Source organism: Methylobacterium sp. J-078, assembly GCF_022829285.1.
Taxonomy (GTDB): Bacteria; Pseudomonadota; Alphaproteobacteria; order Rhizobiales; family Beijerinckiaceae; genus Methylobacterium.
This window is the reverse complement of sequence record NZ_JAKSYI010000132.1, coordinates 1-112,160: the sequence shown is the minus strand read 5'-3', so window position 1 is coordinate 112,160 and position 112,160 is coordinate 1. Positions and strand designations below refer to the sequence as shown.

Genomic DNA, 112,160 nt, shown 5'->3' with positions numbered 1-112,160 from the left:
GATGCCCTACGAGCGCTACGGCTTCACCCTGCTGCCGGGCTGGAACGGCCTCGCCCGAGCGAGCCTCCAGGCCGGGCCGCCGGTCCCGCCCCTGGGCACCCTCGCGCAAGCCGAGAGCGGCATCCTCGCGCAGACCGGCTCGCCCCGGTCGGCGCAGCCCCGGGACGGCGACCGCTTCGGTCCGTTCGACACCGCCAGCACCGACCGGAGCGGCCCCAGGAATCCAGGACTGGATCGATGAACGGACCGATGCCCCCCGCCGGCTGGCCCCGCGCCTCCACCCGAAACACGCTGTTCCGGATGGCCGGCCTCGCCCTGGGCCTGACCCTGCTGGGGGCCTGCCAGACCGCGAAGACGAGCCGGACCGCCCCGCGCTTCGAGACGGCGTTCACCTCCACGGGGGCCGCCGGCAACCAGCCCCTGGTCTTCGTGCCGAACAGCGGCGCCATCGAGTCCGTCCAGGAGACGCGCTCGAGCGCGAGCCTGCGGCAGCGCATCGTGTACGGCCAGTCCCGCGGCCGGGTGGACCTCACCATCGCGTCGGGCCGGGTGTGGGACGATCCGGCCCTGGCCAAGCCGAGCCGCGCCGGTATCGCGGCCGAACTCGCGAGCCTGGAGGATGGATATGCCTACCGCATCGTCCGTCAGCCGGTGAGCAACGCCTACGGACCCATCGGGGTCGCCGTGAGCCAGCGCTGCGCCTATGCGTGGCAGTGGATCGAGGGCCTGCAGCGGGTCGAACTCGGCCGCGCCGCCCTGCGCGGGCCGGTCTCGGTCTCGCTGCGCGTGCAGCATTGCGGTCGCAGGCCGATGGCCGCCGAGACGCTCCTGGCCGACCTCGCCCGCATCCGCCTCGGCGTGTCCGGCGATGCGGTGGCCCGCGCGCCGCGCCCCCGGATCGCGCGGCCGAGACCGGCCGCCGAGCCGGTGGCCGCCCTGGCCCCGGTCGCCCCACCCGCCGCTGCGCCGAACCCGGCTCCGAGCCCGCCCTCCGTCGCGGTCAACGGAAGCCGCACCCTTGTGATGCTGCCGCCCGCCCCGGCGGGCCAGTCCTACCTCGCGCAGCCCGCTCCGGCTCCGGCCACCCAGACCGTCCCCGTCGTTCCCAGGCCGGCGGCCGCGGGCGGATCGGATCGCGCGCGCTTCCTGACCGACGCCCTGCCGGCCTCCGGCCGCGCGCCGCCGCCGGCCGGCTGGTAGGATTCTGCGCGTGGCGGCACCGGAACTCGCGACCTTGCTTCCGGCCCGGATCGATGTGGCGAGACGGAGTTTCGAACAGCTCTAGATAAAGGCCGAACAATACATCACACCCGATGATACGTTGGGCGTCAAGCTTGTCGCCCGATCAAATTCATGCAGACTGATCTTGCACCTGCATCGATGAACGGACATCCAGCCGCCCCGCCGCATGAGCCTGACGCCCGCACAGATCCTCGATCTCGCCCCCGATGCGTCGAGCCGCAAGGCCGGACAGGATCAGGGAAAGCCCCAGAAATGGGCCGGCCTCGGCCGGGCGGGCACGGTGATCTGGGGCGAGATCAAGGGCAGCGGGGCGAGCCCCTACCGCACGGTGGCGGACCTCGCCGGGCCGGCCTCGAAATGCAACTGCCCGAGCCGCAAGTTCCCCTGCAAGCACGCCCTCGGCCTGATGCTGGTCGATGCGGCCGCGCCCCTCACGGAGGCCGAGCCGCCGGACTGGGCCGCCGCCTGGATGATGGCGCGCGATAGCCGGGCGGCGGCCGCCGAGACCCGGGCCCAGGCGCCGGAGAAGCCCGTCGACGCGATGGCGCAGGCCAGGCGCCGGCAGGCCCGCGAGGACCGGATCGCGGCGGCGCTGGACGAACTCGACCTCTGGCTGCGCGACCTGATGCGGCGCGGGCTGGCCGCCGCGCGCGCCGAACCCTACGCCTTCTGGGACCGCATGGCCGGCCGCCTCGTGGACGGGCAGGCCCCGGGCCTCGCCCGCCGCGTGCGCGCCCTGCCGGGGCTGATCGCGGCAGCACCCCAGGCGGGCGCGCCCCGGCCGGACGCCGCCCTCGCCCTCGCCCTCGGGCGCCTCGCCCTACTGCTGCGCGCGGCCCGCCGCCTCGAGGCGCTGGCGCCGGAACAGGTGGCGGGGGTGCGCGCCGCCCTGGGCCACCCTGTCACCGCCGAGGAGATGGCGACCCGGCCGGACCACACCGACGTCTGGGCGGTGCTCGCCCACGCGGTCGAGGAGGAGGACCGCCTCACCGCCCGCTCGGTCTGGCTCGTGGGCCGCGCGAGCGGCGCCATGGCCCAGGTGCTCGATTACGGCACCGCGGGCTCGCCCCTGCCGCCGGCTCCCGCCGCCGGCCAGGATTTCTCCGGGGCACTCGCCTTCCAGCCCGGCGACCCGCCCCTGCGCGCCGTCTTTCGCGGGGGCCGCGCCGGCCCGGCCGCGCGAGCGGATCTGCCCGGCGGGACCAGCGTCGCGGCGGCGCGGGACGCCTTCGCCGACGTGCTGGCGCGGGCACCCTGGACGGAGCGCTGGCCCGTGCGGCTGAGCGGCGTGCGGCTCGGGCGCCTCTCCGGCGGCGCGGCGACCTTCGCGGCGGGGGACGGGACCGGCAGCCTCGCCCTGCGGGCCGATCCGCGCCTGCCGAGCCTGCTCGCGGTGGCGGCGGGCCGTCCGGTCGACCTGTTCGGCCTCCTCGACGGCTACGGCCTCCAGCCCCTCGCCCTTGTCGCGGAGGGTCGACACTACGCGGCACCGGCGCAGGATGCGCAGCCCGTCCTGCTGCAAGTGGCCTGATGGAAAGGGGCCTGATGGAGGCGACCGATCCCGCGACGGATGGCTGGGAGCCGACCCTCGCCGCCGCGCTCCTCGGCGCCGAGCGCGCACCGCCCGCCGCGCCCGGTCCGCTGACCGCCCTCGTGACGGAGGCCGATCCCGGCGCCGCCCTGCTGGCGCGCCTCGCCGCGGAGGGCGTCCATCACCGCGCCGGCCTGGACCTCGGGCCGGATGCGCTGGTCCCGCTGGCACCCCGCGACACCCTCGGGCCGGAATGTCCGCCCGCCGCAGCGATGCGGCTCCAGGGCCTCCTGGCGGAGGGTTACCCCACCCGCGACCGCATCGCGGAGTGGTTCGATCTCGCCGCCGCCTCGGGGCTGCGCCCGCCGGCCCGGCTGCTCCAGACCCTGCTGGTCCAGCGTGGTTCCCTGCCGGCCGCCGCCGAGGGCGTGGTGGGTGCCGAACTCGACTGGCTCGCCCGCGCCTGCGGCGAGGCCCTGACCCAAGACGGGGACGCGGCAGAGCCTTCGGACTGGACGGAAGGCACGGTCGCCGAGCGGCGCACCGCCTTCACGGCCTTCCGCGCCCGCGATCCCGAAGGCGCGCGCGCCGCCCTGGAGCCGGTCTTTCGCAAGGAGAAGGCCGATGCGCGCGAGGCCCTGGTCCACGCGCTGGCGACCGGCCTGTCGCCGGCCGACGAACCCTTCCTCGAAGCCTGCCTCGACGACCGTGCCGGCGGCGTGCGGCTGGCCGCGCAGCACCTGCTGCCGGGCCTTCCCGGCTCGCGCTACGCCGAGCGCATGGCGACCCGCGCCCGCGCCGCGCTCAGCGTCGAAAGCAAGCGGAAGCTGCTGGGCGGCACCACGCACAACCTCGTCGTCACCCTGCCGGAGGAGAGTCCGGAGCTGACCCGCGACGGCGTCGAGGCGAACGCGTGGGAGCGGCGCGGGGGCGGCGCCCGGGCCGGCCTCCTGCGGGCGATCCTGGCCCGCAGCCCGCTCCACGCCTTCGCCGAGCATCCGCCGCGGCTCTGGATCACACTCGCTCTGCGCAGCGAATGGGCGGACCCGGTCTTCCACGGGTTGTTCTCGGCGGCCAAGCGCACCCGCGACCCGGCCTGGTCGGAAGCGATGGCCGACGTCACGGCGGAAGCCTACGAGGGCAAGGTCTCCGGCGTCCGCCGCACCAACGAGGTTCTGGGGATGTGGGCGGAGGCGCTGGATCTCCTCCCCGACGCCGAATGGGAGGCCCGGGTCGCAGCGCTCATCCGTGCCCGCAAGATCGAAGTGGTGCTGGCCGTGCTCGGCCAAGGCCCGGAGCGTTTTTCGGACGCCTTCAGCACCACGCTGCTCGACTGGCTCGCCCTCGTCACCCGCGGCTCGGACAGCCTGCGGCGCGATCTGGCCAAGCCCTGGGTGATCGCCCGCCTCGGGGACCGGCTCTGGCCGAGCGACGCCTCGGCGGCCTCCGCCGCCGCCATCCTGGCGCGCCTGCCGGAGGTGGAGGGCGACCGCCTGCGCACGCAGCTCACGGGATTGACCAGCGTGCTGGACTTGCGCGCCGCGATCCGGCGCGACTTTCGACCGGACACCACCACCGGAGGAACGACTCAAGGATGACATCGACCAACGCCGTCAAGGCCGCGCAGCTGCGCCAGGCCGCCGAGGATGCCTTCGCCGAGGAGATCGCGGCGCTCCGCCAATCCGACGACCGGCCACGCCCGCCGAACTGGGGGATGTCGCCGCAGGCGGTCGTCACCTACCTGCTCGGCGGCAGGCTGGCTTCCGGCTTCGAGGTCACACCGAAGTATATCGGCGACCGGCGCCTGATGGAGGTCGCGGTGGCGACGCTGGCCACCGACCGGGCGCTGCTGCTGCTCGGCGTGCCGGGCACCGCCAAGAGTTGGGTCAGCGAGCACCTAGCGGCGGCGATCTGCGGCACCTCGCGCCTCATCGTGCAGGGCACCGCGGGCACCAGCGAAGAGGCGATCCGCTACGGCTGGAACTATGCGCTGCTGCTCGCCAAGGGTCCGAGCCGCGAGGCGGTGGTGGCCTCGCCGATCATGCGGGCGATGAACGAGGGCCGCATCGCCCGCGTCGAGGAGCTGACCCGCATCCCCTCCGAGACGCAGGACAGCTTCATCACCGTCCTTTCGGAAAAAACCCTGCCGATCCCCGAACTGAACGAGGAGGTCGCGGCCCAGAAGGGCTTCAACCTCATCGCCACGGCCAACAACCGGGACCGTGGCGTCAACGAATTGTCGAGCGCGCTCAAGCGCCGTTTCAACACCGTGGTGCTGCCGCCACCCGCCACGATCGAGGCCGAGATCGCCATCGTCGAGACCCGCGTCGCCGCGCTCGGCCGCGCCTTCGAGATTCCCGCCGAGCCGCCGGGCGCCGAGCAGATCCGCCGCGTCGTCACGATCTTTCGCGAACTGCGCGAGGGCATCACGGCTGACGGCAAGAGCAAGGTCAAGCAGCCCTCCGGCACGCTCTCGACGGCGGAGGCCATCAGCGTCGTCGGCAGCGGGCTGGCGCTCGCAGCCCATTTCGGCGACGGCCGCCTCTCGGCCCACGACCTCGTCTCGGGGATCAGCGGCGCCGTGGTGAAGGACCCGGTGCAGGACGCCATCGTCTGGCGCGAATACCTGGAAACCGTGGTCAAGGAGCGCGACGGCTGGAAGGACCTTTACCAGGCCGCCCGCGCGAGCGCGTGATGCCCGAGATCCGCCTCTTCGGCATCCGTCACCACGGTCCCGGCTCGGCCCGATCGCTCAAGGCGGCACTCGACGCGTTCAACCCCGATTGCCTGCTGATCGAGGGGCCGCCGGACGCCGACGCGCTGATCCCGCTCAGCGTCCAGGAGGGCATGGCGCCCCCGGTGGCGCTCCTCGTCTACCGGCCGGACCGGCCGCGCGACTGCGCCTTCTTCCCCTTCGCAGCCTTCTCGCCCGAATGGGTGGCGATGCATCACGGGATCGCCGCAGGTGCCGGCGTGCGCTTCATCGACCTGCCGCACGCAATCCAGCTCGCCGACGGTTTCGGCGCGCCGGAAGCCCCGCCCGAGGTCGCGCCGATCGATGCGGAGCCGGTGTCCGAGGCGGCCGGAAACGCGTCCGAGCACCAGCCGGCACCGGCCGCGATCCGGCGCGATCCGCTCGGCGAACTCGCGGCACTCGCCGGCTATCCCGACGGCGAGCGCTGGTGGGACGCGCTGGTCGAGAGCCGCGCGGGCGCCGACGGCGACGTGTTCGCCGCGATCGGCGAGGCGATGGCGGCCCTGCGTGAGGGGGCCGAGACCGACGCCGACGAGGCGTTTCGCGAGGCGGCACGCGAGGCGCATATGCGCTCGGCGATTCGTAAGGCGGCCAAGGAGGGGTTCGGGCGCATCGCCGTGGTCTGCGGCGCGTGGCACGTGCCGGCGCTCGCCCGCCACGACGCCAAGGGGCAGGCCACGGCCGATGCAGCGACGCTGAAGAACCTGCCCAAGACCAAAGTGGCCGCCGCCTGGGCGCCCTGGTCCTACGAGCGACTGGCAATGGCCTCCGGCTACCGCGCCGGGGTGCTCTCGCCGGAATGGTACGACACCCTGTGGCATCACGAGGGCCGCGTCGCGGCCCGCTGGCTCGCCCGCGCCGCCGCGCTGCTGCGCGAGAACGATCTCGACGCCTCACCGGCCTCGGTGATCGAGGCGGCCCGGCTCGCCGAGGCGCTCGCCGGCTTTCGCGGCCGGTCCCGGCCCTCCCTCGACGACCTCGACGAGGCGGCCCAGGCCACCCTCTGCTTCGCCGACCCGGCGCCGATGGGGCTGATCCGGCGCAAGCTCGTGATCGGCGAGCGCCTCGGTGCCACCCCGCCGGACAGCCCCGGCACGCCGGTCGAGGCGGATTTCGCGGCCCAGTGCAAACGCCTGCGCCTGAAGCCGGGCGCTTCCGCCGGCGAGATCACCCTCGATCTGCGCAAGGAAACGGATCTCGCCCGCAGCCATTTCCTGAACCGGCTGGCGCTGATCGGCATCCCCTGGGGCACGCGGCGCGAGGCGCGCGGGCGCGGCACCTTCAAGGAGGGCTGGTTCCTGTCCTGGGAACCCGAGTGGGTGGTGGAGCTGGTGGCGGCCTCGGCGGAAGGCGGCACGATCGCCGAGGCCGCCGCCGGCCGGGTGCGGACTCGTGCCCACGGGGCGACCCGCGTCGCCGACCTCTCCGGCCTGATCGGCACTCTGCTCGACGCCGACCTCGCCGAGGCCACCGCGGAGGTGATCCGCGCGCTCAACGACCGTGCCGCGGTCTCGGCCGACGTGTTCGACCTGATGGACGCGCTGCCAGCCCTCGCCGAACTCGCCCGCTACGGCTCCGTGCGCGCCGCCGACACCGCGCCGGTCCTCGCGGTGGTGCGGGGACTCGTGCCGCGCGCCGCCGCCGGGCTGGTCGCCGCCTGTCAGAGCCTCGACGACGACGCGGCCAGCGCCGCCAAGACCCGCATCGTGGCCGTCTCCGGCGCGATCGCACTGATCGAGGAGCCGGAGTTGAGGGCCGTCTGGGGAGAGGCCCTGCGGGCACTCGCCGATCAGGAGCACGTCCACGGCCGCGTCGTCGGCCGCGCCGCGCGCCTGCTCTTCGACGACCGTGCCATCGACGCCGGAGAGGCCGGCGCGCGCCTGCGCCTCGCCCTGTCGCGGGCCTCCGGCGCAGGGCCCGCGGCCGCCTGGATCGAGGGGTTTTTGGAGGACAGCGGCACCGTGCTGATCCACGGGCGCGAACTGCTCGCGGTGGTGGACGCGTGGCTCTGCGGCCTCGACGCGGACCTGTTCACCGAACTGCTGCCGCTGGTGCGCCGTACCTTCGCGACGCTCGCGCCGGCCGAGCGCCGGGCGGTGGGCGAGGCGTTGGCCCGGCCGGGCGGGGCCGCTCCCGGCGAGGCGGAGGGCGCGGAACACTTCGACGCCGCGCGGGCGGCCAGGGTGCTGCCGATCCTGCACCTTCTGCTCGGCCCCGAGCCTGCCCGGACAGCCGGCGAAACCACGGGAGACGCCGCATGAGCGAGGCCGTGAGCGATACCGAGCGCCTGCGCCGCTGGCGCCTCGTGCTCGGCGGCGGGGCGGCCGAGGGCACCGGCTGCCCCCTGTCCGAGCGCGACCAGCGCATCGACCGGGCGATGGGCGCCCTCTACGATTCCGATCGCAAGGGGTCTTTGAGCGCCTCCGCCCCCTCCGTGCCGCGCTGGCTCGGCGACATCCGCGACTACTTCCCGGCCTCCGTGGTGCAGGTGATGCAGCGCGACGCCTTCGAGCGCCTCGACCTCAAGCGGATGTTGACCGAGCCGGAGATGCTGGAGGCGGTCCAGCCCGACGTCTCCCTCGTCTCGACCCTGATCTCGATGCGCGGCCTGCTCGGCGGGCGCACCCGGGAGACGGCGCGCCTCGTGGTGCGCAAGGTGGTGGACGCGCTGATGAAGCGGCTGGAAGAGCCCCTGCGGCAGGCGGTGAGCGGGGCGATCGACCGCGCCAGCATCAACCGCCGCCCGCGCCACGCCGAGATCGACTGGAACCGCACCATCCGGGCGAACCTGCGCCACTATCAGGCGGAGTACCGCACCATCATCCCCGAGACCCGCCTCGGACACGGGCGCCGGAGCCGCGGTTCGCTCAAGGACGTGATCTTGTGCATCGACCAGTCGGGCTCGATGGCCAATTCCGTGGTCTATTCGAGCATCTTCGGGGCCGTGATGGCCTCGCTGCCCGCGGTCTCGACCCGGCTCGTGGTGTTCGACACCGAGGTGGTCGACCTCACCGACGCGATGGACGATCCCGTCGAGGTGCTGTTCTCGGTGCAGCTCGGCGGCGGCACCGACATCAACCGGGCGGTGGGTTACTGCGCCGCGCGCATCACACGCCCCGAGGACACGGTGTTTGTGCTGATCTCCGACCTCTTCGAGGGCGGGGTCGAGGCCGGGCTGCTGGCGCAGGCGCAGCGCCTCGTTGCTGCCGGCGTGCAGGTGGTGGCCCTCCTTGCCCTCTCCGACGAGGGCGCGCCGGCCTACGACCGGGGATTGGCCGCGCGACTCGCCGCACTCCGCGTGTCCGCCTTCGCCTGCACGCCGGACCTGTTCCCCGACATGATGGCGGCAGCGATCCGCAAGCAGGATCTCGACGCTTGGGCCGCGGGCGCCGGCATCGCGGCGGTTCCAGCCGCCCCGCCGCCCTAGATTCAGGCGGGAATCCGGGCCCCGTCCCAGGCGAAGACGTGCCCGGTATCCTCCGGTCCGAGACCGTCGAGAACCCTCAGCAGGTGGGCGGCGCTCACCGCCGGGCTGAACAGGCCGGGCGCGTCCCTGTCCGGCCGGAAGGGCCGGGACAGGGCCGTCGTCACGGTGCCGGGGTGGAGGCCCACCACGATCGCGCCCGGATGGGTGCGCCTGGCCTCCACCGCGAGGGTGCGCAGGATCTGGTTCAGGGCGGCCTTCGAGGCCCGGTAGGCGTACCAGCCGCCCAGGCGATTGTCCTCGATCGAGCCGACCCGCGCCGAGAGGGCGGCAAAGCGGCTCCGGTCCGCGCGCGGCATCAGCGGCAGGAAATGCTTGGCGACCAAGGCGGGGCCGATCGTGTTCACCGCGAACACGGTCGCCATGGCCACCGGATCGAGGCTGCGGATCGCCTTCTCGGGCGCGACGCCGTCCCCGTGCAGGATCCCGCTCGCGACGATGACCAGCCCCACCGGGCCGGCGTCCGCCACGCGCCCGGCGGCGGCGGCGACCGAGGCCTCGTCGGTGACATCGATGATGCCGGCGCGGGCGGATGCGGGGGAGGGCGCACCGGATCGCGACAGGGCGAAGACCGGGTCGTACGCCCCCCCCGCCGCGAGGGCATCGACGAGGGCGCGGCCGATGCCGCCGGAGGCGCCGATCACCACAGCGCTGGTCGTCATGCGTCTCAACCTCGGCTCGGGCAACGATTCCGAACGGCGCGCGGGCGAGCCGGCTGCCATGCCCTGCGCCAACGCGCGGCGACGGGTTTCGGGCACGTGGCCGCGCTACCGCATCCCCCCGTTAAGCTTCTGCTGCGACAATCCCCGCGGGTCGACCGGGCGCCGCCAGGGGCGCATCGGGGGAAAGGGAAGCCGGTGAGCACGGCGAACAGCATCGCGGCGTCATCCGCCCCGTCCGATCGCTCGGCCTTCGACAACCCGGCGATTCTCTGGCTCCTCGTGGGGCTCGGCCTCTGGATGCTCTACCCCGTCGCGGGATTCCGGGACGTGGTGGGCGGCCTCGTGCTGCCCGACACCGACGACACCATGCGCCTCGTCCAGGTCCGCGACCTCCTCGCGGGGCAGGGCTGGTTCGACATGGTCCAGCACCGGCTGATGCCGCCGGACGGCGCCAGCATGCACTGGTCCCGCCTCGTCGACGCGCCGCTCGCGGGCCTGATCGGGCTCGCCACGCCCTGGCTCGGCCGCCCCCTGGCGGAGGGGCTCGTGGTGGCCCTCTGGCCGCCGGCCCTGTTCGGCCTCGGCCTCGCCCTCGTGTACCGCGCCGTCCGTCCCCGGTACGGCTTCCGCGCCGCCCTGCTGGCGCTCTTCACCGCGACCCAGACCGCGAATTTCGGCGGCCTCTTCGCCTTCGGGCGGATCGACCATCACAACGTTCAGGCGCTGCTCGTCCTCGCCCTGGCCCTCTGCCTCGCCGATCCCGTGCCCACGCTCCGCCGGGCGGCCCTCGGCGGCATCGCCGCCGCGACTTCCCTGGCCGTCGGCCTCGAAGCGCTGCCCTTCATCGCGATCGCGGGCGTGTTCCTCATGGGCGACTGGGTCCTGCGGGGCCGTACGGCTCTGCCGGCCCTGTGCGGGTTCGCCCTCGCGCTCGCCGGCACCAGCCTCGCGCTGTTCGCGGTCCAGACCGACCCGGCCCTCTGGCGCGTGACGCGCTGCGACGCGCTCTCGCCGCCCTGGCTCTGGCTCGCCGTCGCGGCCGCCGCCACCGCGCCGGTCGCGAGCTGGCTCGGCGGATTCCTCGCCACGCCGGCCCGCCGCGCCGGTTTTGCCGCTGCCTGCGGAGCCGTCACGGTAGCGGGGTTCATGCTCCTCGCGCCGCGCTGCCTGTCGGGACCGTTCCAGGACCTTCCGGCCGTGGTCCGCTTCGAGTGGCTGGAGCGCGTCCTGGAGATGCAGCCCTTCCACCGCCTCGTCCTGACGATGCCGGGGGCGGCCCTCGCCTCCAGCGCGCCGCCGCTGCTGGCCGGTCTGGTCGCCGTCCACGCGGCCCAGCGCGGGCAACCTCCGTTTCGCCGGGCCGCGGCCCTGGCCGCCGCGTTCCTCCTCGCCGGATTCGTGCTGGCGCAGTTCCAGCTGCGTGGCGTCTACATGGCCGGCATCTTCGTCGCCCTGGTGGCCGGCCCGCTGCTGGACCACGCGATCACCCTGCTGGGACGGCCCGTCCGGGCGAGCCGCAAGGTCGCGCTCCTCGCCCTGGCCCTCGCGCTGATGCCCCGATCCTGGGCGGCCCTGCTCTTGCCCCTTGATCCCGGCGGCGCGTTCCCGGTAGGCGCGAGCGGCGCGACGCAGACCGGGCCTGCGGCCGCGCAGACCTGCGATGCCGGCGGGGTCCTGTCCGTCCTCGACACCCTGCCGCCCGGCACCATCCTGGCGCCTGTCGACCTTGGCCCCGCGATCCTGCTCCGGACCCGCCACGGCGTCGTGGCCGCGCCCTATCACCGCGCCATCGCGGGTCTGACCGCGTCGGAAGAGGGCCTGCACGGCGACGAGGCCACCCTGAAGCGGGCCCTGGCGGCATCCGGGGCCGACTACCTCGCCCTCTGCGCGGGCACAGACCCCGAGTCGCCCGAGGGGCGGCCGTTCGCTCGGCAACTCGGGACGGGCGCGGCCCTGCCCGAATGGCTCGAGCGGCTGTCCGACCCGGGCGCCCCCCTGGTCGTCTGGGGATTCCGCCGGGACGGCTGACCCTCCGCGTCGGCGGCCGCCACGTACGGAAAGCATAAGATAATCCTCCATCCGATCAGGTCTTGCGGCGGAACGCCGTTTTACAAGTCGAGACCAATACGGAAGGGCGTTTCATTGACTTGATGGCCTGGTCCACCGAACAATCGCTCCCGGCGCGCCGCTTTCGCGACGCCCGGCGGCGACCCTTCGATGGGGCGCGGCCGGGCCGGTGTCGAGGCGCGCCGAACCGCCTGCATCCCCCGGGGTGATCTGTCCGTGCACGCTTGGCCGCGCCCGGGATCGCGCCCGCACGACCGGAGTGTCCCCGTGCCGAAAACATCGATCCGCCTGCTCGCCCTGGCTCTCGCCGTGCTCACGCCCGCCGCCGCTCGCGCGCAGGAGCCCGTCGCGGCGCGCCAGGCGGCGGCCGGCCCCCTCGTCAGCACCGAGTGGCTGGAGAAGAACCTCGATGCCAAGGGGTTACGCATCGTCGAGGTCAGCGTCGAGCCGGGCCAGTTCGAGCGCGGGCACATCCCCGGAGCGCAGAACGTCGCCTGGCACACCGACCTCGTGGAGACCGTGAGCCGCGACATCGCCGGGCCGGACAAGTTCGCGGCCCTGGTGCGGCGCCTCGGCATCGACCGCGACACCACCGTGGTGCTCTACGGCGACAACAACAACTGGTTCGCGGCCTGGGGCGCCTGGGTGTTCGCGCAGTACGGCCTCGTGGACAACGTCAAGCTGCTGGATGGCGGGCGCAGGAAGTGGGAGGCCGAGAAGCGTCCCCTCGACACGCGCAGCGCGGAGGTGGCGGCCTCGCGCTTCGAGGCGTCCTCCGCCTCGCCGGCCCTGCGTGCCCGCCTCTCGGACGTGCTGGCCGTCGCCCGCAAGGAGCGGGACGAGCAAATCCTCGACATCCGCTCGCCCGACGAGTTCAGCGGCAAGGTGATCGCGCCGGCCGGCGTACCCGAACTGGCGATCCGCGCCGGCCACATCCCCGGATCGGTCAACGTGCCGTGGGGCAAGGCGGTGAACCCGGACGGGACGATCAAGTCGCCCGCCGAGTTGAAGGCCCTCTACGCGGCCGCCGGCATCGACGGGTCGAAGCCCGTCATCACCTCCTGCCGCATCGGCGAGCGCTCCAGCCATTCCTGGTTCGTGCTCAGCCGCATCCTCGGCTATCCGGTGCGCAACTACGACGGCTCCTGGACGGAGTACGGCAACACGGTCGGCGTGCCGGTGGTGAACCTCGCAGGCACCGTCTGGGGCGGCAAGTGAGCCGGATGCGAGTGGGCTCGCAGATGTGCAGGACGCCGGTGAACCCGGCACCCGCGGCCAGCCGTCCGGCTGTACAGCGGTGAGCACGGCGGCCACGCGCATGCCGGTACCTGCGCGAATGCGGGAACGCTGGGGCCTTCCGGCGCGGGTGGGCGCGGCGCTCGCCGTCGCGGCGGGACTGGCCTGGGCGGCGCATCGCCTCGCCGAGGAGCCGAACGGCGCCCGCCTGTCCCTGTCGCTGATCTTCGGGGCGCTGTTCGGCTTCGTGCTCCAGCGCAGCCGGTTCTGCTTCTACTGCCAGTGGCGGGACTTCCTGGTCGGGAGCGATTCACGCGGGATGCTCGGCATCCTCGCCGCCCTGGCGGCGGGGGTGGCGGGTTACGCCGTGATCCTCGGGGCCTGGATGCCCGACCCATCCGGGGCGCGGCTGCCGCCGGATGCCCATATCGGACCGGTCGGGCCGGTGCTGGCCCTCGCGGGCGCCGTGTTCGGGGCCGGCATGGCTGTGTCCGGCTCGTGCATCAGCGCGCATCTCTACCGCCTCGGCGAGGGCTCGCCGACCGCGCCCTTCGCTCTCCTCGGCACGGGGGTCGGCTTCGCACTCGGGTTCGCCACCTGGAACCCGCTCTACCTCGCGAGCGTCTCGGAGGCGCCGGTTCTCTGGCTCCCGCGTCATCTCGGCTATGGCGGAAGCCTCTTCGTCGCCCTCGCGCTCCTCGGCGTCCTCGCCCTGGCGCTCCTGCGCCGCCTGCCTGCCCGTGCCCCGGCGCCGGTCTCTGTCACGCCCTGGCAGGCCGTCTTCGTCGTTCGCTGGCCGGTCTGGCTCGGAGGCCTCGCCGTCGGCGCCCTCGCGACGCTGGCCTATCTGCGGATCGGGCCACTCGGGGTCACAACGGAGATCGGCGGGCGGACCCGGCAGGCGGCGGCAGGCCTCGGCCTGCTGCCGGACCGGCTCGAAGGTCTCGACGGCTTCCGGGGCTGCGCCACGGCCGTGCGCGACGCCCTGCTGACGCCCAACGGCCTGTTCATCGCCGGCCTCGTGCTGGCCGCCTTCGCCGCCGCCCTCGCGGCCGGTCAGTTCCGGCCTTCCCGCCCGACGCGGGGCCAGGCCCTGCGCGGCGTCGTGGGCGGCATCCTGCTGGGCTGGGGGGCCATGACCGGGCTCGGATGCAGCGTCGGCACGCTGCTCTCCGGCATCATGGCCGGCGCGGTCTCCGGCTGGGTGTTCGGCCTCGCGATGTTCGCGGGCGCCGCCGCGACACTCCGGCTCGGACGCCGCGCCCGCCTGCTGGCGTGAGCCCCCGCGAAGCCCTGGCGCGACGGGGCGGGGATTTAGCGGTGGCCACTCCGCGGGGCGCGCGATAGAGGAGCGCTCGCACGCAGCGTTCCCGTGGCCCGGCACCCCGACATGCACGCCCCCCCGCATCGCCTGCCCGCGCCGCTGCCGCCCATCGTGACGTACTGGGAGGGGCCGGTCAGCTGGCTCGAACGGCTCAGCGCGGCCTCCATCGTCGCCGCCGGCCACGAGTTGCGGATCTATACCCACACGATCGCCGACCTGCGCGCGCAGGGTCTGCCCGCCAGCGTGCACGACGTCCGCGAAATCCTCGGCCCCAACCCGATGGCGGACCTCTACCGCGCCCGCCGGTCCTACGCGTTCTATACCGACTACGTGCGGCTCGCCCTGCTGCGGAACGGTCGCGGCATCTGGTCGGACCTCGACTTCGTCTTCCGCCAGCCCCTGCGGACCGGAACGGAGGGGGACGACTACGTCTTCGGTTGGCTGAATCCGAACCGGATCAACAACGCCATCCTGCACGCGCCCGCGCAGTCGGAACTGATCGCGCGCTACTGGGAGGCGATCACCCGCGTGCCGATCCGGACGCCCTGGGCCACGGGGCATATCCGCGTGAAGCGGAGCCTCGAGATCCTGGCCGGCCGGCGCTTCCCGATCCATCCCGAGCGGCTGGCGATCGGCCCCCGGGCGCTGACCTACTTCATCCGCCGGCTCGGCCTGACACAGCACGCGCGGGCCAAACCGGCCTTCTATCCCCTCGACGACGACGAGGCCCACCTGCTGACGCAACCGGACGACGCCCCGGCCCGCGCCCGGATCACCGCCGAGACGGTGGCGGTCCATGCCTGGCGCGGCAAGCTCTGGTCGATCGGCCAGAGCGCGCCGCCCGCGCCCGCGTCCTGGCTCGGGCAGCGCCGCCGGGAGTTCGGCGTCTGAGCCGGGACCTCATGGATTCGGGCGGAACGCCAGGGAGGAGCCGGATGCGCCGGGCCACGTTCATCTGCGCGACCCGCGTGGAATTCGGCATCGACACGCCGGCCACGGTCGGGCTCGGCGGAATCGAGAGCACCAACATCGCCCTGGCCCGCGCCCTCGCGCGGCGGGGCTGGGCCGTCACCCTCGCCACCCGCCGCACAGGCAGCATGGAGCGGGACGGGGTCCTGAACGTCCCCCTGGCCGAGGCGGGGCGGCACCCCGCCGGCGCGGTGGTGACCAGCAACGACCCGCGGCCGCTGCGCGACTTCCCCGGCGCGCGCCGGATCGTCTGGGTGCACAACCCGATCAACCTGGAGAAGGCCCTCCGGAAGCGCTACCTGCTGCCGATCCTAGCCCTGCGCCCGGACGCGGTCTTCGTCGGCAGCATCGCGGCCGCCTCCATGTCCCCGGTCTTCGCCTATCGCCGCCGCCGGGTGATTCCGCACGGGATCGCGCCGGCCTTCCGCGAGCCCGAACCGACGCGCGGGACCGGCCGCGACTTCGTCTACGCCTCCCAACCCCAACGCGGGCTGGAGCGCGTCCTGACACTCTGGCGCACGGTACCGGCGATCGCCGCGACCGGGGCGCGGCTGCACGTCTTCGGCTCGGATTACCCGGCCTCGACCGACACCGGGGGGCCAGTGGTCTTCCATCCCCGCGTCGGCGCCGCCGCGCTGGCGGCTTTCTACGCCCGGGCGCGCGCGATGGTCTGCCCGGGCTCGGTGGACGAGACCTTCTGCCTCGCGGCGGCCGAGGCGCAGGCGATGGGCCTGCCGGTCATCACCGCCGGCATCGGCGCCCTGTCCGAGCGCGTGCAGCACGGGGTCAACGGCCTGATCGCCCCGACCGACCGCGATCTGGCCGAGGCGATCGTCATGGTGGCGGGCAATGACGCGGTCTGGTCCGCGCTCAGCGCCGGGGCGCTCCTGCAACGCACGGCGCTGACCTGGGAGCGGGCCGCCATCCTGTGGGAGGCGGTGCTCGACGACGCGCGGGCCTGAACGTCCTCAGACCGTTGCCTGCACCGGCGCATGCGCCTCGACGGCGCTGTCCTGGTCCACCAGCGGCTCCGGACGACGCCGGGACAGGGTGACGATCAGGACCGGCAGGATGAGGAGGATGAGCAGCGGCGCCAGGCTCATCCCGCCGACGACCACCAGCGCCAGCGGCTTCTGCACCTGCGAGCCGACGCCGTTGGAGAAGGCCGCCGGCAACAGGCCGACGCCGGCCACCACGCAGGTCATCACCACCGGGCGCATCTGGGTCAGACAGGTGCGCATCATCGCGCGCATGCGTTCCTCGCCCTCGGCGATGAGGCCATTGTAGTGCGAGAGCACGATGATCCCGTCCATCACCGCGATGCCGAGGAGCGCGATGAAGCCGATGGCGGCGGAGACGCTGAAGGGCGTCTCGGTGAGGACGAGGGCGAGCACGCCGCCCGCCACCGCCATGGGGATGACGCTCAGCGCGAGCAGCATGTCGGTGATGGAGCCGAAATTCACGAACAGCAGGATCGCGATCAGGCCGATCGCGATCGGCACCGTCACGGAGAGGCGCGCCAGTGCCCCCTGCATGTTGTTGAACTCGCCCACGAGTTCGAGGCGGTAGCCGCGCGGCAGGCTGACCTCGTTGGCCACGCGCTCGCGCGCCTCCAGGATCGCGCTGCCGAGGTCGCGGTCGCGCACGCTGAACTTCACCGGCAGGTAGCGCTCCTGCCCCTCCCGGTAGATGTAGGCCGGCCCGGAGACCAGGGCGACCTGGGCGACCTCGCTGAGGGGCACCTGCATCAGGACACCGCCCGGGCCTTGCCCCGAGATGCGCAGGCCACGGATCGAGGCCATGCTCTGCCGGAACTGCTCGGCGAGGCGGATGACGATGGGGTAATGGCGGTCCGAGCCGCTGTCGTAGAGGTCTCCGGCGCTGTCGCCGCCGATGGCGGTGCGGACCGTGGCGTTGATGTCGCCGGGGGTGAGGCCGTAGCGGGCCGCGCGGACGCGGTCGACGTCGATCTGCACCGTCGGCTGTCCGAGCGAGGTGAAGACGCCGAGATCGGTGACGCCGGGCACCTTGCGCAGGCTCGCCTCCACGCGGTTGGCGACCTCCGTAAGGGTTTCGAGGTCGGGCCCGAACACCTTGAAGGAGTTCTCGCCCTTGATGCCCGAGACCGCCTCCGCGACGTTGTCCTGGAGGTACTGCGAGACGTTGAACTCGACGCCGGGGAACTCCACGCGCAGCTTGTCGAGGAGGTCGCCGAGCATGTGCTCCTTGGTCATCCCGGCGCGCCACTTCTCGGTGGGCCTGAGGGGGGCGAAGAACTCGCCGTTGAAGAAGCCGGCCGCGTCCGTGCCGTCGTCCGGGCGACCGTGCTGCGAGACCACGCTCTCCACCTCCGGCACCGCCGCGATGATGCGGCGGATGCGGTTGACGTAGAGGTTGCCCTCTTCCAGCGAGATCGTCGCCGGCATGGTGGCGCGCAGCCAGAGGTTGCCCCTCTCGAGCTTGGGCAGGAATTCGAGGCCGAGCTGGCGCCCGGCGAGGCCGACGCCGGCGGTCAGGATCGCCGCGAGGCCGAGGGTGAGGAGCCGGTTGCCGAGGGCCGCCCGGATCGCCGGCCGGTAGAGCCGCTCCAGGGTCCGCACCAGGATGGTCTCGACCTCCTCGACGTGGTCCGGCAGCAGGTAGGCCGAGAGGACGGGCGTCACCGTGAAGGTGGCGATGAGTCCGCCGAGCAGCGCGTAGGCGTAGGTCTGCGCCATCGGCCCGAAGATGTGGCCCTCGACGCCCGTGAGCGTGAAGAGCGGCAGGAAGCCCGTCACGATGATGATGGCGGCGAACACGATGGAGCGGCTGACGTCGCTCGACGCCCCCACGATGCGGGCGAGCTTGCCCTTCAGGCCGGGGGGCGACCGATAGCCGGGCGGATCGCCGTGGCCGGACAGGCGCCGGAAGATCGCCTCCACCATGATGACGGTGCCGTCGACGATCAGTCCGAAATCGAGGGCGCCCACGGAGAGGAGATTGGCCGATTCGCCCCTGACCACCAGGATGATGACGGCGAAGAACAGCGCGAAGGGAATCGTCGCCACCACGATGAGGGCGCTGCGCAGGTTGCCGAGGAAGAGCCACTGCACGATGAGGATCAGCACGATGCCGACCAGCATGTTGTGCAGGACCGTGTGGGTGGTCACCGCGATGAGATCGGCCCGGTCGTAGATCCGCTCGATCTTCACGCCGGGCGGCAGCAGGCCCATGGCCTCGATGCGCGACACCTCGGCCTGCACCGCCTCGATGGTCGGCGTGCTCTCCTCGCCGCGCCGCATCAGCACGATGCCCTGCACGATGTCATCGTCGTCGTTCATGCCCGCGATGCCGAGGCGGGGCTGGTGTCCGATGGTGACGGTGGCGACGTCCTTGACCAGCACCGGTGCGCCGCCCGACTGCGTCAGCACGGTATCGCCGATGTCGTCGGTGGAGCGGATCAGGCCGACGCCGCGCACCACGGCGGACTGGGTGCCGAGGTTGATCCGGTTGCCGCCGACGTTGAGGTTGCTGTCGTTGAGGGTCTTGACGATGCCCGAGAGGGTCAGCCCGTAGGCGCTGAGGCGGTCGAGATCGACGGAGATGTCGAAGGTCTTGGTCTTGCCGCCCCAGCCGATCACGTCGATCACGCCCGGCACGGCGCGGAAGCGCCGGCGCAGTACCCAGTCCTGGAGGGATTTCAGGTCGAGGACGCTGTAGCCCTCCGGGGCGGTGAGCTTGTAGCGGAAGATCTCGCCGATCGGGCTCACGGGCGAGATGGTGGGCTTGGCCCCGTTGGGCAGGGCGTCGAGCTGGGCGAGGCGATTGAGCACCTGCTGCTCGGCCTCCCGGTAGCTGAACTCGAACCCGAACTGCAGCTTCACGTCCGAGAGGCCGTAGAGGGAGACGGAGCGCACCTGCTTCAGGTTGGGCAGGCCGGAGGTGATGACCTCGATGGGCACCGTGACGTAGCGCTCGATCTCCTCGCCCGAGAGTCCGTTGGCCTGGGTGATCACGTCGATCATCGGCGGGGTCGGGTCGGGATAGGCCTCGATGTTGAGGGTGCGGAACGCCACCAGCCCGCAGACGAGCAGGAGCACGAAGGCGAGCACCACCAGCGCACGCTGGCGCAGCGCGAGAGCGACGAGACCGTTCATGAAGGGTGTTTCCCCGCGGGTGGTGCGCTGACGGATCAGCTTCGCGTCAGCATGCGGTCGATGAACAGCGAGCCGCGCGAGATCACCCGCTCGCCCACCGCGAGCCCCTGCAGGATCTCGATGTTCCCGCCGTCGATGATGCCGGGCCTGACCCGGCGGCTCTGCACCGTGTTGCCGGCGCCCAGGACCCAGACGCTCGCCTTGGGGCCCTCCAGCACCACCGCGCTGCGGGGCACCGAGGGCGACACGGTCTCGCGCTCGTTGATGATGCGCACGCTGGCGTACATCTCCGGCTTCAGGAGGTTCTCGGTGTTGTCGATGTCGGCCCGCACGGTGATGCGGCGGGTCGCCGGATCGACGGAGGCGCCGATGAAGTTGATCTGGCCGTCGAAGACCCGCTCGGGGAAGGCGAGCACGCGGAACTTGATGCGGTCGCCGAGATCCACCCGCGCCGCGTCCGGCTCGCGCAGCTGCGCGATGAGCCAGACCTTGGAAAGGTCGCCGATGATGTAGGAGGGGTCGCCGCCGCCGCTGCCGACATACTGGCCGGGGCCGATCTTGCGCTGGATGATGGTGCCGTCGAGGGGCGCGTTGATCGCCGTCTCGGGGTTGATCGAGCCCTTCTGCAGGTTGGCGACCTCGTCGTCGCGCAGGCCGAGGATGCGCAGGCGGCTGCGTACCGCCTCCAGGCCCACCTCCGCCGTGCGGGCGTCGTTCGTGGTCGAGGTCAGGTCGTTCTGGGCGTTCTGGAGTTCGCGCAGGGTGGTGACGCGGGATTCGTAGAGGTCGCGCAGGCGCTTCTCGGCCGCCTGCGACAGGGCGAGTTGGGAGCGCGCCTTGTTCAGGACGTTCAGGGCGGCGAGGTAGTCGTTCTGGGCCTGGACCATCTCGTTGGCCTGGAGGGAGAACAGGCGCTGGCCCTTCTTCACCCGCTCGCCGGTGCGCGCGAAGATGGAGACCACGCGGCCGGGATAGGGCGAGAAGACCGGCGTGGCCTGGTACTCGTCGACGCCGATCTTGCCCTCGGTGGTGATCTCCTCGAAGAACAGGTGCTGCTCCACCGGCACCACGGTGACGGCGGCAAGCTGGTCCGCCGTGAGGACGAAATCGGCACCGGGCGCGGGCGCAGGCGCCGAATTGGCCGCGTTGGTCGGCGCAGCCCCGGCCTGGGTGCCGGCGGGGGTTCCGGCGAAGGTTCCGGGAAGCCAGAGGACGCCGGCGATGACCAGGACCGCGCCCGTCAGGATCGCGACCTGCGTGCGCTTCCGGAAACCGGTGACCGGGGCCAGCGGGGAGGCGTGTTCACTCATGCGACGGATCTCATGCCCAGCCGCAGCCGCGGACGGCACCGGCGGGATCGCGGCGCACGGCCGCACTCCAGTTCGATGCCGTGCGGCCGAAGGGCTCCAGGAGGAGTTTGACGCCCGGGCGTAGCGTCGATCTCTGACGCATTGATGAAGGTTGGCGTCGAAAACAAGGCGTGGCGCTGAGAATTCGCGCGGGTTGTTTCACGTGCGCGTGCGACACGCGAACCGGGCTGGAATTGCTCTGTGTGAAGGAACCTTCGTGTCCTCCGTGCGATGGCTCCGGGCCGACCGTCGCGAGGGCCTCGTCACGGGACGCGGATCGGATCACCCTCCAGAACGTCGGCCCGCCAGGGTCCTTGTCCATGTCATCTCCCGCCGACATCACATCTCGAGAGATCACCTTCGAGGAGATCCGCGAGCGCGCCTACGACCTGTGGGAGCGCCATCATCGCCCGGAGGGGTTCAGCATCGAACTCTGGCTGATGGCCGAGCGGGAGTTGCGGGCCGAACGGGAAGGGCGCCGCCGGCCCGGCAGGCCGGAGCCCGAATCCGCCCCGGCCCCGGCGGAGCCCGGCACGGCGGCGAAGGCTAAGGTCCCGCTGGAGCGGATCGCCTCCTGAGCGCGTCGGGCCTTCAGAACTCCATGCCGAACTTGACGCGCAGGTTCTGGCGCTCGAACTGGTCTAGGCCGAGCCTGCGCCCGGTGAGGTCGGGGGCGGTGTCCCGGCCCCAGACCTGCCCCGCATAGGCCACGGTCAGCCAGATCTTCTCGGTGAAGCGGTGGTGCAGGGCAGGCCCCAGAAAGAGGGCCTCGCTCTCCAGCTTGTTCAGGAACGTGCCCGCGTAGCCGCGCAGGTAGCGCAGTTCGGGTCCCAGATAGGTGCTCTCGCCGATCCGCGCGACGAGGGCGTTCGACCAGAGCAGGGTGGAGGAACGGTAGCCCGGGCCGTTGCCGCGCTGGCGCCCCGCCGCCGGCTCGAAGCTGAGATTGCCGCCGTACCAGAGCTTGTCCGGCACGAGTTGCACATCGAGCTGGAGCACGCTCTCCATGTCGAAGATGTCGGCGCCGTTGCCTTCGATGGGCAGGACCCGGCTGAAGCGCGGACGCAGCTCCACCGCAAGCCCCAGGGGCTGCTCGGCCGAGCCCTTCAGGAACTGGTACTTCACCTCCACCGAGATGCCGTCGAACGTGCCGTAGGTCTTGTCGTCGAGCCCGACGATGTTGCGGGACGTGCGCAGGTTGCCGAAGGCGCCGAGTTCGATGCTCAGCTTGTCGATGGGGTTGAACTGGTAGCCGAGCTTGGTGTCGAGGACGCGGTAGCGCGATCCGCCGGGGCCGGCGGCGCGCTTGCCGAAGCGGGACAGGGTGTCGACCACGACCTCCTGCTCGCCCTTCTCGCCGGCATCCGCCCCCTCGGTGAAGCCGAAGAGGTGCTCGGTGTCCACGTCCTTGGCGGAGCTCTGCCCCTTGTCGCCCGAGCTTGGCTTCTCCTTCCCATCGTCCTGTCCGGCCCGGGCCGGGTCCCCGCCCTGGAACGCCAGTATCGCGAGGGACATCACGGCCACACGGACAAGGTGAGCGGCAACCGGCTCAATGCAATTCGAAGACATGAAACGCCACCCCGCCCCGGTCGACCGGTCCCGGAAGAACCGACCGCCCGCGATGTCTTAGACACATGCGCGCGGAGCTTGCCTGCGCCTGAAAAAGCACAGCGCCGGGAAATGCCGAAGACCAGGGATTAATCCCCGATCCATCCGCCTATCCCCAGTGGTGCGGCGGAGCCGGGCCTTCCCACTCCGACTGCCCCGGTCTCGGCGACGTCGTGAATGGTTCGGGCATGGAACGGGGCGGGCGGGACGCTGTTTTCCTCCCGGCATCGGCTGGGAGAACATCATGCGGATCATGGCAACGGCATCGGCGCTCGCGCTCCTCACCTTCGGCAGCGTGGGGGCTGCGGAGGCCAAGGGCTGCATCAAGGGCGCCATCATCGGCGGCATCGCCGGCCATTACCTGGCCGAGCGCGGGGTCGTCGGTGCAGTGGCGGGCTGCCTCGGCGGCCGCTACCTCGCGAACCGCCAGGCCCGGCGCCAGCGCGAGATCGATTACGGCTCACGGGTCCAGCCCCGCGACACCGGCTACGGCCCAGGCCAGGGCTCCGGCCGCCGCAGCTACAGCTACTGACGACCGGGCGCCGCCGACGGGACCTTTCCCGGAGGGCGGCGTCAGGCCCCGATCGCGGCCTCGGGACGGACCGCGAACCAGAGCACGTGACGGGGGCCGAGAGGGCCCCCGTTCGCATGGATGCGTGCCTCGTCGACGGTGAAGCCGTGCAGGCGCAGCCGCGCCTTGAAGCGCCGGTCGGGCTTGCCCGACCAGACACCCAGGATGCCGCCGCGCGTCAGCGCGTAATGGGCGCGCCGCAGGCCCCAGCGGTCGTAGAGCCGGTCGTTCTCCCGCCGGGTCATGCCCGAGGGGCCGTTGTCGACGTCGAGCAGGATCGCGTCGAAGCGCTCGGGCCCCGACTGGATCACGCGGTTCACGTCGTCCTGGACGATCTCGACGCGTGGATCGTCGAGGCTGTCTCCGAACAGGTGCGCGAGGGGGCCGCGCGCCCAGGCCACCACGGCCGGGACGAGTTCGGCGACCACCACGCGGGCGTCCGGCCCCAGGGCATCGAGGGCGGCGCGCAGGGTGAAGCCCATGCCGAGACCGCCGATGAGGATGCGGGCGCGCGGACGATCCGACAAGCGGGCGCAGGCCATCGTCGCGAGCGCCTGCTCAGAGCGCCGGTCCAGGTTCGTCATCAGCTCCGCCTTGCCCACCTGGATCGAGAAGGCCTCGTCCTGCCGCAGGAGGTGGAGAGTGGTGCCCGTCCCGGGGATGGGCGCGCTGTCGAGGTGAACCCAGGGACTCGCGGACATCAAGGTGAGGCTCCGGACGCGGCGTGGCCGCGAGGCCTCGGCCAAAACCGGAGGCCGCGTCAAGCTCAAGCCTCCCTGGAGTCTCACGCGTGCGGCTACGCCCCGCGGATCAGACCAGGGCGCCGGATTGCGCCGGCGCGGCCGCACGGGTGGCGTCAGGCCCTACGTTGGGGGTCTCGGCGGCGTCGCGCTCCGCCGCCGGAGGCACGGCGCGGCGCTCCAGGGTGGCGATGGTGCGGAAGGCCAGGACGATGCCGGCCAGACCGAACAGGACCGAGCCGAGGCCGACGCCCGCGATGACGCCCTTCGGCCCGTAGAGATGCGCGCCGAGGAGGGCGGGCGGCACCGTCCCCAGGGTGGCGCGGCCCCAGTTCAGGGCGGTGGAGTAGAACGGGAAGCCGAGGTTGTTGAAGGAGGCGTTGGCCAGGAACAGCAGACCGGTGAAGAACCAGACGCCGCCGCTGACGAGGCAGAAGAACGTGAAGAGTTCGGCCGCCAGGCCCTGAAGGGCGAACAGGCGCGTCAGCGGCCCGGCCCCGAGGGCCAGGGCGACCCAGACCACGAGGACGTAGGCGGCCGTGACCAGGGTGCCGTCGCGCAGCACGCCGCGCATCCGGTCGAAGCGCCCCGCGCCCCAGTTCTGCCCGAGGATCGGGCCGATGGAGCCCGACATGGCGAACAGGCCCCCGAAGGCCACGGGGGTGAGGCGGTCGACCACTACGTTGCCCGCCACCGCCACGGCGCCGAACTTGGCGAGCGCGTGCGCGATGAAGGCGCTGGCCACGGAGGGCGCGAGGTTGGTGAGCACGGCGGGCAGGGCGATGCGCATCATCACGGGGGCGTCCGCGACCACGTGGGCCAGGCTGGGCCGGGCGAGGAGGCGGTGCTGGCGCACGCCCCAGAGGCCCACCAGCGCGAAGGTGGCGCGGGCCACGCAGGTGGTGATGGCGGCCCCGTCCACGCCGAGCCCCGCCCCGAAGATCAGCAGCGGGTCGAGGCCGGCAGTGACGATGGCTCCACCGAGGGTGACGTACATGGCCCGGCGCGCGGCCCCGACGGCGCGCAGCAGGCCGGAGAACATCATGCCCGGCCCCATCAGGAGGTTGGAGGGCAGGGTGATCCAGAGGAAGCGGATCGCCACCGGCATGGTCTCGGCATCGGCGCCGATCCAGCCCAGGAAACTCGGCAGGAAAGGCAGCATCAGGAGGATCAGGGCGCCCGAGACCACGAGGCCGTGAATGGTTCCGGAGGTGGCGAGGCGCCGCGCACCCGCCTCGTCCCCGGCGCCGATCGCCCGCGAAACCAGGGCACCGGCCGCGATCATCAGGCCGATGTTGATGGCGATGGCGAAGAACTGGACGATGGTGGCGAAGCCCACCGCCGCGGTCAGGCTGGGATCGCCGAGCTTCGAGACGTAGAGCAGCGACAGGAAGTCGACGACGAAGATCGCCATCAGCCCCACCGAGCCGGTGGCGCTCATCGTCACCACGTGACGCAGGATCGAGCCGTGGACGAAGCGCGCGGAGTCTCGGGTCGCCTCAGGCATCCGAATGGGCGTCCTGAGCGGCGTGCGCCGGGGTTTGGGCGGCCGGCGCTTCGAGGGTGCGCGTGGCCGCCTCGCGCGTCTTCGACCCGATGATGCCGCGGGTCTCGGCATTGAGGGCCCGGGAGGGCCGCTGCGGCTCCGTCAACGGCTCCGGCTTGATCTCGGAGACACCGCGCGTCCAGAACGTGGCGTCCGGCGCGGCGCCGGCCTGCTGCAGCACGAGGCGGGCGACGTCGCGCTTGCGCACGTCCTCGGCGGTGGCCGCCGCCGCCTCGGCGCTGAGGCCGAGGCCCTCCAGGGTGGCGCGCCCGAAGGCGAGGGCGGACTCCACCGTTTCGCGCAGCTGGAAATCCACGTCGCGGTTCATGAGTTCGACCGCGTGCATGCGGTCGTAGGCCCGCACGTAGGTGCGCACGCTGGCGAACTCCTCGTGCACGATGTCGACGATCTTGAGGGCCGCCTCGCCATCGTCGACGCAGACGCACAGGAGTTCGGCCCGGCCGATGCCGGCGGCACGCAGCACGTCGAGGCGGGTGCCGTCGCCGTAATAGATGCGGAAGCCGAAGCGGGAGGCGCTCCGGATCTGCTCCACGTCCTTGTCGATCACCGTGACGCTGATGCCCTCCGCGAGCAGCACCTGGGTCAGGATCTGCCCGAAGCGCCCGAAGCCGACCACGAGGACGCGGGCCTCGGTGCTCTCGATCGCCTCCGGCGTGGCCTCCGGCCCCTCGGGACGCCGGGCCAGCACGGTGTCGAGGGCCTTGGCGGCCACCGGGCCGACCAGCATGGTCAGGGCCGCCAGCGCCACGGCGAAGCGCGTGCTCGCCGAATCGATCAGGCCGAGCTCGCCGCCGGCCGGCAGCAGCACGAAGGCGAACTCGCCCGCCGGAGCCAGGATGGCGCCGCCCCGCACCGCGTCGAGCCAGGGCGAGCCGAACAGGCGGAACAGGCCGGCGACCAGCGCGACCTTGAGCAGGATCGCGCCCGCCGTTGCGCCGAGCAGGGTCGGCCACTCGGCCTTGAGCAGGCCGCCGTCGATCGACATGCCGACGCTCATGAAGAACAGGCCGAGCAGCATGCCGCGGAAGGGCTCGATATCGGCCTCGAGCTGGTGGCGGAAGTTCGATTCGGCCAGCAGTACGCCGGCCAGGAAGGCGCCCATCGCCATCGACAGGCCGACATGCTCCATCAGCATCGCGGTGCCGAGCACCACCAGGAGGGCCGCCGCCGTCATGACCTCGCGGGCGCCGCTGGCGGCGAGCAGGCCGAAGAACGGGTTGAGGCCGTAGCGCCCGACCAGCACCACGGCGAGGATCGCCGCGCCCACCGTGCCGGTGGATTGCAGGGCGGTGAGCAGCCAGCCGTCGCCGCCGCTCGGGCCGGACGCGGCGAAGAGCGGCATCAGCGCCAGGATCGCCACGACGGAGATGTCCTGGAACAGCAGCACCGCGAAGGCGCGCCCGCCATAGGGCGTGCCCATGTCGCCGCGCTCTTCCAGGAGCTGCAGGGCGACCGCCGTGGCCGAGAGCGCCAGCGCGATGCCGATGACGAGGCTCGCCGAAGGCTTGGCGCCCATCAGGATGCCGACGCCGGCGAGTGCCACCGAGCAGACGAGGAGCTGGGCGGTGCCGAGTCCGAAGATGTCGCGCCGCATCGAGACGAGGCGCGAGATCTGGAGTTCGAGCCCGACGATGAAGAGCAGCAGCACGACGCCGAGTTCGGCGACGCTCGCCGCCGTCTCGGGCTCGGCGATCAGCGAGAAGCCGAAAGGCCCGATCACCACGCCCGCCACGAGGTAGCCGAGCACGGCGCTCTGCCCGATGAGGCGGAAGATCGGCACGCCGATCACCGCCGCCGACAGGAACGTCAGCACGGGCGGCAGGAAGCTGACGTGGGTCGCGGCGCTCGCCATGGGACTCCGAGGCTGGAGGGGTCTTGCGCTGGAAGAGGTCTTGAATGGAATGTTTTGCTCTGCAGGATGTATCCCGGCCCGAAGACGCCGAACGCGATGGGATCCGATACGAGCCTGCCGAGCGGTCCGTCTTAACCATCGGGGAACCCCACGTCACGTCGGCGGCACACGACGGCGCTCCCCAGGGCGTCCCGCCGTGCGAATCAGCACTTGGGATGGATCACGGTGGCCAAAACCCGATGGAACCATGCGTCGGCAACGGTCTATCGAATGTCCTGATCCGTGGACGCATCTCGCGTCAGCGGTCGGGGTCGTGGTCAGGGACGACGGTCACGAGCGACCCGGAGCCATCGTGACCGACCATCCAGACGCTTTTAACCCATGGCGTCTCACCTGAAGGGGTCGCGAGACGGCCGATGCAAGTCACGATCCGGGCGCCGAACTCCGTCGGGACGACCTCCCACCTGCGTGAAGCCAATGCCTGAGCGAAGACGGCGGATGCGAAGTCTTCCGCAGTGTCGGGCTAGTAACCGAAGCTGCGGAAGAACCGCGCTTTCGCACCGCCCTTCGGATGCTCGGAATTGAGCAGATACCGGGAAATCTTGTCACTCGGGATCGTCAGTTTGCCGGGAAGAGGAGGCCCGTCGCTCAACGAGCGCTGGCCCTCGCGAGCGACAACATGTCGGCCGTGACCATCGCCATGGCGCCCATGGGCTGGGGAAACTCGACGAGATAGGCAAGGCCGCCTGAAAGAACACCGACCACGGTGCCTTCCGTACCCGCCGCGATGGCCTCGCCCGTCATGGCGACGGCAGGCCCGAGCAGCAGCACATCATCCAGGTCCCGAAGTCCGGGCTGGTCCTTGCGGAGCAGAAAATGCGTCTCGATCGACATGCGTGTCAGGATACGCGTCGGCCCCGCTCTGGCAAGGCGCCCGGGAACGAACGCGCGGCACAGAAGCCGAGGTCCCTGCGGGCCATCGGCTCCACCCTCCATCGGGTCCGCGCTCGTCAAAGACTGCGACGGCGCGCGCCCCACCGCTCGTTTCGGCGGCCGACGAGGAAGCTCGACGCGTCGCCCTCCAGAAGCAGCATCTCGGAATCGAGGACGTCCTGCCGCACGAGGCCGATGTCCCGGAGTTCGCGGTCGGACATCCGCGAGAGCTGACCGACCACGCGGCGGTTGATGGCGGCGCGCGATACGCCGGCGGCGAGGCGGCCCATCAGCCCGCCGAGCCAGGCCCTGGCGAACCAAGTCCCGGCGAAGAGGCGCGCCTTGGTGCTGGTGGGTGCAGCCGAGTGCCGGCACGTGGAGGTGATTCTCGGAGTGGTGACGACGCCCATGATGCATGTCCCTGCCCGACGCCCGGTCTCAGGGGGCGTCGATCCCGGGACCATGCGTGGCGGGGACTGGTAGCGACAGGGACAATCCAGTACGGTTCGGCTGAATTGTCCGGTCCAAGGAGCAGGACAGATGAAGGCCTCACCCCTGTCGGCCCCTACCCTGGTCGAGACCGTGGCGGCCTCGATCGCCGAGCGGATCGCGGGGCGCCAGCTCATGCCGGGCGCGCGCCTGCCGTCCGTGCGCGCCTTCGCGGAGGCCATGGGCGTATCGAAATCCACCGTGGTCGAGGCCTATGACCGCCTCGGGGCCGAGGGGGCCATCGTGGCTCGCCGGGGCTCCGGCTTCTACGTGGCCGGCAAGACCCGCCCGCTCTGCCTGAAGACCGTGGGGCCGCAGCTCGACCGGGCGGTGGACCCGCTCTGGATCACCCGCCAGTCCATGCAGGCGGGGCCGGACCTCGTGATGCCGGGCTCCGGCTGGCTCCCGGCGGCCTGGATGCCGGACGCGGCGATCCGGCGGGGCCTGCGGCAGCTGGCACGCGGCGGGGAAGCCAACCTCGTCGCGCACGACCAGCCCCTCGGCTTCCCGCCCCTGCGGGCGCAGATCGCCCGGCGCCTGGCCGAGAAGGGCGTCGAGGTGGGCGCGGATCAGGTCGTGCTGGTGGATTCGGCGACGCAGGCGGTGGACCTGCTCTGCCGCTTCCTGCTCGAACCGGGCGACGCCGTTCTGGTGGATGACCCCTGCTACTTCAACTACCACGCCCTGCTGCGCGCCCACCGCGCGCGGATCGTGGGCGTGCCGCTGACGCGATCCGGCCCGGATCTCGCCGCCCTCGACGCCCTGATGGCCGAGCACCGGCCCCGCTTCTACCTCATCAATTCCGCGCTCCAGAATCCCACGGGCTCGACCCTGGCGCCGGCGACCGCGCATCGCGTGCTCAAGCTCGCGGAGGCCCACGACACCCTGATCATCGAGGACGACATCTTCGGGGATTTCGAGGTCGAGCCCTCGCCGCGCCTGGCCGGCTTCGACGGCCTGGAGCGGGTGATCCAGGTCGGCAGCTTCTCGAAGACGCTCTCGGCGGCCGTGCGCTGCGGGTTCGTCGCCCTGCGCGAGGACTGGGTGGAGCCGCTCATCGACCTCAAGCTCGCCATGAGCCTCGGCAACAGCCACCTGTCGGCGAGCCTGATGCACGGCCTTCTCACGGACGGCACCTATCGCCGCCACCTCGGGGAGGTCCGCGAAAAGCTCGCGCGGGCCATGGCGCCGGCCTTACGCCGGCTGGAAGCCTGCGGGCTGACGGCCTGGCTGGAGCCGGCCGGCGGCTTCTTCCTCTGGATGCGCCTGCCCGCGGGCGTGGATTCGGCGGACGTCGCCCGGCGCGCCCTGGCCCGCGGGCTCGTGCTCGCCCCGGGGGGTGCCTTCAGCCCCTCGTCGCTGGGCGACAGCTTCCTGCGCTTCAACGTGGCCCAATGCGCCGATCCGCGCATGATCCCGATGCTGGAGGCCGCCCTGGCCGAATGCGCGGCTTGAGGTCCGGTCGGAACGGCCCGGGGCCGGTTTTCGGGACGGAATCCGGGTCCTGTGTGCCACGCGGACCCGGTTTCGCGGGCCCATGGGTGCCCGCGCCGGAGTTTTCCGCTATGACAGGTTGACAGGGGCGTCCCCGCCTCGCCACATCCCGGCTATCATGAGCGACGCGAATCCGACGACCTCCCCCGTCCCCAGCGATGCGGCGAAGCCCCCCCTGGAGATCCTGCTCTGCGCGCCGCGCGGCTTCTGCGCCGGCGTCGTGCGGGCCATCGACGTGGTGGAACGTGCGCTGGCCATCTACGGACCCCCGGTCTACGTCCGTCACGAGATCGTGCACAACAAGTACGTGGTCGAGAGCCTGAAGCGGAAGGGCGCCGTGTTCGTGCGCGAGCTCGACGAGGTTCCGGACGGCTCCGCCCCGGTGATCTTCTCCGCCCACGGCGTCGCCAAGACGGTACCGCACAACGCCGATTCGCGTGGCCTCACCACCATCGACGCCACCTGCCCCCTGGTGACCAAGGTCCACCGCGAGGCCGAGATCCACCACAAGCGCGGCCGCCACGTGCTGCTCGTCGGCCATTCCGGCCACCCCGAGGTCGTCGGCACCATGGGCCAGCTGCCCAAGGGCTCGATCACCCTGGTGGAAGACCTTGAGCAGATCGCCGCCTTGGAGCCGGAGAACCGCGACAACCTCGCCTGGGTGACGCAGACCACCCTGTCGGTGGACGACACCCGGCACATCGTTGCGGCGCTGAAGGAGAAGTTCCCGACCATCACCGGACCGCACAAGGACGACATCTGCTACGCCACCACCAACCGCCAGGAAGCGGTGAAGCAGGTGGCCCCGCTGGTCGACGCGGTCATCGTGGTCGGCTCCTCGAACTCCTCGAACTCGCAGCGCCTGCGCGAGGTCGCCGAGCGCGTCGGCTGTCCGATCACCCGCCTCGTGCTGCGCGCCGAGGAGATCGACTGGCCAGCCTTCGAGGGCGTGCGCCGGCTCGGCCTCACCGCCGGCGCCTCGGCACCCGAGGTGCTGGTCGAGGAGATCATCGACGCCTTCGCGGCCCGCTACACCGTGACGGTGGACACGGTCTCGACGGTGGTGGAGGACATGTCCTTCCCGTTGCCGCGCGAGCTGCGCAGCGAAGCCGCCGAATAACGGCCGTTCCCACAGCCGAAACCATCCGCAGGGGCGCCGTTCGGCGCCCTTGTCCTTTTTCCGCCCCCGAGATGTTAAGCGAAGCGCCGTGGCCGTCTACACCGAGGTCTCCGACGAGGCGCTGACCGCCTTCCTCTCCGCCTACGAGATCGGCACGTTGCTCTCGTACAAGGGCATCGCCGAGGGCGTCGAGAACACCAACTTCTTCCTGCACACCACCGCCGGCTCCTACATCCTCACGCTCTACGAGAAGCGGGTGCGGGTCGAGGACCTGCCGTTCTTCCTCAACCTGATGGAGCATCTCGCCGCGCGCGGGCTCGCCTGTCCGCAGCCGATCCGCAACCGGGCCGGCGTGTCCTTGAGCGAACTCTGCGGCCGCCCGGCCGTCATCGTCAGCTTCCTGGAGGGCGTCTCGGTCAAGCGCCCCGGGATCGACCATTGCCGGGCGCTGGGAGGCGCGCTCGCGGGCCTGCACGCGGCGGGCGCCGATTTCGGCATGCGCCGGGACAACAATCTCTCTGTGGAATCCTGGGGGCCGCTGTTCCACGGCGCCGAGGCCCAGGCCGACACGGTCTCGCCCGGCCTCGCCGCGCGGGTGCGCGGGGATCTCGCCGTGCTCCAGGCCGGCTGGCCGTCAGGCCTACCCACGGGCGTGATTCACGCTGACCTCTTCACCGACAACGTGTTCTTCATCGGCGACGCCCTGTCGGGGCTGATCGACTTCTACTTCGCCTGCACCGACGCCTTCGCGTACGATCTGGCGATCTGCCTGAACGCCTGGTGCTTTGAGTCCGACGGCAGCTTCGACCGGGACAAGGGCGCGGCCCTCATCGCCGGCTACGAAGCGGTGCGCCCCCTGACCGCGGCCGAGGTGGAGGCCCTGCCGATCCTGTGCCGGGGCGCGGCCCTGCGCTTCCTGCTGACCCGCCTCGTGGACTGGCTCGACGTGCCGCCCGGCGCCCTGGTGCAGCCCAAGGACCCGCTGGAATACGACCGCCGGCTGACGTTCCACCGCACGGCGACGCAAGCGGCCGATTACGGCTGGGGCGGGTAGGGAGGCTCGGCCTCACCGGGTCCGGTCCATGGGGCACGAACCAGTGAGCGCATTTCCCTCGTCCCCGCGTGCGGGGCGAGGGGACGCGCACCGAGCGATGCGCGAACGTAGGTGCGATCCTCGCTCAGATCACTTTCAGCAAGGCTTCCGCCCCGGAAACCTCGGTCTTGGCCGGGGAATCCTCGACGTTGAGCACCCGCACCACGCCGTCCTCGACCAGCATGGCGTAGCGCTTCGAGCGCGGGCCGAGGCCGAAGCCGGCGCCGTCCATGTCGAGGCCGATGGCCTTGGCGAACTCGGCGTTGCCGTCGGCCAGGAATTCGATGCCCTCGGCGCCACTGGCCTTCTGCCAGGCGTCGAGCACGAAGACGTCGTTGACGGAGGTCACCGCCACGGCGTCGACGCCGCGCGCCTTGATCTCGGCCTGCTTCTCCACGAAGCCGGGGAGGTGGTTGCGGTGGCAGCTCGGCGTGAAGGCGCCGGGTACGCCGACGAGGACGACGCGGCGCCCCTTGAAGAGGTCGTCGGTGGTCTTGGCCTCGGGGCCGTCCGCGCCGCTCACGCGGAAGGTCACCTGGGGAAGGTGGTCGCCAACCTGGATCGTCATCCGTCGTCTCCTGAACGCTCGCGGGCGCGCCCGGCACCCGCTCTGCGGGGCGGCCTCGTGCGGTTGCGTCTAGCTCGCGGGGCCGGACCTGTCGAGTTCGCGTGAATGGAGCGCGGGGGCTCTCGCATCGCGGCGCCCTGGACAACGCCGCCCGCCCGCGTAGCATGCGGGGATGCAGACCTCCCGGCCCCGAGCTTCCCGGCCTCATATGGGTGACACCGCCTATCTCGACGGTCAGTTCCTGGTGGCGATGCCGGGGCTCACGGATTCCCGTTTCGCCCGCTCGGTGATCTACCTCTGCGCCCACTCGGCGGACGGGGCGATGGGCATCATCCTGAACAAGCCGGTATCGGACCTCAACATGCCGGACCTGCTGATCCAGCTCGACATCGCCAGCGAGACGGATGCGATCCGCCTGCGCGAGCGGGTCGGCCACATGCCGGTGCTGATGGGCGGGCCGGTGGACGCAAAGCGCGGCTTCGTGCTCCACACGGACGACTTTCACATCGACCAGTCCACGCTGATCATCGACGACGGCATCTGCCTGACCGCGACGGTGGACATCCTGCGCGCCATCGCCTCCGGCGATGGGCCCGCCAGCGCGGTGCTGGCGCTGGGCTATGCCGGCTGGCAGGCGGGCCAGCTCGAGAACGAGATCCTGGCCAATGGCTGGCTGATCTGCCCGGCCGACCCGGAGATGATCTTCCACACGGCCCTGGACGCCAAGTACGAGCGCACGCTGCGCAACAACGGCATCGATCTGGCCATGCTGTCGGTGAGCGCCGGGCACGGCTGAGGGCCGTGCGCCCGGAACCGCCTATTGCTCCACGAAGGGCGAGCCGCCGGCATCCGGGTTCATGCCCTCCACCGGCGGCTTGCGGCGTGGACGCGGGGTCGTCGCCGTGGCGGTGGGCGCCGCCGTGCTGGTGTTGACGCCGAGGCGGGTGGCGAGCGCCAGGGCCCGCGCCTCGGTGAAGCGCAGGTTGCAGAACCCATGGGCACCCTCGCGGGCATAGGTTCGGCAGAGCTGCTCGCGGTCGGAGGAGAACGCCGCCTGCTCGGTCACCACGGGGCGCAGGTCCTGTCCCTTCAGGCGCTGGCTCATCAGCTTGTAGTTCTCGCGCACCGCCCGGTCGGCGCCGCCCCGCGCGCCCTCGAACTCGCCGGCACGGGCGATCAGGCTCGCGGCGGGCGGTCCCCACAGGCCGGTCGGCGTCGTGGCGCAATCGGCTGCCGCGAAGGTGCAGACGGAGCCCGAGAGCGCCCGCACCAGCACGGCCCCGTCGAGCACGTCCAGGCGCAAGGGACACTCGCCGCCCGCCACCTCGAAGCGGCCGACGCCCTCGGGCCGACCTTCCGCGGAAACGGCCACCGGTGCGCCGCCGTTGAGGGGAACCTTGCAGGCCTCCACGGGCTGCGAGATCTTGTTGCCCGGCAGCGTGATCCGGGCGGTGGTGCCGGCGCCGGACTTCTCGAGCTTCAGGCTCCCCGTGAGCCCGTTGAGCTGCAGGTCCTGGCCCATCACGTTGTCCTCCGAGGGCGCCTTCAGCACCACGGGCTGGCGGGGCACCGGCGGCGCCTTCGGGACCTCCGCCGCCGGGGGCGGGGCCTCGCCCGGAGGGGGTGCCACGGGGGCGCTCGGCACGCCGCGCGGCGGCACCGGGGGCTTGGCGGCCCGCCCGATCCCGAACAATTCCTCGAAGAACGACTGCGCGGCGGCCGGCTGGGAGATGGACGCCAGGCACGGCGGAAGCAGGAGTGGCAGAAGAAGTACGCGGGACAGACGCATCGAGACTTTCGGGCCTATGGCGGGGGAGGCGGACGGATGCGCAGCCAAGCACTTTCACCACACACTTACCATGTGTGCACAGCCGCGCCATGGCACGAATGGGCGAACGCCACGCTCGAACGCTTCGTCCACGACTCTCTGGCGCGGCTCCGCCGAGAGCACGTGCGGCGCCCCGGCGCGACCCAGCGAGCGCATCAGAGCGTCAACGCCGGTCCGAACGATCGGATGCGCAGCGCCGCGCGCCGTCGCCTTGCGGCCTCGCGACACCCTTCTTATATCGGCCGAGACGCGGGATTAAGACCCGGCTCCGTACCGATCCGGGGTGCGAACCGGTGCCCAACCCCGTTCTCACACATTCAGTTTTGCACAGCCATGGGCCGAGCTGCTTCGGGGCTCGGCGGTCTGCTTGACCAAACGACAACAGAGGGATCCCACCATGGGTAAAGTTATCGGTATCGACCTCGGCACCACCAATTCCTGCGTGGCCGTCATGGAAGGCACGCAGCCCAAGGTCGTCGAGAATTCGGAAGGCGCGCGCACCACGCCGTCCATCGTCGCCTTCACGGACGAGGGCGAGCGTCTCGTCGGTCAGCCGGCCAAGCGCCAGGCGGTCACGAACCCCGAGCGCACCTTCTTCGCCATCAAGCGTCTCGTCGGTCGCACCTACGACGACCCGATGACGCAGAAGGACAAGGGCCTCGTGCCCTATTCGATCGTACGCGGCGACAACGGCGACGCCTGGGTCGAGGCGGACGGCAAGAAGTATTCGCCTTCGCAGATCTCCGCCTTCACCCTGCAGAAGATGAAGGAGACCGCTGAGGCGCATCTCGGCCAGCCCGTGACCCAGGCCGTCATCACGGTGCCCGCCTACTTCAACGACGCCCAGCGCCAGGCCACCAAGGACGCGGGCAAGATCGCCGGCCTCGAGGTGCTGCGCATCATCAACGAGCCGACGGCCGCGGCCCTCGCCTACGGCCTCGACAAGAAGAAGGCCGGCACCATCGCGGTCTACGACCTCGGCGGCGGCACCTTCGATGTCTCGATCCTCGAGATCGGTGACGGCGTGTTCGAGGTGAAGTCGACGAACGGCGACACCTTCCTGGGCGGCGAGGACTTCGACAACCGCGTGGTCGAGTACCTGACCTCCGAGTTCAAGCGCGAGCAGGGCATCGACCTGACGAAGGACAAGCTCGCCCTGCAGCGCCTCAAGGAAGCCGCCGAGAAGGCCAAGATCGAGCTGTCCTCGGCGACCCAGACCGAGATCAACCTGCCCTACATCACGGCCGACGCCACCGGCCCGAAGCACCTCGCGCTCAAGCTCAGCCGCGCCAAGTTCGAGTCCCTCGTGGACGATCTCGTGCAGCGCACGATCGAGCCCTGCCGCAAGGCCCTCAAGGATGCCGGCGTCTCGGCCTCCGAGATCGACGAGGTCGTGCTCGTCGGCGGCATGATCCGCATGCCGAAAATCCAGGAAGTGGTGAAGTCCTTCTTCGGCAAGGAGCCCCATAAGGGCGTCAACCCGGATGAGGTCGTGGCCATCGGCGCGGCGGTCCAGGCCGGCGTGCTCCAGGGCGACGTCAAGGACGTGCTGCTCCTCGACGTGACCCCGCTGTCGCTCGGCATCGAGACCCTCGGCGGCGTGTTCACCCGCCTGATCGACCGCAACACCACGATCCCGACGAAGAAGAGCCAGACCTTCTCGACGGCCGAGGACAACCAGAACGCGGTCACCATCCGGGTCTTCCAGGGTGAGCGCGAGATGGCGGCCGACAACAAGATGCTCGGCCAGTTCGACCTGATGGGCATTCCGCCGGCCCCGCGCGGCATGCCGCAGATCGAGGTGACCTTCGACATCGACGCCAACGGCATCGTCAACGTGACGGCCAAGGACAAGGCGACGAACAAGGAGCACCAGATCCGCATCCAGGCCTCGGGCGGTCTGTCCGACGCCGACATCGAGAAGATGGTCAAGGATGCCGAGGCCAATGCCGAGGCGGACAAGAAGCGCCGCGAGCTCGTCGAGGTGAAGAACCAGGGCGAGAGCCTCGTCCACGCCACCGAGAAGTCGGTCAAGGAGTACGGCGACAAGGTCTCGGCCGACGACAAGGGCGCCATCGAGACCGCGATCACGGCGCTCCGCACGGCCCTGGACGGCGACGACGTGGAGGTCATCAAGGCGCGCACCACAGACGTGATGCAGGCCTCGATGAAGCTCGGTGAGGCCATGTACGCCGCCAACCAGGCCGGTGAGACGGACGCCGCGGCGGGCACCGGCGAGGCCAAGAAGGACGACGTCATCGACGCCGACTTCCAGGAAGTCGATGACAAGGACCAGAAGAAGCGCGCATAACGCCTTCATCTGAGCGCGGGGCCGGAGCGATCCGGCCCCGCGTCATGTCTCGCTCCTGCCGACAGCGGGCGGGAGCGGTCCATGGCGAATGAGTTCCATGGCGAATGAGTCAGGACCGCTGGGTTTGATCGGGGACGGCGCCACCGCGACGAATCGGGACGCCGTGGGACTTTGAGGACGGGAATGTCGAAGCGGGACTATTACGAGATCCTGGGCGTCTCCAAGACCGCGACCGACGGCGAGATGAAGGTCGCCTTCCGCAAGCTCGCCATGAGCTACCACCCGGACCGCAATCCGGGGAACGCGGAGGCCGAGCTCAAGTTCAAGGAAATCAACGAGGCCTACCAGTGCCTCTCCGACGGCCAGAAGCGCGCCGCCTACGACCGCTTCGGCCATGCCGCCTTCCAGCAGGGCGGGGGGGGCGGACCGGGCTTCGGCAACGAGTTCGGCGACTTCATGTCGGACATCTTCGACAACTTCTTCGGCGACGGCCGGGCCGCTCCGGGTGGCGGACGGGGTGGTGCGCGCGGTGGCCCGAGCCGCGAGCGTGGCGCGGATCTGCGCTACAATCTCGAGATCTCCCTGGAAGAGGCCTTCGCCGGCAAGGCCGAGACCATCAAGATGGCGACCTCGGTCACCTGCGAGGTCTGTTCGGGCTCGGGCGCCAAGGCCGGTTCGAAGCCGCGCCCCTGCCAGACCTGCGGCGGCTATGGCCGGGTGCGGGCGGCACAAGGCTTCTTCGCCATCGAGCGCACCTGCCCGAACTGCCACGGGCGCGGCGAGATGATCGACGACCCCTGCGGCGCCTGCAGCGGCGCCGGCCGGGTCACCCGCGAGCGCACCCTCTCCATCAACGTGCCGGCGGGCGTCGATGACGGTCTGCGCATCCGGCTGGCCGGCGAGGGCGAGACCGGCCTGCGCGGTGGGCCGGCGGGCGACCTCTACGTCTTCCTCTCGATCAAGCCGCACGAGTTCTTCCAGCGCGACGGCGCCGACCTGTTCTGCCGCGTGCCGATCTCCATGGTGACGGCGGCGCTCTCGGGCGAGATCACCGTGCCGGTGATCGACGGCTCGCAGACGCAGGTGCGCGTCCCGGCCGGCACTCAGACGGCCAAGCAATTCCGCATCAAGGGCAAGGGCATGCCAGTCCTGCGCTCGCGCGATGTCGGCGACCTGTACATCCAGGTCTTCGTCGAGACGCCGCAGAATCTCTCGAAGCGGCAGCGCGAACTTCTGCAGGAATTCGACCAGTCGGCATCGGATGAGAACCACCCGGAGAGCGCCGGCTTCTTCTCGAAGGTCAAGGATTTCTTCGAGGCCTTCGGCGGCACCGCGCGCACGTGATGGTGTTCCCGGCCGGGCATCGATTGGCCCAGGGATCAAAAGACGGCCGAGCCGGTTCTATGATGTGGCGGTCCGGCACCGCCCGCCCGATCTCGCCGACCGGTCGACTGCGTCCCGTGGATGCCAGCTTGACTGCCGAAGAGGTTCGTCGTCTAGCCTTTCCTTCCCAACCCGTGATCTGAGGACAGTGGGTCTTGCCGCCGCTACGCCGCTCCAGCGCCAAAGACGACCTCGCCTCCGGTGCCAACAACCGTACGCGACGGGACCCGCTGGAGGACGAGGCGCGCTTCCTGCGTTCCTGGTTCGAGCGTCCCCTCGTCACCGGGGCGGTCACGCCGTCCGGGCGTATGCTCGCCCGCACCATGGCTTCCTACGTCGATCCGCGCGTGAGCGGCCCGGTGATCGAGCTCGGCCCCGGCACGGGCCCGGTGACGGAGGCCCTGGTCCGGCGCGGCGTCGAGCAGGAGCGGCTGATTCTGGTCGAGTACAACCCGGATTTCTGCAAGCTCCTGCAGAAGCGCTTTCCGCGCGCCACCATCGTGCGCGGCGACGCCTACAACATCCGCGAGACCCTCGGGACGATGCTGGCCGAGAAGGCCGCCGCCATGGTGTCGAGCCTGCCGCTCTTCACAAAGCCCCTGGAGCAGCGCCTCGACCTGCTGAACACCGCCCACGCGATGATGCATCCGAGCGCGCCCTTCGTGCAGTTCACCTACGCGGTGGTGCCGCCGATCCCAGCCCGGTGCGATGCGGGCACCTACACGGCCAGTCGCTCGAACCGGGTCTGGCTGAACCTGCCGCCCGCCCGGGTCTGGGTCTATCGCCGGCCCTGAGGCCGAATCCGAACCCGAGATGAAGGGCGATCTCAGATCGCATTCAGTGGACCTGCCTTAGCTCCAGGAACAAGGGCGCCATGGCGCCCGCGCGCATGGACAGGGAGGTTCTCATGACCACATCACGGATCGGATCGGTGCGGGGCTTCCGCGCCCTGGTCGCTGCCCTGGCGATCACCGGCAGCGTCGGCGCCGCCACGATCGCAGAAGCTGCCCCCGCCTTCGCGCAGCCCACGTTCTCCGAACGGGCCGGCGCCACCCCCGTGCAGTACTGGGGCGATCACGGCGGCTGGGGCCATCACCGCCATCACCACCACGACCGGGGCTACGGTCACCGCCACCACGGCCACGGACGCGACCACGGCTGGGGTCACCGCCACCACGGCGGCTGGGGTCATCGCGACCATGGCTGGGGCCACCGTCATCACGGTCACCACCACCATCATCGCGGCCACGGCCACTACGATTACTGACGCGCCGGACGCTTACCCCGCGATCCGCTCCAGGATCGCGGGCCTGTCGGCCGGCGCGACCGCATCGATCCGGTAGACCGCCCGCACGGCCGCCTCGGCCCGGTCGGCAGCATCCCCGTCGCGGGCGTGAATCGTGGCGAGCGGCTGGCCCCGTTCGATCCGGGCGCCGGCGCGGGGCAGGCCGGTGAGGCCGACGCTCGGATCGATGGCATCCTGCGGCCGGGTGCGGCCGCCGCCAAGACCGATCACCGCAAGCCCGAGGTCCCGCGTCGCCACCGACACGACGAAGCCGTCCGCTTCCGCGAGCACGGGACGGATGACGGGCGCCGCCGGCAGGTGATGGCCGGACCGCTCCAGGATGTCGGTCGGCCCGCCGAGCGCCGCGACCATCCGGGCGAACACCTCCGTGGCCCCGCCGGAGTCCAGCGCGGCTTCGAGGCGCGCGCCCGCCTCGGCGGCATCGGCGCAGAGCCCCCCCACCACCAGCATCTCGGCGGCGAGCGCCAGGGTCACGGCGTGGAAGGCGGGCTCGCGGATGCGTCCGGTGAGGTAGTCGAGGGTGTAGGCGACCTCCAGGGCGTTGCCGGCCGCCGAGGCGAGGGGGGAATCCATGTCGGTGATCAGCGCCACCGTGCGCAGGCCCGCGCCTTGCGCCACGCCGACGATGCTGGTGGCGAGGTCCCGCGCTTGCGCGCGCCGCGCCATGAAGGCGCCGGAGCCCGTCTTGACGTCCATGACGAGGCCGTCGAGGCCGGCGGCGAGCTTCTTGGAGAGGATCGAGGCCGTGATGAGGTCGAGGCTCTCCACCGTGCCGGTGACGTCGCGAATCGCATAGAGGCGCCGGTCCGCCGGGGCGAGGTCGGCGGTCTGGCCGATGATGGCGCAGCCGACTTGCGCCGTGACGCGCCGGAACCGATCGAGATCCGGCGTCGCGTCGTAGCCCGGAATGCTGCCGAGCTTGTCCAGGGTGCCGCCGGTATGGCCGAGGCCGCGCCCCGAGATCATCGGCACGTAGCCGCCGCAGGCCGCCACCATGGGGGCGAGCGCGAGGCTGACGGCGTCGCCGACCCCGCCGGAGGAATGCTTGTCGAGGACAGGGCCGGGCAGGTCCCAGGCCAGCACGGTGCCGGAACTGGTCATGGCGCGGGTCAGCGCCACGCGTTCGCCGAGCGAGAGGCCCCGGAAGAACACCGCCATGGCGAAGGCCGCCGCCTGCCCCTCGGTGACGCTGCCCTCGGTCAGGCCGGCGACGAAGGCCGCGATGTCGTCGGGCGCGAGTTCGCCGCCGTCGCGCTTGGCCCGGATGAGTTCCTGCGGCAGCCTCACCGGACCGTCCTCCGGCCGGCGGCCGTCCTCGGGCCGGCGGCCGCCACCAGGGCGGCGTGCAGGCTGCTGGCCCCGAGGCGGAACGTGCGGGGCGAGACCCAGTCCGGCCCCATGATCCGGTCGGCGAGGCCGAGGTAGCGGGCCGCATCCGCCACATCGCGCAGGCCGCCCGAGACCTTGAGGCCCACGCTGCGCCCGCCCGCGTGCTCGCGGATGGCGAGCAGCATCGCCTCGGCCGCCTCCGGCGTCGCGGAGACCGGGCTCTTGCCGGTGGAGGTCTTGATGAAGTCCGCCCCCGCCTCAATGGCGAGGCGGCTCGCACCGGTGATCGCGTCCGGGCTCGCGAGGGTTCCGGTCTCGAGAATCACCTTGAGAAGGCGGTCCCCGTCGCAGACCTCGCGCAAAGCCGCCACCATCGCGCGGGCCGTGGCGCTGTCACCGGCCAGGAACGCGCGGTAGGGCAGCACGAGGTCGATCTCGTGGGCGCCATCCGCAATCGCCTCCGTGGTGTCCTCCACCGCCCGCTCGATGTCCGTGCCCCCGTCGGGGAAGTTGATCACCGTGGCGATCCGCACGGGCGTGCCCCCGAGGAGGCGGGCCGAGCGGCCGACATAGCGGGGCCAGACGCAGACCGCCGCCACGGCGCTGGCGCGGGCCGCGCGGCAGAGCGTGTCGATGGCGGCCTCGGAGCAGGCCTCGCCGAGATCGGTGAGGTCGAGGAGGGGCAGGGCGCGCCGGGCGGTCGCCGCGTCCGCATCGGCGCCCTCCGGGCTCCCGTCGGGCAGGGTCATGTCGTCGGTCTTCATGTGGTGGGCGTCCCCGTCATCGAATTCCTGGACTCGAGATTTCTGAGCTCAACCTCAACGCGCGGGCAGGCGGGCGACGAAGGCGGTCACGAGGCGGGCGAGGTCGTCGCCCGCGCGAGCGGCCGCAGCCTTCGTTTCCGCGTGATGGGGATCGCCGTCGCCGATGCCGGCCCCCAAATTGGTCACCACCGAGATCGCCGCGACCCGCAAGCCGTAGAAGCGGGCCAGGATCACCTCCGGCACCGTCGACATGCCCACGAGGTCCGCCCCGAGGCGCCCGGCCATGCGGACCTCGGCGGGCGTCTCGAAACTCGGGCCGGAGAACCAGGCATAGACCCCCGCGTGCAGCGGGATGCCCGCCTCGGCGGCTGCGGCGCCAAGATGCGCCCGCAGGGCGGTGTCGTAGGCCCCGACCATCGGCACGAAGCGGGCGTCGCTGGCCTCGCCGACGAGGGGGTTGAGGCCGGAGAGGTTGATGTGGTCGCTCAAAGCCACCAGGCTGCCCGGCCCGGCGGCCGGCATCAGCGAGCCGGAGGCGTTGGTGAGGAGAAGAGCCTCCGCCCCGAGGGCACGCACAACGCCGACCGGCACGCGCATCGCGGCGGCGTCGCCGGCTTCGTAGGCATGGGCCCGGCCCTCGAGGACCAGCACGCGCCGCCCGGCGAGCAGCCCCGCATGCAGGGCGCCGCCATGGCCGCTGACGCCGGGGCGCGGAAATCCGGGGATCTCCGCGTAGGATACCGAGACCGCTTCCGCGAGCCCCCGCGCGAGGCCGCCGAGGCCGGTACCGGTGACGATGGCGCAGGCGAAGGGGCCGCCGAGGCCCCGCGCGCGCAGGAGTCCGGCCGCGGCCTCGACGGCGGGCTCGGGTGCGCGTGAATTCGAAGCGGGCGGGTCGGCCTCGGGCAAATCCGGTTCAGACATGGCGGCCGAGGTTCTCCGGACCGAAGGATTCCGGCAGCAGGGTCGCGAGGGTGAAGGCGCCGCGCACGCCCGCGCCGTCGGCGACGTGGATGATGACATCGGGCCCGGCAAATTCGCGGATGCGCTGGCGGCACGCGCCGCAGGGCGTCACCAGCCCGGGGCCCGGACCGAGCACCAGCATCTCGGCGATCGCCCGCCCGCCCCCCGCCGCCATGGCGGCGATGGCACCGGCCTCGGCGCAGGTTCCGACCGGATAGGCCGCGTTCTCGACGTTGCAGCCGGCATACACGGCCCCGCCCGCGTCGCGAAGGGCCGCCCCCACCGGGAAGCCTGAATAGGGCGCGTAGGCCCGCGCCTGCGCGGCGCGCGCGGCCTCGAACAGCCGGGCGAGTTCCGGGCTCATGCGGATGGGGTCATGCGGGTCAGGGTCATGCGGCGTGTCGGCTCTGCGGTATCCCGCAGCTTAAGGCACCAAGCGCTGGACCTGTCGAGGGTGTCGGGCGAAGGTCCCGCGCGGGGGCCCTGATCGACAGCGGGCCACAGCCCTCTTAAGTGAGGGGGGACGGAGCGGGAGGCGACGGGGATCATGTTGGGACGGTTCGAGCGGGGAGCCTCTGGCGAGGCGGTGGTCGAGTACGGCGACGGCACCATGCGGGTGGTCAAGCCCGGCAGCTTCGTGCGCTGTGCGGTGACGGGCGAGCCGATCGCCCTCGACGCCCTGCGCTACTGGAGCGCGGCCCGGCAGGAAGCCTATGTCAGCCCCGAGGCGGTGATGAAGCGCCTCGCCGAGTTCGGGCGCCCGGCCTAGCCGGAGCGTCACAGGACCGCGCCGAGCTGCGCGCGCAGTGCGGCCGGATCGGCGAAGTCCAGGCGCACGGGCAGCACAGCTACGCCTGCCGCGAAGGGGCGGGCGAGGCGGACATGGTCCTTGGCCGTGGTGACGAGATCGGCCCCCAGGCTCCGCGCCTCGGCGGCGAGCCGGTCGGTGTCGCGGGCCGTGTAGGGATGGTGATCCGGAAAGGCGCGGGTGGCGGCGACCTCCGCCCCGGCCTCGCGCAGGCTCGCGAAGAATTTTTCCGGGCGGCCGATGCCCGCGAAGGCAAGGACGCGGCGCCCGGTGAAAACGCCGCCGGGCACAAGACGCGCGCGGTGGACGGGCAGGCCCCGCGCCCGGGCCGCCTCCGCGACGGGCTCGGCCTTCGGCCCGTCGCCGACGAGCACGAGACCGTGGACGTGGCGCCATTGCCGGGCGAGGGGCGCCCGCAGGGGCCCAGCGGGGAAGGTCCGCCCGTTGCCGATCCCGGCGCCGGCATCCAGCACCGCGAAGGCGAGGTCCTTGGCGAGGCTCGGGTTCTGCAGGCCGTCATCCATCACCACGATGTCGGCCCCCCGCTCCGCGCAGAGCCGGGCGCCGGCCGGACGGTCGCGAGCCAGGACGGTCGGGCCCGCGCGGGCCAGCAGCAGCGCCTCGTCGCCGACATCCATCGCGCCATGCCGCTCCGGATCGACCGCGACGGGGCCGGACAGGCGCCCGCCATAGCCCCGGGTGAGGAAGCCGGGGCGCGCGCCGAGTTCGCCCAGCAGGGCCGCGATGGCGAGGGCGGTCGGGGTCTTTCCGGCGCCGCCGAGGGTGAAGTTGCCCACGCACAGCACGGGGCAGGGCGCCCGCGCCCCCGCCCGGTCCATGCGCGCGGCGGTGTGGCGCCCGTAGAGGGCGCCGAGGGGCCCGAGGAGGCGCGCGGCCGGGTGGCCGGGCGGCCCATCCCAGAAGGTGGGGGCGCGCATCAGCCCCGCCTCACGAGGCCGCCATCGCCCGGAGATTCATCTGCGCGATGAAGGGGTCGAGCACCGTGAAGGTGCGGGCGACCGCACCCTCCAGGGGACGGAGGGCGGTCGCGCCCGCCCGGTTCATCGCCTCGATGCGAGGGCGATCCCCGAGCAGGTCGTTCAGAGTCGCGGCGAGGTCGTCCGCATCGACCACCGAGAGGGCACCGCCGGCCGCGTCGAGGGCGCGGTAGACCTGGGTGAAGTTGTGGATGTGGGGGCCATGCAGCACGGCCGCGCGCAGTCGCGTCGGCTCGATCGGGTTCTGACCGCCATGGGGCACCAGGGAACCGCCGAGATAGACGATGCGGCCGAGCCGGTAGAACAGGCCGAGTTCGCCCAGGGTGTCGGCAACGTAGAGGTCGACGCCGCCGTGGGGACGCCCGCCCTGGGAGCGCCGGGCGCTCGACAGGCGCTCGCGCGCCGCGCAGGCCGCGACCTCGCCGCCGCGATGGGGATGGCGCGGCACGACGATGGTGAGCAGGCGCGGCCAGCGCGCGCGCAGGATGGCATGGGCGCGAGCGGCCACGGCGTCCTCGCCCGGGTGCGTGCTCGCCGCGACCCAGACGGGCCGGTCGCCGACGAGGTCGCGCAGGTGGGCAAGTTGCTGCCCGTCCGCCGGCGGCACCTCGGAATCGTATTTCAGGTTGCCGGCGATGCTGACGCGCGGCGCCCCGAGACGCCGGAAGCGGTCGGCATCGTCGTCGGTCTGGGCGAGGCAGATCGTGATCCGTGCGAGCAGCGCCTCGGCGGTGCGGGGCGCACGGGCCCAGCCCCGGGCGGAGCGCTCGGACATTCGCGCATTGACGAGGAGGAGGGGGATGCCGCGCGCGTGCAGGGAGACCACGGTGTTGGGCCAGATCTCGGATTCGGCCACCAGGGCGAGATCCGGGCGCCAATGGTCGAGGAAGCGCCCGATCCAGCGGGGCGCGTCAAGGGGCATGTACTGGTGCACGGCCCCGGCCGGAAGGCGCCGGCCGATGAGCTCCGCGGCGCTGCGCGTACCCGTGGTGACCAGGACCGAGAAGCCGCGCGCGATCATGCCGTCCACGAGGCCCACGAGGGAGAGCGCCTCGCCGACGCTGGCCCCATGCATCCAGACCAAGCGCCCGAGGGGACGGGCCCGGGCGGGTAGGCCGCGGCGCTCGGCAAGGCGGCCTGAATCCTCCTTGCCCCGCCGCGAGCGCCAGGCGAGGAGGCCCACCAACGCCGGCTCGCCGAAATAGAGTCCGTAGCGATACGTCTTCAGGATCGTCGTGAGGGGCGGGGCCTTGCGCATGGTCCTCACGCCGGGCTGCCCACGCGGTCGGCGACCGGGTCGGGACGGCCGACGCGGTCGGGACGTCCGACCAGGGTGTAGGCACGGTCGTGGACCCGATTCATCTCGGCTTCGAGCTGCTGGCGCAGGGCCTCGAAAGCCTCGGGCGCGACCTCACGGGGCACGCGGACCGGCGTTCCGAACACCATCGCGCCCCGGCCGAAGGGCAGGCCGAGGCAGGCCCGATCCCAGGAGTTGAAGCGCCAGTGCCGGCTCGTCACCACGGCGACGGGCACGATGGGCCGGCCGGAGAAGCGGGCGAGGGTGAGGATGCCCGCATCCGCCCGGCGCGAGATCTTCGGCACGTCCGCGCTGAAGGCCACGGTCTCGCCATCCTTGAGGGCGCGCAGCATGGCGCGCAGGCCCTCGGCCCCGCCCTTGGCCCGGGCGTCCCGGACCACGCGTCCGCGCGCCCCCGAAGCCCGGATCACGCGCACGCCCATGCGGGTCAGAGCAATGGTGTTCACGTTGCCGTCGGCGGAGCGGGAGATGATCGTGGCGATCCGGTCGTGCGGCCGCTTCATGAACGAGATCATCGTGTGCTGGCCGTGCCACATGCCGGCGATGAACGGGCCGAGGCCGTCGAGCCAGGGATCGGGGTCGGCCGGCTCCACCGTGAAGCGGTTCGTCCGGCGCACGAGGCGCAGGTAGCCGCCGGCCAGGATGCCGAGGGCCTGCTGGACCGCGGCTGAGCGGCCGATCCGTTTGATGAGGCTCATGCCATCGCTTTCGCGTCGCGGCCCATCGTGGGCACCGGCCCCGTCGCGGCCGAACTCCGGCGATGGCCGCGGGGCCTTCTGGCGCCCGGCCCCCGGTGGGCCGCCGCCGATTTCGGTCCGGCGCTGTCTAGCTCCGATCCGGGACCCGGCGCAACGCCGCCCAGCGCTCGGCGCGGACACACAGGGCTGCATGTCGCCATCGGACCCTTGTTTGGAGCAATTCCAGACTGTAGATTGGAATAAATCCAAAGAGAGCACCTACGATGATCGGACATGCCGCCCACGCCTCTGCTGGCTCCCCGGATATGCCGGCCCACCCGAATGTCCCGGGTCCATCGCCCCATCCCGACGCGGAGGCGCGGCGCGCTTTCGTGCTGCGCTACGTCCAGCCGGGCCTCGCCGGGCTGATCGACGGCTCGGTCTCGACGCTGGCACCGATCTTCGCCGCCGCCTTCGCCACCCACAGCAACGGCGCGACCTTCCTGGTCGGCCTGGCGGCATCGATCGGCGCGGGCATCAGCATGGGCTTCACCGAGGCCCTGTCCGACGACGGGGCGATCACGGGCCGGGGTACGCCGTGGATGCGCGGGCTCGTCTGCGGCACCATGACCACGCTCGGCGGCCTCGGGCACACGCTTCCCTACGCGATCCCCGATCATTGGCCGAACGCGTTCTGGCTCGCGACGGCGCTCGCCATCGTCGTGGTGGCCCTGGAACTCCTGGCGATCTCGGCGATCCGGACCCGCTACATGGCGACACCGTTCTGGCGCGCGACCCTGCAGGTAGTGCTCGGCGGCGCCCTCGTGCTGGCGGCCGGCATCGCCATCGGAAGCGCGTGAGGATCGGGTCGGCGGGTTGACCCCCGGACCCGGATGGGGCGATGGCGGGCGCCACGCGCCCGATCACCCGCCGACCTCGACCGGAGGACGATGTTCCGCCTCGCCCATCTGACCGACCCGCATGTGGGGCCGCTGACCCGGCCGCGCCTGCGCCAACTCCTCAGCAAGCGCGCCACCGGCTACGTGAACTGGCAGCGCGGCCGCAAGGACGCGCACGACATGGAAGTGCTGGCCGCCATCGTGGCGGACCTGCGCGCTCGAGAGCACGACCACGTGGCCTGCACGGGCGACCTCTGCAACATCGGCCTGCCCAGCGAGTGGTCCACCGCGAAGGTCTTCCTGGAGGCTTTAGGGGCGCCCGAGGCCGTCAGCTTCGTGCCCGGCAACCACGATGCCTACGTGCGTGGCTCCCTGGAGGGGCTGCTCCATGCCTGCGGCGCCTGGACCTCCGGCGATGACGGCCTCCAGGGCCATTTCCCCTATCTGCGCCGGCGCGGACCCGTGGCCCTGGTCGGCCTGTCCTCGGCGATTCCCACCAAGCCCTTCGCGGCCACCGGCCGGCTCGGACCGGCACAGATCGCGGCGGCCGAGGCCCTGCTCGTCGTCCTGGCCGCGGAGCCTGAGCCGCCCTGCCGCGTGGTGATGATCCACCACCCCTCGCATCCCGGCGGGACGACGCCCGCGCGCGCACTCACCGACGCGGGGGCCTTCACGGCGATGATCGGACGGGTCGGGGCGGAGTTGATTCTGCACGGCCACAACCACGTGCGCAGCGTGGCCTTCGTGCCGGGGCCGGACGGGGCGGCGATCCCGGTGGTCGGAGCCGCTTCCGCCTCGGCGCGGGGGGACGCACGGCACCACCGTGCGAGCTACCACCTCTATACGATCACCCGCGAAGGGACGGGATACGCCGTCGCGGGTGTCGAGCGCGGTCTCACGGAGACCGGCATCATCGCGGATCTGGGTCCGCTCGGGCTCACTCGGCCATGAGGCCGGCCGGGCGAGCCCGTAAAAGGTCAGGCGTGCGCGAGGATGCCGGGGCGCAAGCTGAGGCTCGCCTCGTAACGCTCGGCCTGGAGTCTCGTCAGACCACTGACGAGAACGGCTTCGCCGCGATAGACCGTGTAGGTGCCGTCATGGGTCGGCTTCACGCGAATCACGTTGGACATGGCTGTCACCTTGTCGAGAAGGTTAAAACGCGAAATCTTTCGGCGGAGACCAACCCTTAACGTGGTATTCAGACTACGCAAGTGCCTTACTCGACTACTCAGATCAAATTGATCCCGCAGTGCAGCGCTATATTCAGTATTTCACGGGGTCCGACGAGAATCGTGCGCGGATTCAACGAGGCGAGCCGGTTGCACCGCAATACGACGCTCTGGGGATGCCGGGCGATTTGATCCGGCCGATTGGATCAGCGCGATACAGTATGCCGCCGCGCGATCGCCGAACGCGACGAGCCGAAACATGGGAACGCGCGCGACGCGAACGCTTCACGCAAGGACGATTCGCTGATGGGGGAGGATAAGCCTGGCAGGGGGAGGCTTGGCGCGCCCACGGGGAATCGAACCCCGGTCTGATCCGTGAGAGGGACCTGTCCTAACCGCTAGACGATGGGCGCGGACCGGAGGGAGGCATTGGCTGATCGCTGCGGCGATCCGTGCTTCCCGGCCGATGGGCGATCGTATAGCGAGGGTCGCGCGGCGCCACAAGACCCGAAATGCCTGGATCGCCGCCCGACCGACGTTTTTGAATCGAAGGACCCATCCCTTGCCGGGACTGCACGATGACCTGACGGACGCGGACGGCCCCGGGGCCCTGCACACGACCCTCGACGACGATGCGGCCACGGAGCGCCTGGACCGGGCCCTGGCCCGGGCCTTCCCTGATGTCTCGCGCTCGCGGCTGCAGGACCTGATCCGGGCCGGGCACGTGCGCCGGAACGGCACCATCAGCCTGGACCCGTCCGTGAAGGTGGGTCCCGGCGCCGAACTCGCGGTGGTAATGCCGGAGGCAGTGGCGCCGGAGCCGGCGGCCGAGCGCCTGGACCTTGTGATCGTCCATGAGGACGACGATCTCATCGTCATCGACAAGCCGGCAGGGCTCGTGGTCCACCCGGCCCCGGGCCACGATTCCGGGACCCTAGTGAACGGGCTGATCGCTCATTGCGGCGCCAGCCTCTCGGGCATTGGCGGGGTGCGCCGGCCCGGCATCGTCCACCGCCTCGACAAGGACACGAGCGGCCTCCTGGTGGTAGCCAAGAACGATCTCGCCCATGCGGGACTGACGGCGCAGTTCGCCGATCACGGCCGCACCGGTCCCCTGGAGCGGGCCTACTTGGCCCTGGTCTGGGGCGTGCCGGAGCCGCGCATCGGCACGATCGAGGCGAAACTCGCGCGCAGCGTCCGCAACCGCGAGAAGATCGCCGTGGTGCGCGGTGAGACCGGCCGGCACGCGATCACGCATTACCGGACGGAGGCGGCGCTCGGACAGGAGGGAACGGTCGCGCTGGTCCGCTGCATCCTGGAGACGGGCCGCACGCACCAGATCCGCGTGCACATGAGCCATCGCGGCCATCCGCTCCTCGGCGACGCGGTCTATGGCGGCGCCTTCAAGACCAAGGCGAGCCGGCTGTCGGAGGCGGCACGCGGTGCCCTCGACACCCTGGGCCGGCAGGCCCTGCACGCAAGCGTGCTCGGCTTCGCGCATCCGCGCACCGGGGAGACGCTGCATTTCGAGAGTCCGTTGCCGCCGGACATGCGCGACCTGATCGCGAAGCTGAGGGCCGGCCCGTAGCGGGGCTGCCACAGTCAAGCCCGCGCGGGCGTGCGCCAGGACACGCCGGCATGCGGCTTTTCGTGTCATGAATGACCCAAGCGAGATCCCGCGCGTTGACGCTGACTTGGTGCTGCGCGTCGCCTTTCCGAGACCACCGCTTTCCCGCTAAGATGGGGAATCGGGCGGCCGGCTCAAGGGAGCGGCGGTCCGCTTGCGACCGCCCGTTCGGGGGTCCTTTCAAGGAGGTAAGATCATGGCCGGCGCATTGCCAGTGCTCGCCACCGAAGGTGGCCTCTCCCGCTACCTCGACGAGATCCGCAAGTTTCCGATGCTGGAGCCGAACGAGGAGTTCACGCTCGCGAAGGACTGGCGCGAGAAGGGTGACCGCAACGCCGCCCACCGCCTCGTCACGTCCCACCTGCGCCTCGTGGCCAAGATCGCCATGGGCTACCGCGGCTACGGCCTGCCGATCGGCGAGGTCGTATCCGAGGGCAATGTCGGCCTGATGCAGGCGGTCAAGCGCTTCGAGCCGGACAAGGGCTTCCGGTTGGCCACCTACGCCATGTGGTGGATCAAGGCCGCGATCCAGGAATACATCCTGCGCTCGTGGTCCCTCGTGAAGATGGGCACCACCGCCAACCAGAAGAAGCTGTTCTTCAACCTGCGCAAGGCCAAGGGTCGGATCTCGGCGCTCGACGAGGGCGACCTCAAGCCGGATCAGGTGGCGCAGATCGCCGTCAAGCTCGGCGTCCCCGAGCAGGAGGTGATCGACATGAACCGTCGCCTCTCGGGCGACACCTCCCTTAACGCGCCCCTGCGCGAGGAGGGCGAGGGCGAGTGGCAGGACTGGCTCGTGGACAACAGTCCGAGCCAGGAGACCGTGCTCGCCCGCGAGGAGGAGGGGCAGAATCGCCTCTCCGCCCTGCGGGACGCCCTCTCAGTGCTCAACCCGCGCGAGCGCCGGATCTTCGAGGCCCGCCGCCTCGCCGACGACCCGATCACCCTGGAGGACCTCTCCGGCGAGTTCGGTGTCTCGCGCGAGCGTGTCCGCCAGATCGAGGTCCGCGCCTTCGAGAAGATCCAGGAGGCGGTCAAGCGCAACCTCGCCACCCGCGAGGCCCCCCGCGCCGAGGCACACGCCTGAGGCGCCAGGAAACACACGCGACATGAAACGAGAACGGCCCCCAGGAAGGAATCCCGGGGGCCGTTCTCGTTCGGAGATAGCGGAACGTGGGTTCAGGTACTCAGCGCCACTGGTCGAAGGCCTTCTGCAGCACCTGCGTCCCGGCGCTGCCCTTCTCGAAGGCGACGATGCCGCGCTGGCCGGCGCTGAACTTCAGGGTCACGTCGAACCAGTTCTTGCGCAGCAGGATGTCGGTATTGCGCTCGACGTCGCTGGGCAGGGAGGAGAGCCCGATCAGGAACAGGTTCTCGCGGACCCGCACCGGCAAGCCGGAGACCGGCGAGCCGCGCGCGCCCTCCTCGTCCTTGCCCTGAAGCAGCCCGATGTCCTGGACGCCGTGCCGGGCGGCGTTCGGCCCGCTCGGCGTAAAGACGAGCTCGATGGTGTGCGAGGCCGGCAGGGTGGCATCGAGGTTCCGGCGCAGGGTCATGACCAGAGACAGCCCGGCATCGGGGAAGTCGGCGGTGGCGCGCACCACCGTCTCGAGCTGCTGGCCCTGCTCGCCCGGCACCGTGTCGAGGCGCCAGAGCACGCGGCCCTGCGTGGCGTTCGGCGCCGCGTTGGCGCCGGCGGCGGTGTTCTCCTCGTAGAGGACGCCGCGCTGCGCGACGGTCAGGTCCGGCTCGCTCGCGGCGGGGGCCGCCGGCGTAGGTGCCGAGCGCCGCGCCTGGGCCGGCCGCTCGGCCGGGGCCGCCTCGCCGCCGACCCGGTCGGCGAACTTCGAATCCGTCCCGTCCTGGCCGCCATCCTGCATCTCGGTCGCGACGGGCTGGAGATCGGCCGGCTTGTCACGGAGCAGGAAGGCCGCGACGGCGATCAGCCCAATCACCACGACGAGGATGCTGCCGACGAAGAGGTTGCGCAGCAGCCGGGTGCGACCCTCGCGGGGCGCCACCACGTCGATGCGCGGGCGCTGGCGCTGGCCGTTCCCGTCCTGAGCCGACGGCTCGGGGTTCTCCGCCGCCGGCTCGGCCTGCGGTGTGCCGGCCTCTTCGTCGTTCACCGCCACGAAAGGGGGCGCCTTGCTCTTGCGCGCCTGTATCCGCACGGCGGGCTCCGCCGCGGAATCGAAGGGCGGGCGGGCGGAAGGCTCCGGGACGACGGGGGATACGGGCGCGACCGGAGGCAGGCCTGCGCCGGGCAGATCCGATTTCGGAAACTCCGCCTTGGGCAGGTTAAGCGACTCCGAGCTCAGCTCCGGTGGCCCCGGCTCCGGCAGGTCCGCCGCCGAGGATCTCGGCTCGGGGGGCGACGTCTCGGGGGCGGGGGCCTCCGGGCCGACAGCCTGGGAGACGCCCGGCTGCGGTGTGGATTGGTCCGCGATGTCGTTGGCCGGGCTCGGGACGAAGGGTGCAGGCTCCGCGGCCGGCGGGGGCGGCGCGGCGTGATCCTGCTCGAGGCGCAGGATGGCCGCCTCGAGGGCGTTACGCTCCAGGTCGATGTCGTCTTCCGACAGGGGCGGGTCGAGGGAGCGCAACTGCCCGAGGAGCGCGCCGCGCGCGCGTTCGTAGACCGCATGGCGCAGGGCCGGCGAGCGGTCCGGCATCGCGTCGAGTGCCCGTGCCAGAAGTGGGTAATAGTCGGCCATCGTGCCTCAGGTCCGCCTCGTCCCGGCGGCCGGTCGGCCGCGCCCCGTCCCGCCCATCCACGGGACGGGGCGCCGCGCGGCCATCGTGAACGCGGCGGCATTGTCCGCGTACGGCCGCGCCGCCATCAAGGAGAAAACGCGTCAGTCCTCGAAGGGGTTGTGCATGAGGATGGTGTCGTTGCGTTCCGGCGAGGTCGAGAGCAGCGCCACGGGGGCACCGATCAGTTCCTCGATCCGGCGCACGTACTTGATCGCCTGGGCCGGCAGGTCGGCCCAGGAGCGGGCGCCGGCGGTCGTGCCCGGCCAGCCCTCGATGATCTCGTAGATCGGCTCGACCTTGGCCTGCGCCGCCTGGTTGGCGGGGAGGTGGTCCACCACCTCCCCGTCGAGGCGGTAGCCGGTACAGACCTTGATGGTCTCGAAGCCGTCGAGGATGTCGAGCTTGGTGAGCGCGATGCCGTCGATGCCCGAGGTCCGCACGGTCTGGCGCACCAGCACCGCGTCGAACCAGCCGCAGCGGCGCTTGCGCCCGGTGTTCACGCCGAACTCGCGCCCCTTGGCGCCGATGGTCTCGCCGATCTCGTCGAAGAGTTCGGTGGGGAAGGGGCCCTCGCCCACGCGGGTGGTGTAGGCCTTGGCGATGCCGAGCACGTAGCCGATGGCGGAAGGGCCCATCCCTGAGCCCGTCGCCGCCTGCGCGGCGACGATGTTGGACGAGGTCACGAACGGATAGGTGCCGTGATCGACGTCGAGGAGCGCGCCCTGCGCGCCCTCGAACAGGATGCGCTTGCCGGCGCGGCGCTCGTCGTCGAGGAGCTTCCAGACCGTGTCGGCGTAGGGCAGGATCGTGGGTGCGATCGCCTTGAGTTCGGCGAGGAGCGCGCCGGCATCGACCTCGGCGATGCCGAGGCCCCGGCGGAGCGCGTTGTGGTGGGTGAGCACCCGCTCGATCTTGGCCTCGAGGGTCGATTCGTCGGCCAGATCCACGACCCGGATGGCACGCCGGCCGACCTTGTCCTCGTAGGCCGGGCCGATGCCGCGCTTCGTCGTGCCGATCTTCAGACCCGCATTCGAGGTCTCGCGGAAATGGTCGAGTTCGCGGTGCAGCGGCAGGATCAGGGTAGCGTTGTCGGCGATGCGCAGGGTGCGGGGCGAGATCTCGACGCCCTGCGCCTGGAGCCGGGCGATCTCGTCGACGAGGTGCCAGGGATCGACGACGACGCCGTTGCCGATCACCGAGAGCTTGCCGCCGCGCACCACGCCGGAGGGCAGCAGCGCCAGCTTGTAGGTGACGCCATCGATCACCAGCGTGTGGCCGGCATTGTGCCCGCCCTGGAAGCGGACCACCACGTCGGCCTGCTCGGAGAGCCAGTCGACGATCTTGCCCTTGCCTTCGTCACCCCACTGGGCGCCTACGACGACGACGTTTGCCATTCACTGAAAACCTGTGCCGTAACCCGCGCGAAAACGGCCCGACCCGTCGGGCGGACCGCTCTCGCAGTCTTCGGGTCTTTCCGCGATCCGTGCGCGGAAATCAAGCAAGGCACCGATCCGGACCCGGATGGGCGGGTATGCCGCCTCAGCGGGCCTCCGTGCCGGGCTGGCGGCCGGGAAGATCGCCGGGCTTGATCACCGGCATGCCGCCCGGGTTCGGGTCGGGCGGCGTCACCACCATGCCGGGCGCGGTGTTGCCCGGCGGCTTGATCACGCCGTCGCTCTTCTCGAGGCGGTCGCTCAAGGTGCCCTTGTCCGAGGACGTGCCCTGGTCGGCGGCTCCGTCGGAGGGGCGGATCTTGTCGGGAATCGTCTGGTTCGGGGGCGGCAGGGCCGGGTCGGTGTCCCGGCCCTTCAGGGGCGCGTCGGGGGACTGGGCGAAGGCCGCGCCGGCGATCAGGCCGAAACCGACCGCGAGGGTGAGGATCGAGCGCATAGGGTCTCCCTGTCTCGGATGCGAGGTTTGGGGGAGAACAGCCCCGGGGCCGAAGCGTTCCTGTCCCATCGGTCCTGCGATGGGACGATGGTCCTGAAAGGGAACTGGGAAGGGGCTCGTGCCGCAGGTTTCTCCCTCCCCCTCTGTGGGGGAGGGTGGTCGCGCAGCGACGGCGAGAGGGGCACGCCGCATCCGAAGAGGTCGCCCCCTCTCCCGACCCGCTTCGCGGGCCACCCTCCCCCGCAGAGGGGAGAGGGAGAGGCCCTTCAGACGCCGGCGCGCGCCATGTCGAGATAGAGTTCCCGCAGGCGCCGGGTATGCGGGCCCGGGCGCCCCTCGCCGACCGTCCGGCCGTCGATCGCGACCACCGGCATCACGAAGGCCGAGGCACTGGTGTAGAAGGCCTCGGCCGCTTCCAAGGCCTCGGAGACGCTAAACAGCCGCTCCTCCAGGGCGAGGCCGGCCTCCTCGGCAAGGTGCAGGACCGCCTTGCGGGTGATGCCCGGCAAGAGCGCCGTGGACAGGGGACGGGTGACGAGGGCGCCGCCCTTCGTGACGATGAAGGCCGTCGAGGACGAGCCCTCGGTGACCGCGTCGTCCTCCACCATCCAGGCCTCGGCGACCCCCGCCGCGGCGGCCTGCTGCTTGGCGAGCACCTGGGCCAGCAGGGCCACCGACTTGATGTCCCGACGCTTCCAGCGGAGATCCGGCACCGTGATGATTCGGGCGCCGGTCTCGGCGAGCGGATTGGCCGCGACCGTCTTGGCCTGCGTGAACATCATCACGGTGGGTGCGGTGCCAGCCGGCGGATAGGCGAAATCGCGCTCGTACACGCCGCGCGTCACCTGCATGTAGACCAGCCCCTCGGTCAGCCTGTTGCGGGCGACGAGCTCGGTCTGCAGGCCGATCCACTCCGGTATCGTGTGCGGGTTGGCGATGTCGATCTCGCCCAGCGACCGGTCGAGGCGGGCGAGGTGGGCCTCGTTGTCGACGAGGCGGCCGTCGAGGACCGCCGAGACCTCGTAGATCCCGTCCGCGAAGAGGAAGCCCCGGTCCATGATCGGCACGCGCGCCTCGGCGAAGGGCAGGAAGTCGCCGTTCAGGTAGACGATGCGGGCCTGGGACACGGGGTTACCTCCTTGGGCCGGATAGGTCGGGGACGGGCAGGCAGGATTCGTGCGCGGGCTCAGGCCTTAGCCGAACACCCGCGCGAAGATCGTGTCCACGTGCTTGAAGTGGTAGCCGAGATCGAAGCAGGCCTCGATCTGCTCCGGGGTGAGCGCGGCGGTGACGTCGGCATCGGCCTTGAGGAGGCTCAGGAAGTCGCCCTCGCCGCGCCAGACCGGCATGGCGTTGCGCTGGACGAGGCGGTAGGAATCCTCGCGGGAGACGCCGGCCTGGGTCAGGGCCAGCAGCACCCGCTGCGAGTGGACGAGGCCGCCGAGCTTGTCGAGGTTGCGCTGCATGTTGTCCGGATAGATCAGCAGCTTGTCGATGACGCCGGTGAGGCGGGCGAGGGCGAAGTCGAGGGTCACGGTGGCGTCGGGCCCGATCATGCGCTCCACCGAGGAGTGCGAGATGTCGCGCTCGTGCCAGAGGGCCACGTTCTCCATGGCGGGCAGGGCGTAGCTGCGCACCATGCGGGCGAGGCCCGTCAGGTTCTCGGTGAGCACGGGGTTGCGCTTGTGCGGCATCGCCGAGGAGCCCTTCTGCCCCTCGGAGAAGAATTCTTCCGCCTCCAGAACTTCCGTGCGCTGGAGGTGGCGGACCTCGATGGAGAGCCGCTCCACGGATGAGGCGACGACGCCCAGGATCGCGAAGAACATCGCGTGGCGGTCGCGCGGGATGACCTGGGTCGAGACCGGTTCGGGGGTCAGGCCCATGGCCTTGGCGACGTATTCCTCCACCCGGGGGTCGATGTTGGCGAAGGTGCCGACGGCGCCCGAGATGGCGCAGGTGGCGATCTCCTCCCGCGCCGCCACGAGGCGGGCGCGGGCGCGCTCGAACTCGGCATAGGCCCCGGCAAGCTTGAGGCCGAAGGTCACCGGCTCGGCATGGATGCCGTGCGAGCGGCCGATGGTCGGGGTCATCCTGTGCTCGCAGGCCCGGCGCTTGAGGGCGGCGAGCAGGGCGTCGACGTCCTTGATCAGGAGGTCGGCGGCGCGCACGAGTTGCACGTTGAGGCAAGTGTCGAGCACGTCCGACGAGGTCATGCCCTGATGGACGAAGCGCGCCTCGGGGCCGACGATCTCGGCCAGATGCGTCAGGAACGCGATGACGTCGTGCTTGGTCACCGCCTCGATGGCGTCGATGCGCGCGACATCGAAGACCGCGTCGCGGCCCTTCTCCCAGATCGTGTCGGCGGCCGCCTTGGGCACGACGCCGAGTTCGGCGAGCGCCGTCGTGGCGTGGGCCTCGATCTCGAACCAGATCCGGAAGCGCGATTCGGGGGACCAGATCGCGGTCATCTCGGGGCGGCTGTAACGGGGAATCATGCGGCGCCTCGGATCAACGCGACGGGAAGGGCATCGGGATCAGGGGCGCCTAGCATGGGCGACGACAGCGCTCAACGCACGCGCACTCCGACCAGCCTCCCACACCGTTGCATCGCTGCAACACACCTTGCGAGATCATCCCAATCTGGAACGCTTCCAGGATTAAAATCCGAAACTTTTTTGCTGAACGTTACGAGGGCCTTGAAGGCCTGTTTCGATCGCTTCTTAGAAGCACTGTAAAACAAAGATCAGGAAAGCCCGTCTCGCTCGCTTGATCCTATCATAAGCGCACCTCAAGGGAGACGCCACGCCCCTCACCTGAATTCGGGGCAAAAAATCAACAAGACACCAACTCTCGAGCGGGCGGCACGACAATGAACACTGGATCAGCATCGCGGATCCTCGCAACCCTCCTGTGCGGAACGACGCTGGCCACAACCGCGACGGCTCAGCCGGTCCTGCTGCCGGAGGGGACAGCCGTCACGCTGGACCAGCTCAGCGTCGAGGGCGCGCGGGGCAACACGGTGGGCTACCTGACCCGGGCCACCCGCAGCGCGACGAAGACCGACACCCCGCTCCTCGACACCCCGCAATCGATCACCGTCGTCAGTCAGGAGCAGATCCGGGACCAGAACTTCCAGAACCTCACGGACCAGCTGCGCTACGTGCCGGGCGTGATCCCGGCCCAGGGCGAGAGCAACCGCGACGAGGTCGTCATCCGGGGCCAGAAGACCAACGCGGACTTCTTCGTCAACGGCGTGCGCGACGACGTCCAGTATTTTCGCGATCTCTACAACATCGAGCGGATCGAGGTGCTGAAGGGTCCCGACTCACTAATCTTCGGGCGCGGCGGCGGCGGCGGTGTCATCAACCGCGTCCTGAAGGAGGCGGACGGCCTGCGCGTGCGCCAGATCGTGGCCGGTGTCGGCCAGTTCAACCAGAAGCGCGTGGCGGTCGATGTCGGCGACCGGATCAGCGACAGCGTGTTCTTCCGCCTCAACGGCGTCTTCGAGGACAGCCAGACCTACCGCCAGTTCGGGGATCTGCAGCGCTACGGCATCAACCCGACGATGACGTTCCTGCTCGGACCGGCGACGACCCTGAAGCTCTCCTACGAGTACTTCCACGACGACCGCTTCCCCGATCGCGGCATCCCCTCGCAGAACGGCCGGCCCTACAACTACCGCAACAATATCCGCACCTTCTTCGGCAATCCGGACGTGAACACCACCCGGGTCGATGCCAACATCGCCACGGCGACCCTCGACCACGTCTTCGAGTCCGGCGTGCAGATGCGCAACCAGCTGCGCTTTGCCGACTACAACCGCTTCTACGCCAACACCCTGCCGGGCGCGCCGGTCAACGCCGCCGGCACGCAGGTGCCGATCTCGGGCTACCGCAACGAGACCGACCGGACCAACTATTTCAGCCAGAACGACTTCACCTACAAGTTCCTCACCGGCGACGTGAAGCACACCCTGCTCGCCGGGTTCGAACTCGGCTACCAGGAGGGCCTCGCCTTCCGGCAGACGGCGTTCTTCCAAAGCGGCAACAGCCTCGTCACCAGCGTGGTGGTGAACCCGATGTCGCCGATCACCCGGGCGCCGGTGACCTTCCGCAACAACGGCACCACGGACGCCAACTTCCGCTACGATCTCGGTCTCGCCGCGGCCTATGCGCAGGACCAGATCGACCTGAACGAGTACGTCCAGATCGTCGGCGGCCTGCGCTACGACTACTTCGACTTCTCCTCGCGGGGGCGGGTCACGGGCCTGACCAACGAGCGCGTCGACAATCTCGTCTCGCCCCGCGCCGGCCTGGTGATCAAGCCGCTGGCCAACCTCGCCTTCTACGGCAGCTACAGCGTGTCCTACCTGCCCTCCTCGGGCGACCAGATCGGCAGCTTCTCGCCGGGCCTCGCCATCGCCAAGCCGGAGGGGTTCCAGAACCTGGAAGTGGGCGTGAAGTACGACGTCACCCCGACCTTCCAGGTCACCGGCGCCCTGTACAACCTCGACCGCACCAACCAGCGCCTCCCCGATCCCAACCGCGCGGGCTTCTTCCTCCTGTCCGGGCGGACCAACACGCAGGGCGCAGAGATCGGCGCCAACGGCTACCTCACCGACTGGTGGCAGATCGCCGGCGGCTACGCCTTCACCGACGCGCGGATCGACAGCGCTGTCTCGGCCACCATCGTGAAGGGCAACACCGTCGGGCTGGTGCCGTTCAACAGCGTCTCGCTCTGGAACAAGTTCGACATCACGCCGGAACTCGGCATCGGCATCGGGGTGATCCATCAGACCCACACCTTCGCCACCTCCGACGACACCGTGCGGCTGCCGGGCTACACCCGCTTCGACCTGGGACTGTTCTATCAGGTCAGCGAGTCGGTCCGGGCGCAGGTCAACATCGAGAACCTGTTCGACCGGCGCTACATCTACACGGCCGACAACAACCAGAACATCACGCCGGGTGCGCCGCGCACGATCCGGGCGCAGATCATCGCCAAGTTCTGAGGCAAATCACGCGGGACGCGGCGGGTTGGACCTATTCCACCGGGCGGGTGGACTATTCCACCCGCTGCCAGCCCGGCCCCATCAGGCGTTCCTGGGGGGTGAAGCGGGCCTTGTAGTCCATCTTGCGCGAGCCCTCGACCCAGTAACCGAGGTAGAGGTAGGGCAGGCCGAGATCGGCGGCGCGGCGGATATGGTCGAGGATCATGTAGGTGCCGAGCGAGCGGTGCGCCTCGGCCGGATCGTAGAACGAGTAGACCATCGACAGGCCGTCGGCGAGGACGTCGGTCAGGCACAGGGCGACGATCGGCCCGGTGCCGCGCCCGTTGATCGCGGTGTCGGGGCCGCGCCGGCGATAGGTCACCAGATGGGTGTCCACGTGGCTGTCCTCGATCATCATGGCGTAGTCGAGCACGGTCATGTCGATCATGCCGCCGTCGCCGTGACGGGCATCGAGGTAGCGTCGGAACAGGGCGTATTGCTCGGAGGCCGGGCGGTTGGGCTCCGGGTTGCCGACGAGGTCGGCGTTGCGCTGGAGGATGCGGCGCTGGCTGCCGGAGGGCAGGAAATCGGCCACCACCACCCGCACCGAGATGCAGGCGCGGCAGGATTCGCAGGCCGGCCGGTAGGCGATGGTCTGGGAGCGGCGGAAGCCCCCCTGCGTCAGGATCTCGTTCAGATCCCGCGCCCGGCGGCCGACGAGATGGGTGAAGACCTTCCGCTCCTCCTGGCCCGGCAGATAGGGGCACGGGGAGGGCGCCGTCAGGTAGAATTGCGGGGTGTCCCGGGAATGGCTCGTCACGCTCGTCTGTCGCCCGCCGCGCGGAGCGCGCGCTCCGCGCGCCCCAAGACTTGAGTGTAGCCGCAACGCGGGCGGGCTCAACACCCCGCGCGGGTTCCGCGACGATTTCGTACGATGCCCCAGGCGAGGCGGGGCGTCGTCAGCCGGCGCGCACCACGGCGAGGCCGAGGAGGAGGTCGTGGCCGAGGCGGCGGTCGGCGCGCACGAGGCCGATGCCGACATCGAGCATCCAGAGCAGGAAGGCCGAGGCGACCGCCACGTAGAACAGCAGCGCGTGGATCGCGGCGGTGAGATAGTCGACCCGGGCGCCGGTCTCCGGCGCGACGACGCGCAGGCCCATCATCCGCATGCCCCAGGTGCTCTGGCCGGAGCCGCCCACCGTGATGGCGCTGTAGAGGATGCCGCTCGCCGGCAGGATCGCGAACAGGGTCCAGCCGAGGCCGAAGGTGAGGACGCCGATCACCGTGATCGCCAGCATGAGGAAGGCCGTGAAGCCGAAGATGAACAGGATGTCGAGGAGGTAGGCGACGAAGCGTGCGCCGAGGCTGCCCCGCACGTAGGGCACGGGGAACTGGGGGGCGTAGCCGGTCTGGAAGCGATCGGCGTAGGGGCTTTGCGTCTCGCGCATGGGGCGCTCCTGGGTGTCGCTCGCGGGAGGGAGCGGCAGGCATCTCGACGATGAGATGGGCGCGGCCGAGGAAACTCTCAAGATCGGCGCCGCGCGAGAGCGCTTCGGCTCAAGGTGCCGCGTGGTCGGCCGGGGCCTTCTGCGCCCCCGGGTCGCCGGCGGCGGCCTCCGGGGTGTCGAGGTAGTACTGGCGCAGGAGGAACAGGCGGGCGCCGTTGACAGGGCCGCCCTCCGTGGCGAGGCCGAGGAGTTCGGCGCCTGGACCGAAGCGGCAGGAGACCCAGCGCTGGCGCGCGGCCTGCCCGGGCCGGCCCGCCGCCACCGCGTAGTCGACTCGGATCTCGTCCGGCGTCGCGCCCGCGCCGATGCGCAGGAGCCTGATCTCGGTGTCGGGGGGCGCCAGGGCGGGGACCGCGCGCCGGCAGATCATGGCGCGCTGGCGGTCGACGGAACTCTCGCAGGCGCCGAGGCCGAGGAGGACCGGAGCGAGCGCGAGGGTGACGACGAGACCGCGCGCGAGGTGCCCAGGGCTCACGCGCCGGCGCGCAGCCGCTCGGCTACCCGGAGGGCGTAGTAGGTGAGCACACCGTCGGCGCCGGCGCGCTTGAAGGCCAGCAGGCTCTCGACCATGGCCCGGTCGCCGTCGAGCCAGCCGTTGCGGGCGGCGGCCTCGATCATCGCGTACTCGCCCGAGACCTGGTAGGCGAAGGTCGGCACGGCGAATTCGTCCTTCACCCGGCGGATGATGTCGAGATAGGGCAGGCCGGGCTTGACCATGACGGAATCCGCGCCCTCGGCGATGTCGAGGGCGACCTCGCGGATGGCCTCGTCGGAATTGCCCGGGTCCATCTGGTAGGTGCGCTTGTCGCCGACGAGCGCCGCCTGGGTGCCGATGGCGTCGCGGAACGGGCCGTAGAAGGCGCTCGCGTACTTGGCCGCGTAGGCCATGATCTGGACGTCGCGGAATCCCGCCCGGTCGAGGCCGGCCCGGATGGCGCCGACGCGCCCGTCCATCATGTCGGACGGCGCGATGATGTCGGTGCCGGCCTCGGCCTGGATCAGGCTCTGCTCCACGAGAAGGGCCACGGTCTCGTCGTTGAGGATCGCCCCGTCCTCCAGCAGGCCGTCATGGCCGTGGCTGGTATAGGGGTCGAGGGCGACGTCGGTCATGATCCCGAGTTCCGGCACCGCCCGCTTCACGGCGCGCACCGCCCGGCAGACGAGGTTTTCGCGATTGAGCGATTCCGAGCCGGTGGGATCGCGCAAGCCCGGCTCGGTGTAGGGGAAGAACGAGATCGCCGGGATGCCGGCGCGGGCGGCCTTCTCGGCGTCGCGCACGATCTCGTCCACGCTCAAGCGCTCGACACCGGGCATCGACGCAATGGGCTCGCGCCGGCCCGAGCCTTCGATGACGAAGAGGGGCCAGATCAGGTCGTCCACCGTCAGGGTATGCTCGCGCACGAGGCGGCGGGACCACTCGGCCTTGCGGTTGCGGCGCGGGCGCTGGGTGAGCCCCAAGGCCATCGGGCGGGCGGCCTCCTGGGCCGTCTCGACCGCCAGGGGACGCGGGGTGGCGGGTTCGTGGGTCATCGTGCTCGAACTCGATGGTTTTCGGCCCGGGCCATGAGAGATATGGGCCTGGGCGGGCGAGCACGGGCCTAACACATCGGCAAAAGCCTTCGAAACCCGTGATGCCGACGCAGGGATCGCCGCCACCCCGTCACGGCGGAGCCGGCATGCGCGCGGGCCGCTGCGCGATTGACGCCGCGCGCCAAAACCTCGTCTAAGCGGGCGATCCTAGCGGGGACGACGATGGCGGATTCGGGCGAAGCGGAGATCCTGTTCGAGCGGCGCGGGGCTTTGGGCCTCGTGACGCTGAACCGGCCGCGCGCCCTCAACGCCCTGACGCTCGCGATGCTCACGGCGATGCAGGCGCAGCTCGACGCCTGGGCCGGCGACGCCGCGGTGACGCGGGTGGTGCTGCGCGGGCGGGGCGGGCGCGCCTTCTGCGCCGGGGGCGACATCCGGCAGATCCACGCCCTCGCGAAGGCTGGCGATCACGCGGGCGTCGATGCGTTCTGGCGGGCCGAGTACGGCCTCGACGCCAGCGTGAAGCGGTTCGCGAAGCCCGTCATCAGCCTGATCGAGGGCCTGGTCATGGGCGGCGGCAACGGCATCTCGGTCCATGGGAGCCACCGGGTCTCGTCGGAGACCTACAGTTTCGCGATGCCGGAGGTCGGGATCGGCCTGTTTCCCGATGTCGGCATGACCTACGTGCTGCCGCGCCTGCCCGGCCTGACCGGAACCTACCTGGCGCTGACCGGCGCCCGGATCGGGCCGGGCGACGCCCACGCGGTGGGTCTGGCCACGCACCATGCCCCGGCCGCGGATTTCGACGCCATCGTGGAGGCTCTTGCGGGCGGGACGGCCGTCGACGCGGTGCTGGCGGCTCATGCCCGGCCGGCGCCGGAGCCGGGCGTGCTGGTGGCCGAGCGCACCCGCATCGATGCCTGCTTTTCCGCCGACACCGTCGGGCAGATCCTGGCGCGCCTCGACGCGGACGGGTCCGCCTTCGCGGCCGAGACCGCCGCGCTGATGCGCACGCGCTCGCCCACTAGCCTGACCCTGGTGCGCGAGCAGATGCGCCGAGGCGCGACCCTGAGCTTCCGCCAAGCGATGCTCACGGAATACCGCATGGTCAGCGCCCTGATGCGCGGGCCCGACTTCTTCGAGGGCGTGCGCGCCGCCGTCATCGACAAGGATGGCGCGCCGGCCTGGAACCCCGCCACCCTGGACGGCGTCGAGCCCGGCATCATCGCGGCCGCCTTCACGCCGGGTCCGGCGCCGGAACCGCGATTCGATCCATGATGGGAGCCTCAAGGTGCGTGGATTGACCAAGCTGGGCGGCCCCCGCGAGGCGCGGGGCCCGGGCGGGAGCGACCGGATCGAGCGGAGCCCGCAGGCCCCGCAGACCGGCTGGGACGTGGTGCTGATCTGGTTCATGCGCCTCACCGCCCTGTTCTGGCTGGCCAAGGCCGTGGCCAGCTGGGCCAGCATCCTCGACGTGCTGCCCGGGGCGCGGCCCTTCGAATCGGAGCCGATCGGGCGCCAGAGCGTCATCGTCTACTTCGCGGTGATCGACGCGATGGCGGCGGTGGGACTGTGGCTCACCAGCGCCTGGGGCGGCGTGGTCTGGCTGCTCGCCGCCACGAGCGCGCTCACCCTCGCGGTATTGACCCCGCAACTGCTGCCGATGGCGACACCATACCTGGCAGCACAAGCGGGAATTATTGCGTTGTATTTTATCTTGTCCTTCCTTGCGGCCCGGGAAAGCCGGTAAACGCGGCGTTACGTCGATCGCTTCATCTTGCATTTACCGAGAGAGGTAAATCGCAAATTCATCCTATCGCTTAAACCGTCTTTCATCTGCGACTCCTAGGTTGGCTTCATGAGCGGTGGCGAAGAACACCGGCCCGCAAAGCACAGAGACCTGACGAGGCCCATGATGAAGTCCCAGGCTGCCAAGGTTAGCAAGACCGACAACGCTCCCGAGACCGCCCCGGCGCATGGCTCGTATCTCGAGGCCCTGCACCTCGTCGAGCGGCTGCACCGCCGCCTGCTCGACGTGATCAAGGACGAGTTCGAGCGCCGCGAGCGCGAGGACGTCAACAGCGTCCAGGCCCTGCTCCTCTACAACATCGGCGACAAGGAGCTGACCGCGAGCGAGCTGCGCACCAAGGGCTACTACCTGGGCTCGAACGTCTCCTACAACGTGAAGAAGCTCGTCGAGGCCGGCTACCTGCACCATGCCCGCTCGAAGACGGATCGCCGCTCGGTGCGCATCAGCCTCACCGACAAGGGCCGCCAGGTCCACGACATCATCCAGAGCCTCTACGACAAGCACGCCCGCACCATCCAGCCGATCGGCGGCATCTCGGACGACGATTTCGGACGCCTCAACGTGGCCCTGAGCCGGCTGGAGCGCTTCTGGACCGACCAGATCCGCTACCGCCTCTGAGTGGGGAAGCGCTCGAATCCTGCCTGAGAAGCGCAAGCCCGGCTCGCCGGGCTTTTTCGCGTTCGAGGGCCTCGAGGCGCGGCCGGGTCAGGAACCGGCGTGCTCGGCGGATTCCTCGCCCGCCGGCTTGCCGTCATCGCGGGCGCGGTGGAGCATGAAGATCGCGAACACCATCGTGAGGATCAGCCCGGCGAGGACGCCGAGCTCGATCATCGAGGCCTGGAACAGCGCCTGCTTCTCCGGCGACCAGTCCTTGGCGTGGGTGATCTCCGACGATTGCAGGGTGATCACCAGGACGCGCCGGATCGAGGCGATGAGCCCGACGATGAGGAAGGGCTCGCAGGTCAGCTTGCCGGACCGCATCGAGACCCGCACCGTGTGCAGGATCTCGATGAGCATCAGCAGGAACAGCAGCCGGTCCACCACCTCCAGGATCTGGTCCGCACCGCCGAGGTGGCGCAAGGCTTCCCAGGTCAGCGCAGAGGCGTCGATCAGCGCGACGAGGGCGGTCAGAGCGAGGAGGAGGCCGAGCGCGGCGTAGATCGCGTGTTCGGTGTGGAGGAAAACGAAGCTCGCCGCGCGCGTGAGCCGGCCCTGATCGTCGCGGTCGTCGGACATGACGCGCTGCCCCCCTCTGATTGACCCGATCAGACAGGATCGCGGGGCGGTCGTCCAGGGCGGCCTGTCCGGACCGGACCCGGCGGCGCGATCACGGCTGCGTCAGAGCAGGTCCTCCACCCGAATCGGCAGCGCGCGGATGCGCCGGCCGGTGGCGTGGAAGACCGCGTTGGCGATGGCCGCGTTGACGCCGATGATGCCGAGCTCGCCCAGGCCCTTGAGTCCGAGGGGGTTCACGGCCGCGTCCGGATCGGGAACGAACAGGGCTTCGATGTCAGGCACGTCGGCGGCGGTGGCGACAAGGTACTCGGCCAGATCCGCGTTGCGGTAATGCCCCCTGTCGAGAATCGTCTCCTCCAGGAGCGCCGAGCCGAGACCCCAGACCATCCCTCCGGTGAGTTGGCTTCGGGCCGTCAGCGGATTGAGCACCCGCCCGGCCGCGAAGGCGCCCAGGAGGCGCGGCACCCGGATCTCGCCCGTCTCCGCATGGACCATCACCCGGGCGAACTGGGCCCCGAAGGCCCAGGACACGGACTCGCCGCCGGTGGCCAGGGCCATCCGGCCCGATTCGATGGCGGCCAGGGCGTCCGGCTCCGCGCCCACTGGGGTGAAGGCGGTCGTCGTCTCGACTTCCCGTGTACCGAGTCGCGCGAGGCAGCGGTCGAGGGGCGCGCGGCGCCCATCCGCCGCGACGAGGAACCCGTCCGCGAGACGGCAGGTCGCCGGGTCGGCCCCCGAAAGCGGGCCACCCTCTGCGACGGAGGCTGCGGCGAGGCGGCTCCGCAGGGTCTCGCAGGCCTGCGCCAGGGTGTGGATCAGGCTCGTGGTGGTGGCGGAGCCCCCCGAAAGGCCGGCGGCGGGGAGGTTGGTGTCGCCGAGCCGGACCGTCACCGATTCGGGGGCGATCCCGAGCCACTCGGCGGCGCCGAGGGCGAGCAGCGTCGTGATGCCGTTGCCGATCTCGTGGTGGGCGGTCTCCACGGTGGCGCGGCCCCCGGCCGCGAGCGCGACCCGCATGGTGGCCGGCGAGATCTTCACGGGCCGGGCCGAGGCGGCGCAGCCGAGGCCGATCCGCCAGGGGCCGTCCTGCATCCGCCCCGGCACAGGGTCGCGCTCCGCCCAGCCGAAGGCCTCGGCGCCCGCCTTGAAGCAGGCCATCAGCGGACGCGAGGAGAACGGCCGGCCCGAGATCGGGTCGGTGGCGGTGTCGTTGCGGCGGCGCAGTTCGATGGGGTCGAGGCGCAGCGCGTGCGCCATCTCGTCCACCGCGCTCTCGAGGGCGAAGAGGTAGGGCACCTCCGGGGGCGCCCGCATCGGCCCCGGGGTATTGCGGTCGACCCGCACGGCGCGCTCGTCGGTGCGCACGGCCGGGCAGGCGTAGAGGCTCGCGGTGACGTCGGTGCCCTCCATGGCGAAGGGGTCGAAGCGCGAGGCGATCACCTCCGCTTCGTGCACCAGGGCGGTGAAGCGCCCGTCGCGGGTCGCGCCGAGGCGGATGTCGTGCCGGCTCTCGGGCCGGTAGTTCGCGATGGTGAAGCCGTCGCGCCGGCTCGCCACCAGGGAGACGGGGCGGCCGAGGATGCGGGCCGCCAGCGCCACCGGCGCGGTGTACTGCGCCAGCGCCAGCTTGGCCCCGAAATGGCCGCCGATCGGCCCGGACACCACGCGGATGTCGGCGGGGTCGAGGCCGAGCTGCGCCGCAAGCCCGTGCCGCACGGCGCCGATATAGCGCGAGGGCTCGTGGACCGTGAGCCGGGGGCCCTCCCACGCGCAGGTGGTGGTGTAGAGCTCGATGGGGTTGTGGTGCTGGATCGGCGTGCGGTAGCGGCCTGAGACCGTCACCTCCGCCCGCACCAGGGCCGCGTCGGCGTCGCCCCGGACGGGGTCGTGATGCTTCGGCTTGAGGTCGGCCAGCCGCACCGTCTCGGCACCGGGCGCGTCGAACCCGTCCGCGAAAGGGGTGGGGGCGTAGCGCACGCCGACGCGGGCGGCACCCGCCTGGGCCGCCTCCCGACTCTCGGCCACCACCAGGGCGACGATCTGGCCCGCGTAGGCCACCGCGTCCGATCCGAGGGGCAGGTGCCCGCTATTGGCGTAGCCCCCCGCCATGAGATGCTTCACCGGGCGGATCGCACCGGCGAACTCCCGGTGGGTGAAGATGCCGAGCACGCCCGGCACCGCCCGCGCGGCCTCCAGGCTGAACCCCGCGATGCGCCCGCGCGGTATCGTGCTGGTGACGAGGGCCGCATGCGCGAGACCGGGCAGGGGGACGTCCGAGGCGTATCGGATCGTGCCCGTCACCTTCGCGGGCCCCTCCACGCGCGGATGCGGCTGCCCGAGCCGGATCGGGTGCGCGAGCGCGTCAGCCGGTATCGCCATGGGGTGTCCCTCGTTCCTCGTGGGGACAACCGGCGATCGGACACGCCTGATCCGGGCGCGACGCAGGGTCGCTCAGTCTCGCGGCGCTCCCGCCAGGAACGGCAACAGGTGCTCCAGCACGGCGCTCGGGGCCTCCTCCTGCAGGAGGTGCCCGCAGGGCAGGGCCTGCCCCGTGACCGCATCGGCCTTGGCGCGCCAGGTGGCGGTGACGTCGTAGAGGGCGCCGACCGTGCCGAGGCCGCCCCAGAGCGCGAGGAGCGGGGCCGTCACCCGGCGGCCGGCCGCCGCGTCGGCCCGGTCGTGGTCGAGGTCGATCCCGGCCGCCGCCCGGTAATCCTCGCAGATCGCGTGGATGCCGCCGGGGGCCCGGTAGCAGCGCAGGTATTCCCGCACCATCGCCTCGCTCGGCACGCCGCGCGTCCGGCTCTGGCCGGCGAGGTGGTGGCGCAGATAGGCCTCCGGGTCGGCGCCGATCATGCGCTCGGGCAGGGGTGCGGGCTGGATCAGGAAGAACCACCAGAAGTACCGGGTGGCGAAGGCGCGGTCCGTGGTCTCGTACATCGTCAGGGTCGGGGCGATGTCGAGGACGGCGAGGCGATCGACCGCCTCCGGGTGGTCGAGGGCCATGCGGTGGGCGACGCGCCCGCCGCGATCATGCCCGACCACGGCGAAGCGCGGATGGCCGCAGGCGCGCATCAGCGCCACCACGTCGGCCGCCATGGCGCGCTTGGAATAGGGGGCGTGGTCGTCGTCCGAGACCGGCCGGTCCGAATCGCCGTAGCCGCGCAGGTCCGGCGCGAACACCGGATGCCCGGCCGCCGCCAGGGCGGGCGCCACCGCGTGCCAGGTGGCGTGCGTCTGCGGATGCCCGTGCAGGAGAAGCACCGGCAGGCCCGAACCGCCGGGCGAGCGGGCCACCCGCAGGCTCACGTCGCCGAGGCCGATATCGGCCAGGGTGAAGCCGGCCAGGAACGGGCTCGGCCCGCGCTCGGTGATCGTCATCGGGACATGCCTCCGTGAGGGATCTCAGCCCTTCCAGTTCTTCAGGGCCCCGAACGGGCTCGCCGAGGGGTCGGGGGCGGGCGGGTTCAGGACCGGCTCCACCTGCGCGATGGCGTCGGCCAGCGAGAAGGCGGTGCCGCTGGTCAGCTTGCCGCCGGCCGCATCCTTGTGGCCGCCGCCCCGGAAGCGCCGGGCGCCCTCCAGGGCCGTCTCGTTGTTGGAGCGGAACGACATGGTGCCGGCCCGCTGCACGTTGAGCACGCGGCTGGCCCGGCCGCTCTCCATGATGAGGTCCGAGACCCGCTGGAAGGTGCCCGAATCGAGGCCGAAGGACATCAGCGTGCCGTCGGAGAGGGGATGGAACAGATCCGAACGGGCGAGCACGCGGGCGATCCGCATGCGGGTGGTGAGCGTGCGGTCGTCGCCGGCATCGTCCGCGAGGTAGCGGTCGAGGATGGCGGTGCGCAGGGCGCCGACCTGCCCCTCGATGCCCGCCGGCGTGGCCCCGTCGCCGAGGAGGCGCGCCACCCCGAGGAGGAGGTCGCTCACGAAGCGGTCGTGCCAGGGATGGCCGATGGGCACGAGGTTCGAGACGTTGTCCCAGAACATCTCGTCGAGGCTCAGGCCCGCCTGGAATTCCGCGCGGTCCTTGCGCCAGAGGTCGACGGCGTCCACCGCCGTCACCAGCGCCGCCAGGATCGGGTCCTCGCCCACCTCGCGACTGCCGGCTTCGCCGCTGGCGTAGAGCGCCCGGTGATCGTAGGCCAGCCGCGTGGCGCAGCGGGTCTCGTCGATGAGCACGACGATGTCGCGGTCCTCGAGGTCGAAGCGCTTCACATTCGGCGCCTCGGGGTCGACGCGGGGTTCGAGCTTGCCGTCACGGAGCTGGTCGACCGACGAGGCGTGGTGGTCGAGCACGATCAGGCGGTGGCGGGCGGCGGCGTCGCGGCGGCGGTTCAGGGCGGCGAAGCTCTTGATGAACGTCACCGCCACGGCCTCCAGGCCGAGATCGGTCATCACGATCATCTCCGGCTCGCGGGCCTTGCCGAGGCGCTTCAGCTCGGCCTCGACCACCGGGCCGACATCGGAATAGCGCGGCACGTGCACGATCCGCGACACGTCGACGAAGCGGCCGACCACCGTGGAGGCGCCGTAGCCGTCGAGGTCGTGATGGGTGATCTGGGTGACGTTCACGGCGCGGTCCTCGGGCGATTCGCGGGGTCTGGGCCGCGATGTCTCGGCCGCCTTATGCGGCAGGAGCGGCGCCGCGGCGAGCCCCCTGACCGGCGAACGGTTCGCCGGTGGATCATGCGCGGGGCGGGCTTGATTCCCGGACGCGAACCGGGATTGTGCGAACAGACCACGAACGAATGCCGGATCAGGGCGAGGAGGCATGTCCGCGATGCAGCCGGACGGTGGGGAAACGACCCGCAAGATCATCCACATCGACATGGACGCGTTCTACGCCTCCGTGGAGCAGCGCGACGATCCGGAGCTACGCGGGCGCCCCGTGGCGGTGGGCGGCTCGCGCGAGCGCGGCGTGGTGGCGGCGGCGAGCTACGAGGCGCGGGTGTTCGGGGTGCGCTCGGCCATGCCCTCGGTCACGGCGCGGCGGCTGTGCCCGGACCTCGTCTTCGTGAAACCGCGCTTCGACGTCTACCGGGCGATCTCGGAGCAGATTCGGGCGGTCTTTGCCGAGCACACCGACCTCATCGAGCCGGTCGCCCTCGACGAGGCCTATCTCGACGTGACGCGGAACCGGCAGGGGCTGGCCACCGCCACGGAGGTGGCCCGCGCGATCCGGGCCGCGATCCGCGAGCGGACCGGGCTCGTGGCCTCGGCCGGCGTCTCCTACAACAAGTTCCTGGCCAAGGTCGCCTCGGATTTCCGCAAGCCGGACGCGCTCTTCGTGATCACGCCCGCCATGGGGCCGGCCTTCGTGGAGGACCTGCCGATCGGGCGCTTCCACGGGGTCGGGCCGGTGACGGAGGCGCGGATGAAGGCGCTCGGCATCCTCACCGGCCGCGACCTGCGGGCGCTGAGCCTCGACGATCTCGTCGCCCGGTTCGGCGCCTCGGCGCCCTATTATTACGGGGTGGCGCGCGGCATCGACGAGCGCCCGGTGCGCGTCAACCGGATCCGGAAGTCCATCGGCGCGGAGAACACCTTCTCGGAGGATTCGGCAGACTACGCCGTGCTCGCCGGCCGGCTCGCGCCGATCCTCGACAAGGTCTGGGGCGCCGCCATGGCCAAGGAGGTGCGGGCCCGGACCGTGACCCTGAAGGTGAAGTTCGCGGATTTCGAGCAGATCACCCGGGCGCGCTCCCTGCCGGGCTTCGTACCGGACCGGGACGATCTGGAGCGCATCGTGCTGGCGCTCCTGCGCGAGGCCTTCCCGCTCCGGCGCAGCGTGCGCCTCCTCGGCGTCTCGCTCTCGGGCCTGGAGCACGGCCCGGCACCAGAACCGCGCCAGCTCGGCCTGGCGCTCTGAAGGATCGGCAAACGAAAGGGGCGCCATCCTCTCGGATGACGCCCCTCCCGGATCAGCAGGCCCCGCGAACGCAGCCCGCGATCACCCTCAGTTGAAGGTATCGATCTCGGCGGACTCGTAGCTGGTGACTTCCATGCCGACGCAGATTTCCTGGACGATGGGGGCAGACCACTTCATGACGTTTCTCCTGGTTGGGTTGGAGCCCGATCCGGGCGGAGCGGGCGGGTTCAGCCGAAGGCCGCGCCCTTAGTTGAAGGGATCGATCTCGGCCGACTCGTAGCTGGTGACTTCCATGCCGACGCAGACTTCCTGGACGACGGGGGCGGACCACTTCATGGGGGAACTCCTTCGTGTTCGACGCCCTTGATATGCCGTTGTGTTGGGCACAACACAAGTGGGCACTACACTTATATTTCTCATAGGATCGCGCGTCACGCCGGCCCGATCCGTGCTGCGCCCGCGAAATACGTCCGGCCATCAGACATATGGTGCCACTATCCCGGAATCGGAAGGCGCGCACCGGCCCATCCCCGGGTGGCCTCGGCAGGATACACCGACCCGTCGGCGGTACCGGCAGGCCGACGTCGCCCAGCGTGCGCCAGAGCGGCGCGCCGCGCGGACGCGGCCAAGTGTGACTCCTCAGACGAATCCACGTGGCGTAACACCTCCGCCGGCACGTTGGCGGCGCGTTCCCCGTCGCGTCACATCACGCGAGGCGAAGGCAGTGACAGGATGCGCAACCCGGGTCCGCGATCGGTCGAGATCGGAACCCTGGCAACATTCCAAGGCCCCGGTGGACAGCCGGGGCACCTGTCGGACCATGAACCGGAACGTGCAAGGAGATACCGGCGAAGACACACGCATGAGTCGGGCGATCGGGATGTGGGGCGTCGCCGGCCTGCTTCTCCTCGGCAGTTCCCCGGCAAGCGCGCAATCCAGCTTCGCTGCGGGGACGTCGCTGGACTGGCCCGGCGTGCTGACGGGGGCCTTCCTGGGGTTCCTCCTGCTGACGGGGGCCTACAACCTCGTCTTCTTCGCGATCCTGCGCGAGCGCCTCCTCCTCTGGCAGGCCGCGCGCGTGATCCTGCTCGTCGGCTTGACCGTCAGCCTGTCGTCGTTGCCCCTCGGCCCCTGGTTGCGCGGCGACGGCACGGCGCGGCAGATCCTGATCAACCTGCTGTTCGACGGATCGATCGCGATGATCGGCCTGTTCCTGGGCGCCCTCCTGGGGCCCGCGATGACCGGCGCCACGCTTCACCGGATGCTGCGCTGGCAGCCCGTGATGGTTGCGACGACGACTCCGGCCATGCTCCTGAGCGCCTGTCCGCCGCTCTACATGGCCTACCGGAACGCTGTCCTGCTCGGCATCCTCGCGCTCCTCTGCGCGGCGTTGGCGCAGGCGATCCGCCGGGGCAGCCGCACGGCCTGTCTCCAGGCGGCGGCCTGGACGGGCGTGCTGACGGTGTGCGGCATCAGCCTCTTCCACGACATCGTGCTGGGACGGCCGTTCGGTCTGTTCCTCTATGCGCTCTTCACCGCCCTGGCGATCGAGATGCTCCTCTCGACCGTCGAGGCCGGTGATCGCTTCATGCGGCTGAAACGCGAGCATGACGAGGCGCGGACCCTCGCCACGGTACTCGACAGAATGGCGCGCACCGACCCGCTGACCGGCCTCTACAACCGGCGCGGCCTCGAGGCACAGTTCGTCCAGCATCGTCCGAAGGCCCTCGCCATCCTCGACATCGACCATTTCAAGCAGATCAACGACCGCTTCGGCCACGAGCGCGGCGACGCGGTGCTCACCGCCGCCGCCGCCGCGCTCGCATCGGGCGAGGCCTTCGCGGCGCGGATCGGCGGCGAGGAATTCGCTCTGCTGTTCTACGGCGACCGGGCCGCGGCGGAGGCCGAGATCCTGCGCAGCCTGATTCCTGAGCGGGTCGCCCGCGACGTCCCGGACGTGGACCGGTCCGTCACGGCCAGCGCGGGCCTCGTTCCGGTGACGCCGGACATGGACTTCGCGGGTGCGCTGCGCGCCGCGGACCTTCGCCTCTACAGCGCGAAGACGGCTGGACGAGACCGTCTGATCGGCGTCTGCGACGACCCGCCGGTGTCGGGCGCCGCCGCGTCGGCCGCAACCTCAGCGACGGCACGGACTGGCCTCGTCCCTGCCGGGGACGCGACCGATTACCCTCGCTCCCACACAGGCCGCGATCGGAGACGCCAACGCATTTGAGCAACGCAGCCGAGGCGCATCGTTCGGCCCCCGCGTTTCGGGCTTGACGCAGGCGGGCGACGAGGCGCACTCACGCGCCGCCGAGCGCCACCGCCCGTGATTCACGGGCCGGTGCGCGTCCCGGCTCCCCATCGACGAACCCCATGCCCAGCGACAGTCCAGACCGATCGCCAGACCGATCGCCCGCGCCGTGCGCGGCCGCATCCGCTCCCGTCTCCCGACGCTGAAGGCCCCCCGGGCTCCCGCGCGGCGGCCGGCGCGGACCGGCCCGCCACGGCGAGGCGCGGCCAGGATCGCGCCACCAAGCCCAGGTGAGCCCATGAAGGTGAGCCCATGAACGAGATCGCCCCCTTCCCCTCCGGCATCGATCCGGCGGTGCTCGCCGCACGCCTGTCGGACGAGCGCGCCCCCGACATCGTCGAGGCCCTGAACGAGGAGGCACCCGAGGTCGCGGCCGCGATCCTGCTCGGCCTGTCGCAGGAGCGGGCGATCGAGGTGCTCGATCAGCCGGAGCTCGACCGCGCCGCCGACATCATCGAGATGCTGCCGCGCGACCGGGTCGCCTCGTTCCTGTCGGGCATGTCGGCCGACCGGATCACCGACATCTTCCGCGAGATCGAGGAGCCGGGGCGCTCCGACCTGCGCGCCCGCCTCGATGCGGAGACGCGGGGCGCCGTGGACCAGCTCAGTGCCTACGGCGAGGAGACCGTGGGCTCGCTGATGACGACGGAGTTCGTCGCGGTGCCGGGCAACTGGACGGTCCAGCAGACCCTCGACCACGTCCGGCAGGTGGAGAAGACCCGCGAGACCATCTACGCGATCTTCGTCCTCGACCCGCGCACCCGCGCGCTGACCAAGGCGGTCCCCCTGCGCCGGCTGATCACCGGCCAGCCGGGGGACAACGTGCTCTCGGTGGCGCCGAACCGGCGCCCGCTCGCGGTCTCGCCCACCGCGAGCCGCGAGGAGGCCGCCCGCCTGATCTCGAAATACGACCTCCTGGCGCTCCCGGTCATCGACGCGGTCGGCCACCTCATCGGCATCGTCACCGTGGACGACATGATCGACGCCATGGTCGAGAAGCAGACGCAGGACGTGCAGCGCTTCGGCGGCATGGAGGCGCTGCCCGAGCCCTACATGGACATCCGCTTCGGAACGATGATCCGCAAGCGGGCGGGCTGGCTCTGCGCCCTGTTCCTCGGCGAGATGATGACCGCGACCGCCATGCAGGGCTTCGAGGGCGAACTCGAGAAGGCCATCGTGCTGACCCTGTTCATCCCGCTGATCATGAGCTCGGGCGGCAATTCCGGCAGCCAGGCCACCTCGCTCCTCATCCGCGCCCTGGCGCTGCACGAGGTGCGCCTGCGCGACTGGTGGCGGGTGGCCCTGCGGGAACTCCCCACCGGCCTCGTGCTCGGCACGATTCTGGGTGCGATCGGCATCGTGCGCATCGTGGTCTGGCAGAAGACCGGGCTCTACGATTACGGCGTGCACTGGCCCCTGGTCGCGGCCACCGTCGGGGCGGCCCTGGTGGGCATCGTCACATTCGGCTCGCTCACCGGCTCGATGCTGCCGTTCCTGCTGCAGCGCCTCGGCTTCGACCCCGCCACCGCCTCGGCCCCCTTCGTGGCGACCCTCGTCGACGTCACGGGGCTCGTCATCTACTTCTCGGTCGCGATGCTGATCCTGCGCGGGACGCTGCTCTAAGCAGGTTTCGCAAAAGTGGTCGCCGGTTTTGCGGCTAAAACCTGCGACATATCAAAGAGCTAAGCAGGGTGAAGCGTTGGCTTGCCAACGCGAACCTGCTTAGAAGGGCGCCCCGTCAGACCCGCGCGGCGCCAGTTCAGGCCCGCGCCTGCAGGCCCGCTTCGCCGAGGACGGCGTTCGTGAGGCGGTCGGGCCCGATCTCGTCGGCGGAGTAGCCGACGAGGGCGGCCAGGCTCTCGCGGGCCCGCCAGACCCGGCTCTTCACCGTGCCGATCTTGCAGCCCATCACGGTCGCCGCCTCGTCGTAGGTCATGTTGTCGATGGCCACGAGGGTGAGGGCCTGGCGCAGGGTGCTCGACAGACGGCCGATGGCGGCGGTCACGTCTTCCAGGTCGAGCACCGCCCCCTGCGCCGGCAGCGTCACCAGCTGGGCCGCGTAGCTTCCGTCGCTGTCCTCGACCTCGTGCACCCGCTTGCGCTGGCCCGAGTAGAACGTGTTGCGCATGATGATGGTGAGCCAGCCGCAGACGTTGGTGCCGGGCGAGAAGCTCTCGCGGTACATCCAGGCCCGCAGCATGGTGTCCTGCACGAGGTCGTCGGCGCGGGCGGCGTCGCGGGTCAGGGACAGGGCGTACTTGCGCAGGCCCGGGGCGTGGTCCCGAAGCCCCTGGCGAACCTCAGCCGTGAGGGTCTCGCCCCGGGCCGCCAGCACCGCCTCCAGGCGGGCGATCAGGACGGCGAAGCGGTCGGGCCGCTCGTCTTCCAGGGAGGCGTAGGCCTCGCGCAGGTGCTGGCCGAGACATCGTCGGATCGAGGGCGCGAGCAGGGGCGCCGCGGCGTTCAGGGCTGGGGACGGAGCATCAGATCCTGATTGCGATGTCATCCAGTGTCTTCTCAGGGCGACCGGAAGCGGTAAAAGCCGACTTCCTCCAGTGTTCTTGAGTTGTGCAAGATCGTTTTGATGCATGCATCAACACAGGTTAAGACGTCGAAACGAGGGTCTGAATCGCACGAAAACGTACAGAATTTTGCTATTTACCAGCAAAAAGGCTTTTTATCGCGGTCAGATCACGGAACCAACTCGAAAGAGCCCACCACGGCAGGGAGCCGGGCGGCCTCGGTCTCGGGAGGAACGCATGATGCGCATGGATTCGACCGGGCTGATTTCGGTGCCCGCCAAGATCTCCGGAACACCGACGGCGATCATCCCGCTCGGGTTTTGAACGAAGCGGTCGTCGGGCGTGAGCCCGCTGCCGAGAAGCATCGGCGTCGCTCCCACAACGCCCTCGGGCTCGACGATGCCCACCTCGATCGCGCCCGGACCCGTCTTGGTGATCGACGCCTCGCCGGGCTCGGGAAAAAACGGCTCCCGGATCGGCATGTGCGGCTGGAGCAACGCGAAATCACCCGGCGAAAGACGTTTGAGCAAGCGGTTGCGGACAGCAGATTGCTCCGGCAGCGGCACAGCACCGTCCCCTCGATCGAGAGAACATGAAGTCTGATATCGTCCCGCATTCCGGAATATGTGCTTGCGCTCAGGCAGATACCCGTACGACGGCGCGCAGAGGCAGCGCCGCTGCGAAGTATGTCTGGTCGTCGAGTTTTCGCAGCGTCGGGCATCGTACCGAGGCAAGGGATTAAGTTCATCGCCTGTGGAACGGAATTCGGCACCGAGCGCTTCATCTGACTTGCGGGGCAGAGCAACCGGCTGTTTCGATAGCAGTTCAGGGTTTTTCTGGTTCATGCGACGAAGGCGGTGTCTCTCGTGCCTTTCATCCAGGCGGGATTGCCTTGGCTCGCTACGAAGTGACCGTTGCCGGAGTTCAGGAACCGAAGGGGCATGCTAGGTTTTCGCTTGCATCACTCCGTCAGGCGCGCCGCTCGCTGCGATGCTTCCCTGCCGGACAATCAGCCATGATCACGGACCGGCGCGCGGTGCGGGCCCCCTTCCTGCACGCGGACCAGCCGGCGCGCGGCGACGCCGGCGCGCTGATCCGGCGGCTGGAGCAGTTCGACGCCCTGGAGGGGGAGGCGCGGAACGCCCTGGAGCGGATCGCCGGCACCGCGTCCTCGGTGGCGGCGCGAACCGACCTGATCCGGGAGGGCGAGGCTCCGGAGGGAATCTTCATCCTCCTCGACGGCATGGCCTGCCGCAGCAAGCTGCGTCGGGGCGGCCCCCGGCAGATCACCGCCTACCTGATTCCCGGCGACTTCTGCGACCTCGACCTCGCGCTCCGCCCGCGCATGGACCACACGGTCTCCACGATCTCGACCTGCCGGGTGGCGCATCTCGATTTCGCCAGCATCCAGCAGCTGGCGGTGGAGGCCGGAAGCCTCGTCCAGACCATGCGCCGCGCAACGCTCGTGGATGACGCGATCTTGCGGGAATGGCTGCTGAACGTCGGCGCCCGCAGTGCCATCCAGCGCATCGCCCACCTGTTCTGCGAACTGCTGACGCGGTTTCGCGCCGTCGGTCTGGCGCAGGGCGACAGCTACGAACTGCCGATTTCGCAGCTCGACCTCGCCGACACCACCGGCCTCTCGACCGTTCATGTCAATCGCACCCTTCAGGACCTGCGGCGCCAGGGCCTCATCGAGTTCCGCTCCCGCAGCCTGATGATCCGCAACCTCCCGCGCCTGCAAGCCCTCGGGGAGTTCGATCCGAGCTACCTCGCGCGCTGGGGGCCTCCATCGCCACCTGATTGAGATGGCGCGCAGAGCGCCGGATCGGAACTCGATAAACGAAAAACCCCTCGCCTCCTGAGAGAGGCGAGGGGTTCTTGCACGATCCTTCGCACAGGGCGTACGAAGTCTGTGGCTGTTTCAGTCGATCGGGCGGGCGACCGGATCGGCGGCGCGGATGTCCTCGGGGAGCGACGCGAAATCCACGTAACCGGCCTCACGCGCCATGGCATCCAGGGCCGACGTCGCGTCGCAGGCGCTGCCGGTCCACAGGATCGCACCGTTGGTCATCTGGCGAATCTCGAAGATGCTCATGATCCGTTGCCTCGGGCTGAACTTGTCAATTCGCCTGAAAACGCATCCGCGCGGCGAAGGTTGCATGCCTGGGGCCCCGAACGGGCGCGATGGTTCCGATCGGCTCGAGACCGCGAACAAGAGCCTGGCGCCTTGAAAACGCCGGCCTCTTCGTAGAGGCCTCGGGCTTCCGTCGACGCCTTCTCCGAGATCCGTCCGCCATGCGCCGCCTTCCCACGCTTCACGCCGGCGCGATGGCCCTCCTGGCAGGTCTCTCCGGGTTCACCGGTGCCGGAGCCCGGGCGGCGGACGGTCCGGCGGTGCCCGATCCGGCCGCGGTCGCCCCAGCCGTGACCGTGGCGCTGGCCGCCCCGCGCGAAGTGGTCGAGCGGGCGGTCGTCACCGGAACGCTGGTGCCGCGGGACGAAATCCTGGTGGCGCCGGAAGTCGAGGGCCTGCGCATCACCGAACTCCTGGTGGAGGAGGGTGCGCAGGTCGCGCGCGGCCAGCCCCTGGCCCGGCTCTCCCTGGAGATGGTCCTCACGCAGGAGGCGGCCAACGCCGCCACCATCGCCAAGGCGCAGGCCGCGATCCTCCAGGCCCGCAGCCAGATCGTGCAGGCCGAGGCCGCCCAGGTGGAGGCGAACCTCGCCCTGGAGCGCACCCGCAGCCTCATCCGCACCGGCAACGCCACCGCGGTGACCCTGGAGCAGCGCGTCTCCACGGCGCAGGCCAACGAGGGGCGGCTCGGTGCCGCCCGGGGCGGCCTGCAACTGGCGGAAGCCGACCTCGCCGCGGCGCGGGCGCAAGGGGCCGAGATCGCTCTGCGCCGCACCCGCGCCGAGATCCGGGCTCCGGAAGCCGGGATCGTGAGCCGGCGGACCGCCCGGATCGGCGCCACCGCCACGGCCTCCGGCGAGCCGATGTTCCGTCTGATCGCCCGGGGCGAGATCGAACTCGAGGGCGAGGTGCCCGAGACCTGGATGCCGCGCCTGCATGTGGGTGATCCCGCCCGCCTCGACTGGGACGGTGGGCGCACCCTCCTGGGCCGGGTCCGCCGGATCGACCCGGAGATCGACCGCGCGACCCGCCTCGGCCGGGTCCGCATCAGCCTCGATCCCGATCCGACCCTGCGCATCGGCGCCTTCGCGCGGGGCAAGGTCGAGGTCGCCCGGCGCACCAGCGTGGCTGTCCCCCTCTCGGCCCTGCTCTACGGGGCAGATGGCGGGGCCAGCGTCTTCGTGGTCGCCGACGCGCGGGTCGAGGCCCGCACGGTGGTGCCGGGCCTCTCGGCGGAGGGCGCCATGGAGATCCGCTCGGGGCTGAAGGCCGGGGAATCGGTGGTGGCCCGCGCCAGCAGCTTCCTGCGCGACGGCGACCGGGTCCGGGCCGTGGTTCCGTCCCCCGTGGCGCCGACGCCGGCAAAAGCCGCCGATGCCGCTCCTCGCTGATCGGACGAGTCCATGCGCCTGAACATCTCCGCCTGGGCGATCCGCGAGCCGATCCCCTCCATCGTGCTGTTCCTGGTCCTGGTAGTCCTCGGGCTCGTCAGCTTCCGGGCGCTGCCGATCACCCGCTTTCCCAACATCGACATCCCGATCGTCTCGGTCCAGGTGCTGCAGTCGGGCGCCGCGCCCTCGGAACTCCAGACCCAGGTCACCAAGGTGATCGAGGACGCGGTGGCGGGGGTGAAGGGCGTCAAGCACGTCATCTCGACGATCTCGGAGGGCGTCTCCAGCACCACCATCGAGTTCCGCCTGGAGGTGAACAGCGATCGGGCGGTCAACGACGTCAAGGACGCCATCTCGAAGGTGCGGGTGAACCTGCCCCGCACCATCGAGGAGCCGATCATCAACCGCGTCGAGATCGCGGGCCTGCCGATCATGATCTACGGCGCCTCGGCGCCCGCGATGACGCCGGAGGACCTGTCCTGGCTCATCGACGACGTCATCGCCCGGCAGGTGCAGAGCGTGAAGGGCGTCGGCGGCGTCGAGCGCCTCGGTGGCGTCGCCCGCGAGGTCCGCGTGACCCTGAAGCCGGACCGCCTGCTGGCCCTCGGCATCACGGCGGCCGACGTGAACCGGCAGCTCCGCCTCACCGCCGCCGACATGGCGGGCGGGCGCGGCGAGCTCGGCGGGCAGGAGCAGTCCATCCGGACGCTCGCCGGGGCGGCCAGCCTCGACACCCTGGCCGAGACCTCGATCATCGTGCCGGGCGGGCGCAAGGTCCGCCTCGACGAGCTCGCCACCCTGGTGGATGGCTCGGAGGAGCCGCGCACCTTCGCGCGCTTCAACGGCGAGCCCGTCGTCGCCTTCGCGATCTCGCGCTCCACGGGCGCCAGCGACGCCGAGGTCGCCACCGGGGTCGCCAAGCGCATCGCCGAGCTCGGGAGCCGGCACCCGGGCGTGCGCTTCGACCTGATCGACACCTCCGTCATCAACACGGTGGGCAACTACCACTCGGCGATGCTGAGCCTCGTGGAGGGGGCGGCGCTGGCCGTCATCGTGGTGTTCCTGTTCCTGCGCGACTGGCGCGCGACGCTCATCGCCTCCATCGCCCTGCCGCTCTCGGTGCTTCCGACCTTCTGGGTCATGAGCAGCCTCGGCTTCTCGCTGAACGCCGTCAGCCTGCTGGCCATCACCCTGGTGACCGGCATCCTCGTCGACGACGCCATCGTGGAGATCGAGAACATCGTCCGGCACATGCGGATGGGGAAATCCCCCTACCGCGCCGCGCTCGAGGCCGCCGACGAGATCGGGCTTGCGGTCATCGCCATCACGGCGACGATCATCGCGATCTTCGCCCCCGTCTCCTTCATGAGCGGCATCGCGGGCCAGTACTTCAAGCAGTTCGGCCTCACCATCGCGGCGGCCGTGTTCATGTCGCTGCTGGTGGCGCGCCTGATCACGCCGCTGCTCGCCGCCTACTTCCTGCGCGACCACGGCCCCGACCACACCCGCGAGGGACCGGTGATGCGGGGCTACACCCGCGTGGTCGCGTGGTCGGTGCGCCACAAGTTCATCACCCTGGTGCTGGGGCTCGCGTGCTTTGCCGGGTCGATCCTGTCCACCGGCCTGCTGCCGGCGGGCTTCCTGCCGGCGGAGGACGCCGCCCGCACCATCTTCGTGGTGGAATTGCCCCCGGGCGCGCGGCTTTCCGACACCACGCAGGTCAGCGACGGCCTGGTGGAGCGCATCCGCGCCCTGCCGGAGGTGCGCAGCGTCTTCGTCGACGGCGGCCGCCAGCTACCCGCCAAGAAGGAGGTGCGGCTCGCCACCTTCACCATCAACCTGACCCCGAAGAACACGCGGCCTCGCACCCAGAAGCAGGTCGACATCGCGGTCCGGGCGATCCTGCACGACGTACCGGACATCCGGTTCTGGGCCCTGCGCGAGGGCGGGCAGCGCGACGTCACCCTGATCGTGTCGGGCCCCGACAAGGCGGTGGTGGCCGACACGGCGGCGCGGCTCCAGCGCGAGGCAGCGGGCGTACCCCACCTCGTCAACGTGCTCTCGACCGCGCCCCTCGACCGCACCGAGATCCGCATCCGCCCGAAGGCCGGCATCGCCGCCGAGCTCGGCGTCTCCACCGACCTCATCGCCGAGACCGTGCGGGTCGGCACCATCGGCGACATCGGCGCGAATCTCGCCAAGTTCAACACGATCGACCGGCAGGTGCCGATCCGGGTGCAGTTGCCCGAGCGCCTGCGCGGCGACCTCGACCAGCTCGAGACCCTCAAGGTTCCGGTCAAGGGCGGGGGCGCGGTGCCGCTCTCCACCGTGGCCGACCTCAGCCTCGGGCGCGGCCCCACCGCCATCGACCGCTACGACCGCGCCATCCGCGTGGCCCTAGAGGCCGACATGGAGGGCTCGGACGCCCTCGGCTCGCTCATCGACGCGATCCTGGCCCTGCCCGCCGCCAAGGACCTGCCGCCGGGCGTCACCATCCGGCAGACCGGCGACGCCGAGGTGATGGGCGAGGTCTTCGAGGGCTTCGCGCTCGCCATGGGCGCCGGCCTCATGATGGTGTTCGGCGTGCTGGTGCTGCTGTTCGGCAACTTCCTGCAGCCGCTCACCATCCTGTTCTCGCTGCCGCTGTCCATCGGCGGCGCGATCCTGGGCCTCCTCATCTTCCACATGCCGATCTCGATGCCGGTGGTGATCGGCATCCTGATGCTGATGGGCGTGGTGACGAAGAACGCCATCATGCTGGTCGATTTCGCCGTCGAGGAGATGGCCCGCGGCGTCGATCGCGCCACCGCGATCATTGATGCCGGCCGCAAGCGGGCGCGGCCCATCGTGATGACCACCATCGCGATGGCGGCCGGCATGGTGCCCTCCGCGATGGCGCTCGGCATCGGCGGCGAGTTCCGCGCGCCGATGGCGGTGGCGGTGATCGGCGGCCTCATCGTCTCCACCGGCCTGTCGCTGATCTTCGTGCCGGCGATCTTCGTCCTGGTGGACGATCTCTCGGGCCTGTTCGTGCGCCTGTTCGGCCGCTTCGTCGGCGCGGTGGACGAGCCCACCGAGGGCGAATTCGCGCTGCCCCAGCCGCGCTCCGCCAACGACCCGAAATCGATCCTGCCGCCGCGCATCGCCGCCGAGTAGGGCGGCGACGGGCATCCGAAACGACGAAGGCCCGGACCTCGCGGTCCGGGCCTTCGTCGTCGGGACGGTTGGAATCGCCGGAGCGATCAGCCCTCGCTGCGCTCGGCCAGACGGCTCGCGGCGAAGCAGAGGCCACCGGCGACGATGAAGAGCACCACGAAGGTCTTCACGGTGGCGTAGAACAGCGCCGGCTCGATGCCCGCATCGGTGTAGAGCACCGCGCAGATGGCGCCGATCGGCAGGAGCAGGAGGATCAGGAGCGGGGTCAGCGGGCTGTTCATGGGGCTCAACCTCTTCGGGACCCGGCGCACCGGCCCCTATGGCGTTCACTGCGCCCCTCATAGCATCGCGGTACGGCGCCCGCCAAGCGTGTGCAGTCAAGCTCGGATGCGGTCAAACATCCCGCATCCGTCGCCGGATCGCTCTTTGGTCAGGCCGGAATCCGAACCGTGGCGCGCAGGCCCCCGAGTGGGCTGTCGTGCAGGCCCACATCGCCGCCATGCGCCCGGGCGATGTCGCGGGCGATGGACAGGCCGAGACCGGAGCCGCCGGCATCCTGGCGCGCGTCGTCGAGGCGCACGAAAGGCTTGAACACCTCCTCGCGCTGGTCGAGGGGGATGCCCGGCCCGTCGTCGTCGATGGAGACCAGGAAGGAGCGCGCCTCGCGCCGGCCCGTGATGGCCACGGTCTCTCCGTAGCGGGCGGCGTTCGCCGCGAGGTTGAACAGGCAGCGGCGGATCGCGTCCGGCCGCAGGGTGACGTGGGGATGATCCTCCATCTCCACCGCCTCCACGTGGGCGCCGAGGCGCTCCACGTCGGTGCGCAGATCCTCCAGCAGCGCCCGCATGTCGGTGGGCACCGCCACCTCGCCGGAATCGCCCCGCGCGAAGGCGAGGTAGGCCTCCAGCATCCGGCTCATCTCGTCGACGTCGCGTTGCAGGTCCTCGACCTCCGGCGTCTGCTCCACGAGGGCGAGGGAGAGCTTGAAGCGCGTGATGATGGTGCGCAGGTCGTGGCTGACCCCGTTGAGCATCGTCGTGCGCTGTTCCATCGCCCGCTCGATGCGTCGCTTCATCTCGATGAAGGCGTGGCCCGCCTGCCGGACCTCGCGGGCGCCGCGGGGTCGGAACTCGATCTCGCGGCCCTTGCCGAAGCTCTCGGCCACCGCGGCGAGGCGCAGGATCGGCTTGATCTGGTTGCGCAGGAACAGGATGGCGACGCCGAGGAGCACCAGGGACGAACCGCTCATCCAGAGCAGGAAGATGTGCGAGTTCGAGGCATAGGCCATGCTGCGGCGCGCCGTGACGCGCATGACCCCATCGGGGATCGAGACACGGATCTCGATCAGGCTGGAGCGGCCCACCGTGTCGATCCAGTAGGGCCGGCGGATCTGGCGGCGGATCTCGTCGGAGAGCGCCTCGTCGAGGATCGAGAAGAACGGGCGCGGACCCGCCGGCGGGAGCTTGGCGCCCTTCAGGATGTCGACGTCGAGGTTGAGCCGGTCGTTGGCGATCCGGGTCAGGGTCTCGGAATCCTTGTCCTGCGGGTAGCTCTCGTAGATGTCGATCAGCGCGGCGACGTCAGCCGTGACGGCGGCCGAGAGGCGGCGGGTCACGAGCTGCCAGTGACGTTCCATGAACGTGTAGGCGATCACCGACTGGAGCAGCACCACCGGCGCGATGATGATGATCAGCGAGCGGGCATAGAGGCCCTTCGGCAGCACGTCGCCGATGGCCCGGGCCACGCGGCGCCAGATGCGGGGGCGGCGGGGGAGGGCGGCGAGCCAGGTGGCGGTGCGCCCGATCAGGCCGGTGGCGGCCATGGTCTCAATCGACCGCGAGGCGGTAACCGACGCCCCGCACCGTCTGCAGGAACAGGGGATTGGCCGGGTCGACCTCGGTCTTGCGGCGCAGCCGGTTGATCTGCACGTCGATGCTGCGCTCGGCCGCGAGGCCACCACCCCCGGCCAGGGCCTCGCGCTCGACGTTGCCGCCCCCGGCCTGGGCCAGGACGGTGAGGATCTCGCGCTCGCGCTCGGTGATGCGGATGGTCTCGTCCGCGCGGCGCAACTCGCCCCGGTCGATCCGGTAGGAGAACGGCCCGAAAGTCACGGTGTCGTGCCCGATCGCCTGACCATCGCCGCCCGGGCTGCGGCGCTTGATGATGTTGGAGAGCCGCAGGATGAGCTCGCGCGGCTCGAAGGGCTTGGGCAGGTAGTCGTCGGCGCCGATCTCCAAGCCCATGACCCGATCGTTGGGGTTCGAGCGCGCGGTGAGCATCAGGATGGGCACGCGGGAGGATTTGCGCACCTCGCGCGCGTAGTCGAAGCCGCTCTCGCCGGGCATCATCACGTCGAGCACGAGGGCGTCGAAGACGAAGCACTGCGCCTTGGTCCGGGCCTCCGGCACGTTACCGGCCGAGGTGACGCGAAAGCCCTGCTCGAAGAGGAAGCGCGCCAGCAGTTCGCGCACCCGGCGGTCGTCGTCCACCACGAGGATGTGGGGCGCGTGGTCGGGAAGCTCCGTGCTCCCCCGGGGGCTCGGTGCCGCCATCAGGCGGCGCTCCGGACGCGCCGCGCCATCAGCCGGCGCACGGCCGCCCGGGCGTCGGGCTCGATCATCCCGAACAGGAAGCTCTCGGCCGAGGGCTGCGCCGTGCGCCCGGCTTCCGTGTCCGCCAGGGCGCGCGCCACCCGCCGGCTCTGCACCCGGATGAGGTCGCCCGCCAGGACGGTGCCGGCGGCCGTGCAGAACAGGAGCCGCTGGCGCCTGTCGTTCGTGCCGGTCTTCTGCGTGATGTAGTCCTGCTCGATCAAGTCCTTGAGCACCCGGTTGAGACTCTGCTTCGTGATGCGCAGGATATCCAGGAGTTCGGCGATCGTGAGGCCCGGATAGCGGTCCACGAAATGCAGCACCCGGTGATGCGCCCGCCCGAAGCCGTACTGGGCCAGGATGCGGTCCGGATCGCCGACGAAATCCCGGTAGGCGAAGAACAGCAGTTCGATGAGGTCGTCGCCGGACCCGCCGGCCAGGGTCGGGTCCTCGGAATCGGCATCGGGCATCGCGCGGGCTGTCACGTCGGGTGCGGCCTGAATTTACGTCAGTGTTGTTGACATGTTCCAGCCGCGCCGGGAGCCGTCAAGCGGTCGGTGCCGTTTGGCCACCGCCGATGCCTGTCTTTCAGGTCCATCCGAAGCCGTGAGGACCTGGGACACCCTGCCACGGGGACGACCGCGCGGGGAAAGGCTCGCTCCGGAACCCGCCTCGGAGCCCCGCGTTTCCAGAACAATTCAAGAACAAGAGGATTTCCATCGTGGCCAAGACACAGACTTCGAAGACCCAGACCTCCGATGCCCAGCCCGCCGGGAATCAGGAAGACGCCGCGCAGACCAATCCGAAGACCGACCCGAAGGACACCTCGAACCAGATCAAGGATCCGAGCGAGTGGACCACCGGCGGTGAGCCGATGACGGGCGCACAGGCCTCCTACCTCAAGACCCTCTCGGAGGAGGCGAAGGACCCCGAGGCCTTCGATCCGGACCTCGACAAGGCCGAGGCCTCCCAGCGGATCGACGCCCTGCGCAAGGAATCCGGCAAGGCCTGAGCCGCATCACCGTTCCGGGCCGTCTACGGCAGCGTCCGAGACGCCTCGGGACGGCAAATGGAGCGGCATGGGAGACTTCGAGACGCGAAACGCGTGACTTTGAGATGTGAAATGCGCACCGCGGACCTTCTTCACGGATCAGCTTAAGTCCTCCGCAACGAAGCCGGTCCTAAGGTCACGCCGGAACGACCCCGGCGAGAGACGATCGGCGAACATGGACAGACGGGAACCGACCGGACCCGAGGCGGAGGCCGAGCGACACTTGGTCTGCCGAATCCGTTCGCTCATGTCTCGCTTTCGAACGGATACCAGCGGCGCGACGGCCATAGAGTATGGATTGATCGCCGCCCTGACCTTCCTCACGGTCGTCGGCGCCCTGCGGCTCTACGGCGACCGCATGACGGTGATGTACGAGTTCATCGGCAGCAAGGTCGGCAGCGCCTCTTCCTGAATGATGACACCGCCACGGGGCACCCGGCCACGGCCGCTCGGGTGAGATTCCGCTCCAGGCGCCGGCCGGTGCCACGAACAGAACCGGTCTGCCGCAGGGGCTACTTCAGCGCCCGCTGCGTCCGGCCCCCGTCTTGGAGCGTCCGCCACCGGGGGCCGGGGCGTCGGAGCCTTCCGCATCGCCACCGCCGGCTCCCTGCCAGAACGTGTCGAACAGTCGCTGCATCGCGCGGGCATTCTCCTGCTGCACCTCCAGGCCGGTCTGGAACATCTGCTGCATCATCTCGAAGGGGGCATCCGCCGCCGACGCATCCTGAGAGGCCCCCTGAGCGGACTGGGGGGTCTTGGAACTGGTCGCCACGGCGAGGCGCGGCGGGGGCTTGCGGGCCGGCGTGCTCTGGGCGGCGGGCGCCGCCGGGCCGCCCGACTTCATGAAGCTCTCCATCATCTCCGACCAGACGTTGGGCGGGAAACCGAAGGGCTGGGCCTGGCTCTGCGGCGCCGGGGACGGCGCCTGGTTGATCATGACGTGGACGATGCCCGCCACGACCATCCCGGCCATCAGCGGGAGCATCTGCTTCAGGGCCGGCGTCGCCACCCCGCTCACGGCGGCGGCCTGCTGGAGCACGGCTTGGCTGAGATGGGGCGAGCCGAAGAGCTGCCCGACCAGCATGTCCATCTGGGGCGAGGGCTTGTCCATCTGGAAGAAGGGCTTGGCCGTCGTCGGCGGGTTGGGGGCCACGAAGTTGAAGAGCTTGGCAAAACCCATGGGGTCGTGGGCGGCATTGCGCTGCAGGCCCATGGTCAGGGCCGGCAGAAGCGCTTCCATCGCGCGCAGAGCCTGCTCCTGCGTCAGCCCGAACTGAGGCCCGAAGCCCTGGAGGTTGGCGCCCGCCTGCGCCTGGAGAATGTCGAACAGGTTGAACATGGCGGCCTCGCGGACGAACGGCGACATGCCCGGGGGATGCCCGGACGCGCCCCCGAACTCTGTCGCATCGGCGGGGCACTGACCAGCCCGCGCGCCTCATGGGCGCCCGATTCCATGTCGACGCTTGTCAGAATCGGGTTTTCTCTCCCCCGAACGCCCCGTCTCTCCCTCAAAAAACCGCCCCCGGAGCCGTCGATGCGCTTTTCCGCGCCCCTGATCGAGGCGCGCCTCGTGCGTCGCTACAAGCGCTTCCTGGCCGACATGGAATGCGCGGACGGCACCCTCGTCACGGCACACTGCGCGAATCCGGGCGCGATGCTGGGCCTGCTCGCCCCGGGCGCCCGCACCCTGCTGTCGCGCGCGACGAGTCCGACGCGCAAGCTCGGCTATTCCTGGGAACTGGTGGAAGCGGACCTGCCCGGGGGGCCGCAATGGGTCGGCATCAACACGATGCGCCCGAACGCCCTGGTGGCGGAGGCCTTCGCCGCCGGGAGCCTGCCGGCGCTGGCGGGCTACACGAGCCTGCGCCCGGAGGTCCGCTACGGACGGGCGAGCCGGGTGGATTTCCTGGCCGGCGGGGCGGGGGTGGCGCCCTGCCACGTGGAGGTGAAGAACTGTCACCTCATGCGCGCGCCGGGCCTCGCCGAGTTCCCGGATTGCGTCGCCGCCCGGAGCGCGCGCCACATGGAGGACCTCGCCGCCGTGGCGGCGGCGGGCGGGCGCGCCATGGTGATCATCGTGGTGCAGATGTGGGCGGAGCGCTTCGCACCGGCCCGCGACCTCGATCCGGCCTTCGACCGGGCGTTCCAGGCAGCCCGCGCGGCGGGCGTCGCCGTGCATGCCTACCGCTGTCGGATCGACCCCGCCGGCATCACCGTCGCCGACGCGATCCCGGTGGCGTAGGGTTTCGCGGACGGTGCGTGGGCTCATCCCGCACCCGCCGCCGGATGGGGCTGCATGGAGCGTGACGAATCCTTCCTGCGCGAGCAGCGCGGCGTGCGGCGGGGTGCCGTCCTCGCGGGACTGATCGGCATCCTGGCCCTCGGCCTCGCCTTCGGGATGGCCGGCCCGGCGGCCCCGCCCGCCGGTGCGGGCGAGCGGATCGCCTTCGCCCTGCGCGTCGATCTCGTGGTGGTGGCCTGGTTCGCGGCGGCCATCGCGAATGTCGCGCGGTTGCGCTTCGCATCGCCCGACGACATCGGCGCGGCCACGGCGCCGACGGAGGGAGCGCGCATCAAGGTCGCCCATGCGCTCCTCACGAACACGGGCGAGCAGGCCGCCCTGGCGGTGTTCGCGCACCTGGCGGTCGCCGTCACCCTGGCGTCCTACGCGGCCGTCGTGCCGGTGCTGGCGGGCCTGTTCTGTGTCGGCCGGCTGCTGTTCTGGCTCGGCTACGCCCGGGGTGCGGCGGCGCGGGCACTGGGTTTCGGGCTGACCTTCTATCCCAGCCTCGCCGCCCTGGTCATCTCGGCCGCGGCCAGCCTGTCATGAGGCGCGTTCGAAGATGAGGTTCAGGCGGGTCTTGCGGGTGCGGCGGTAGCCGTGCTGCTCCAGCAGGGCCGGCAGGTCGATCTGCCACTGGTCCGTGCCGTTCTCCACGATGAGGAGCTTGGGATGAAGCGCGGCCGGCGCTTCGCGCAGGAAGGGTTCGAGGATCAGATCCTCGGCCCCCTCCACGTCGAGCTTCATGGCATCGATGGCCGTGAAGCCCTCGCTGCGGGCGAGATCCAGGAGCGTCACTGCGGGCACACGGATCTGTGCGCCCTCGTTGGTGCCGACGATCTTGAGGCTCGACTCGCCCCGGTTGCGCGGATCGACGAACAGGGTGAGTTCCCCCGCCTTGTCGGCCACCGCGCAGGCGAGGGCCTTGACCGTTCCGAACGGGTTCTGGGCGATGTTGTAGGCCAGGCGCTGGAACACGTCCGGCTGGGGCTCGATGGCGAGGATACGGGCGCGCGGCCCCGCGAAGGCCGCCACGAACAGGGCGTAGGCCCCGATATTCGCGCCGATGTCGAGGAAGGTGCAGCCGGGCGCGAGCTTCGCCCGCAGGAGTTCGCGTTCCTCGGGATCGAAGAATTGCGGCGTGAAGAGCACCTTCTTCTCGCAGTTGTTGTTGTACGGATAGAGGCGCATGCGCGCGCCGTAGCGCTCCACGTCGAGGGGCTGGCCGCGCAGGAGGCCGATCGCGATCCGACGCAGGAACAGCGACAGGCGCCGTCCACCCCAGCTTCCGTAGGACAGGCGTCCCGTGCGCTCGGCGATGCGCGCGACGAGGCCGGTGGGTGCGTAGGTGCCGTAGGGCTGCGAGTCTCTCATCGCGGGTGCTGATGCCAGCCCGCGGCGATGGCGGCAAGCGCGAGGCCCGATTCGGCCGCGTCCGCAATGGACGCTGAGCTCAGGCGAAGCGCGACACAGCAGAGATCCCGGTAAGCTTCACGGCCGAGCGGTGAGGGCCCGTCCGCCCGCGGTCGGTCTGTTCCATTGTGGCAACACCACGACCCAAACCACTTGGAACACCCCTAATCTGCCCTAAAAGTAGGCGGATGCACAAAGGATAGCTTTGCCGCAGCGCGGAACCTTTGCGAGCTTAGGCGTAACGCCGACCCCTTCGCAGAGTTCCTCGATGACCATGAACCGCCCGCTCCTCGCCCTCACGGCCCTGCTGCTCTCGTCGGCGTGCGCCTATGCGGCCGACCTGAAGGCGCCCGTGGCCCCGGCTCCGGTCCCGGCGTCCTGCAAGGCCGAGATCACGTTCCCGGCCTATGGCGGCGTCATCAAGCAGAACCCGAACCCGGCCTGCCTCACCCTCGGCGCGTTCGGCGACATCTACGTCGGCGGCGCGGTCAGCGGGTACTTCTACGATCAGAGCAATGTGACCTCCATCGCGCTCCCCGGCATTGCCGCCGATCGCTTCGGGCGCGCCGACTTCTCGAACCTGATGGGCTTCATCCAGAAGGCCGATGGTGCCTTCCAGTTCTACGCCGCCTTCGGCGCCTACTCGATCCCGGGCCTGGGCGCTCCGATCTTCAGCGCCTTTGATCAGACCAACCTGCTGTTCTCGCCCGCTCCGATCGTGTTCGGCAAGTACGTGATCAACGACAACTGGTCGGTTCAGGGCGGCCGCATGCCGACCCTGATCGGCTCGGAACTGCCCTTCACCTTCCAGAACCTCAATATCTCGCGCGGCCTCCTCTTCGCGCAGGAAAACATCATCAACCACGGCGTGCAGATCAACTACTCGGACGGCCCGTGGGCGGCCTCGTTCGCCGCGACCGACGGCTTCTTCTCGGGTGAGCTCAACTGGGTCACGGGCGCGATCACCTACAAGATCGACTCCGCCAACACGATCGGCATCAACGGCGGCACCCACTTCTCCAGCTACACCAAGTTCGACCTTTCGGACCGCAGCCTGCGCAACCAGTTCGCGACCCCCGCGACGCTGCAGAACAGCAGCATCATCAGCGCGAACTACACCTATGCCGACGGCCCCTGGATCGTGACGCCGTACGTTCAGTACACCAACGTCGAGCGGAACGATTTCATCGGCCTCGCCGGAGCCGAGACCTTCGGCGGCGCGGTCCTCGCCAGCTACGCCTTCACGGACAACTTCGCCCTTGCGGGTCGCTTCGAATACATCGCGCAGAGTGGAAACAGCCGCACGGGCCTCCCGCTCCAGTCGAACGTTCTCTATGGACCCGGCAGCTCCGCCCTGTCGTTCACCGTCACCCCGACCTTCACCTTCGACCGCTTCTTCGTTCGCGGCGAGTTCTCGACCGTGCAGCTCTACGACATCACCGTCGACCGCGCGTTCAACGTCGGCACCGGTTTCGGCCGCAACGGCGTGAAGACCTCGCAGGAGCGCTACATGATCGAGACCGGCATCACCTTCTGATCCAGTCCGACAACGGCGATGCGTTCGAGCGGCGGCAGGGAAACCTGCCGCCGCTTTCATTCGTGCTCTCGCGTCACCCCGGGGCTTCCGTCGGGGCGGCGGGCGGTCCAATGAGGCAGGCACCATGCCCAGACCGATAAGGCCCGAGCCCATGCAGACCTTCGATTCCGACGGCGTCGCCATCGCGTATATCGACGCGGCCCCCGAGGGCGGATCGGGCGACCCGATCCTGCTGATCCACGGTTTCGCCTCCAACCACGCGGTGAACTGGGTCAACACGCTCTGGGTCCGGACCCTGACGCAGGCCGGCTACCGGGTCGTCGCCCTCGACAACCGGGGGCATGGCGAGAGCCAGAAGCTCTACGATCCGGACGCCTACGGCTCCGACATCATGGCGCAGGACGCGCGCCGCCTCCTCGACCACCTCGGCATCGAACGGGCCGACGTGATGGGCTACTCGATGGGCGCGCGCATCTCCGCCTTCCTCGCCCTCGACGAGCCGGAGCGGGTGCGCTCGGTTCTGCTCGGCGGTCTCGGTCTGCACCTCGTCGAGGGCAGGGGCCTGCCCGACGGCATCGCCGAGGCCCTGGAGGCGGAGCCGGGCGCCCCCGCGCCGAACCCGACGGCCGCCGCCTTCCGCACCTTCGCGGAGCAGACGAAGAGCGACCTGCGGGCGCTGGCCGCCTGCATGCGGGGCTCGCGCCAAGCCCTGTCGCGGGCCGAGGTCGCGCAGATCGAGATGCCGGTCCTCGTCACGGTCGGCACCCTCGACACGGTCTCGGGCTCAGGCCCGGCGCTGGCCGCCCTCCTGCCGAACGCCACCGCCCTCGAATTGCCCAACCGCGACCACAGCACGGCGGTGGGCGACCGGGGTCACCGGGCGGGCGTCCTCGACTTCCTGGCCAAACGGCCCTGAGGGGCACCTGAGACCTCCTCCCGGCAATCCCTTCTGCTTCGTGCACGAGGGCTGCCCTTCGCATGACGTCGCATGCGCGCGCTGGAACGGACGCGAACCGTTTTCGGCTTGGTTGCCAAGACGATTCTCAGGAGCCGTGGACAAACCGCGGGTGAAGACAAGTTGACGGGATGTCTTCACGAGATGGGAAATGGTGCTCCCCGACCGTAGGGCATGTCTTCGGATCGGATCACGAACAGGAGTCTCGCCGCGGCCTGCGCCCTTGCCGGACTCGTGGTGCTGATGATCCAGGATACACCGAACTGGTGGGCGATCGGCATCGCCTCGACCTGCCTGTTCGGCTTCGGCGGCTTCTGGTTTCTTCCGGAAGCCCGGCCGGCCCGGCGGGCGGCCCCGCGCAGGATCCGTGTGGAGATCATCTCGCCGGAACGGCCGGAGCCGCCGCCCCTGGACCTGCTGGAGGGGCCTCCGCGCGCCCTCGAACACCACCCGCGCGGCCGGCGAGCGGCCGCCTGGAGCCTCCGGCGCTGGCAGGCCCCGCGCCAGACCTGACGGGGCGCACCGGCCCCCGAAACCGGGCCGGCTCACGGATGGGCGGCCGCATGCCCCGCACCGTGGCCCGGGATCGTGCCGTGCGGCTGCGCAGCGGCCTCGCCCAGCAACGGCCCACTCAGCTGGGCCTCGATCGCCGCGGCCACGTAGGCCGCGTCGCGGCCCACGGCACCGAAGCGGCCCGAGCCCCAGGTGTGCAGCCAGGGTAGTCCGATGAAATAGAGACCCGCCTGAGCCGTGACGCCGCGCCGGTGCTTGGGTTGGCCCGCCCCGTTGAAGACCGGCGCGTCGAGCCAGCCGAAATCCGGCGCGAAGCCGATGCACCAGACGACGGCGCCGATGCCCGATCCGGCGAGGTCCAGATGCGTCACCGGCGCCTCCGGCTCCCAGACCGGCCGGTAGGGGGCCTGTTCGGGGGCGGGGATCCCGTTCTCGGCGATGTGCCGGTCGATGGCCGCGTTGATGCCGTTGTAGGTCCGGTCGGCCGCGTCGAGGGTGGCCTTCAGGCCGTCGCGGAAGCGCAAGGTCCCGTCCGCGTAGTCCTCCAGCGCACCGTAGAGCGCCATCCCCTCGCGGGCGAAGCGGCGCAGGTCGATGTCGCGCCCGCCGTCGCGCCCCGTGACGTAGTGGTTGGTGTTGTCGCGGACCCCGTCGCGCAAGGGGTGCTGATCGACCGACATCTCATAGTAGCCCATGTCGGCGAGCCAGGCGACGACGTCGCGGCCGCGGTAGAAGCGGGCGCAGCGGGGCGCGTCGCCCACGGCCAGGTGCACCCGGCGGCCTGCCAGATGCAGGTCCTCGGCGATCTGCGCGCCCGACTGGCCCGAGCCGACCACGAGGACGGCGCCCTCCGGCAACTGGGCCGGGTTCCGGTATGCGTTCGCGTGGACCTGCACGAGCGAACCGGGCAGTTTCTCGGCCATGCGGGGCATTATCGGTCGCTGGTAGCCGCCGGAGGCCACCACCACGGCGTCGGCGGTGTAGTCGCCCGCGGAGGTATGGACGCGGTAGCCGCCCTCTTGCGCCGCTTCGACGCGCAGGACCGAGACCTCTTCGCGGATCGGCGGATTCACCTTGGCGACGAAGGCCCGCAGGTAGGCGACGATCTCGTCCCGCTTCATGAATCCGTCCGGGTCCGGCCCGTCATAGGGATGGCCCGGCAGGTCGCATTGCCAGTTCGGGGTCACGAGGCAGAAGCTGTCCCAGCGCTGGCTCGACCAGACGTGGGCCGCGCGCGCGCGCTCGAAGACGAGGTGTTCGATGCCGCGCTGCTGGAGGTGGTAGCTCACCGAGAGGCCGGCCTGGCCCCCGCCGACGATCGCGACGGGCAGGTGGGGCGTACTGGAGGTCATGAACGTGGCTCCCGCTGGTGGCGATTTCGGCTCACGGCTCGAAGGCCTCGACGGTGACCCTTCCGTCCGGGGCCTGCGCCCGAGCGGCGGCCTCGATCCGCTGCAATTGGTCCAGGGCCGAGGAGCAGGCGAAGCCGTACTTCTCCCGCACGCGCTCGCTGGCGATGGTCAGCGCCGTGCGCGCCTTCGCGACGAAGTCGTCGAGGGGGTAGGTCTCGCCCGGGGCGAAGTAGTCCTTGATCACCAGGGAGGGCGAGTAGCAGGCCTCGCGCCGGCCGTCGGGCCAGCGGACGTGGAAGCGCATCTCAGGCATCGTGGACCTCGGCGGTCAGGGAGGCCTCCGGACGGAGGCAGGCTTCGTAGGTCGGCAGGTGGCGCTCGGCGCAGGCGCGCCAGGAATGGGCCCGCGCCACCGCGGCCCCGGCCGCGCGCAGGCGGCGGCGGACGGGCGGCGAAAGGGCCCGGGCCATGGCGCGCGCAAGGCCGTCTGGATCGGCCGGATCGACGAAGAGCGCGTCGCGGGCGCCGAGATACTCGGTGAAGGGCGGTCCCGCCGAGACGATGGCGGGGGTGCCGCAGGCCATCGCCTCCAGCACGCAGAGGCCGAACCCCTCGGTCCAGGAAGGCAGGGCCAGCATGTCTGCGAGGCGGTAGAGGGCCGGCATCTCGCCCTGCGGGACCGGGCCGGTCTCGACCACGGGGCAGCCCAGGCCGACCGTCAGGCCTCTGTCCGCCAGGAGGGCGGCGCAGCGGGCCCGGTAGGCGGCGTGGTCGAGGAGCGAGGCGCCCCCGACCACCAGAAGCTGCGCCTGCGGATGGCGCACGCGGAAGGCCGCGAAGGCCTCGATCAGGGTCGCGGTGTTCTTGCGCGCCTCGAACCCGCCGACGCTCAGCACCACCGGGCCGGCCCCGAGCCCCCAGCGCACCCGCGCGCCCGCATCGGTGGCGTCGGGGTCAGGGCGGTAGATCGCGGGATCGACGCCGTTGCCCACGACCTGCGCGGAAGCGCCGAACTCGGTCCGGAGCCGTTCGGCCCAGGTCCGGCTGACGCAGAGCAGGGCCTGCGCGTCTTGGATCGAACGCGCCTCCCAGTCGTCCAGCACCGGGTCCGCGAAGGTGTCGCGGTGATGGACCGTTCGCACGTAGCCGGAGATCCGACGCCGATGCCGCAGGGTCGCCAGCGCGTTGCCGCCGATCCCGTCATGGGCGTGGAACAGGTCGAAGTCGCAGGCCGCCGGCGATCCGAAATGGCGCAGGTAGTCGTTGATCCGGGTCCGGACGAGGTCGACCGTCGAGCCCGTGACGGGGCGGGCGGCCACCGAGACAACGGGGCAGGCGGCCGCCCGGTAGAAGCCGCGCCCGGTCGGGTCGGGGGCGTGCACCACCGCCTCGTGGCCGAGGGCGCCGAGGGCCTCCCCGAGGGCGAGGCAGTGGGCGACGCCGCCGCGCGGATTGGTCGAGTGCGTGAGGAGGGCGATGCGCAGGCGCCTCATGCGGCGTGCTCCGGCCCGCCGCAGCCGATCAGGGGACCGGCCAAGAAATCCCACACGACCGCCTCCGCGCCGGAGGCGTCGCGCAGGCGCGCGACCCGGCTCGCGTCGATGCCCCCGATGGCGGCCGCCGCGATGCCCCGCCCGGCAAAGCGCGCCAGGATGGCGGGAACCCGCTCGGGTGCCGCCGCGAGAAGGAAGCCGAAGCTCGGGAAGGCGCCGAGCCAGCGCCCCAGGGCGACCCCCTCGGGGCGCGGGATCGCGGCGGGGTCGATCCAGCCGCCGGCGCGCGAGCCTTCGAGGAGCATCAGCGCCGTGCCGACGAGGCCCGCCATGCTGATGTCCTTGGCGGCCCGGCAGAGGCCGTCCTCGGCGAGGCCGGGCAGGAGGTCGAGGTCGCCGCGCAGGCGCTCCCCCGGCGCGCCCGTGGAGGCGTCCCAGTAGGGATGCGGATCGCGGAAGCGCCCGCGCAGGTCGATGGCGGCGATGAGGCAATCCCCCGGCACCGCGTCGAAGCTGGTGAGCAGGCGCGGTCCGGCGCGTCCCAGCACCGCCACCGCGAGGTTGGGCGCCTGCGCGCGGGTGTTGCTGTGACCGCCCACCACCGGCACGCCGTAGAGCTTGGCGGCCACGGCGAGGCCCGCCAGGACCGGATCGGCCTCAGCCTGCTCCCGCGCCCACAGGGCGTCCACCACGGCGATCGGGCGCCCGCCCATGGCGGCGACGTCGCTGAGGTTGACCATGATGCCGCAATAGCCCGCGAAGTAGGGGTCGGCCGCCACGAAGCCCTCCAGGAACCCCTCCACGGCGACGAGCAGGTGGCCGTCGCCGTCGGGGATCGCGGCGCAATCGTCTCCCACCGGGATCGCCGCCCCCCGGCCGGCGAGGCCGAGGCGGCGCATCACGGCGTCGATGTCGCGCTTGTGGGCGAGCCCGCGCGCGCGCCGGACGCCCTCCGCCAGGGCGTCGAGGTCGGGGAGCCCGCTCACGCGGCCCTCGGCAGGGCGACGAGTCCGTGCCCGGGGTCGAGCAGGGGCGGGTAGGCGAACAGATCCGCCCGCATCAGGCGGTGCGGCCGCCCGTGCAGGTCGAGGCGCGCGAGGGCGTGCCAGTGCAGCGCCTCGAACAGGGCGACGTTCGGCTCCTGCACGTGGGCGAGGAAGCGCGTGCAGCCCCGCGCGTGGGCGGAGGAGACGGCGAGGCGGATCAGGCCGGCCCCGAGGGAGGCGGTGCCCCGGAACGGCCGGGCGACGGCGAGCCGCGAGCCCCACCACGTGCCCGGCGTCTCGGCGGCGGCGTGGATGCGCACGGTGCCGACCACCGCGTCGGGATCGCCCGCGAGGGTCGAGAGCGCGCAGATCGGGATGGCGTGCGCGTCGATGGCGTCCCGGTCGTCGCCGTGGCCGTCCGCGCGGTCGCGAAACAGGCCCTGCTCGACGCAGAAGACCTGGCGGCGCAGGGCCGCGCAGGCACGCAGCTCCCAGGGGCTGGTCGCGAACCGGACCCGGAAATGACTCGGCCGGTAGGGCGGCACGGGCTCGAAGATCATGCGGGAGCCCGCTCGTAGCTCGACAGGGCCGAGCAGGCGCCGCAGCGGCCGCAACCCGCCTTGATGTCGGTGGAGACGAGGCCGGCCCGGGCCAGGAGGTCGGCCAGGGGCCGGAGGACCGCGTGCAGGAAATCGGGTGCGGGCGCCGGATGGCTCTCCAGGGGGGTGCCGGAGATCGGAACGAAGGGCACCACGAAGGGGTACACGCCCATGCCGACGAGGCGCTCGGCCACGGCGAGGATCGCCTCCGGCGCGTCGCCGAGGCCCGCGAGGATGTAGGTCGAGACCTGGCCACGCCCGAAGACCGGCACGGCGGTCGCGAAGGCGTCGTAGTAGCGCTCCAGGGGCACGCTCGCCTTGCCGGGCATGATCCGGGCGCGAACCTCGGGGGTCACCGCCTCCAGGTGCATGCCGAGCGCGTCGACCCCAGAGGCCTTGAGGCGGGAAAACCAGCGGTCGTCGTCCGGGGGCTCGCACTGGGCCTGGATGGGCAGGTCCACGGCCGCCTTCACCGCGAAGGCGCTCTCGCACAGGATCGCCGCGCCCCGGTCGGTGGCGTTCGGCGTGCCCGTGGTCATCACCATGTGCCTGACGCCGTCGAGGAGCACGGCGGCGCGGGCGACCTCGGCGAGCTGCTCCGGCGTCTTGCGCGCGACGGTGCGCTCGGCGGCGAGGGACTGGCCGATGGCGCAGAACTGGCACGTCTTCGTCCGGCTCTGGTAGCGGATGCAGGTCTGCAGCACGGTGGTGGCGAGCACGTCGCGCCCATGCAGCACGGCGATCTTCGAATAGGGCACGCCGTCGAAGGTCGAGAGCGCGTAGAAGCGGGGCTTGCCGGGGAAGGTCGCCCGCCCGATCACCACGCCCTCGTGCTCGATCTCGCAGACGCCGTCCGGGTCGGGGCGTCGCACCAGGAAGGGCGATTCGAAGGCGGTCCCGGTATGCACCGGCACCATCACGGTGCGGCCCGCGATGGTCATGGCCTTGTGGTCGGAGGGGCCGGCGCCGCCCCGCCGGCTGGCGACGCCGGCGCGGGCGTCCGAGAGCCTAACCCCGAAGGATTGCAGGGCGTTGATCAGGCGCTCCGTCGGCATCCCGGCGGTGACCGGGGCCGGGGTGGGGAGACGCGTCGCGGGCGGCAGACTCAGGATCGCGCGGCTCATGGTCGGGGCTCCGGAAGTCGAACGGGGCGGAGGCCGGTCGCCGGATCGGCGCGGCGGGGCGGTCGTCGTGCAGGAGGCTGAGGAGCTCGGGGCGGGCGTAGTGGCCGACGGAATCCATCATCCGCTTGCGCTTCGTCACGAGGGCGAGGTCCATGTCGGCGATGAGGATGCCCTCGCCCGGGCCGAGCGGCTCGGCGAGATGGCGGCCCTCCGGCGAGACGATGGCGGTGCAGTTGCCGCCCCGGCAGGCGCCCCGCAGGCGCTCGTCCGGGCAGACCTGCGCCACCTGTTCGTCGGTGAGCCAGCCCGTGGCGTTGACCACGAAGCAGGCCGCCTCCAGGGCGTGGTGGCGGATCGTCACCTCCATCTGGTCGGCGAAGATCTGGCCGACCAGGGAGCCGGGGAACTGGGCGGCGTGGATCTCCTCGTGCCGGGCCATCAGGCTGTAGCGGGCGAGCGGGTTGTAGTGCTCCCAGCAGGCCAGGGCCCCGACCCGGCCGACCGCGGTCTCGACGACCGTCAGACCGGCGCCGTCGCCCTGCCCCCAGACCATGCGCTCGTGGTAGGTCGGGGTGATCTTGCGCCGCTTCAGCTTGAGCGTGCCGTCGGCGTCGAAGACGAGCTGCGCGTTGTAGAGCGAGCCGTGGTCGCGCTCGTTGACCCCGAGCACGATGACGGCGCCGTGGCGGCGGGCGGCGGCCGAGACCGCCTGCGTCACCGGGCCGGGCACCGCCACCGCCCGCTCGTAGAGGCGCAGGTGCTCCGCCCCCTGGAGGGCGGGCGGCAGCACGAAGGAGAAGTACGGGTAGTACGGCACGACGGTCTCGGGAAAGACCATGAACCGCGCGCCCTTGGCGGCCGCCGCGTCGATGGCGTTGAGCACGCGCTCCAGGGTGCCCTCGGGCCGGTCGAGGTCCGGCGCGATCTGGACGGCGGCAGCCCGCACGATCCGGCTCTCAGGCATGGGTGAACCTCCTGGGCGTGGATGACGCGCGGGCGAGGAGCACCGCATCCGCCAGCGCGTGTTTCGGCGGTCCGCGGTCTCCTCAGACCGTCCAGGTGTCGATGATCACCGCGTTGTCGCGCTTGTGCAGGAGCACGCAGTCGAGGACGTCGGTGGGGGCGATCGGGCGGATACCCTCGATCAGCGACGGCTCACCGTGGCCGTAGAGGGCCTGGAGCGCGAAGCGGCAGGCATAGACCTTGCCCCCCTCCGCCATGAACTTGGCGATCTGGTTGTTGAAGTTCTGGTGGCCGGGGAAGGCCTCGTCGCCGAGGGTGGGGAAGCCGCGCTGCACGCCGAGGGTGACGCCCGGCCCGTAGAGGAGAACCGTGGTCTCGAACCCCTTGCGCTGCAGCCGGGTGGCCTGGAGCAGGTTGACGAAGCCGATGGAGCCCTCGAACGCCACGGTGTGGAAGGTGACGAGCGCCTTCTGGCCCGGCTCCGCCTTCACGTCCTCGAAGACCTTCTCCTCGTAATCGACGAAGTAATCACCTTTCTTGTGGGCTTCGCGGTTCACGGCGGGCATGGCTCAGGCTCCTCGCTGGACGGGACCGCCGGCATCGGCCGCGGGTCGGTCACGGCAGAAGCATGGCAATCCGTGTGCCAGGACAATGCGAACCATCGCCTCCGAAATGATCGCTTCTTGAAAACATACAATTTTGCGATCAATGTGCAGGAATGCGCGCGGTGACGGGACCAGCTTGAACGCCGAACGACTTGCCACCGTGCCTCTCGTCGCGCCAGTTACTGCACTCGAACTGAACGAACATTGATCGCATTGATCGGAAGACGATCGATGTCGCTCCGCGGCATTCTGCCGGTACGCGGATTGCTAGCCATACAATCCGAACTTGATCGGATCGGCGGGCGAGGGGCGGGGCGCATGGGTTCAGGGCGGCAGGAATACGGGCCGGACGCCGTGGACCGCGTCTCCGGCGCGTGGGCGCCGGATCTCGGGCGCTGGGGCAAGCCGCATTACCGGGCCATCGTGGAATCCCTGGCCGAGGACATCCGCACCGGCCGCCTGCGGGCCGGGACACGACTGCCGACCCAGCGCGCCCTGGCGGCCCGCATCGGCCTGAACTTCACAACCGTCTCGCGGGGCTACGTGGAAGCCCATCGGCGCGGCCTCGTCGAGGGGCGCGTGGGGCAGGGCACCTTCGTGGTCGAGCCCGCCCGCGCGCCGCGCACGGCCGAGCCGGCCCGGGCGGGCCTCGTCGACTTCACCATGAACCTGCCGCCCGAGCCCGACGACCCCGCCCTGCTGGCACGCATGCAGGCCGCCTTCGCGGACCTCTCGGGCGACCTGCCCAACCTCCTGCGCTACCAGGGCTTCGGCGGGACGGAGGCGGACAAGGACGCCGCGACCCGGTGGCTGGCGGCGCGCGGCGTCGCGGCCCCGCGCCCGTGCCTGCTGATCTGCCCCGGCGCCCACAGCGCCCTGTCCAGCGTGCTGGGACAGGTGGCCCGGCCCGGCGATGCGATCTGCGCCGAGCGCATCACCTATCCGGGGATCCGGGCGCTTGCCGCGCACCTGTCGCTGCGCCTCGTCGATCTGCCGATGGACCGGCACGGGGTCGATCCCGACGCCTTCGCGGCGGCCTGCACCCGGGTCGCCCCGAAGGCGATCTACCTCAACCCGCTGCTGCAAAACCCCACCACGGCCACGATGCCGCGCGCGCGCCGCGAGGCGGTCATCGCGGTGGCCCGCCGCTACGCCGTGGCGATCATCGAGGACGATGCCTACGCGCATCTGTGCCCGGCCCCGCCCCCGAGCTTCGCGACCCTGGCCCCGGAGATCACCTACTACGTGGCGGGCCTCGCCAAGTGCCTGGGGGCGGGATTGCGCCTCGCCTTCCTGGTGGCGCCCAGCGCCCGCGCCGCCCTGCCGCTGGGGAGCGCCCTGCGCGCCGCCACCGTGATGGCCTCACCGATCTCCACCGCCCTGGCGACCCGCTGGATCATGGACGGGACGGCCGAGGCCATCGGGCAGTTCGTGCGGGCCGAATCGGTGGCCCGCCAGCGCCTGGTGAGCGAGATCCTGCCGGCGGCGCGCGTCACCGCGGATCCGCACGGGTTCCACGTCTGGATCGACCTGCCGGAGGGCTGGACCCGCTCGGCCTTCGCCAGCCAGGGCCGGGCGGCGGGTCTCGGCGTCGTGGCGAGCGACCCGTTCTGCGTGGCCGGGACGCCGCCGGAGGCCGTTCGCCTCTGCCTCGGCGGACCCTCGACGCGCCTCCGGATCCGCCAGGGGCTGGAACAGCTCGGCCACGCGCTGGAGGGCTCGCCGGCCCTCGCCTCGACCTACATCTGAGACGGCGCTCCGAAGGGCCCGCGCTCAGGCGTAGGCCGCGGCCCGGGCCGCGTCGAGCAGTTCCTCCGAGAGCGCGTCATCGTCGACCCCGCGGGCGAGGATAACGGCGCCCACAAGGGTCGCGAGGTTCGCCAGGGCGCGCTGGCGGCGGCGCTCGCGCGCGCCCTTCGGCGTGAGTTCCGTCAGGAGATCGGTGAGGCCCCGCACGCCCTGCGTGAACCGGGCGCGGAGCGGGCTTCCCCGCGCCTCGCGCGCGACGTCGTTGGCCAGGGCCGCGAGGGGGCAACCCTGACCGGGTGTCCTCACGTGCCCGACGGACAGGTAGTTCGCGATCAGGGCGTCCAGCGCTCCGCGCCGGTCCTCGGCCAGCGCGCTGTCGAAGGCCTCGGCGGCCAGCGCATCCTTGCTGGCGAACTGGCCGTAGAATCCGCCATGGGTCAGGCCGGCGGCGGCCATGATGTCGGCGACGCCGACCCCGTGCAGGCCGCGCTCGCGAAACAGGGTCGCGGCGACCTCGACCACGCGCCGGCGGTTGAGCCTGGCCTGCTCCTGCGAAACCCTCGGCATTGCATGGCACTCCTGTGCTTGGCCCTCCCGTCCGGCCGATCCCTCAATATAGATGCGGATCGTCATTCAAGAAGAGCGCCTGGATGTCGTCCTGGCCGGCCGGCCCGCATGAGGGGGGCAGGATTGCGGGCCGGCCGGCGGACCGCGCGGCCGAAGGACGAGCCGCGCGATTCGGGATGCCCTCAGGTTCAGGCCGGGTCCGGCAGGGACCCGGCGGCCGATGCGGCCGGGCGCTCTCGCGGCGCGCGCGCCACCCGGAACCAGAGGGCGTAGAGGGCGGGCAGGAACAGCAGCGTCAGCAGGGTGCCGACCCCGACGCCGCCGATGAGCACGTAGGCGAGCGCCCCCCAGAACACCGAGTGGGTGAGGGGAATGAAGGCCAGCATGGCGGCCGCAGCCGTCAGGATCACGGGCCGCGCCCGGCGCACGGTCGATTCCACGATGGCCTCGTAGTTCGACAGCCCCGCCGCCTGGTCGTGATGGATCTGATCCACCAGGATCAGGGTGTTGCGCATCAGGATGCCCGACAGGGCGATCAGGCCGAGGATCGCGTTGAAGCCGAAGGGCTGGTGGAAGATGAGCAGTGTCGGCGCGGCCCCGACGAGGCCGAGCGGCGCGGTGGCGAAGACCATGAACATGGTGGCGAACGAGCGCACCTGGATCATGATCACGGTGAGCGTCACGATCAGCATGATCGGGAACACCGCCACCAGGGACAGCATTGCCTTCTCGCTCTCCTCCACCGCGCCCGCCGTGTCGATGCGGTAGCCCGGCGGGAGCCTGGCCTTAATCGGCGCCAGCAGGGGGAAGACCTGGGCGTGGATGTCCGGCGGCTGCCTTCCGTCGAGCACGTCGCCCTGCACGCGGATGTAGGTCTCGCGGTTGTAGCGCTTCAGCACCGCGTCCTCCGTGCGGCTCTCCAGGCGCGCCACCTGGGAGACCGGCACTTGGCGCCCGTCCTTCGTCGCCAGGGTCAGGTCGCCGATCTCGGCCAGGGAGCGCCGCTCGGGGCCGGGGCTGCGCAGCAGCACGTCGACGGCGCGCAGGTTCTCGCGGACCTGGGTGGCGGGCGTGCCGTTGAGGTAGGCCTGCAATTGCTGGGCGGCCTCCTTCGGGGTCAGGCCGATCAGGCGCAGGCGCTCCTGGTCGAAGGCCAGATGCAGGCTCGGGGTCCTGTCGCCCCAGTCGAGGTGGACGAGGCGCATGGCGGGATTGGCCGCCATGACATCCCGGACTTGCCCCGCGATGCCGCGGATGACGTCGAGGTCGGGCCCCACCACCCGGAAGGCGACCGGGAAACGGATCGGCGGCCCGAACACGATCTGGAGCACGCGCACGCGTGCCTCCGGGAAGAGCCCTTCGTCGACGAGCCTGCGCACCTTGCCCCGCAGGACGTCGCGGGCATGCGCATCGGCCGTCTGCACCACGATCTGTGCGAAGGCCGGATCGGGCAGTTCGGGATCGAAGGACAGCACGAAGCGGGGCATGCCCTGGCCGACATAGCTCGTGATCTCCCCCGCCTCGGGGAGGTCGCGCAGGGCCGCCTCGACGCGCCTGACGCTCGCTTCCGTGGTGGCGAAGGCCGAGCCCGCCGGCAGGGTCACCTCGACGATGAGTTCGGGGCGCTCGGAGTTCGGGAAGAACTGCTGTTCGACACGGCCCATCGCCACGACGGCCAGGGCGAACAGGCCCACGGTGATGCCGGCGGCCAGCCACTTGTGGTCGACGGACATCCGCACCGCGCGGCGCAGGCGCTCGTAGTTCCTGGTGGCGTAGATCGCCGCGTGCCCGCCTTCCACGCGTCCGATGTTCGGCAGGAGCTTGACCCCGAGATAGGGCGTGAAGGTCACGGCCACGATCCAGGAGACGATCAGCGAGAAGGCCACCACCCAGAAGATGTTGCCGGCGTACTCGCCCGCCGTGGAGGCGGCAAAGCCCACGGGCAGGAAGCCCGCGATGGTCACCAGGGTGCCGGTGAGCATCGGCGCGGCGGTGGCGCTCCAGGCATGGGTCGCCGCCTCGATGCGGTCGGCGCCTTCCTCCATGCGCACCACCATCATCTCGATGGCGATGATGGCATCGTCCACGAGCAGCCCCAGCGAGATGATGAGGGCGCCCAGCGTGATGCGGTCGAAGTCACGGCCCGTGACCATCATCACCACGAACACCGCCGAGAGGGTGAGCGGCACGGCCAGCGCCACCACGATGCCGACCCGGAAGCCGAGCGCCACCAGGGACACGAAGATCACCACGCCCAGCGCCGTGAAGAACTTGACCATGAACTCGTGGATGGCGTCGTCGATGACCTTGGCCTGGTCGGTGATCTTGGTGAAGCCGATGCCCACCGGCGTCTCGTGGTGGATCGCCACCTCCTCGGCGTTGAGCGCCTCGCCGAGCTTCAAGCCGTTGAAGCCGGGCTTCATCACGAGGCCGAGCATCAGGGCCGGCTCGCCGTCGTTGCGGATCGCGAAGGTCTTGGGGTCCTCGTAGCCGCGCTTCACCTCGGCGATGTCGCCGAGCTTCAGGCTGCGGTCGCCGGCCGCCACGGGCAGGTCGCGGATGGCGTCGAGCCCGTCGATGGCCCCGTCGAGGCGGAGATACACGCGCGGACCCGCGGCCTCGACGAAGCCGGCCGGGGTCACGTCGTTCTGGTTGGCAAGTGCTGCGAGCAATTGCTGGCCGGTGATGCCGAGGGTGGCCAGACGCTGATAGGAGATCTCGACGAAGATCTTCTGGGCCTGCTCGCCCAGGATGTTGATCTTCTCGACGCCCGGCACCCGCAGCAGGCGCTGGCGCAGGTCCTCGGCGCGCAGCACGAGCTGGCGGTGGGGCAGGCCCTTGGCCTGCACGGCGTAGAGGGCGAAGTAGATGTCCGAGAACTCGTCGTTGAAGAGCGGCCCCAGCACCCCGCGCGGCAGGCTGGAGGCCTGGTCGGTGAGCTTCTTGCGGGCCTGGTAGAACTCGGACTGGAGCTTGGCCGGCGGCATGTTGTCCTTGAAGATGACCTTGGTCATCATCAGGCCGGGACGCACCGTGGTCTCGGCCCGGTCGTAGTAGACGAGTTCCTGCAGCCGCTTCTCCAGGGGGTCGGCGACCTGGCGCTGCATCTCTTCCGACGTGGCGCCCGGCCAGGCGGCCGAGACCGTCATGACCTTGACGGTGAAGGCCGGGTCCTCGCCCCGTCCGAGCTTCTGGAAGGCGAAGAAGCCCGCGCCCGTGAGCGCGATCAGCAGGAACAGGGTGACGGCCCGCTCGCGGACGGCGAGCGCCGAGAGGTTGAAGGCGCTCATCGCTCCACCCCGGTCAGGCTGGCGGGGGCCGGTCGCACCCGCTGGTCGGCCTTGAGGAGGTGGGCGCCGAGCGCCACGATCCGGTCGCCGGGGTTCAGACCGGCGACGATCTCGGCGCGCTCCTCGCCCATGCGGGCGACCCGCACGGCCTGCGGGCGAACGGTCTCGGTGGCGCCGTCGTAGCGCCAGACGTTCGTGCCGCGCCCCTGGTCGAACAGGGCCGCGAGAGGCACCTCCACGCTCGCGGCTCGGTCCGCCGCGCGGGCCTTGAGCTGCAGGGTGACGGTGGCGCCGAGCGGCGCGGCCTCGCCGCCGCCCGCGAGGATGTAGCGCGCCCGGTATGTGCGGGTGGCCGGGTCGGCGGTGGCGGACAATTCGCGCAGGCGCGCCGGGTAGGTCGCCGCGCCCTCCGCGTAGAGGGTGGCGGAGGCTTCGCCCTCGGCGGCGCGGCGGCTGCCCTCGGGCAGGAACACCTCCGCCTCGCGGGCGCCGTCGCGGGCGAGCCTGACCACGGTCTGGCCGGCCGCGACCACCTGGCCGGGCTCGGAGGGCACCTCCATGACGACGCCGTCGGCATCGGCCTGAAGCTCGGCATAGGCCGCCTGGTTCTCGATCTGGCTGGCCTGGGCCTCGGCATTCGCGAACTGGGCGATGGCGGCATCGGCCGCGCCCTTGTTCTGGTCGTAGGTCTGCTTCGAGGTCCAGCCGTCGGCCACGAGCTTGCGGCTGCGCGCCTCGTCGGCCCTGGCCTTGATCATCTGGGCGCGAGCCGCCTCGACGGAGGCGCGTGCGGCGTTGAGCGCGAGGGTGAAGTCGGTGCGGTCGAGGCGCATCAGGGGCTGGCCCAGGCGCACGCGGTCACCCGGATCGACGAGGCGCTCGAAGATCTTGCCACCCACGCGGAAGCCGAGATTGCTCTCGGTCCGGGCCCGGATCACGCCGGTGTAGCGCGAGACCGCACCGGGGCCGGGGCTGACCTCGGCAATCTGCACCAGGGGCGGCTCGGGCGTCACCGCCGTCTCCGCCGGCGAGCAGGCCGCCAGGGCCAGCCCGGAAAGGCCCAGCCCGACCAGACCTGGGACCATTCTCGTCCGCATCGCTCATCTCCGTCCGGCCGGTGCCCGTTTAAAATTATGATCAAAATCTATTTGCGCGGACAGCCGCCGTCAATTGGGGGTGTCGGGCGAGATCCTCGGGCGAGATCCTCGGGCGAGATCTCTGGAGAGCCGACACGAGGGCGGCCCGGGTCGCCCGGCACGAGCGCTCAAGATTTCATCACGCTCGACGGATGAGGATAGGGCACGCCCTGCTCTGAGACGGCCATGCCCGCAAAACAGGCAGATTGTCGTGTTTCCCCCGACTCGAATCCGGCGCGGCCACGAACCGACGGGCGTCCGGAGTCCGCTACGGGGTGCACGTGTGCACTGCGGCGTGAACTGGCCGGGGGATTGCATTCACGGTGCCGTCAGGGCGCGCGCCCTTCACGAGGAACACGGTCCCGAATGTTCACTGCAGTTTCGCGTTGGTCGACCCGCCGCCTCCTCGCCGCCGCCCTGGTGTCGGGCGTGATGATGCCCGCCGCCTTCGCTCAGGGCGTGCTCAAGATCGGCATGACCGCCTCCGACATCCCGCTCACCACGGGGCAGGCCGACAATGGCGGCGAGGGCATGCGGTTCACGGGCTACACGGTCTATGACGGGCTCATCAACTGGGACCTTTCCTCGGCAACCAAGCCCTCCGTGCTGGTGCCGGGCCTCGCCACGAGCTGGACCGTCGATCCCGCCGACAACACCCGGTGGACCTTCAAGCTGCGCGAGGGCGTGACCTTCCACGACGGCTCGCCCTTCACCGCCGAGTCGGTGGTGTGGAACCTCGACAAGCTCCTCAAGACCGACGCGCCGCAATTCGACCCGCGCCAGTCGGCGCAAGGGCGCTCGCGCATCCCGGCGGTGGCGAGCTACCGGGCCGTCGATCCGACCACCCTCGAGGTGATCACCAAGAACCCCGACGCGACGCTGCCCTACCAGATCGCCTGGATCATGATTTCGTCGCCCGGCCAGTGGGAGAAGGTCGGCAAGAGCTGGGACGCCTTCGCCAAGACGCCCGCCGGCACCGGCCCGTGGAAGCTGACCCTGTTCGCCCCGCGCGAGCGCGCCGAGATGGCGCCCAACAAGGAGTACTGGGACAAGGCCCGGGTGCCGAAGCTCGACAAGCTCGTGCTCGTGCCGCTGCCCGAGGCCAATGCCCGCGTGGCCGCGCTCCGCTCCGGCCAGGTCGACTGGATCGAGGCGCCCCCGCCGGACGCGGTGGCCTCCCTCAAGGCCGCCGGCTTCGGCATCGTCACCAACGCCTACCCGCACAACTGGACCTGGCACCTCTCCCGCGCCGAGGGCTCGCCCTGGAACGACATCCGCGTGCGCAAGGCGGCCAACCTCGCCGTCGACCGCGAGGGCATGAAGGAACTGCTCAACGGCCTGATGATCCCCGCGCAGGGCTTCATGCCGCCGGGCTCGGCCTGGTTCGGCAACCCGACCTTCAAGCCGACCTACGACCCCGAGGCCGCCAAGAAGCTGCTGGCGGAAGCCGGCTACGGGCCCAACAAGCCCATCGTCACCAAGATCCTGATCGCGCCCTCGGGCTCGGGCCAGATGCAGCCCCTGCCGATGAACGAGTTCATCCAGCAGAACCTCGCGGATGTCGGCATCAAGGTCGAGTTCGAGGTGGTCGAGTGGAACACGCTCATCAACCTCTGGCGGGCGGGCGCGAAGTCCGACATGTCGCGCAAGGCCACGGGGATGAACTTCTCCTACTTCATCCAGGACCCCTTCACGGGCTTCATCCGGCACCTCCAGTGCAACCTCGCCGCGCCCAACGGCACCAATTGGGGCCATTACTGCGACCCCGAGATGGACAAGCTCTTCGATCAGGTCCGCACCACCTTCGACCCGGCCGAGCAGACCAAGGTCCTGGAGAAAGTCCACGAGAAATACGTGAACGACGCCCTGTTCCTGATGGTGGCCCACGACACCAACCCGCGCGCCATGAGCCCCAAGGTGAAGGGCTTCGTGCAGGCGCAGAACTGGTTCCAGGACTTCTCGCCGATCTCGATGGGCAAGTGACGGAGCGGGTGATGCGAATGTGCGCGCGCACGAACCCTCCCCCTCGCGGTGGTCGTGTTCATACTTCGCGCGGGCTGCGCGGGTCCCCTCTCCTGGAAGGAGAGGGACAGGGTGAGGTGCGTGACCTCTCCGGACATGGACTACACCTCACCCCATCCCTCTCCTTCCAGGAGAGGGAGCCCCGTGGTGCTTCGTGCTCACGATCGAAGACCTCGGCCGCATGGTCGCCGGGTGACGATGCGTTCCGAGGCTTCGCATCATGCTGAAGTTCATCCTCCAGCGCCTGCTGACCGTCACGCCGGTGGCGCTCGGCGTCAGCGTTGTCTGCTTCATGCTGGTCCACCTCGCCCCCGGCGACCCCTTGAGCGCCGTGCTCCCGGTGGACGCCACGCAGGAGACCATCGACGCCATGCGGGCGGCCTACGGCTACGACAAGCCGCTGCCGGTACAGTACGTGATCTGGCTCTGGCACGTGCTCCAGGGCGACCTCGGCATCTCCATCGCCACGGGCCGCCCCGTGGTGCAGGAGGTCGGCCGGGCGGTGGTCAACAGCCTGATCCTCGCCAGCGTGGCGACGCTGATCGGCTTCACCTTCGGCTGCCTGTTCGGCTTCGTGGCCGGCTACTTCCGCAACTCGATCCTGGACCGGCTCGCCTCGGCGGTGTCGGTGTTCGGGGTCAGCGTGCCGCATTACTGGCTCGGCATGGTGCTGGTCATCGTGTTCTCGGCCCAGCTCGGCTGGCTGCCGCCCACCGGCGCCGGGCCGGACGGCTCGGGCAACTGGCGGCCCGATCTCGACCACCTGCGCTACATCATCCTGCCCGCCCTCACGATGTCGGTGATCCCCATGGGCGTCATCGCCCGCACCGTCCGGGCGCTGGTGGGCGACATCCTTTCCCAGGACTTCGTGGGCGCGCTCCGGGCCAAGGGCATGAGTGAGTTCGGCGTGTTCAAGCACGTGGTGAAGAACGCCGCCCCGACGGCGCTCGCCATCATGGGCCTGCAGCTCGGATACCTGCTCGGCGGCTCGATCCTGATCGAGACGGTGTTCGCCTGGCCCGGCACAGGCTTTCTCCTGAACGCCGCGATCTTCCAGCGCGACCTGCCCCTTCTCCAGGGCTCGATCCTCGTCCTGGCGATGTTCTTCGTCGCCCTTAACCTCATCGTCGACGTCGTGCAGACGGCGCTCGACCCGCGCATCGAGAGGGGCTGATGGCACACGCGACACAGGCCGCGGCACCCGTCCTCGACATCGCCGGCGGGACCGCCCCGGCGCCGACGGCGCCCGACGCCTTCGTGCCCTCGCGGGGGTTCTGGGGGCAGGTCGGCCACAAGCTCCTGCGCGATCCCGTGGCGATGGCGGCCGCCTGCGTCATCCTGGCGATCGTGGCGGTGGCGCTGCTCTCGCCCTGGATCACCCCGATGGACCCCTATCGCGGCTCGATGCTGCGGCGCCTCAAGCCCATCGGCGACGCGACCTACATCCTCGGCTCCGACGAGCTCGGACGCGACATGCTGAGCCGCCTGATGATGGGTGGGCGCCTGTCCCTGTTCATCGGCGTCACCCCCGTCATCCTCGCCTTCGTCATCGGGTCCGCCATCGGCATCCTGGCGGGCTATGTCGGCGGCTGGGTCAACACCGTGCTGATGCGCACGGTGGACGTGTTCTTCGCCTTCCCCTCGGTCCTGCTGGCCATTGCCCTCTCGGGCGCCCTGGGGGCGGGCATCGTCAACTCCATCGTGTCGCTCACCTGCGTGTTCGTGCCCCAGATCGCCCGCGTGGCCGAGAGCGTGACCACCCAGATCCGCGCCCGGGACTACGTCGACGCGGCCCGGCTCTCGGGCGCCTCGACCCTGACGATCCTGCGGGTGCAGGTGCTCGGCAACGTGCTCGGGCCGATCTTCGTCTACGCCACCAGCCTCATCAGCGTATCGATGATCCTGGCCTCGGGCCTGTCCTTCCTCGGCCTCGGCGTGAAGCCGCCCGAGCCCGAATGGGGCCTGATGCTCAACACCCTGCGCACGGCGATCTACGTGAACCCGATGGTCGCCGCCCTGCCGGGGCTCGCCATCTTCATCGTCTCGATCTCGTTCAACCTGTTCTCCGACGGCCTGCGGTCCGCCATGGAGGTGAAGGCATGAGCATGCCCATCGGTGCGCCCACCGTTCCGATCGCCCGCGACCGGGGCGGCCCGGCCCAGCCTCTCCTCACGGTCGACCGCCTCGTGAAGCACTTTCCCGTCAAGAAGGGGTTCGGCGGCGCGAAAGCGGTGGTGCGCGCCGTGGACGGCGTCGACTTCGAGATCCTGAAGGGCGAGACCCTCGGGGTCGTCGGCGAGTCGGGCTGCGGCAAGTCCACCACCGCCCGGCTCATCATGGGGCTGATCGGCCACGATTCGGGTGACCTGCTGTTCGACGGCGAGCGCATCGGCAGCCGGGCGCTGCCCTTGCGCGACTTCCGGGCCCAGGCCCAGATGGTGTTTCAGGACAGCTACTCCTCCCTCAACCCGCGCATGACCATCGAGGGCTCCATCGCCTTCGGGCCGCAGGTGCACGGGGTCCCGAAGCGCCAGGCCATCGAGCGCGCCCGCTCCCTGCTCGCCCGGGTGGGGCTGGAGCCGGCGCGCTTCGCGGCGCGCTATCCGCACGAGCTGTCGGGCGGCCAGCGCCAGCGCGTCAACATCGCCCGGGC

General features: G+C 70.8%; 103 protein-coding genes, 1 tRNA gene and 1 pseudogene (1 of these 105 running past the window's edge). 49 read left to right on the top strand and 56 right to left on the bottom strand.

Going from position 1 to position 112,160, the window contains the following annotated elements; genetic code table 11:
- From MKK58_RS23230 to MKK58_RS23200, 7 genes are all read left to right on the top strand, one after another.
- Positions 1–241, top strand: partial view of a hypothetical protein gene (locus tag MKK58_RS23230; RefSeq protein ID WP_243915269.1) — the 3' end only. The gene continues 1,727 nt to the left of window position 1, outside the view; the window shows 241 of its 1,968 coding nt (coding positions 1,728–1,968); its start codon lies beyond the left edge, outside the window; its stop codon occupies positions 239–241.
- Positions 238–1,200, top strand: coding sequence for a cellulose biosynthesis protein BcsN (gene bcsN, locus MKK58_RS23225; RefSeq protein ID WP_243915267.1), 963 nt, complete (start codon positions 238–240; stop codon positions 1,198–1,200). Before MKK58_RS23230 ends, bcsN begins: the two co-directional genes overlap by 4 nt.
- A gap of 208 nt (positions 1,201–1,408) precedes the next feature.
- Positions 1,409–2,773 (top strand): SWIM zinc finger domain-containing protein, encoded by a 1,365-nt coding sequence (locus MKK58_RS23220; protein WP_243915265.1) that lies wholly within the window; start codon positions 1,409–1,411, stop codon positions 2,771–2,773.
- Between the two features lie 14 nt (positions 2,774–2,787).
- The gene (locus MKK58_RS23215; RefSeq protein ID WP_243915261.1) at positions 2,788–4,371 is read left to right on the top strand and encodes a DUF5691 domain-containing protein; all 1,584 of its coding nucleotides are present in this window, start codon (positions 2,788–2,790) and stop codon (positions 4,369–4,371) included.
- Positions 4,368–5,468, top strand: a complete 1,101-nt coding sequence (locus MKK58_RS23210) for an ATP-binding protein (RefSeq protein ID WP_243915259.1) — start codon at positions 4,368–4,370, stop codon at positions 5,466–5,468. The genes MKK58_RS23215 and MKK58_RS23210 overlap by 4 nt, the downstream gene beginning before the upstream one ends.
- Positions 5,468–7,789: a DUF5682 family protein gene (locus MKK58_RS23205; RefSeq protein ID WP_243915257.1), complete on the top strand. Its 2,322-nt coding sequence runs from the start codon at positions 5,468–5,470 to the stop codon at positions 7,787–7,789. The genes MKK58_RS23210 and MKK58_RS23205 overlap by 1 nt, the downstream gene beginning before the upstream one ends.
- Entirely contained in the window at positions 7,786–8,955 is a 1,170-nt protein-coding gene (locus tag MKK58_RS23200; protein WP_243915254.1) for a VWA domain-containing protein, read from the top strand. Before MKK58_RS23205 ends, MKK58_RS23200 begins: the two co-directional genes overlap by 4 nt.
- Before the next feature lie 2 nt (positions 8,956–8,957).
- Here MKK58_RS23200 and MKK58_RS23195 read toward each other — a convergent pair whose 3' ends face one another.
- Positions 8,958–9,674, bottom strand: coding sequence for an SDR family NAD(P)-dependent oxidoreductase (locus MKK58_RS23195; RefSeq protein ID WP_243915252.1), 717 nt, complete (start codon positions 9,672–9,674; stop codon positions 8,958–8,960).
- Between the two features lie 195 nt (positions 9,675–9,869).
- Between MKK58_RS23195 and MKK58_RS23190 the strand changes: the two genes are divergently transcribed.
- From MKK58_RS23190 to MKK58_RS23170, 5 genes are all read left to right on the top strand, one after another.
- Positions 9,870–11,702, top strand: coding sequence for a hypothetical protein (locus tag MKK58_RS23190; RefSeq protein ID WP_243915250.1), 1,833 nt, complete (start codon positions 9,870–9,872; stop codon positions 11,700–11,702).
- A 336-nt stretch (positions 11,703–12,038) separates the two neighbouring features.
- Positions 12,039–12,959 carry a sulfurtransferase gene (locus tag MKK58_RS23185; RefSeq protein WP_409565309.1) on the top strand — a complete coding sequence of 307 codons (921 nt, stop codon included), beginning with the start codon at positions 12,039–12,041 and terminating at the stop codon, positions 12,957–12,959.
- Between the two features lie 118 nt (positions 12,960–13,077).
- Complete coding sequence (locus tag MKK58_RS23180) at positions 13,078–14,256, top strand: YeeE/YedE family protein (protein ID WP_243915248.1); 1,179 nt, start codon at positions 13,078–13,080, stop codon at positions 14,254–14,256.
- A gap of 111 nt (positions 14,257–14,367) precedes the next feature.
- Positions 14,368–15,192: a hypothetical protein gene (locus MKK58_RS23175; RefSeq protein ID WP_243915246.1), complete on the top strand. Its 825-nt coding sequence runs from the start codon at positions 14,368–14,370 to the stop codon at positions 15,190–15,192.
- Positions 15,193–15,236: 44 nt separating this feature from the next.
- Complete coding sequence (locus tag MKK58_RS23170) at positions 15,237–16,232, top strand: glycosyltransferase family 4 protein (protein WP_243915244.1); 996 nt, start codon at positions 15,237–15,239, stop codon at positions 16,230–16,232.
- A gap of 6 nt (positions 16,233–16,238) precedes the next feature.
- Here MKK58_RS23170 and MKK58_RS23165 read toward each other — a convergent pair whose 3' ends face one another.
- On the bottom strand, positions 16,239–19,406 hold the full coding sequence (locus MKK58_RS23165) for an efflux RND transporter permease subunit (RefSeq protein ID WP_243915242.1): 3,168 nt from the start codon (positions 19,404–19,406) through the stop codon (positions 16,239–16,241).
- 35 nt (positions 19,407–19,441) lie between these two features.
- Entirely contained in the window at positions 19,442–20,716 is a 1,275-nt protein-coding gene (locus MKK58_RS23160) for an efflux RND transporter periplasmic adaptor subunit (protein WP_243915240.1), read from the bottom strand.
- Positions 20,717–21,075: 359 nt separating this feature from the next.
- Between MKK58_RS23160 and MKK58_RS23155 the strand changes: the two genes are divergently transcribed.
- A complete protein-coding gene (locus tag MKK58_RS23155; protein ID WP_243915237.1) occupies positions 21,076–21,333 on the top strand; it encodes a DUF2934 domain-containing protein in 258 nt (85 codons plus the stop codon).
- Positions 21,334–21,346: 13 nt separating this feature from the next.
- On the opposite strand, the gene MKK58_RS23150 is transcribed toward MKK58_RS23155, so the two are convergent.
- Positions 21,347–22,270 carry a hypothetical protein gene (locus MKK58_RS23150; RefSeq protein WP_243915235.1) on the bottom strand — a complete coding sequence of 308 codons (924 nt, stop codon included), beginning with the start codon at positions 22,268–22,270 and terminating at the stop codon, positions 21,347–21,349.
- A gap of 337 nt (positions 22,271–22,607) precedes the next feature.
- Here MKK58_RS23150 and MKK58_RS23145 point away from each other — a divergent pair, with 337 nt between their 5' ends.
- The gene (locus MKK58_RS23145) at positions 22,608–22,895 is read left to right on the top strand and encodes a hypothetical protein (protein WP_243915233.1); all 288 of its coding nucleotides are present in this window, start codon (positions 22,608–22,610) and stop codon (positions 22,893–22,895) included.
- Positions 22,896–22,936: 41 nt separating this feature from the next.
- Here MKK58_RS23145 and MKK58_RS23140 read toward each other — a convergent pair whose 3' ends face one another.
- From MKK58_RS23140 to MKK58_RS23120, 6 genes are all read right to left on the bottom strand, one after another.
- A complete protein-coding gene (locus MKK58_RS23140) occupies positions 22,937–23,635 on the bottom strand; it encodes a spermidine synthase (RefSeq protein WP_243915232.1) in 699 nt (232 codons plus the stop codon).
- Between the two features lie 109 nt (positions 23,636–23,744).
- A complete protein-coding gene (locus MKK58_RS23135; protein ID WP_243915229.1) occupies positions 23,745–25,181 on the bottom strand; it encodes an MATE family efflux transporter in 1,437 nt (478 codons plus the stop codon).
- The gene (locus MKK58_RS23130; RefSeq protein WP_243915228.1) at positions 25,174–27,093 is read right to left on the bottom strand and encodes a monovalent cation:proton antiporter-2 (CPA2) family protein; all 1,920 of its coding nucleotides are present in this window, start codon (positions 27,091–27,093) and stop codon (positions 25,174–25,176) included. Before MKK58_RS23130 ends, MKK58_RS23135 begins: the two co-directional genes overlap by 8 nt.
- A gap of 523 nt (positions 27,094–27,616) precedes the next feature.
- Positions 27,617–27,745 (bottom strand): DUF6883 domain-containing protein, encoded by a 129-nt coding sequence (locus MKK58_RS27180; protein ID WP_409565301.1) that lies wholly within the window; start codon positions 27,743–27,745, stop codon positions 27,617–27,619.
- On the bottom strand, positions 27,742–27,987 hold the full coding sequence (locus tag MKK58_RS23125; protein ID WP_243915226.1) for a DUF4926 domain-containing protein: 246 nt from the start codon (positions 27,985–27,987) through the stop codon (positions 27,742–27,744). The genes MKK58_RS27180 and MKK58_RS23125 overlap by 4 nt, the downstream gene beginning before the upstream one ends.
- 116 nt (positions 27,988–28,103) lie before the next feature.
- Positions 28,104–28,436, bottom strand: a complete 333-nt coding sequence (locus tag MKK58_RS23120; RefSeq protein ID WP_243915224.1) for a DUF1127 domain-containing protein — start codon at positions 28,434–28,436, stop codon at positions 28,104–28,106.
- 130 nt (positions 28,437–28,566) lie between these two features.
- On the opposite strand from MKK58_RS23120, the gene MKK58_RS23115 reads away from it, so the two are divergent.
- The 3 genes from MKK58_RS23115 (at position 28,567) to thrB (ending at position 32,183) form a co-directional block, all read left to right on the top strand.
- Positions 28,567–29,970 carry a PLP-dependent aminotransferase family protein gene (locus MKK58_RS23115; protein ID WP_243915222.1) on the top strand — a complete coding sequence of 468 codons (1,404 nt, stop codon included), beginning with the start codon at positions 28,567–28,569 and terminating at the stop codon, positions 29,968–29,970.
- Between the two features lie 157 nt (positions 29,971–30,127).
- Positions 30,128–31,129: a 4-hydroxy-3-methylbut-2-enyl diphosphate reductase gene (gene ispH / locus MKK58_RS23110; RefSeq protein WP_243915220.1), complete on the top strand. Its 1,002-nt coding sequence runs from the start codon at positions 30,128–30,130 to the stop codon at positions 31,127–31,129.
- Positions 31,130–31,217: 88 nt separating this feature from the next.
- Positions 31,218–32,183 carry a homoserine kinase gene (gene thrB / locus MKK58_RS23105; RefSeq protein ID WP_243915218.1) on the top strand — a complete coding sequence of 322 codons (966 nt, stop codon included), beginning with the start codon at positions 31,218–31,220 and terminating at the stop codon, positions 32,181–32,183.
- Positions 32,184–32,307: 124 nt separating this feature from the next.
- Here the strand turns inward: thrB and MKK58_RS23100 are convergent, their stop codons facing one another.
- Positions 32,308–32,790: a peroxiredoxin gene (locus MKK58_RS23100; RefSeq protein ID WP_243915216.1), complete on the bottom strand. Its 483-nt coding sequence runs from the start codon at positions 32,788–32,790 to the stop codon at positions 32,308–32,310.
- Positions 32,791–32,962: 172 nt separating this feature from the next.
- Here MKK58_RS23100 and MKK58_RS23095 point away from each other — a divergent pair, with 172 nt between their 5' ends.
- Positions 32,963–33,586 carry a YqgE/AlgH family protein gene (locus tag MKK58_RS23095; RefSeq protein WP_409565300.1) on the top strand — a complete coding sequence of 208 codons (624 nt, stop codon included), beginning with the start codon at positions 32,963–32,965 and terminating at the stop codon, positions 33,584–33,586.
- Positions 33,587–33,607: 21 nt separating this feature from the next.
- Here MKK58_RS23095 and MKK58_RS23090 read toward each other — a convergent pair whose 3' ends face one another.
- A complete protein-coding gene (locus tag MKK58_RS23090; protein WP_243915208.1) occupies positions 33,608–34,579 on the bottom strand; it encodes a hypothetical protein in 972 nt (323 codons plus the stop codon).
- A gap of 436 nt (positions 34,580–35,015) precedes the next feature.
- Here MKK58_RS23090 and dnaK point away from each other — a divergent pair, with 436 nt between their 5' ends.
- The 4 genes from dnaK to MKK58_RS23070 all read left to right on the top strand — a co-directional run bounded on the left by dnaK (position 35,016) and on the right by MKK58_RS23070 (position 39,579).
- Entirely contained in the window at positions 35,016–36,929 is a 1,914-nt protein-coding gene (dnaK, locus tag MKK58_RS23085) for a molecular chaperone DnaK (protein ID WP_243915206.1), read from the top strand.
- A 183-nt stretch (positions 36,930–37,112) separates the two neighbouring features.
- Entirely contained in the window at positions 37,113–38,273 is a 1,161-nt protein-coding gene (gene dnaJ, locus MKK58_RS23080) for a molecular chaperone DnaJ (protein ID WP_243915203.1), read from the top strand.
- 194 nt (positions 38,274–38,467) lie between these two features.
- The gene (locus tag MKK58_RS23075) at positions 38,468–39,106 is read left to right on the top strand and encodes a class I SAM-dependent methyltransferase (RefSeq protein ID WP_243915201.1); all 639 of its coding nucleotides are present in this window, start codon (positions 38,468–38,470) and stop codon (positions 39,104–39,106) included.
- 113 nt (positions 39,107–39,219) lie between these two features.
- Positions 39,220–39,579 carry a hypothetical protein gene (locus MKK58_RS23070; protein ID WP_243915199.1) on the top strand — a complete coding sequence of 120 codons (360 nt, stop codon included), beginning with the start codon at positions 39,220–39,222 and terminating at the stop codon, positions 39,577–39,579.
- A gap of 12 nt (positions 39,580–39,591) precedes the next feature.
- On the opposite strand, the gene deoA is transcribed toward MKK58_RS23070, so the two are convergent.
- The 4 genes from deoA to MKK58_RS23050 are packed head-to-tail and all read right to left on the bottom strand — an operon-like array spanning position 39,592 to position 43,038.
- A complete protein-coding gene (gene deoA, locus MKK58_RS23065) occupies positions 39,592–40,905 on the bottom strand; it encodes a thymidine phosphorylase (RefSeq protein WP_243915197.1) in 1,314 nt (437 codons plus the stop codon).
- The gene (gene deoC / locus MKK58_RS23060; RefSeq protein WP_409565299.1) at positions 40,902–41,711 is read right to left on the bottom strand and encodes a deoxyribose-phosphate aldolase; all 810 of its coding nucleotides are present in this window, start codon (positions 41,709–41,711) and stop codon (positions 40,902–40,904) included. The genes deoA and deoC overlap by 4 nt, the downstream gene beginning before the upstream one ends.
- A gap of 54 nt (positions 41,712–41,765) precedes the next feature.
- Positions 41,766–42,635: a purine-nucleoside phosphorylase gene (locus tag MKK58_RS23055; protein ID WP_243915195.1), complete on the bottom strand. Its 870-nt coding sequence runs from the start codon at positions 42,633–42,635 to the stop codon at positions 41,766–41,768.
- Positions 42,628–43,038: a cytidine deaminase gene (locus MKK58_RS23050; protein WP_243915189.1), complete on the bottom strand. Its 411-nt coding sequence runs from the start codon at positions 43,036–43,038 to the stop codon at positions 42,628–42,630. The genes MKK58_RS23055 and MKK58_RS23050 overlap by 8 nt, the downstream gene beginning before the upstream one ends.
- 183 nt (positions 43,039–43,221) lie before the next feature.
- Here MKK58_RS23050 and MKK58_RS23045 point away from each other — a divergent pair, with 183 nt between their 5' ends.
- Positions 43,222–43,443 carry a DUF2093 domain-containing protein gene (locus MKK58_RS23045; RefSeq protein WP_238277932.1) on the top strand — a complete coding sequence of 74 codons (222 nt, stop codon included), beginning with the start codon at positions 43,222–43,224 and terminating at the stop codon, positions 43,441–43,443.
- Positions 43,444–43,451: 8 nt separating this feature from the next.
- Here MKK58_RS23045 and lpxK read toward each other — a convergent pair whose 3' ends face one another.
- The 3 genes from lpxK to MKK58_RS23030 are packed head-to-tail and all read right to left on the bottom strand — an operon-like array spanning position 43,452 to position 46,496.
- Complete coding sequence (lpxK, locus tag MKK58_RS23040; RefSeq protein WP_243915185.1) at positions 43,452–44,420, bottom strand: tetraacyldisaccharide 4'-kinase; 969 nt, start codon at positions 44,418–44,420, stop codon at positions 43,452–43,454.
- Positions 44,421–44,430: 10 nt separating this feature from the next.
- Entirely contained in the window at positions 44,431–45,738 is a 1,308-nt protein-coding gene (locus tag MKK58_RS23035) for a 3-deoxy-D-manno-octulosonic acid transferase (RefSeq protein ID WP_243915180.1), read from the bottom strand.
- Positions 45,739–45,743: 5 nt separating this feature from the next.
- Positions 45,744–46,496: a lysophospholipid acyltransferase family protein gene (locus tag MKK58_RS23030; RefSeq protein WP_243915179.1), complete on the bottom strand. Its 753-nt coding sequence runs from the start codon at positions 46,494–46,496 to the stop codon at positions 45,744–45,746.
- A gap of 353 nt (positions 46,497–46,849) precedes the next feature.
- Here MKK58_RS23030 and MKK58_RS23025 point away from each other — a divergent pair.
- Both MKK58_RS23025 and MKK58_RS23020 read left to right on the top strand, forming a co-directional pair.
- Positions 46,850–47,335: pseudogene (locus MKK58_RS23025) on the top strand (VIT1/CCC1 transporter family protein); the annotation flags it as partial.
- A gap of 90 nt (positions 47,336–47,425) precedes the next feature.
- Positions 47,426–48,325, top strand: a complete 900-nt coding sequence (locus MKK58_RS23020; RefSeq protein WP_243915178.1) for a metallophosphoesterase family protein — start codon at positions 47,426–47,428, stop codon at positions 48,323–48,325.
- A gap of 26 nt (positions 48,326–48,351) precedes the next feature.
- Here MKK58_RS23020 and MKK58_RS23015 read toward each other — a convergent pair whose 3' ends face one another.
- Both MKK58_RS23015 and MKK58_RS23010 read right to left on the bottom strand, forming a co-directional pair.
- A complete protein-coding gene (locus tag MKK58_RS23015) occupies positions 48,352–48,504 on the bottom strand; it encodes a hypothetical protein (RefSeq protein WP_238282424.1) in 153 nt (50 codons plus the stop codon).
- Positions 48,505–48,881: 377 nt separating this feature from the next.
- Positions 48,882–48,956: transfer RNA gene (locus MKK58_RS23010), tRNA-Glu, on the bottom strand.
- Positions 48,957–49,153: 197 nt separating this feature from the next.
- Between MKK58_RS23010 and MKK58_RS23005 the strand changes: the two genes are divergently transcribed.
- Positions 49,154–50,131: an RluA family pseudouridine synthase gene (locus tag MKK58_RS23005; RefSeq protein ID WP_243915488.1), complete on the top strand. Its 978-nt coding sequence runs from the start codon at positions 49,154–49,156 to the stop codon at positions 50,129–50,131.
- A gap of 235 nt (positions 50,132–50,366) precedes the next feature.
- Positions 50,367–51,257, top strand: coding sequence for an RNA polymerase sigma factor RpoH (rpoH, locus tag MKK58_RS23000; RefSeq protein WP_238282426.1), 891 nt, complete (start codon positions 50,367–50,369; stop codon positions 51,255–51,257).
- Between the two features lie 100 nt (positions 51,258–51,357).
- Here rpoH and MKK58_RS22995 read toward each other — a convergent pair whose 3' ends face one another.
- The 5 genes from MKK58_RS22995 to purB all read right to left on the bottom strand — a co-directional run bounded on the left by MKK58_RS22995 (position 51,358) and on the right by purB (position 57,309).
- On the bottom strand, positions 51,358–52,884 hold the full coding sequence (locus tag MKK58_RS22995; protein WP_243915177.1) for a histidine kinase: 1,527 nt from the start codon (positions 52,882–52,884) through the stop codon (positions 51,358–51,360).
- Positions 52,885–53,025: 141 nt separating this feature from the next.
- The gene (locus tag MKK58_RS22990; protein ID WP_243915175.1) at positions 53,026–54,318 is read right to left on the bottom strand and encodes an adenylosuccinate synthase; all 1,293 of its coding nucleotides are present in this window, start codon (positions 54,316–54,318) and stop codon (positions 53,026–53,028) included.
- Positions 54,319–54,463: 145 nt separating this feature from the next.
- Positions 54,464–54,814 carry a hypothetical protein gene (locus tag MKK58_RS22985; RefSeq protein ID WP_243915173.1) on the bottom strand — a complete coding sequence of 117 codons (351 nt, stop codon included), beginning with the start codon at positions 54,812–54,814 and terminating at the stop codon, positions 54,464–54,466.
- Positions 54,815–55,080: 266 nt separating this feature from the next.
- Entirely contained in the window at positions 55,081–55,941 is an 861-nt protein-coding gene (locus MKK58_RS22980) for a D-amino-acid transaminase (RefSeq protein ID WP_243915171.1), read from the bottom strand.
- Positions 55,942–56,007: 66 nt separating this feature from the next.
- Positions 56,008–57,309 carry an adenylosuccinate lyase gene (purB, locus tag MKK58_RS22975; protein WP_243915166.1) on the bottom strand — a complete coding sequence of 434 codons (1,302 nt, stop codon included), beginning with the start codon at positions 57,307–57,309 and terminating at the stop codon, positions 56,008–56,010.
- Between the two features lie 374 nt (positions 57,310–57,683).
- Here purB and MKK58_RS22970 point away from each other — a divergent pair, with 374 nt between their 5' ends.
- Positions 57,684–59,825 (top strand): TonB-dependent receptor, encoded by a 2,142-nt coding sequence (locus MKK58_RS22970; RefSeq protein ID WP_243915164.1) that lies wholly within the window; start codon positions 57,684–57,686, stop codon positions 59,823–59,825.
- 52 nt (positions 59,826–59,877) lie between these two features.
- Here the strand turns inward: MKK58_RS22970 and MKK58_RS22965 are convergent, their stop codons facing one another.
- From MKK58_RS22965 to hemB, 4 genes are all read right to left on the bottom strand, one after another.
- Positions 59,878–60,624 carry an arginyltransferase gene (locus tag MKK58_RS22965; protein WP_243915161.1) on the bottom strand — a complete coding sequence of 249 codons (747 nt, stop codon included), beginning with the start codon at positions 60,622–60,624 and terminating at the stop codon, positions 59,878–59,880.
- Positions 60,625–60,763: 139 nt separating this feature from the next.
- Entirely contained in the window at positions 60,764–61,252 is a 489-nt protein-coding gene (locus MKK58_RS22960; protein ID WP_243915158.1) for an RDD family protein, read from the bottom strand.
- Between the two features lie 109 nt (positions 61,253–61,361).
- Complete coding sequence (locus MKK58_RS22955; protein ID WP_243915156.1) at positions 61,362–61,787, bottom strand: hypothetical protein; 426 nt, start codon at positions 61,785–61,787, stop codon at positions 61,362–61,364.
- On the bottom strand, positions 61,784–62,842 hold the full coding sequence (gene hemB / locus MKK58_RS22950; protein WP_243915152.1) for a porphobilinogen synthase: 1,059 nt from the start codon (positions 62,840–62,842) through the stop codon (positions 61,784–61,786). The genes MKK58_RS22955 and hemB overlap by 4 nt, the downstream gene beginning before the upstream one ends.
- 222 nt (positions 62,843–63,064) lie before the next feature.
- Here hemB and MKK58_RS22945 point away from each other — a divergent pair, with 222 nt between their 5' ends.
- The 3 genes from MKK58_RS22945 (at position 63,065) to ldtR (ending at position 65,270) form a co-directional block, all read left to right on the top strand.
- Positions 63,065–64,120, top strand: coding sequence for an enoyl-CoA hydratase/isomerase family protein (locus tag MKK58_RS22945; RefSeq protein ID WP_243915151.1), 1,056 nt, complete (start codon positions 63,065–63,067; stop codon positions 64,118–64,120).
- A gap of 13 nt (positions 64,121–64,133) precedes the next feature.
- A complete protein-coding gene (locus MKK58_RS22940; protein WP_243915148.1) occupies positions 64,134–64,592 on the top strand; it encodes a DUF6163 family protein in 459 nt (152 codons plus the stop codon).
- A gap of 165 nt (positions 64,593–64,757) precedes the next feature.
- Positions 64,758–65,270: a transcriptional regulator LdtR gene (gene ldtR / locus MKK58_RS22935; protein WP_243915487.1), complete on the top strand. Its 513-nt coding sequence runs from the start codon at positions 64,758–64,760 to the stop codon at positions 65,268–65,270.
- 87 nt (positions 65,271–65,357) lie between these two features.
- Here the strand turns inward: ldtR and MKK58_RS22930 are convergent, their stop codons facing one another.
- The 4 genes from MKK58_RS22930 to MKK58_RS22915 form a co-directional block, all read right to left on the bottom strand.
- The gene (locus MKK58_RS22930; RefSeq protein ID WP_238282442.1) at positions 65,358–65,888 is read right to left on the bottom strand and encodes a phosphate-starvation-inducible PsiE family protein; all 531 of its coding nucleotides are present in this window, start codon (positions 65,886–65,888) and stop codon (positions 65,358–65,360) included.
- Between the two features lie 102 nt (positions 65,889–65,990).
- Positions 65,991–68,267: a xanthine dehydrogenase family protein molybdopterin-binding subunit gene (locus MKK58_RS22925; protein WP_243915147.1), complete on the bottom strand. Its 2,277-nt coding sequence runs from the start codon at positions 68,265–68,267 to the stop codon at positions 65,991–65,993.
- Positions 68,268–68,339: 72 nt separating this feature from the next.
- The gene (locus tag MKK58_RS22920; RefSeq protein ID WP_243915145.1) at positions 68,340–69,269 is read right to left on the bottom strand and encodes an alpha/beta fold hydrolase; all 930 of its coding nucleotides are present in this window, start codon (positions 69,267–69,269) and stop codon (positions 68,340–68,342) included.
- Between the two features lie 24 nt (positions 69,270–69,293).
- A complete protein-coding gene (locus MKK58_RS22915; protein WP_243915142.1) occupies positions 69,294–70,463 on the bottom strand; it encodes a dimethylmenaquinone methyltransferase in 1,170 nt (389 codons plus the stop codon).
- A 199-nt stretch (positions 70,464–70,662) separates the two neighbouring features.
- Between MKK58_RS22915 and dinB the strand changes: the two genes are divergently transcribed.
- Positions 70,663–71,760, top strand: a complete 1,098-nt coding sequence (gene dinB / locus MKK58_RS22910) for a DNA polymerase IV (protein ID WP_243915141.1) — start codon at positions 70,663–70,665, stop codon at positions 71,758–71,760.
- A gap of 87 nt (positions 71,761–71,847) precedes the next feature.
- Here dinB and pqqA (MKK58_RS22905) read toward each other — a convergent pair whose 3' ends face one another.
- Positions 71,848–71,937 (bottom strand): pyrroloquinoline quinone precursor peptide PqqA, encoded by a 90-nt coding sequence (gene pqqA / locus MKK58_RS22905; protein WP_056092902.1) that lies wholly within the window; start codon positions 71,935–71,937, stop codon positions 71,848–71,850.
- A gap of 69 nt (positions 71,938–72,006) precedes the next feature.
- Positions 72,007–72,096 (bottom strand): pyrroloquinoline quinone precursor peptide PqqA, encoded by a 90-nt coding sequence (pqqA, locus tag MKK58_RS22900; RefSeq protein ID WP_019902976.1) that lies wholly within the window; start codon positions 72,094–72,096, stop codon positions 72,007–72,009.
- A 526-nt stretch (positions 72,097–72,622) separates the two neighbouring features.
- Between pqqA (MKK58_RS22900) and MKK58_RS22895 the strand changes: the two genes are divergently transcribed.
- Both MKK58_RS22895 and mgtE read left to right on the top strand, forming a co-directional pair.
- Positions 72,623–73,993 carry a sensor domain-containing diguanylate cyclase gene (locus MKK58_RS22895; RefSeq protein WP_243915137.1) on the top strand — a complete coding sequence of 457 codons (1,371 nt, stop codon included), beginning with the start codon at positions 72,623–72,625 and terminating at the stop codon, positions 73,991–73,993.
- A 333-nt stretch (positions 73,994–74,326) separates the two neighbouring features.
- Positions 74,327–75,697, top strand: coding sequence for a magnesium transporter (mgtE, locus tag MKK58_RS22890; protein WP_243915136.1), 1,371 nt, complete (start codon positions 74,327–74,329; stop codon positions 75,695–75,697).
- A 136-nt stretch (positions 75,698–75,833) separates the two neighbouring features.
- Here the strand turns inward: mgtE and MKK58_RS22885 are convergent, their stop codons facing one another.
- On the bottom strand, positions 75,834–76,580 hold the full coding sequence (locus MKK58_RS22885; RefSeq protein WP_243915130.1) for a sigma-70 family RNA polymerase sigma factor: 747 nt from the start codon (positions 76,578–76,580) through the stop codon (positions 75,834–75,836).
- Between the two features lie 180 nt (positions 76,581–76,760).
- Positions 76,761–77,441 carry a hypothetical protein gene (locus MKK58_RS22880; protein ID WP_243915128.1) on the bottom strand — a complete coding sequence of 227 codons (681 nt, stop codon included), beginning with the start codon at positions 77,439–77,441 and terminating at the stop codon, positions 76,761–76,763.
- 170 nt (positions 77,442–77,611) lie between these two features.
- Here MKK58_RS22880 and MKK58_RS22875 point away from each other — a divergent pair, with 170 nt between their 5' ends.
- A complete protein-coding gene (locus MKK58_RS22875; RefSeq protein ID WP_243915125.1) occupies positions 77,612–78,403 on the top strand; it encodes a Crp/Fnr family transcriptional regulator in 792 nt (263 codons plus the stop codon).
- 117 nt (positions 78,404–78,520) lie between these two features.
- On the opposite strand, the gene MKK58_RS22870 is transcribed toward MKK58_RS22875, so the two are convergent.
- On the bottom strand, positions 78,521–78,694 hold the full coding sequence (locus MKK58_RS22870) for a hypothetical protein (protein WP_243915122.1): 174 nt from the start codon (positions 78,692–78,694) through the stop codon (positions 78,521–78,523).
- 200 nt (positions 78,695–78,894) lie between these two features.
- On the opposite strand from MKK58_RS22870, the gene MKK58_RS22865 reads away from it, so the two are divergent.
- Positions 78,895–80,124, top strand: a complete 1,230-nt coding sequence (locus MKK58_RS22865; RefSeq protein WP_409565298.1) for an efflux RND transporter periplasmic adaptor subunit — start codon at positions 78,895–78,897, stop codon at positions 80,122–80,124.
- Between the two features lie 12 nt (positions 80,125–80,136).
- Positions 80,137–83,280, top strand: coding sequence for an efflux RND transporter permease subunit (locus MKK58_RS22860; RefSeq protein WP_243915121.1), 3,144 nt, complete (start codon positions 80,137–80,139; stop codon positions 83,278–83,280).
- A gap of 86 nt (positions 83,281–83,366) precedes the next feature.
- On the opposite strand, the gene MKK58_RS22855 is transcribed toward MKK58_RS22860, so the two are convergent.
- From MKK58_RS22855 to MKK58_RS22840, 4 genes are all read right to left on the bottom strand, one after another.
- Positions 83,367–83,561: a hypothetical protein gene (locus tag MKK58_RS22855; RefSeq protein WP_243915115.1), complete on the bottom strand. Its 195-nt coding sequence runs from the start codon at positions 83,559–83,561 to the stop codon at positions 83,367–83,369.
- Positions 83,562–83,710: 149 nt separating this feature from the next.
- Positions 83,711–85,102, bottom strand: coding sequence for an ATP-binding protein (locus MKK58_RS22850; RefSeq protein ID WP_243915114.1), 1,392 nt, complete (start codon positions 85,100–85,102; stop codon positions 83,711–83,713).
- Positions 85,103–85,106: 4 nt separating this feature from the next.
- Positions 85,107–85,832 (bottom strand): response regulator, encoded by a 726-nt coding sequence (locus MKK58_RS22845; protein WP_243915113.1) that lies wholly within the window; start codon positions 85,830–85,832, stop codon positions 85,107–85,109.
- Positions 85,832–86,341 carry a MarR family winged helix-turn-helix transcriptional regulator gene (locus MKK58_RS22840; RefSeq protein ID WP_243915112.1) on the bottom strand — a complete coding sequence of 170 codons (510 nt, stop codon included), beginning with the start codon at positions 86,339–86,341 and terminating at the stop codon, positions 85,832–85,834. Before MKK58_RS22840 ends, MKK58_RS22845 begins: the two co-directional genes overlap by 1 nt.
- Positions 86,342–86,592: 251 nt before the next feature.
- Here MKK58_RS22840 and MKK58_RS22835 point away from each other — a divergent pair, with 251 nt between their 5' ends.
- Both MKK58_RS22835 and MKK58_RS22830 read left to right on the top strand, forming a co-directional pair.
- Positions 86,593–86,883 (top strand): DUF3072 domain-containing protein, encoded by a 291-nt coding sequence (locus tag MKK58_RS22835; RefSeq protein WP_243915111.1) that lies wholly within the window; start codon positions 86,593–86,595, stop codon positions 86,881–86,883.
- Positions 86,884–87,169: 286 nt separating this feature from the next.
- Positions 87,170–87,334: a Flp family type IVb pilin gene (locus tag MKK58_RS22830; protein WP_243915110.1), complete on the top strand. Its 165-nt coding sequence runs from the start codon at positions 87,170–87,172 to the stop codon at positions 87,332–87,334.
- Positions 87,335–87,439: 105 nt separating this feature from the next.
- On the opposite strand, the gene MKK58_RS22825 is transcribed toward MKK58_RS22830, so the two are convergent.
- Positions 87,440–88,261: a DUF937 domain-containing protein gene (locus MKK58_RS22825; RefSeq protein ID WP_409565308.1), complete on the bottom strand. Its 822-nt coding sequence runs from the start codon at positions 88,259–88,261 to the stop codon at positions 87,440–87,442.
- A gap of 195 nt (positions 88,262–88,456) precedes the next feature.
- Between MKK58_RS22825 and sfsA the strand changes: the two genes are divergently transcribed.
- A complete protein-coding gene (gene sfsA / locus MKK58_RS22820) occupies positions 88,457–89,164 on the top strand; it encodes a DNA/RNA nuclease SfsA (protein WP_243915106.1) in 708 nt (235 codons plus the stop codon).
- A 54-nt stretch (positions 89,165–89,218) separates the two neighbouring features.
- The gene (locus MKK58_RS22815) at positions 89,219–89,752 is read left to right on the top strand and encodes an MAPEG family protein (RefSeq protein ID WP_243915104.1); all 534 of its coding nucleotides are present in this window, start codon (positions 89,219–89,221) and stop codon (positions 89,750–89,752) included.
- Here MKK58_RS22815 and MKK58_RS22810 read toward each other — a convergent pair.
- Positions 89,747–90,577 carry an FkbM family methyltransferase gene (locus MKK58_RS22810; RefSeq protein ID WP_243915102.1) on the bottom strand — a complete coding sequence of 277 codons (831 nt, stop codon included), beginning with the start codon at positions 90,575–90,577 and terminating at the stop codon, positions 89,747–89,749. The two genes, MKK58_RS22815 and MKK58_RS22810, sit on opposite strands and share 6 nt — an antisense overlap.
- Before the next feature lie 307 nt (positions 90,578–90,884).
- On the opposite strand from MKK58_RS22810, the gene MKK58_RS22805 reads away from it, so the two are divergent.
- The 3 genes from MKK58_RS22805 to MKK58_RS22795 all read left to right on the top strand — a co-directional run bounded on the left by MKK58_RS22805 (position 90,885) and on the right by MKK58_RS22795 (position 93,621).
- A complete protein-coding gene (locus MKK58_RS22805; RefSeq protein ID WP_243915100.1) occupies positions 90,885–92,153 on the top strand; it encodes an outer membrane beta-barrel protein in 1,269 nt (422 codons plus the stop codon).
- Between the two features lie 151 nt (positions 92,154–92,304).
- Complete coding sequence (locus tag MKK58_RS22800) at positions 92,305–93,069, top strand: alpha/beta fold hydrolase (RefSeq protein ID WP_243915485.1); 765 nt, start codon at positions 92,305–92,307, stop codon at positions 93,067–93,069.
- Between the two features lie 213 nt (positions 93,070–93,282).
- A complete protein-coding gene (locus MKK58_RS22795; RefSeq protein WP_243915098.1) occupies positions 93,283–93,621 on the top strand; it encodes a hypothetical protein in 339 nt (112 codons plus the stop codon).
- A 32-nt stretch (positions 93,622–93,653) separates the two neighbouring features.
- Here MKK58_RS22795 and MKK58_RS22790 read toward each other — a convergent pair whose 3' ends face one another.
- The 8 genes from MKK58_RS22790 to MKK58_RS22755 form a co-directional block, all read right to left on the bottom strand.
- Positions 93,654–94,973, bottom strand: a complete 1,320-nt coding sequence (locus MKK58_RS22790) for an MSMEG_0569 family flavin-dependent oxidoreductase (RefSeq protein ID WP_243915096.1) — start codon at positions 94,971–94,973, stop codon at positions 93,654–93,656.
- Between the two features lie 31 nt (positions 94,974–95,004).
- Positions 95,005–95,286: an MSMEG_0570 family nitrogen starvation response protein gene (locus tag MKK58_RS22785; protein WP_243915094.1), complete on the bottom strand. Its 282-nt coding sequence runs from the start codon at positions 95,284–95,286 to the stop codon at positions 95,005–95,007.
- Positions 95,279–96,466: an MSMEG_0565 family glycosyltransferase gene (locus MKK58_RS22780; RefSeq protein ID WP_243915093.1), complete on the bottom strand. Its 1,188-nt coding sequence runs from the start codon at positions 96,464–96,466 to the stop codon at positions 95,279–95,281. The genes MKK58_RS22785 and MKK58_RS22780 overlap by 8 nt, the downstream gene beginning before the upstream one ends.
- Positions 96,463–97,452 carry a sll0787 family AIR synthase-like protein gene (locus MKK58_RS22775; RefSeq protein ID WP_243915092.1) on the bottom strand — a complete coding sequence of 330 codons (990 nt, stop codon included), beginning with the start codon at positions 97,450–97,452 and terminating at the stop codon, positions 96,463–96,465. The genes MKK58_RS22780 and MKK58_RS22775 overlap by 4 nt, the downstream gene beginning before the upstream one ends.
- Positions 97,449–98,012, bottom strand: coding sequence for an MSMEG_0567/Sll0786 family nitrogen starvation N-acetyltransferase (locus tag MKK58_RS22770; RefSeq protein ID WP_243915090.1), 564 nt, complete (start codon positions 98,010–98,012; stop codon positions 97,449–97,451). Before MKK58_RS22770 ends, MKK58_RS22775 begins: the two co-directional genes overlap by 4 nt.
- The gene (locus MKK58_RS22765) at positions 98,009–99,106 is read right to left on the bottom strand and encodes an MSMEG_0568 family radical SAM protein (protein WP_243915484.1); all 1,098 of its coding nucleotides are present in this window, start codon (positions 99,104–99,106) and stop codon (positions 98,009–98,011) included. Before MKK58_RS22765 ends, MKK58_RS22770 begins: the two co-directional genes overlap by 4 nt.
- The gene (locus tag MKK58_RS22760) at positions 99,060–100,139 is read right to left on the bottom strand and encodes a Nit6803 family nitrilase (RefSeq protein WP_243915088.1); all 1,080 of its coding nucleotides are present in this window, start codon (positions 100,137–100,139) and stop codon (positions 99,060–99,062) included. Before MKK58_RS22760 ends, MKK58_RS22765 begins: the two co-directional genes overlap by 47 nt.
- 82 nt (positions 100,140–100,221) lie before the next feature.
- A complete protein-coding gene (locus MKK58_RS22755; RefSeq protein WP_243915086.1) occupies positions 100,222–100,704 on the bottom strand; it encodes an MSMEG_0572/Sll0783 family nitrogen starvation response protein in 483 nt (160 codons plus the stop codon).
- Between the two features lie 357 nt (positions 100,705–101,061).
- Here MKK58_RS22755 and MKK58_RS22750 point away from each other — a divergent pair, with 357 nt between their 5' ends.
- Entirely contained in the window at positions 101,062–102,492 is a 1,431-nt protein-coding gene (locus MKK58_RS22750; protein ID WP_243915084.1) for a PLP-dependent aminotransferase family protein, read from the top strand.
- A gap of 24 nt (positions 102,493–102,516) precedes the next feature.
- Here MKK58_RS22750 and MKK58_RS22745 read toward each other — a convergent pair whose 3' ends face one another.
- From MKK58_RS22745 to MKK58_RS22735, 3 genes are all read right to left on the bottom strand, one after another.
- Positions 102,517–103,059 (bottom strand): TetR/AcrR family transcriptional regulator, encoded by a 543-nt coding sequence (locus MKK58_RS22745; RefSeq protein WP_243915082.1) that lies wholly within the window; start codon positions 103,057–103,059, stop codon positions 102,517–102,519.
- Between the two features lie 188 nt (positions 103,060–103,247).
- Entirely contained in the window at positions 103,248–106,349 is a 3,102-nt protein-coding gene (locus tag MKK58_RS22740; protein WP_243915080.1) for an efflux RND transporter permease subunit, read from the bottom strand.
- Complete coding sequence (locus MKK58_RS22735) at positions 106,346–107,446, bottom strand: efflux RND transporter periplasmic adaptor subunit (RefSeq protein WP_243915078.1); 1,101 nt, start codon at positions 107,444–107,446, stop codon at positions 106,346–106,348. The genes MKK58_RS22740 and MKK58_RS22735 overlap by 4 nt, the downstream gene beginning before the upstream one ends.
- A gap of 405 nt (positions 107,447–107,851) precedes the next feature.
- Here MKK58_RS22735 and MKK58_RS22730 point away from each other — a divergent pair, with 405 nt between their 5' ends.
- The 4 genes from MKK58_RS22730 to MKK58_RS22715 all read left to right on the top strand — a co-directional run.
- Entirely contained in the window at positions 107,852–109,468 is a 1,617-nt protein-coding gene (locus MKK58_RS22730; RefSeq protein WP_409565297.1) for an ABC transporter substrate-binding protein, read from the top strand.
- 259 nt (positions 109,469–109,727) lie between these two features.
- Positions 109,728–110,681, top strand: coding sequence for an ABC transporter permease (locus MKK58_RS22725; RefSeq protein ID WP_243915077.1), 954 nt, complete (start codon positions 109,728–109,730; stop codon positions 110,679–110,681).
- Positions 110,681–111,610, top strand: a complete 930-nt coding sequence (locus tag MKK58_RS22720; RefSeq protein ID WP_243915076.1) for an ABC transporter permease — start codon at positions 110,681–110,683, stop codon at positions 111,608–111,610. Before MKK58_RS22725 ends, MKK58_RS22720 begins: the two co-directional genes overlap by 1 nt.
- Before the next feature lie 2 nt (positions 111,611–111,612).
- A partial coding sequence (locus MKK58_RS22715) for an ATP-binding cassette domain-containing protein (protein WP_409565307.1) occupies positions 111,613–112,160 on the top strand: 548 nt, incomplete at its 3' end.

Excerpts from the sequence above, each read along its gene's own strand:
- bcsN (WP_243915267.1), top strand. The coding sequence starts at position 238 with ATGAACGGACCGATGCCCCCCGCCGGCTGGCCCCGCGCCTCCACCCGA.
- MKK58_RS23220 (WP_243915265.1), top strand. The coding sequence starts at position 1,409 with ATGAGCCTGACGCCCGCACAGATCCTCGATCTCGCCCCCGATGCGTCG.
- MKK58_RS23215 (WP_243915261.1), top strand. The coding sequence starts at position 2,788 with ATGGAGGCGACCGATCCCGCGACGGATGGCTGGGAGCCGACCCTCGCC.
- MKK58_RS23210 (WP_243915259.1), top strand. The coding sequence starts at position 4,368 with ATGACATCGACCAACGCCGTCAAGGCCGCGCAGCTGCGCCAGGCCGCC.
- MKK58_RS23205 (WP_243915257.1), top strand. The coding sequence starts at position 5,468 with ATGCCCGAGATCCGCCTCTTCGGCATCCGTCACCACGGTCCCGGCTCG.
- MKK58_RS23200 (WP_243915254.1), top strand. The coding sequence starts at position 7,786 with ATGAGCGAGGCCGTGAGCGATACCGAGCGCCTGCGCCGCTGGCGCCTC.
- MKK58_RS23195 (WP_243915252.1), bottom strand. The coding sequence starts at position 9,674 with ATGACGACCAGCGCTGTGGTGATCGGCGCCTCCGGCGGCATCGGCCGC.
- MKK58_RS23180 (WP_243915248.1), top strand. The coding sequence starts at position 13,078 with ATGCGGGAACGCTGGGGCCTTCCGGCGCGGGTGGGCGCGGCGCTCGCC.
- MKK58_RS23175 (WP_243915246.1), top strand. The coding sequence starts at position 14,368 with ATGCACGCCCCCCCGCATCGCCTGCCCGCGCCGCTGCCGCCCATCGTG.
- MKK58_RS23170 (WP_243915244.1), top strand. The coding sequence starts at position 15,237 with ATGCGCCGGGCCACGTTCATCTGCGCGACCCGCGTGGAATTCGGCATC.
- MKK58_RS23165 (WP_243915242.1), bottom strand. The coding sequence starts at position 19,406 with ATGAACGGTCTCGTCGCTCTCGCGCTGCGCCAGCGTGCGCTGGTGGTG.
- MKK58_RS23160 (WP_243915240.1), bottom strand. The coding sequence starts at position 20,716 with ATGAGTGAACACGCCTCCCCGCTGGCCCCGGTCACCGGTTTCCGGAAG.
- MKK58_RS23155 (WP_243915237.1), top strand. The coding sequence starts at position 21,076 with ATGTCATCTCCCGCCGACATCACATCTCGAGAGATCACCTTCGAGGAG.
- MKK58_RS23150 (WP_243915235.1), bottom strand. The coding sequence starts at position 22,270 with ATGTCCCTCGCGATACTGGCGTTCCAGGGCGGGGACCCGGCCCGGGCC.
- MKK58_RS23145 (WP_243915233.1), top strand. The coding sequence starts at position 22,608 with ATGCGGATCATGGCAACGGCATCGGCGCTCGCGCTCCTCACCTTCGGC.
- MKK58_RS23140 (WP_243915232.1), bottom strand. The coding sequence starts at position 23,635 with ATGTCCGCGAGTCCCTGGGTTCACCTCGACAGCGCGCCCATCCCCGGG.
- MKK58_RS23135 (WP_243915229.1), bottom strand. The coding sequence starts at position 25,181 with ATGCCTGAGGCGACCCGAGACTCCGCGCGCTTCGTCCACGGCTCGATC.
- MKK58_RS23130 (WP_243915228.1), bottom strand. The coding sequence starts at position 27,093 with ATGGCGAGCGCCGCGACCCACGTCAGCTTCCTGCCGCCCGTGCTGACG.
- MKK58_RS23125 (WP_243915226.1), bottom strand. The coding sequence starts at position 27,987 with ATGTCGATCGAGACGCATTTTCTGCTCCGCAAGGACCAGCCCGGACTT.
- MKK58_RS23120 (WP_243915224.1), bottom strand. The coding sequence starts at position 28,436 with ATGGGCGTCGTCACCACTCCGAGAATCACCTCCACGTGCCGGCACTCG.
- MKK58_RS23115 (WP_243915222.1), top strand. The coding sequence starts at position 28,567 with ATGAAGGCCTCACCCCTGTCGGCCCCTACCCTGGTCGAGACCGTGGCG.
- ispH (WP_243915220.1), top strand. The coding sequence starts at position 30,128 with ATGAGCGACGCGAATCCGACGACCTCCCCCGTCCCCAGCGATGCGGCG.
- MKK58_RS23100 (WP_243915216.1), bottom strand. The coding sequence starts at position 32,790 with ATGACGATCCAGGTTGGCGACCACCTTCCCCAGGTGACCTTCCGCGTG.
- MKK58_RS23095 (WP_409565300.1), top strand. The coding sequence starts at position 32,963 with ATGCAGACCTCCCGGCCCCGAGCTTCCCGGCCTCATATGGGTGACACC.
- MKK58_RS23090 (WP_243915208.1), bottom strand. The coding sequence starts at position 34,579 with ATGCGTCTGTCCCGCGTACTTCTTCTGCCACTCCTGCTTCCGCCGTGC.
- dnaK (WP_243915206.1), top strand. The coding sequence starts at position 35,016 with ATGGGTAAAGTTATCGGTATCGACCTCGGCACCACCAATTCCTGCGTG.
- dnaJ (WP_243915203.1), top strand. The coding sequence starts at position 37,113 with ATGTCGAAGCGGGACTATTACGAGATCCTGGGCGTCTCCAAGACCGCG.
- MKK58_RS23070 (WP_243915199.1), top strand. The coding sequence starts at position 39,220 with ATGACCACATCACGGATCGGATCGGTGCGGGGCTTCCGCGCCCTGGTC.
- deoC (WP_409565299.1), bottom strand. The coding sequence starts at position 41,711 with ATGAAGACCGACGACATGACCCTGCCCGACGGGAGCCCGGAGGGCGCC.
- MKK58_RS23055 (WP_243915195.1), bottom strand. The coding sequence starts at position 42,635 with ATGTCTGAACCGGATTTGCCCGAGGCCGACCCGCCCGCTTCGAATTCA.
- MKK58_RS23050 (WP_243915189.1), bottom strand. The coding sequence starts at position 43,038 with ATGAGCCCGGAACTCGCCCGGCTGTTCGAGGCCGCGCGCGCCGCGCAG.
- MKK58_RS23045 (WP_238277932.1), top strand. The coding sequence starts at position 43,222 with ATGTTGGGACGGTTCGAGCGGGGAGCCTCTGGCGAGGCGGTGGTCGAG.
- lpxK (WP_243915185.1), bottom strand. The coding sequence starts at position 44,420 with ATGCGCGCCCCCACCTTCTGGGATGGGCCGCCCGGCCACCCGGCCGCG.
- MKK58_RS23035 (WP_243915180.1), bottom strand. The coding sequence starts at position 45,738 with ATGCGCAAGGCCCCGCCCCTCACGACGATCCTGAAGACGTATCGCTAC.
- MKK58_RS23030 (WP_243915179.1), bottom strand. The coding sequence starts at position 46,496 with ATGAGCCTCATCAAACGGATCGGCCGCTCAGCCGCGGTCCAGCAGGCC.
- MKK58_RS23020 (WP_243915178.1), top strand. The coding sequence starts at position 47,426 with ATGTTCCGCCTCGCCCATCTGACCGACCCGCATGTGGGGCCGCTGACC.
- MKK58_RS23015 (WP_238282424.1), bottom strand. The coding sequence starts at position 48,504 with ATGTCCAACGTGATTCGCGTGAAGCCGACCCATGACGGCACCTACACG.
- rpoH (WP_238282426.1), top strand. The coding sequence starts at position 50,367 with ATGGCCGGCGCATTGCCAGTGCTCGCCACCGAAGGTGGCCTCTCCCGC.
- MKK58_RS22995 (WP_243915177.1), bottom strand. The coding sequence starts at position 52,884 with ATGGCCGACTATTACCCACTTCTGGCACGGGCACTCGACGCGATGCCG.
- MKK58_RS22990 (WP_243915175.1), bottom strand. The coding sequence starts at position 54,318 with ATGGCAAACGTCGTCGTCGTAGGCGCCCAGTGGGGTGACGAAGGCAAG.
- MKK58_RS22985 (WP_243915173.1), bottom strand. The coding sequence starts at position 54,814 with ATGCGCTCGATCCTCACCCTCGCGGTCGGTTTCGGCCTGATCGCCGGC.
- purB (WP_243915166.1), bottom strand. The coding sequence starts at position 57,309 with ATGATTCCCCGTTACAGCCGCCCCGAGATGACCGCGATCTGGTCCCCC.
- MKK58_RS22970 (WP_243915164.1), top strand. The coding sequence starts at position 57,684 with ATGAACACTGGATCAGCATCGCGGATCCTCGCAACCCTCCTGTGCGGA.
- MKK58_RS22960 (WP_243915158.1), bottom strand. The coding sequence starts at position 61,252 with ATGCGCGAGACGCAAAGCCCCTACGCCGATCGCTTCCAGACCGGCTAC.
- hemB (WP_243915152.1), bottom strand. The coding sequence starts at position 62,842 with ATGACCCACGAACCCGCCACCCCGCGTCCCCTGGCGGTCGAGACGGCC.
- MKK58_RS22945 (WP_243915151.1), top strand. The coding sequence starts at position 63,065 with ATGGCGGATTCGGGCGAAGCGGAGATCCTGTTCGAGCGGCGCGGGGCT.
- ldtR (WP_243915487.1), top strand. The coding sequence starts at position 64,758 with ATGAAGTCCCAGGCTGCCAAGGTTAGCAAGACCGACAACGCTCCCGAG.
- MKK58_RS22930 (WP_238282442.1), bottom strand. The coding sequence starts at position 65,888 with ATGTCCGACGACCGCGACGATCAGGGCCGGCTCACGCGCGCGGCGAGC.
- MKK58_RS22925 (WP_243915147.1), bottom strand. The coding sequence starts at position 68,267 with ATGGCGATACCGGCTGACGCGCTCGCGCACCCGATCCGGCTCGGGCAG.
- MKK58_RS22920 (WP_243915145.1), bottom strand. The coding sequence starts at position 69,269 with ATGACGATCACCGAGCGCGGGCCGAGCCCGTTCCTGGCCGGCTTCACC.
- dinB (WP_243915141.1), top strand. The coding sequence starts at position 70,663 with ATGTCCGCGATGCAGCCGGACGGTGGGGAAACGACCCGCAAGATCATC.
- pqqA (WP_056092902.1), bottom strand. The coding sequence starts at position 71,937 with ATGAAGTGGTCTGCCCCCATCGTCCAGGAAATCTGCGTCGGCATGGAA.
- pqqA (WP_019902976.1), bottom strand. The coding sequence starts at position 72,096 with ATGAAGTGGTCCGCCCCCGTCGTCCAGGAAGTCTGCGTCGGCATGGAA.
- MKK58_RS22895 (WP_243915137.1), top strand. The coding sequence starts at position 72,623 with ATGAGTCGGGCGATCGGGATGTGGGGCGTCGCCGGCCTGCTTCTCCTC.
- mgtE (WP_243915136.1), top strand. The coding sequence starts at position 74,327 with ATGAACGAGATCGCCCCCTTCCCCTCCGGCATCGATCCGGCGGTGCTC.
- MKK58_RS22885 (WP_243915130.1), bottom strand. The coding sequence starts at position 76,580 with ATGACATCGCAATCAGGATCTGATGCTCCGTCCCCAGCCCTGAACGCC.
- MKK58_RS22880 (WP_243915128.1), bottom strand. The coding sequence starts at position 77,441 with ATGAACCAGAAAAACCCTGAACTGCTATCGAAACAGCCGGTTGCTCTG.
- MKK58_RS22875 (WP_243915125.1), top strand. The coding sequence starts at position 77,612 with ATGATCACGGACCGGCGCGCGGTGCGGGCCCCCTTCCTGCACGCGGAC.
- MKK58_RS22870 (WP_243915122.1), bottom strand. The coding sequence starts at position 78,694 with ATGAGCATCTTCGAGATTCGCCAGATGACCAACGGTGCGATCCTGTGG.
- MKK58_RS22865 (WP_409565298.1), top strand. The coding sequence starts at position 78,895 with ATGCGCCGCCTTCCCACGCTTCACGCCGGCGCGATGGCCCTCCTGGCA.
- MKK58_RS22860 (WP_243915121.1), top strand. The coding sequence starts at position 80,137 with ATGCGCCTGAACATCTCCGCCTGGGCGATCCGCGAGCCGATCCCCTCC.
- MKK58_RS22855 (WP_243915115.1), bottom strand. The coding sequence starts at position 83,561 with ATGAACAGCCCGCTGACCCCGCTCCTGATCCTCCTGCTCCTGCCGATC.
- MKK58_RS22850 (WP_243915114.1), bottom strand. The coding sequence starts at position 85,102 with ATGGCCGCCACCGGCCTGATCGGGCGCACCGCCACCTGGCTCGCCGCC.
- MKK58_RS22845 (WP_243915113.1), bottom strand. The coding sequence starts at position 85,832 with ATGGCGGCACCGAGCCCCCGGGGGAGCACGGAGCTTCCCGACCACGCG.
- MKK58_RS22840 (WP_243915112.1), bottom strand. The coding sequence starts at position 86,341 with ATGCCCGATGCCGATTCCGAGGACCCGACCCTGGCCGGCGGGTCCGGC.
- MKK58_RS22830 (WP_243915110.1), top strand. The coding sequence starts at position 87,170 with ATGTCTCGCTTTCGAACGGATACCAGCGGCGCGACGGCCATAGAGTAT.
- MKK58_RS22825 (WP_409565308.1), bottom strand. The coding sequence starts at position 88,261 with ATGTTCAACCTGTTCGACATTCTCCAGGCGCAGGCGGGCGCCAACCTC.
- sfsA (WP_243915106.1), top strand. The coding sequence starts at position 88,457 with ATGCGCTTTTCCGCGCCCCTGATCGAGGCGCGCCTCGTGCGTCGCTAC.
- MKK58_RS22815 (WP_243915104.1), top strand. The coding sequence starts at position 89,219 with ATGGAGCGTGACGAATCCTTCCTGCGCGAGCAGCGCGGCGTGCGGCGG.
- MKK58_RS22810 (WP_243915102.1), bottom strand. The coding sequence starts at position 90,577 with ATGAGAGACTCGCAGCCCTACGGCACCTACGCACCCACCGGCCTCGTC.
- MKK58_RS22805 (WP_243915100.1), top strand. The coding sequence starts at position 90,885 with ATGACCATGAACCGCCCGCTCCTCGCCCTCACGGCCCTGCTGCTCTCG.
- MKK58_RS22800 (WP_243915485.1), top strand. The coding sequence starts at position 92,305 with ATGCAGACCTTCGATTCCGACGGCGTCGCCATCGCGTATATCGACGCG.
- MKK58_RS22795 (WP_243915098.1), top strand. The coding sequence starts at position 93,283 with ATGTCTTCGGATCGGATCACGAACAGGAGTCTCGCCGCGGCCTGCGCC.
- MKK58_RS22790 (WP_243915096.1), bottom strand. The coding sequence starts at position 94,973 with ATGACCTCCAGTACGCCCCACCTGCCCGTCGCGATCGTCGGCGGGGGC.
- MKK58_RS22785 (WP_243915094.1), bottom strand. The coding sequence starts at position 95,286 with ATGCCTGAGATGCGCTTCCACGTCCGCTGGCCCGACGGCCGGCGCGAG.
- MKK58_RS22780 (WP_243915093.1), bottom strand. The coding sequence starts at position 96,466 with ATGAGGCGCCTGCGCATCGCCCTCCTCACGCACTCGACCAATCCGCGC.
- MKK58_RS22770 (WP_243915090.1), bottom strand. The coding sequence starts at position 98,012 with ATGATCTTCGAGCCCGTGCCGCCCTACCGGCCGAGTCATTTCCGGGTC.
- MKK58_RS22765 (WP_243915484.1), bottom strand. The coding sequence starts at position 99,106 with ATGCCGACGGAGCGCCTGATCAACGCCCTGCAATCCTTCGGGGTTAGG.
- MKK58_RS22760 (WP_243915088.1), bottom strand. The coding sequence starts at position 100,139 with ATGCCTGAGAGCCGGATCGTGCGGGCTGCCGCCGTCCAGATCGCGCCG.
- MKK58_RS22755 (WP_243915086.1), bottom strand. The coding sequence starts at position 100,704 with ATGCCCGCCGTGAACCGCGAAGCCCACAAGAAAGGTGATTACTTCGTC.
- MKK58_RS22750 (WP_243915084.1), top strand. The coding sequence starts at position 101,062 with ATGGGTTCAGGGCGGCAGGAATACGGGCCGGACGCCGTGGACCGCGTC.
- MKK58_RS22745 (WP_243915082.1), bottom strand. The coding sequence starts at position 103,059 with ATGCCGAGGGTTTCGCAGGAGCAGGCCAGGCTCAACCGCCGGCGCGTG.
- MKK58_RS22740 (WP_243915080.1), bottom strand. The coding sequence starts at position 106,349 with ATGAGCGCCTTCAACCTCTCGGCGCTCGCCGTCCGCGAGCGGGCCGTC.
- MKK58_RS22735 (WP_243915078.1), bottom strand. The coding sequence starts at position 107,446 with ATGCGGACGAGAATGGTCCCAGGTCTGGTCGGGCTGGGCCTTTCCGGG.
- MKK58_RS22730 (WP_409565297.1), top strand. The coding sequence starts at position 107,852 with ATGTTCACTGCAGTTTCGCGTTGGTCGACCCGCCGCCTCCTCGCCGCC.
- MKK58_RS22725 (WP_243915077.1), top strand. The coding sequence starts at position 109,728 with ATGCTGAAGTTCATCCTCCAGCGCCTGCTGACCGTCACGCCGGTGGCG.
- MKK58_RS22720 (WP_243915076.1), top strand. The coding sequence starts at position 110,681 with ATGGCACACGCGACACAGGCCGCGGCACCCGTCCTCGACATCGCCGGC.